Annotated in this window: 70 protein-coding genes and 12 pseudogenes; 44 read left to right on the plus strand and 38 right to left on the minus strand. The window is 69.4% G+C overall.

Translation table 11 applies throughout. The annotated features are described in order from the left end of the window. Positions 1-62: 62 nt before the first annotated feature. From BIV23_RS49955 to BIV23_RS39090, 4 genes are all read right to left on the minus strand, one after another. Entirely contained in the window at positions 63-320 is a 258-nt protein-coding gene (locus BIV23_RS49955) for a hypothetical protein (protein WP_143079209.1), read from the minus strand. A gap of 106 nt (positions 321-426) precedes the next feature. Then, entirely contained in the window at positions 427-1,152 is a 726-nt protein-coding gene (locus BIV23_RS39080) for a glycoside hydrolase family 16 protein (protein WP_071385758.1), read from the minus strand. Between the two features lie 293 nt (positions 1,153-1,445). After that, positions 1,446-3,389, minus strand: a complete 1,944-nt coding sequence (locus BIV23_RS39085) for an RICIN domain-containing protein (RefSeq protein ID WP_079173693.1) — start codon at positions 3,387-3,389, stop codon at positions 1,446-1,448. 173 nt (positions 3,390-3,562) lie between these two features. Beyond that, positions 3,563-5,794 carry an alpha-L-fucosidase gene (locus tag BIV23_RS39090; RefSeq protein ID WP_071385760.1) on the minus strand — a complete coding sequence of 744 codons (2,232 nt, stop codon included), beginning with the start codon at positions 5,792-5,794 and terminating at the stop codon, positions 3,563-3,565. A gap of 464 nt (positions 5,795-6,258) precedes the next feature. On the opposite strand from BIV23_RS39090, the gene BIV23_RS39095 reads away from it, so the two are divergent. From BIV23_RS39095 to BIV23_RS39160, 13 genes are all read left to right on the plus strand, one after another. Next, a complete protein-coding gene (locus BIV23_RS39095; RefSeq protein WP_071385761.1) occupies positions 6,259-7,317 on the plus strand; it encodes a sugar ABC transporter substrate-binding protein in 1,059 nt (352 codons plus the stop codon). Positions 7,318-7,364: 47 nt separating this feature from the next. Beyond that, complete coding sequence (locus tag BIV23_RS39100) at positions 7,365-8,930, plus strand: sugar ABC transporter ATP-binding protein (protein WP_071385762.1); 1,566 nt, start codon at positions 7,365-7,367, stop codon at positions 8,928-8,930. A gap of 4 nt (positions 8,931-8,934) precedes the next feature. Continuing rightward, positions 8,935-9,975 carry an ABC transporter permease gene (locus tag BIV23_RS39105; RefSeq protein WP_071385815.1) on the plus strand — a complete coding sequence of 347 codons (1,041 nt, stop codon included), beginning with the start codon at positions 8,935-8,937 and terminating at the stop codon, positions 9,973-9,975. A gap of 94 nt (positions 9,976-10,069) precedes the next feature. Continuing rightward, positions 10,070-11,395 (plus strand): L-fuconate dehydratase, encoded by a 1,326-nt coding sequence (locus BIV23_RS39110; RefSeq protein WP_071385763.1) that lies wholly within the window; start codon positions 10,070-10,072, stop codon positions 11,393-11,395. Then, positions 11,388-12,290: an amidohydrolase family protein gene (locus tag BIV23_RS39115; RefSeq protein WP_071385764.1), complete on the plus strand. Its 903-nt coding sequence runs from the start codon at positions 11,388-11,390 to the stop codon at positions 12,288-12,290. Before BIV23_RS39110 ends, BIV23_RS39115 begins: the two co-directional genes overlap by 8 nt. Continuing rightward, a complete protein-coding gene (locus BIV23_RS39120; protein ID WP_071385765.1) occupies positions 12,281-12,718 on the plus strand; it encodes an RbsD/FucU domain-containing protein in 438 nt (145 codons plus the stop codon). The genes BIV23_RS39115 and BIV23_RS39120 overlap by 10 nt, the downstream gene beginning before the upstream one ends. Continuing rightward, positions 12,715-13,758 carry a zinc-dependent alcohol dehydrogenase gene (locus tag BIV23_RS39125; RefSeq protein WP_071385766.1) on the plus strand — a complete coding sequence of 348 codons (1,044 nt, stop codon included), beginning with the start codon at positions 12,715-12,717 and terminating at the stop codon, positions 13,756-13,758. Before BIV23_RS39120 ends, BIV23_RS39125 begins: the two co-directional genes overlap by 4 nt. Continuing rightward, on the plus strand, positions 13,755-14,516 hold the full coding sequence (locus BIV23_RS39130) for an SDR family NAD(P)-dependent oxidoreductase (RefSeq protein ID WP_071385767.1): 762 nt from the start codon (positions 13,755-13,757) through the stop codon (positions 14,514-14,516). Before BIV23_RS39125 ends, BIV23_RS39130 begins: the two co-directional genes overlap by 4 nt. Beyond that, complete coding sequence (gene eda, locus BIV23_RS39135; RefSeq protein ID WP_071385768.1) at positions 14,513-15,145, plus strand: bifunctional 4-hydroxy-2-oxoglutarate aldolase/2-dehydro-3-deoxy-phosphogluconate aldolase; 633 nt, start codon at positions 14,513-14,515, stop codon at positions 15,143-15,145. The genes BIV23_RS39130 and eda overlap by 4 nt, the downstream gene beginning before the upstream one ends. After that, a complete protein-coding gene (locus BIV23_RS39140) occupies positions 15,142-16,236 on the plus strand; it encodes a sugar kinase (RefSeq protein ID WP_071385769.1) in 1,095 nt (364 codons plus the stop codon). The genes eda and BIV23_RS39140 overlap by 4 nt, the downstream gene beginning before the upstream one ends. Positions 16,237-16,297: 61 nt before the next feature. Then, on the plus strand, positions 16,298-17,311 hold the full coding sequence (locus tag BIV23_RS39145; protein WP_071385770.1) for an aldo/keto reductase: 1,014 nt from the start codon (positions 16,298-16,300) through the stop codon (positions 17,309-17,311). Then, positions 17,302-18,009 (plus strand): FadR/GntR family transcriptional regulator, encoded by a 708-nt coding sequence (locus BIV23_RS39150; protein WP_071385771.1) that lies wholly within the window; start codon positions 17,302-17,304, stop codon positions 18,007-18,009. The genes BIV23_RS39145 and BIV23_RS39150 overlap by 10 nt, the downstream gene beginning before the upstream one ends. 429 nt (positions 18,010-18,438) lie before the next feature. After that, positions 18,439-19,649 (plus strand): IS3 family transposase gene (locus tag BIV23_RS39160; RefSeq protein WP_107471400.1). Its coding sequence is split into 2 segments (ribosomal slippage): positions 18,439-18,736 and positions 18,736-19,649, totalling 1,212 coding nucleotides; the frame shifts between segments, so codons are not numbered across the junction. A gap of 21 nt (positions 19,650-19,670) precedes the next feature. On the opposite strand, the gene BIV23_RS39165 is transcribed toward BIV23_RS39160, so the two are convergent. Then, positions 19,671-21,068 (minus strand): glycoside hydrolase family 97 N-terminal domain-containing protein, encoded by a 1,398-nt coding sequence (locus BIV23_RS39165; protein ID WP_245790859.1) that lies wholly within the window; start codon positions 21,066-21,068, stop codon positions 19,671-19,673. A gap of 312 nt (positions 21,069-21,380) precedes the next feature. Between BIV23_RS39165 and BIV23_RS39170 the strand changes: the two genes are divergently transcribed. Together BIV23_RS39170 and BIV23_RS39175 are read left to right on the plus strand one after the other, a co-directional pair. After that, positions 21,381-22,871 carry an RICIN domain-containing protein gene (locus BIV23_RS39170; protein ID WP_071385774.1) on the plus strand — a complete coding sequence of 497 codons (1,491 nt, stop codon included), beginning with the start codon at positions 21,381-21,383 and terminating at the stop codon, positions 22,869-22,871. Between the two features lie 429 nt (positions 22,872-23,300). Beyond that, positions 23,301-23,606, plus strand: coding sequence for a hypothetical protein (locus BIV23_RS39175; protein WP_071385775.1), 306 nt, complete (start codon positions 23,301-23,303; stop codon positions 23,604-23,606). 391 nt (positions 23,607-23,997) lie between these two features. Here the strand turns inward: BIV23_RS39175 and dctA are convergent, their stop codons facing one another. After that, entirely contained in the window at positions 23,998-25,416 is a 1,419-nt protein-coding gene (dctA, locus tag BIV23_RS39180; protein ID WP_071385776.1) for a C4-dicarboxylate transporter DctA, read from the minus strand. Beyond that, positions 25,413-26,531, minus strand: a complete 1,119-nt coding sequence (locus tag BIV23_RS39185; RefSeq protein WP_071385777.1) for a PrpF domain-containing protein — start codon at positions 26,529-26,531, stop codon at positions 25,413-25,415. Before BIV23_RS39185 ends, dctA begins: the two co-directional genes overlap by 4 nt. A 146-nt stretch (positions 26,532-26,677) precedes the next feature. Here BIV23_RS39185 and BIV23_RS39190 point away from each other — a divergent pair, with 146 nt between their 5' ends. Both BIV23_RS39190 and BIV23_RS52740 read left to right on the plus strand, forming a co-directional pair. Continuing rightward, complete coding sequence (locus tag BIV23_RS39190) at positions 26,678-27,583, plus strand: LysR family transcriptional regulator (RefSeq protein ID WP_053659048.1); 906 nt, start codon at positions 26,678-26,680, stop codon at positions 27,581-27,583. 66 nt (positions 27,584-27,649) lie between these two features. Next, entirely contained in the window at positions 27,650-28,156 is a 507-nt protein-coding gene (locus tag BIV23_RS52740) for a hypothetical protein (RefSeq protein WP_071385778.1), read from the plus strand. A 368-nt stretch (positions 28,157-28,524) separates the two neighbouring features. Here BIV23_RS52740 and BIV23_RS39200 read toward each other — a convergent pair whose 3' ends face one another. From BIV23_RS39200 to BIV23_RS39210, 3 genes and pseudogenes are all read right to left on the minus strand, one after another. After that, on the minus strand, positions 28,525-30,417 hold the full coding sequence (locus BIV23_RS39200; protein WP_245790860.1) for an alpha-L-fucosidase: 1,893 nt from the start codon (positions 30,415-30,417) through the stop codon (positions 28,525-28,527). Positions 30,418-31,288: 871 nt separating this feature from the next. Further along, a complete protein-coding gene (locus BIV23_RS39205) occupies positions 31,289-32,563 on the minus strand; it encodes a glycoside hydrolase family 6 protein (RefSeq protein ID WP_071385780.1) in 1,275 nt (424 codons plus the stop codon). A 161-nt stretch (positions 32,564-32,724) separates the two neighbouring features. Then, positions 32,725-33,689, minus strand: a pseudogene (locus BIV23_RS39210) (glycoside hydrolase family 6 protein). Positions 33,690-34,769: 1,080 nt separating this feature from the next. On the opposite strand from BIV23_RS39210, the gene BIV23_RS39215 reads away from it, so the two are divergent. From BIV23_RS39215 to BIV23_RS39245, 8 genes and pseudogenes are all read left to right on the plus strand, one after another. Further along, entirely contained in the window at positions 34,770-36,206 is a 1,437-nt protein-coding gene (locus tag BIV23_RS39215) for an arabinofuranosidase catalytic domain-containing protein (protein WP_107471402.1), read from the plus strand. Between the two features lie 294 nt (positions 36,207-36,500). After that, positions 36,501-37,637: an SGNH/GDSL hydrolase family protein gene (locus BIV23_RS39220; protein ID WP_071385782.1), complete on the plus strand. Its 1,137-nt coding sequence runs from the start codon at positions 36,501-36,503 to the stop codon at positions 37,635-37,637. Positions 37,638-37,716: 79 nt separating this feature from the next. Beyond that, positions 37,717-38,802: pseudogene (locus BIV23_RS39225) on the plus strand (glycoside hydrolase family 10 protein); the annotation flags it as partial. A 330-nt stretch (positions 38,803-39,132) separates the two neighbouring features. After that, positions 39,133-39,276 (plus strand): arabinofuranosidase catalytic domain-containing protein, encoded by a 144-nt coding sequence (locus tag BIV23_RS50885; RefSeq protein WP_177240204.1) that lies wholly within the window; start codon positions 39,133-39,135, stop codon positions 39,274-39,276. A 42-nt stretch (positions 39,277-39,318) separates the two neighbouring features. Further along, positions 39,319-40,968 (plus strand): glycoside hydrolase family 27 protein, encoded by a 1,650-nt coding sequence (locus BIV23_RS39230; RefSeq protein WP_079173695.1) that lies wholly within the window; start codon positions 39,319-39,321, stop codon positions 40,966-40,968. A gap of 14 nt (positions 40,969-40,982) precedes the next feature. Next, positions 40,983-41,605, plus strand: a pseudogene (locus tag BIV23_RS39235) (arabinofuranosidase catalytic domain-containing protein). A 51-nt stretch (positions 41,606-41,656) separates the two neighbouring features. Next, on the plus strand, positions 41,657-43,639 hold the full coding sequence (locus tag BIV23_RS39240; protein WP_071385785.1) for an alpha-L-fucosidase: 1,983 nt from the start codon (positions 41,657-41,659) through the stop codon (positions 43,637-43,639). 53 nt (positions 43,640-43,692) lie between these two features. Then, positions 43,693-44,955: pseudogene (locus BIV23_RS39245) on the plus strand (CE1 family esterase). Between the two features lie 91 nt (positions 44,956-45,046). Here the strand turns inward: BIV23_RS39245 and BIV23_RS39250 are convergent. The 5 genes from BIV23_RS39250 to BIV23_RS39270 all read right to left on the minus strand — a co-directional run bounded on the left by BIV23_RS39250 (position 45,047) and on the right by BIV23_RS39270 (position 52,146). Beyond that, positions 45,047-46,582, minus strand: a complete 1,536-nt coding sequence (locus BIV23_RS39250) for a glycoside hydrolase family 43 protein (protein WP_071385786.1) — start codon at positions 46,580-46,582, stop codon at positions 45,047-45,049. Positions 46,583-46,712: 130 nt separating this feature from the next. Continuing rightward, positions 46,713-49,073, minus strand: coding sequence for a beta-xylosidase/alpha-l-arabinosidase (locus BIV23_RS39255; RefSeq protein ID WP_071385816.1), 2,361 nt, complete (start codon positions 49,071-49,073; stop codon positions 46,713-46,715). Positions 49,074-49,081: 8 nt separating this feature from the next. Next, positions 49,082-49,900, minus strand: a complete 819-nt coding sequence (locus BIV23_RS39260; protein WP_053659069.1) for a carbohydrate ABC transporter permease — start codon at positions 49,898-49,900, stop codon at positions 49,082-49,084. Then, positions 49,900-50,832 (minus strand): carbohydrate ABC transporter permease, encoded by a 933-nt coding sequence (locus BIV23_RS39265; RefSeq protein WP_071385787.1) that lies wholly within the window; start codon positions 50,830-50,832, stop codon positions 49,900-49,902. Before BIV23_RS39265 ends, BIV23_RS39260 begins: the two co-directional genes overlap by 1 nt. A 9-nt stretch (positions 50,833-50,841) precedes the next feature. Beyond that, on the minus strand, positions 50,842-52,146 hold the full coding sequence (locus tag BIV23_RS39270) for an ABC transporter substrate-binding protein (RefSeq protein WP_245790861.1): 1,305 nt from the start codon (positions 52,144-52,146) through the stop codon (positions 50,842-50,844). 211 nt (positions 52,147-52,357) lie between these two features. Between BIV23_RS39270 and BIV23_RS39275 the strand changes: the two genes are divergently transcribed. After that, entirely contained in the window at positions 52,358-53,362 is a 1,005-nt protein-coding gene (locus BIV23_RS39275; RefSeq protein WP_425443574.1) for a LacI family DNA-binding transcriptional regulator, read from the plus strand. Positions 53,363-53,530: 168 nt separating this feature from the next. Here BIV23_RS39275 and BIV23_RS39280 read toward each other — a convergent pair whose 3' ends face one another. Further along, positions 53,531-57,196 (minus strand): LamG-like jellyroll fold domain-containing protein, encoded by a 3,666-nt coding sequence (locus BIV23_RS39280; RefSeq protein WP_079173698.1) that lies wholly within the window; start codon positions 57,194-57,196, stop codon positions 53,531-53,533. A 421-nt stretch (positions 57,197-57,617) separates the two neighbouring features. Here BIV23_RS39280 and BIV23_RS39285 point away from each other — a divergent pair, with 421 nt between their 5' ends. The 7 genes and pseudogenes from BIV23_RS39285 to BIV23_RS39315 form a co-directional block, all read left to right on the plus strand. Next, positions 57,618-58,631, plus strand: a complete 1,014-nt coding sequence (locus tag BIV23_RS39285) for a LacI family DNA-binding transcriptional regulator (RefSeq protein ID WP_071385819.1) — start codon at positions 57,618-57,620, stop codon at positions 58,629-58,631. Between the two features lie 140 nt (positions 58,632-58,771). After that, positions 58,772-60,019 carry a sugar ABC transporter substrate-binding protein gene (locus tag BIV23_RS39290; protein WP_071385789.1) on the plus strand — a complete coding sequence of 416 codons (1,248 nt, stop codon included), beginning with the start codon at positions 58,772-58,774 and terminating at the stop codon, positions 60,017-60,019. 20 nt (positions 60,020-60,039) lie between these two features. Next, a complete protein-coding gene (locus tag BIV23_RS39295) occupies positions 60,040-61,020 on the plus strand; it encodes a carbohydrate ABC transporter permease (RefSeq protein ID WP_071385790.1) in 981 nt (326 codons plus the stop codon). Then, entirely contained in the window at positions 61,017-61,841 is an 825-nt protein-coding gene (locus tag BIV23_RS39300) for a carbohydrate ABC transporter permease (RefSeq protein WP_071385791.1), read from the plus strand. The genes BIV23_RS39295 and BIV23_RS39300 overlap by 4 nt, the downstream gene beginning before the upstream one ends. Positions 61,842-61,924: 83 nt before the next feature. Further along, positions 61,925-63,661: an amylo-alpha-1,6-glucosidase gene (locus BIV23_RS39305; RefSeq protein ID WP_071385792.1), complete on the plus strand. Its 1,737-nt coding sequence runs from the start codon at positions 61,925-61,927 to the stop codon at positions 63,659-63,661. 70 nt (positions 63,662-63,731) lie between these two features. Then, the gene (locus BIV23_RS39310) at positions 63,732-65,579 is read left to right on the plus strand and encodes an RICIN domain-containing protein (protein WP_071385793.1); all 1,848 of its coding nucleotides are present in this window, start codon (positions 63,732-63,734) and stop codon (positions 65,577-65,579) included. 377 nt (positions 65,580-65,956) lie between these two features. Next, a pseudogene (locus tag BIV23_RS39315) lies at positions 65,957-66,235 on the plus strand (hypothetical protein); the annotation flags it as partial. 113 nt (positions 66,236-66,348) lie between these two features. Here BIV23_RS39315 and BIV23_RS39320 read toward each other — a convergent pair. Together BIV23_RS39320 and BIV23_RS39325 are read right to left on the minus strand one after the other, a co-directional pair. Then, on the minus strand, positions 66,349-67,107 hold the full coding sequence (locus BIV23_RS39320) for a FadR/GntR family transcriptional regulator (RefSeq protein WP_071385794.1): 759 nt from the start codon (positions 67,105-67,107) through the stop codon (positions 66,349-66,351). Between the two features lie 287 nt (positions 67,108-67,394). After that, positions 67,395-67,949 (minus strand): annotated as a pseudogene (locus BIV23_RS39325) (amidohydrolase family protein); the annotation flags it as partial. A 543-nt stretch (positions 67,950-68,492) separates the two neighbouring features. On the opposite strand from BIV23_RS39325, the gene BIV23_RS39335 reads away from it, so the two are divergent. Beyond that, positions 68,493-69,098 carry a substrate-binding domain-containing protein gene (locus tag BIV23_RS39335; RefSeq protein WP_245790862.1) on the plus strand — a complete coding sequence of 202 codons (606 nt, stop codon included), beginning with the start codon at positions 68,493-68,495 and terminating at the stop codon, positions 69,096-69,098. A gap of 569 nt (positions 69,099-69,667) precedes the next feature. Beyond that, entirely contained in the window at positions 69,668-70,567 is a 900-nt protein-coding gene (locus tag BIV23_RS39340) for a ferric reductase-like transmembrane domain-containing protein (protein WP_079173700.1), read from the plus strand. Positions 70,568-70,729: 162 nt separating this feature from the next. On the opposite strand, the pseudogene BIV23_RS54190 reads toward BIV23_RS39340, so the two are convergent. The 14 genes and pseudogenes from BIV23_RS54190 to BIV23_RS49965 form a co-directional block, all read right to left on the minus strand. Continuing rightward, a pseudogene (locus tag BIV23_RS54190) lies at positions 70,730-70,869 on the minus strand (IS256 family transposase); the annotation flags it as partial. A gap of 604 nt (positions 70,870-71,473) precedes the next feature. After that, complete coding sequence (locus BIV23_RS53710; RefSeq protein ID WP_342746405.1) at positions 71,474-71,770, minus strand: SDR family NAD(P)-dependent oxidoreductase; 297 nt, start codon at positions 71,768-71,770, stop codon at positions 71,474-71,476. Positions 71,771-72,345: 575 nt separating this feature from the next. Next, positions 72,346-74,109, minus strand: coding sequence for an RNA polymerase sigma factor (locus tag BIV23_RS39350; protein ID WP_071385798.1), 1,764 nt, complete (start codon positions 74,107-74,109; stop codon positions 72,346-72,348). A gap of 177 nt (positions 74,110-74,286) precedes the next feature. Then, complete coding sequence (locus BIV23_RS39355) at positions 74,287-76,203, minus strand: hypothetical protein (RefSeq protein ID WP_079173701.1); 1,917 nt, start codon at positions 76,201-76,203, stop codon at positions 74,287-74,289. A 711-nt stretch (positions 76,204-76,914) separates the two neighbouring features. Then, positions 76,915-77,100 carry a hypothetical protein gene (locus BIV23_RS39360; protein WP_143079211.1) on the minus strand — a complete coding sequence of 62 codons (186 nt, stop codon included), beginning with the start codon at positions 77,098-77,100 and terminating at the stop codon, positions 76,915-76,917. A gap of 13 nt (positions 77,101-77,113) precedes the next feature. After that, positions 77,114-78,244 (minus strand): annotated as a pseudogene (locus BIV23_RS39365) (alginate lyase family protein); the annotation flags it as partial. 27 nt (positions 78,245-78,271) lie between these two features. Continuing rightward, a complete protein-coding gene (locus BIV23_RS39370) occupies positions 78,272-79,159 on the minus strand; it encodes an IS3 family transposase (RefSeq protein ID WP_071385802.1) in 888 nt (295 codons plus the stop codon). Next, a complete protein-coding gene (locus tag BIV23_RS50895) occupies positions 79,156-79,455 on the minus strand; it encodes a transposase (protein ID WP_071385803.1) in 300 nt (99 codons plus the stop codon). Before BIV23_RS50895 ends, BIV23_RS39370 begins: the two co-directional genes overlap by 4 nt. 51 nt (positions 79,456-79,506) lie before the next feature. Then, complete coding sequence (locus BIV23_RS39380; protein WP_071385804.1) at positions 79,507-79,866, minus strand: twin-arginine translocation signal domain-containing protein; 360 nt, start codon at positions 79,864-79,866, stop codon at positions 79,507-79,509. Between the two features lie 74 nt (positions 79,867-79,940). Further along, a pseudogene (locus BIV23_RS39385) lies at positions 79,941-81,321 on the minus strand (GH1 family beta-glucosidase). Positions 81,322-81,351: 30 nt separating this feature from the next. Further along, entirely contained in the window at positions 81,352-82,179 is an 828-nt protein-coding gene (locus BIV23_RS39390) for a carbohydrate ABC transporter permease (RefSeq protein WP_071385820.1), read from the minus strand. Positions 82,180-82,184: 5 nt separating this feature from the next. Continuing rightward, a complete protein-coding gene (locus BIV23_RS39395) occupies positions 82,185-83,138 on the minus strand; it encodes a carbohydrate ABC transporter permease (RefSeq protein WP_071385805.1) in 954 nt (317 codons plus the stop codon). Positions 83,139-83,147: 9 nt separating this feature from the next. Then, positions 83,148-84,404: an ABC transporter substrate-binding protein gene (locus tag BIV23_RS39400; RefSeq protein WP_071385806.1), complete on the minus strand. Its 1,257-nt coding sequence runs from the start codon at positions 84,402-84,404 to the stop codon at positions 83,148-83,150. A gap of 36 nt (positions 84,405-84,440) precedes the next feature. After that, positions 84,441-84,620 (minus strand): hypothetical protein, encoded by a 180-nt coding sequence (locus BIV23_RS49965; protein ID WP_143079213.1) that lies wholly within the window; start codon positions 84,618-84,620, stop codon positions 84,441-84,443. A 488-nt stretch (positions 84,621-85,108) separates the two neighbouring features. Here BIV23_RS49965 and BIV23_RS39405 point away from each other — a divergent pair. From BIV23_RS39405 to BIV23_RS53715, 4 genes and pseudogenes are all read left to right on the plus strand, one after another. Continuing rightward, positions 85,109-86,651, plus strand: a pseudogene (locus tag BIV23_RS39405) (TIM-barrel domain-containing protein); the annotation flags it as partial. A gap of 62 nt (positions 86,652-86,713) precedes the next feature. Beyond that, on the plus strand, positions 86,714-86,896 hold the full coding sequence (locus BIV23_RS39410; RefSeq protein ID WP_143079214.1) for a hypothetical protein: 183 nt from the start codon (positions 86,714-86,716) through the stop codon (positions 86,894-86,896). Positions 86,897-87,041: 145 nt separating this feature from the next. Continuing rightward, positions 87,042-87,224, plus strand: coding sequence for a hypothetical protein (locus BIV23_RS39415; RefSeq protein ID WP_071385808.1), 183 nt, complete (start codon positions 87,042-87,044; stop codon positions 87,222-87,224). Positions 87,225-87,549: 325 nt separating this feature from the next. Continuing rightward, a complete protein-coding gene (locus BIV23_RS53715) occupies positions 87,550-88,422 on the plus strand; it encodes a methyltransferase domain-containing protein (protein ID WP_342746408.1) in 873 nt (290 codons plus the stop codon). On the opposite strand, the pseudogene BIV23_RS39425 reads toward BIV23_RS53715, so the two are convergent. Then, positions 88,371-88,693, minus strand: a pseudogene (locus BIV23_RS39425) (TerD family protein); the annotation flags it as partial. The gene BIV23_RS53715 and the pseudogene BIV23_RS39425 sit on opposite strands and share 52 nt — an antisense overlap. A gap of 191 nt (positions 88,694-88,884) precedes the next feature. On the opposite strand from BIV23_RS39425, the gene BIV23_RS39430 reads away from it, so the two are divergent. Next, positions 88,885-89,316, plus strand: coding sequence for a Sec-independent protein translocase subunit TatB (locus BIV23_RS39430; protein ID WP_071385810.1), 432 nt, complete (start codon positions 88,885-88,887; stop codon positions 89,314-89,316). A 91-nt stretch (positions 89,317-89,407) separates the two neighbouring features. Here BIV23_RS39430 and BIV23_RS47690 read toward each other — a convergent pair whose 3' ends face one another. Next, a complete protein-coding gene (locus BIV23_RS47690; RefSeq protein ID WP_342746406.1) occupies positions 89,408-89,752 on the minus strand; it encodes a twin-arginine translocase TatA/TatE family subunit in 345 nt (114 codons plus the stop codon). Between the two features lie 129 nt (positions 89,753-89,881). On the opposite strand from BIV23_RS47690, the gene BIV23_RS39440 reads away from it, so the two are divergent. Beyond that, the gene (locus BIV23_RS39440) at positions 89,882-91,399 is read left to right on the plus strand and encodes an LCP family protein (protein WP_071385811.1); all 1,518 of its coding nucleotides are present in this window, start codon (positions 89,882-89,884) and stop codon (positions 91,397-91,399) included. Positions 91,400-91,470: 71 nt separating this feature from the next. On the opposite strand, the gene BIV23_RS47695 is transcribed toward BIV23_RS39440, so the two are convergent. From BIV23_RS47695 to BIV23_RS49260, 3 genes are all read right to left on the minus strand, one after another. Beyond that, entirely contained in the window at positions 91,471-91,956 is a 486-nt protein-coding gene (locus BIV23_RS47695) for an undecaprenyl-diphosphate phosphatase (RefSeq protein ID WP_342746407.1), read from the minus strand. A gap of 142 nt (positions 91,957-92,098) precedes the next feature. After that, positions 92,099-92,461, minus strand: coding sequence for an ArsR/SmtB family transcription factor (locus BIV23_RS39445; protein WP_071385812.1), 363 nt, complete (start codon positions 92,459-92,461; stop codon positions 92,099-92,101). Between the two features lie 103 nt (positions 92,462-92,564). Then, the gene (locus tag BIV23_RS49260) at positions 92,565-92,726 is read right to left on the minus strand and encodes a hypothetical protein (protein WP_245790864.1); all 162 of its coding nucleotides are present in this window, start codon (positions 92,724-92,726) and stop codon (positions 92,565-92,567) included. A 30-nt stretch (positions 92,727-92,756) separates the two neighbouring features. On the opposite strand from BIV23_RS49260, the pseudogene BIV23_RS54265 reads away from it, so the two are divergent. Beyond that, positions 92,757-93,497, plus strand: a pseudogene (locus tag BIV23_RS54265) (LCP family protein). Then, positions 93,494-93,973, plus strand: a complete 480-nt coding sequence (locus BIV23_RS54270; RefSeq protein WP_483883315.1) for a LytR C-terminal domain-containing protein — start codon at positions 93,494-93,496, stop codon at positions 93,971-93,973. Before BIV23_RS54265 ends, BIV23_RS54270 begins: the two are co-directional and overlap by 4 nt. Before the next feature lie 34 nt (positions 93,974-94,007). Here BIV23_RS54270 and BIV23_RS39455 read toward each other — a convergent pair whose 3' ends face one another. Then, the gene (locus tag BIV23_RS39455) at positions 94,008-94,199 is read right to left on the minus strand and encodes a hypothetical protein (RefSeq protein ID WP_071385813.1); all 192 of its coding nucleotides are present in this window, start codon (positions 94,197-94,199) and stop codon (positions 94,008-94,010) included. Positions 94,200-94,647: 448 nt separating this feature from the next. Here BIV23_RS39455 and BIV23_RS39465 point away from each other — a divergent pair. Beyond that, positions 94,648-94,974, plus strand: a 327-nt coding sequence (locus BIV23_RS39465; RefSeq protein ID WP_177240205.1) for a transposase, incomplete at its 3' end; no start/stop codon positions are given.

The raw sequence follows: 94,974 nt of genomic DNA on the forward strand, positions 1-94,974 counted from the left end.
CTTCTTAGGCACGTGAGATGTCTCTCTTTTGTGGACTCTCATCGCGGGTACGGACCGAATCGCTACGACGCCACCGCGGACACCGCAGGGCCCATCCCGCTCACCCGGTTGGTGAGCGGGTCGTGGCCGCCGCCCAGCGCGACGATCTTCCGCTGCCGTTCCTCTCGACCACCGCGGCGGCACCCGTACACCAGCACCAACAGCGGGAGGCACTCCACCGCGCGGGCCGCCGGTCTGGGTGACGGGCAGCTCAGGGCGGTTCCGGGCGTCACCGGTGACCTGTGGATCGCGGGCGGGGGCGCCAACACGTCTTCGTCCATGGCACCGCTTACATGGGCAGCGAACGGAGACCTGTGACGCTCCCACGACCGCGCCGGCCGGCACCCTTTCGGCATCCCCCACGTTCGGGTCCTGAAGCGGAACCATTCACGGGTAGTACGGGGTGTACGTGATCGAGGAGGCTTTCAGGTACCTCGCGCCGTCTGCTGTGGCCCACGTCGAGTCGTTGGGGTTGCCCGGCCAGTCGCCGCCGACGGCGGTGTTGACGATGAAGTGCATCCCGACACCCGGGGCAGTGGTGTACCACTTGGTGCCGGTGACGGTGCCGTCCACGGCGAAGTCGATGTGATCGGGCCACCAGGTGAATGAGTACGTGTGGGAGGTGTTGGTCCAGCCCGCAGAATTCGTCTTCGAGAACTGGGTTTGGGTGTTGTTGGGGTCGTGGAAGGTCTGGTAAACGGTGTTCGGGTTCTGACCGACGATTTCGGCGGCGTCGAACTCGGGCAGCCACGGATTCAGGTACGCGGCCCATACCGCGGGCAGGAGGCCCTGGCCATTGGGCATGTTCGCGGTGAAGCTGTAAGTGCCGTAGCCGTAGAGTGCCTTGGACTCCACGCGGCCCGAGTAGTACGTGCTGCCCGACTTGTAGGTCTTGATGACGAGGGTGCTCCCCTCGTACCAGACGCAGTTGGGAGTGTAGGTCTCCAGCTCGTTGTTGGCGGTCCACCGTCCGTTGACGGCGTTCCACGAGTTGATGGTCTGGGGAGTTCCCCAGGACGCCGCGTGGGCTTGCGGTTGTCCCAGGAGCAGCAGTGACAGCGCGGCCGAGGCGGCAACTATCAGGCGTCCCGGACTGAGAAGTGCGGTTGGCATCGCGGCTCCATCGCTCGGATGACATGGGCTGTGGGAGCTGTCCCGCACTCCCTCTATCGCCGGACTCTAGGAGTCCGTTCAATCTTTGACAAGACGCGCGGCATGGATCGCTTCGTGGTTTCTGGAGTTGAAGACGCGTAGGGATCCGTCAGGTGCCGCGTCCCGGCTTGACCACACCTGGATGCAGGCCCGTATCCAGCATCGCTTTGGCGTCTTCCCTCGACCAACTGCCCGGGAAGTGCGTTGCCTTCGGCGTATGAGCGCGCGGGGTGCACGTCTCTCTCGATCCCCTGTCAGGAGGGGATGATCTGCCACTGCTGCCGGGGGATGGCGGAGTAGGTCCATTGGTTGACGGCGGCTCCGTCGGCGGTGGAGCCGCTGTCGACGTTGAGGGACAGCCCGCTGAGCCGGTTGGTGAGGAGGTGGTAGCCGCCGCCGGTGGGGGTGATGGCCCAGTGCTGCTGGGGTGCGTCGGTGTCGACCCAGATGTCGGAGCCCGCACCGTCCATGCGGGAGAGTCCGCCGATTTCCATGAGCTTGCCGCTGTTGACGTTGCGGATCTTGTAGTAGCCGCTGTCGGCCAGGGCGATGGTCCACTTCTGGCTGGCCTGGTTCCGCCAGGACGACTGCAGGATGGGGGTGTTGTCGGCGGTGCCGCCACCCGAGACGTCGGCGACCTTGCCGCTGTGGTGGGCGACGAGGCGGTACATGGTGCCGTCGCCGGGGAAGAGGGTGGAGACCAGGGCGGGTGTCGCGGTGCGACCGCCGATGCGCAGGTTGCCGATGTTGGCGTAGCCGCCGGTGCCGGCGGTGACCTGGACGCGGACGAAAGCGGCGTTGCGGGCCGGCCATTCGACGACTTTGGTGGTGTGGTCGCCGGCCCAGCGGGCGGTGGCGACCTGGGTGAAGGTGATGCCGTCGGTGCTGGTGGAGATGGTGCAGGCGGTGATGTCGCCGTCGGTGGTGTTGGTGCGGTTCCACTGCTTGGGCAGGTACTCGAGGGTCGAGATGTTGCTCCAGACGCCGCCGAGGTCGATGGTGATGGTCTGGGGCAGCGGGAGGCTCCAGGTGGACCAGCAGGTCTCGAAGTTCCGGTCACTGAGGCCGTCGATGGCGTTCAGGGGGCCTTCGCCGGTGTGGTATGCGGTGGCGTAGGCGGCCACGGGGGTGATCGGGTGTTCGGCGCGGAGCATCTGGGTGGGCAGGGGCGGCCGGGAGGTGTGGGGGCCGCTCCAGGCGGCGCCGACCTCGGAGAGCCGGTTGACGATGTTGGTGTCCAGCACGCCGTTGCGATTGGGCGGGCAGTTGAGGATGAACGAGGTGTACTTGGGCTCCAGGTCCGCCAGGTGGGAGAGGATCGAGTCCCTGCTCATCGGATCGGTCGTGGGCGTCGTCGGATGCCAGAACCACCCGTTGCTGATCGTCTGGCCCTGCAGCGAGGCGTAGGTGTTGCCTGCCGGTGAGGTGATGCCGAGTGGTTCCTCGAAGTAGATCGCGTCGCCGAGGAAGGGCACCGACAGCCCGCCGTGGTCGATCATGACGATGTCGGGCTGCAGCGACTTCACATGTTCCCTGATGCGCTGGTAGGGCACGGCCTGCTGGCCCATCTGCCAGGCGTAGCCGTCGGTGACGAACATGTCGATGGTGCCGTAGTTGGTGAGCAGTTCGGTGATCTGGTTGAGGATGTAGGTGATGTCGCCGGGCTGGACGGCCTGGCCGGAGGCGACGTTGTGGCGGGTGTCGTAGGCCTGCACGCTGTAGGTGCGGTCCCAGATCGAGAAGTACAGGCCGACCTTGAGGCCCCGGGACCGGAAAGCGGTCACGTACTGCGCGACGATGTCGTGCTTGTAGGAGCTGTGGGCGACGTTGTAGTTGTTGTGGGCGCTGGGCCACAGGCAGAAGCCGTCGTGGTGCTTGGTGGTCAGGACGCCGTAGCTCATCTTCGCCGCCGCGGCGGCCGCCGCCCACTGGGCACAGTCGACCGCCGTGGGCGCGAACTGAGCGGGGTTCTGGCGCGGGGAGGCCCACTCCTGGTTGGTGAACGTGCCCATGTTGAAGTGGTTGAACATGCCGAACCGCATGTTCACCAGGTTGCTGAGATTGGTCTGGAGGTCCGCGGCGGCTGCCTGGGGGAGCAGGCGGGAGAAGCCGGGAACCACGGGGAGCGCGCTCGCGGTCACAGCGGCGCCCGCCGCGCCCAGCAGGGTACGGCGGGACAGTCTTCTTCCTGACGGCATGGGTGTACTCCCGGATTCGGGTGGCTCTGATGTGTCGGGGGTGACGTGGTTGGGGCGCGCGGCGCATACGGCTACGAAGGCGTCACCCGCGCCGTCGTCTCCGGCAACAACACCTCGGTCACCGCCGGCGGGCAGATCGCTCGCCGTATCGGCTTGTCATGCCGGCGCGAGAGTCACAGCGCCGTGAAGGTCCACAGCAGGTTGGTGCTGCTCCCGTAGGCCCACTGGTTGGTGGCGGAGCCCGAGGCCACGTCGCCACCGCCGTCGAGAACCAGGCCGGTGGTGCGGTTGGCGATCGTGTGGCGGCCGTCGCCTCGGTGGGTGATCGTCCACTGCTGGTTCCCGCCGCCGTTCCATGGCGCCTGCCTGGCGGCTGAACCGTTGCCGGTGGCCCCCCAGCCGTCGGCGACCATGCCGTTGGTGCGGTTGACCAGCTTGTAGTAGCCGCCGCCTACCTCGACCGCCTGCCACTGGAGGTTGGGACTGCCGTCCCAGGACCACTGCTTGAGGTTGGACCCGGAGGCCACCGTGCCGCCGCTGTCCAGGGCGAGGCCGTCGGTGACGTTGGCGATCCGGAAGTATGCCGACGGATCGAGCTGGACCTTCAGCGAGGTGACCTGGTCGTTGTTGCCCGTGGCCCTCAGGTCGGGGTTGTCGGCGGTGAACGTCCATGAGGTGCCGGAGAAGTTGTCTCCCGAGTAGCCGATCACCTGGAATCCGGAAGCCAGGCGCAGGGACGAGAGGTTGAGTGGGCCGAGCCCGGCAAGCGTCAGCTGGTCCGCGGTGTAGTCGCCGACAGGGAGCACGGCGGTCGTGCCCGAGTAGCTGACGTCCCCGAAGAGCACGGCGCCGGTGAGGGGCCGCAGGCTGGGGATCTGCCCGGAGAAGGAGAGCTTCAGAACGTACGCGTTGGCGCTGAACGGCGCTGACGACGGCAGGGTCACCTTCAGTCCGGAGGTGTCCTGCGTGGGCGTGGCGAGACTGATGTACGTGCCGGCCGTCGAGTCCAGCAGCTTGACCGACGTCAGCGAGGAGAGGCCGATCCGGTCGGAGCTGAGAGTCTTGATCGTCAGCGAACTGCCGGGCCAGCCGAGGACGGTGGCGTACAGGACCGTGCTGGTCTTGTCCCGGGTGAAGCGTATGTCCTGCGCGGTGCCGGCCGTCGGGGTGGTGAAGGAGCCGCCGCCCATTTTCGTCGGGCCTTCGCCGTACGCCGTCCAGGGCCGGGTCGAGTAGACCGACTCGCCGAAGCGTTTCAGGTAGTCGCCGATGCCGAGCAGGACGTCCTTCTGTGCCTGCGGGATCGTGCCGTCGGCCATCGGCGCGATGTTCAGCAGCATGGTGCCGTTCTTGCTCACCCGGTCGATGAGCGAATGCAGCATCTGCTGGGTGCTGTAGTAGCCGATGCCCTGGGTGTAGCACCAGCTGGAGCTGGAGATGCTGTCGTCGGTGAGCCAGTAGGGGGTGGTCAGGTCGGCCGGGCCGCCGCGCTCGTAGTCGAAGACCTCGCCCTTGTTGTCGAGCCCGTCCTTGAAGGTGGCGACGACCTCGCGGCCCCAGGCGTCGGCCTGGTTGTAGTAGTACGACAGGAAGTTCAGGCGCTGCGTCTCGTCGACCGCGTCCAGTCTGAAGTCCTGCCACAGGATGTCCGGTTGGGCGGAGTCGATAACCTCCTTCAGCTTGTCGTACCAGAGCTGGTTCTCCTGCGCCCTGCTCAACTGCCCGTAGAGCTTCTGCAGGCTCGGGTCCGACTGCGCGGGGACGTGGTCGTAGTAGCCGTTGAAGTTGTACGCGTGGTGCATGGCGACCAGCAGCTTGAGACCCTTGGCCCGGATCGCTGTGGTGAACAGTTGCAGGAGGTCGAGCTTCGGGCCCTTGGCGACCGAGTTCCACTCGTTGACCTGGCTGTTCCACATGGAGAAGCCGTCGTGGTGTTCGGCGACCGGTCCGGCGAATCTCGCGCCCGCGGCGACGAACAACTGCGCCCACGCGTCGGGGTCGAAGTTCCCGCCCGCCGACGTCGGCTTCGGTGCGAACTGCACGGTGTTCCCGGCCAGGTCCTTCGCCCCGTTGATGAAGTTGTGGTAAGGCCACACGGACGGGTCGCCGTAGGTCGCGATGTGGTGCTGGTTGGCCGCGCTGCCGGCTATGTACATGTTGCGCGGGTACCACTCGCTGTCGTAGGCGGGAACGCTGAAGACGCCCCAGTGGAAGTAGATGCCGAACTTGGCGTCCTGGAACCACTCGGGTGCGGGCGGGTGTTGGTCGACCGAGGGCCACGCCGGTGTGTAGGTGCTCGGTGCAGCCCGTGCGACGCCCGCTCCGAGGCCGCCGCCGGCGACGGATGCCGCCGCTACACATGTGGCGGCGGAGAGGAACTGGCGTCTGTTGAAAGAGCTCGGCATGAGGACATCCCGGAAATGAGGGACAGGGGGACACGCGGCGCCCACGGGTCTGGAGCACCGGAGGTTACGCACGAAGTTCGACCATGCGACGCACTGATGTCAACGGGCGTGCAGGGATGAAAGTGCCTCATCGGCTCGCGTTTATGTGACATATGAGCGCTATCACCCCATTTTTGATCGTCAAACATGGAATGTTTGACGGTCGCGCGATAGAGGAGCCGTCGCGCAGGAAGCCGCAGGTGAGCCGTCGGAGTATCACGAACACTCGTCATTGATGGGATTGATTCAATCCCCGGGCGCCGCTGTGGGCCCCAAACCCCTCTCGTTTCCGACGTTTTCTCCCGGCACCTAGACAGCCCCCTCGGTCGCCGCCTATACATACATCCCATGTCTTCGATGCGGCGGTACGCAGCTGTCGCCCAGCACACCAACTCCCGCTCCGGGACCAGCGCGAGGAAGTACCGATGAGACTCAGAACTGCTCTCTGCTCCACTGCCTCAGCCCTGTCCGCCCTGGCGCTGCTCAGCGCCTGCAGCGGCTCGGGCACCGCTTCGTCGAGCAGTTCCCCGCTGGTCGGCGTCGACTATCCCCGCTCCGACACCGACTTCTGGAACTCGTACATCAAGTACACGCCCAGGTACGCCGGACAGCTGAGTCTGTCGCTGAAGACGACGAACTCGCAGAACGACGTCGCCAAGCTGACCGCCAACGCGCAGACGTTCATCAGCCAGGGTGTGAAGGGCATCGCGATGGCGCCCCAGGACACCGCCGCGATCGCGCCGACACTGGCGCAGCTGGAGGCGAAGAAGATCCCCGTCGTCACCATCGACACTCGCCCTGACAGCGGCAAGGTGTTCATGGTGGTGCGGGCCGACAACCGCGCCTACGGCGAGAAGGCCTGTCGGTTCCTCGGCACGAAGCTGAACGGCAAGGGCAAGGTCGTCATGCTGGAGGGCGGCCTCGACTCGATCAACGGCCGTGACCGCACCGAGGCGTTCAACGACTGCATGAAGAAGAACTATCCCGGCATCAAGGTGCTCGGTGAGGCCACCAACTGGGACGGCGCGGTCGCCGCGCAGAAGCTCCAGACCGACCTGACGGCCAACCCGGACATCAAGGGCGTCTACATGGAGTCCAGCTTCGCCCTGTCCGGCACGCTCCAGGTGCTCAAGCAGAAGGGCCTGCTGGTCGGCCCGAAGGACGAGAAGCACGTCTTCATCGTGTCCAACGACGGCATCCCCGAGGAGCTCAAGGACATCGCGGCCGGCAACATCGACGCCACCGTCTCCCAGCCGGCGGACCTGTACGCCAAGTACGCTCTGTACTACCTGAAGGCGGCGATCGACGGGAAGACGTTCAAGCCCGGCAAGACCGACCACAACAGCACCGTCATCCAGGTCCGCCCCGGTCTGCTTGAGGACCAGCTCTCCGCGCCCCTGGTCACCGTCGACGGCGGCACCTACGGCGGCGTGTCCAGCGTCAGGAGCAACGACACCTCCCTGTGGGGCAACAGCCTCGGCTGACCCGCCGTGTCAGGCACCCAACGGCTCACGAGTACAAGGCGGTTGTGATGAGTGACGGGGAGCGAGCAGTCAGCCCCGCGCCCGCCCCGGCGGACGACGGAGGGTCCCAGGCGGGCCCGCCTGTCGTCGAGGCGACGGGCATAGTCAAACGATTCGGTCCGACGGTGGCCCTCAACGGCGCCCGGATCACCATCAGGCCCGGCGAGACCCACGCGCTCGTCGGCCGCAACGGGGCAGGCAAGTCGACGCTCGTGTCGGTCCTCACCGGCCTGCAGGCCCCCGACGAGGGAACGGTCACCTTCGGCGGCAGTCCCGCACCCCGACTCGCGGACCGCGACGCCTGGCGAGAGCGCGTGGCCTGCGTCTACCAGAAGTCGACGATCATCCCCACCCTGACCGTCGCCGAGAACCTCTTCCTGAACCGGCACGACCACGGTCGCAGCCGGCTCATCAGCTGGCAGGGTGTGCGCCGGCGGGCGCAGGAGCTGCTGTCGACGTGGTCGGTGGACGTCGACCCGCAGACCTCGGCCGGCGATCTGAGCGTGGAGCAGCGGCAGTTCGTGGAGATCGCCCGGGCGCTGTCCTTCGGAGCCCGGTTCATCATCCTCGACGAGCCGACCGCCCAGCTCGACGGTGCGGCCATCAGCCGGCTCTTCGACCGCATCCGCGACCTGCAGCGCCAGGGTGTGACCTTCCTGTTCATCAGCCACCATCTCCAGGAGGTCTACGACATCTGCGACATGGTGACAGTGTTCCGCGACGCCCGGCACATCGTGACCGCGCCGGTCGTGGAGCTGCCCCGCCCCGAGCTGGTCGCCGCGATGACCGGCGAGGCGGCGGCCGACCGGCTGCAGGTGCGGTCGAGCACCCTCGACCGCACCGCCACGCCCGCGCTGTCCGTCCAGTCGCTGGGCAGTGACGGTGCTTACGATGAGGTCACCTTCCAGGTCGGCGCAGGGGAGATCGTCGGACTCGCGGGCGCCGCCGGCAGCGGTCGCACCGAGGTCGCCGAGACGGTCGTAGGTCTGCGGGCGGCCCAGGCGGGCGAGGTGGAGATCGCCGGGCGGCGGACCCGGCCGGGCAGCGTGCCCGCCGCGCTCGCCGCGGGCGCCGGGTTCGTCCCGCAGGACCGGCACCACCAAGGGTTCGTGCCCGGCATGTCGATCGCGGACAACGCCACGCTGTCCGTTCCTCACAGGCTCGGCAGGAACGGCCTCCTCAGCCGTGACCGGCGGGACCGGCTCGCCGACAACATGATCGAGAAGCTGGCGATCAAGACGCCGGGACCCGAGCTGCCCGTCTCCGCGCTCTCGGGCGGCAACCAGCAGAAGGTCGTCATGGCCCGCGCCCTGGCGGACGACCCGCGCCTGCTGGTGCTGATCAACCCGACCGCGGGCGTGGACGTGCGCTCCAAGGAGTTCCTGCTCGGCAAGGTCGAGGAGACCGCCGAGTCCGGCACCGGAGTACTCATCGCCTCCGACGAACTCGACGACCTGCGCATGTGCGACCGGGTCCTGGTGATGTTCCAGGGCCGGGTGACCTCGGAGATGTCCCGCGGCTGGCACGACCACGAACTCGTGGCCGCGATGGAGGGAGTGGACCTGAATGCCTGACGTACTGCCTGAAACCGTCCTCGCGGACGCAGCCGCCAAGGCCTCGGAACCCAAGCCCAGGCGCACCGCGCTGCTCGGTGGCCGGATCCCCCTGGCCCGCCTGCGCGACCTCGCCCTCGTCCCCGCGATCGTCGTCATCGCGATCGTCGGCCAGATCGTCAACCCGGTCTTCCTGCAGGCCGACAACCTCATCAACGTCCTGCAGACCATGTCCGAGATGGCCTTGCTGGTCCTCGCCCAGACGATGATCCTGATCGTCAAGAAGATGGACCTGTCCCTGGAGTCCACCATGGGCCTCGCGCCCGGCGTCGCGGCCTGGCTGGTCGTCCCGGCCGGCGCCGGACACGGACTCGGCCTGCTCCCCGGTGGCTGGTCGGTCCCCCTCACCCTCGCCGTGGGCGCGCTCGTCGGCGTGATCAACGCGCTGCTGATCATCCGCTTCGGCCTCAACGGCTTCATCGTCACCCTCGGCATGCTCATCGTGCTGCGCGGCATCCTCACCGGCATCTCCGGCGGCCAGACCTTTTTCCAGCTGCCGCAGTCGATGCTCTACATCGGCACCGCCGAATGGTTCGGTGTGCCCGCCTCCATCTGGATCTGCCTGGCCCTGTTCGCGATCGCGATCGTGGTGCTCGGCTGGACCAGCTTCGGGCGCTCGCTGTACGCCATCGGCGGCAACGTCGACGCGGCGAAGGCGGCCGGCGTCCGTACCGACCGGGTGCTGTGGATCGTCATCGTCACCGGCAGCGTGCTCGCCGCCCTCGCCGGCCTGATGCTGTCCGGACGCCTGGCCTCGGTCGCCTCCGCACAGGGCAACGGCTACATCTTCACCGTCTTCGCCGCCGCCGTCATCGGCGGCATCAGCCTCAACGGCGGCAAGGGCACCATGTTCGGCGCGTTCTGCGGCATCCTGCTGCTCTTCATGATCCAGAACGTGCTCACGCTGGCGGGAGTACCCGCTCAGTGGATCGGCGCTCTCAACGGCCTGATCATCCTGGTCGCCCTCGCGATCTCCCGCATCACCGGCGGCAAGGTCCAGGAATGACCCGGGCGGCCCCACCGGCCGCCCGATCCGCGCCGCTTTCACGTCTCGCCGCGAGGGGACCGATACCTCCTCGCCCCTCACAGGAGTTGCCGCCATGTCCTCCACCGTGCCCTCATCCGCCCGCATCACCGCCGTGGACGTCCTGGACGTGCGGTTCCCCACCTCCGAACACCTCGACGGCTCGGACGCCATGAACCCCGAGCCCGACTACTCCGCCGCCTACGTGGTCCTGCGCACCGACGCCGGCGACGGACTGGAGGGCCACGCCCTGGCCTTCACCACCGGACGCGGCAACGACGTGCAGGCCGCCGCCATCGCGGCGCTCGCTCCGCACGTGGTCGGCCTGTCGGTGGAGGAGGTCTGCGCCGACCTCGGAGCGTTCTCCCGGTCCCTCGTGCACGATCCCCAACTGCGCTGGCTGGGGCCGGAGAAGGGCGCCATCCACATGGCCACCGGCGCGGTGGTCAACGCCGCCTGGGATCTCGCCGCCAAGCGCGCGGGCAAGCCCGTGTGGCGCTTCCTCGGGGAGATGCCGCCCGAGGACCTGGTCGCGCAGGTCGACTTCCGCTGGCTCAGCGACGCGCTCACCCCGGCGGAGGCCCTGGACATCCTGCGCCGTGCCGAACCGGGCCGCGAGGGGAGGATCGCACGGCTCCTGGAGCGCGGCTACCCGGCCTACACCACCACGCCCGGCTGGCTCGGCTACTCCGACGAGAAACTGGCCCGCCTGGCCCGCGAGGCCGTCGCCGACGGCTTCACCCAGATCAAGCTGAAGGTCGGCGCATCCCTGGAGGACGACGTACGGCGCATGCGTACCGCCCGCGAAACGGTCGGGCCGGACATCCGCATCGCGGTCGACGCCAACCAGAGATGGGATGTCGCCCCCGCGATCGACTGGATGCGCGCCCTCGCCCCCTACGACCCGTACTGGATCGAGGAGCCCACCTCGCCCGACGACATCCTCGGCCACGCGGCCGTCCGCGAGGCGCTCAGCCCCATCAAGGTCGCCACCGGCGAGCACATCGCCAACCGGGTCGTCTTCAAGCAGCTCCTGCAGGCGGGCGCGGTGGACATCGTGCAGATCGACTCCGCGCGGGTCGGCGGCGTGGGCGAGAACATCGCGATCCTCCTGCTCGCCGCCAAGTTCGGAGTGCCGGTCTGCCCGCACGCCGGCGGTGTGGGGCTGTGCGAGATGGTCCAGCACCTGTCGATGTTCGACTACGTCGCCGTCTCCGGCACCGTCGAGGACCGGGTCATCGAGTACGTCGACCACCTGCACGAGCACTTCGTCGATCCCGTCCGCATCATCGACGGCCACTATCTCGCGCCGACCCTGCCCGGGCTGAGCGCTCAGATGCTGCCGGGGTCCCTGAAGGAGTACGCCTACCCCGACGGCCCGGTGTGGTCCGCCCGTGTCTGACCTCCACGCACTCGTCGACGCCCACCACCACGTATGGGATCTGGACCGCCGGCCCCAGCCCTGGCTGGACGAACCCGGCCACGCACCCATCCGCCGCACCTTCGGCCCGCACGCCCTGCGCTGCGAGGCAACCCGGCCGATCGACGGGCGGCGGCTGACCCGCACCGTGGTGGTCCAGTGCCTGCCGTGCGTGCCCGAGACCCGGGACCTGCTCGCGCTCGCCGACAGCGACCCCTTGATCGGCGCCGTCGTCGGCTGGGCGGATCTCGCCTCACCCGCGATCGGCGACGTACTGGACGACCTGCGGGCCGGAACAGGAGGCCGTCATCTGCGGGCGCTGCGGCACCTCGTACAGGGCGAGTCCGACCCCGCGTGGCTGCAACGGCCGGAGGTGGAGCGGGGGTTGTGTGCGGTACGCGACCGGGACCTCGGCTACGACATCCTGATCCGCAGCCACCAGCTCCGCCAGGCGATCGAACTGGCCTGGCGCGTGCCCGGCCTGCCCCTGGTCCTCGACCACGCCGGCAAGCCGCCGATCGTCAGCGGCGGCCTGGACGCCTGGGAGCGGGACATACGGCTGCTGGCCGCGCACCCCCAGGTGCGGTGCAAGGTGTCGGGCCTGGTCACCGAGGCCGACCACGAGAAGTGGACCGTCGACGACATCCGGCCGGTGTGGGAGGTCCTGTTCGACGCCTTCGGCCCCGACCGGCTGATGTTCGGCTCGGACTGGCCGGTCTGCGTCCTCGCCGGCGGCTGGAACCGATGGGCCGCCACCGTCGAGGAACTCCTGGTCGGCTGCTCCGCCGCCGAGACCGAGGCGGTCCTCGCCGGTACCGCCGGCGCGTTCTACCGCCTCGACCCCACTCGAAGGAAGGAGGGCCCGCCATGCTGCTGACCGAACTCCTGCACCCGGGCATCCTCGAAGCCCTGGCGGGCGCCGGGCACGGAGCCCGCGTCCTGCTCGCCGACGGCCACTATCCGGCGAGTACGGCCACCGGCCGGCGAACCAGGACCGTCCATCTCAACCTGGCGCCGGGTCTGCTGGACGTCACCACCGTGCTCGACGTTCTGCTGCGGGCTCTGCCCGTCGAGTCGGCGCACGTGATGGTGCCGCCCGAGGGCGAGCCCGAGCCGCCGGCCATCGCCGAGTACCGCTCGATGCTGGCGCCCGTCCCCGTCGAGACGCTCGGACGCTTCGAGTTCTACGACGCCGCCCGCTCACCCGACCTCGCCCTCGCCGTCGTCACCGCCGACGTCCGTACCTACGCCAACCTGCTGCTGACCATCGGCGTCCGCGCTGAAGGGACCCTGAGAACACGATGACACTCGCAGTCCGCTACCTGTCCGCCCGCACCCTGGACACCGCGCCCGCCGAGAATCCGCCCCCCGGCCCCGGCGAGGCGGAGATCGCCCCCGCCTACGTCGGTATCTGCGGCACCGACCTGCACATCTTCCATGGCGACATGGACGCCCGGGTCGCCGTGCCCGCTGTCCTCGGGCACGAGATGTCCGGCCGGATCGTGCGGGTGGGCGCAGGAGTGGAGGGCTGGTCGCCCGGGGACGCGGTCACCGTGATGCCGCTGCGCTGGGACGACACCTGCGCGGCCTGCCAGGCGGGGCATCAACACATCTGCCGGCACCTGGACTTCATCGGCATCGACTCCCCGGGCGCGATGCAGCAGCGCTGGGCCGTGCCCGCCACGACCCTCGTACGGCTGCCCCGCTCACTGCCCCTGGACCACGCCGCCCTCGTGGAACCCACCGCGGTCGCGGTGCACGACGTCGGCCGGGCCCAGGTCCGCCACGGCGAGAAGGCCGTCGTGGTCGGCGGCGGCCCCGTCGGCATCCTTATCGCCCTGGTCGCCCGGGCAGCCGGAGCCGACGTCCGGGTGGTCGAGCTGAGCCCGCACCGGCGGCGGATCGCCCAGGAGTTGGGGCTGGCCGCCTGGGATCCGGGCGCCGACGACGTGCCCGAGCTGGTCCGGCAGTGGACCGGTGACGCCGGTGCGGACGTCGCCTTCGAAGTCTCCGGCGCACAAGGCGGAGTGGACACCGCCGTCGAGGTTCTCGGTGTGCGCGGGCGGTTGTGCCTGGTAGCCATCCACGCCCGCCCGCGCGAGGTGAACCTCCACCGCTTCTTCTGGCGTGAACTCACGCTCGTGGGCGCCCGGTTGTACGACCGCTCCGACTTCGAGCGGGCGGTGACCCTGGTGACCGACGGCACCGTTCCGGCCGAGCGGCTGATCAGCAAGGTCGTGCCGCTCACCGAGGCACCCGCGGCCTTCGAGGCCCTGGAGGGCGGCGGCGACGTGATGAAGATCCTCGTGGACTGCACCGACGACGCTCGGGGAGCCGTCCAGTGAAGGCCTTCGACCTGACCGGCAGGCTTGCCGTCGTCACCGGAGCCCGCCGCGGCATCGGCCGGGCCATGGCCCGGGCGCTCGCCGAGGCGGGTGCGGACGTCATCGGTGTCAGCGCCTCGCTGGAAAGCTCCGGCAGCGCGGTGGAGAAGGACGTGCTCGCCGCGGGCCGTACGTTCGAGGCGATCCGCGCCGACTTCGCGGATCCCGCGGCGGTGCGGGCCCTGGGCGCGGATCTCGCCGGGCGTGAGCGCCCGGTGGACATCCTGGTCAACAACGCGGGCACCATCCGCCGCGCCCCGGCCGCCGAACACGTTGACGCGAACTGGGAGTTGGTCCTCCAGGTCAACCTCAACGCCCAGTTCGTGCTGTCCCGCGCGGTGGGCGCGGCGATGGTGGCGCGTGGCCACGGGAAGATCATCTTCACTGCTTCGCTGCTCAGCTTCCAGGGCGGCATCACCGTCCCCGGCTACACCGCCGCCAAGCACGGCGTCGCCGGGCTGACCAAGGCGCTGGCCAACGAGTGGGCGCCGCACGGGGTGAACGTCAACGCCCTCGCGCCCGGCTACATCGCCACCGACAACACCCAGGCACTGCAGGACGACCCCGTCCGCAGCAAGGCGATCCTGGACCGCATCCCGGCCGCACGCTGGGGCAGCGCGGACGATCTCGCGGGCGCCACGGTGTTCCTCGCCTCGGACGCCGCCGCCTACGTCCACGGCACCGTCCTGCCCGTCGACGGCGGATGGCTCGGCCGATGAGTGACACCGACCTGGCCCGCGTGCTGGACGGCGCCCGCGTCATGCCGGTGCTCACCGTGCCCTCCGCCGCGACCGCCGGCCCGCTGGCCGACGCGCTCGTGGCGGGCGGAGCCCGGTGCGCCGAGATCACCTTCCGCACCCCCGACGCCGAGCAGGTACTCAAGACGATGGCCACGCACGGCGGGTTGACCGTCGGCGCCGGTACGGTCCTCACGCCCGAGCAGGTGGACCGTGCCGTGACGGCCGGAGCTCGTTTCGTCGTCTCGCCCGGCTTCGACGAGGAGGTCGTCGCCAAGTGCCGCGAGCTGAGCGTGCCCGTGGTCCCCGGCATCGCCTCCGCCACCGAGCTGATGCGCGCCCTGCGGGTCGGCCTCGACAGCGTCAAGCTCTTCCCGGCCGAACCGCTCGGCGGCATCCCGATGCTGCGCGCCCTCGCGGCGCCCTTCCCCCAGGCACGGTTCGTGCCGACGGGCGGCATCGACGCTGCACGCTTGCCGGCCTACCTCGCCGACCCGGCGGTCCTCGCCGTCGGCGGCAGCTGGATGGCCACCCCGGCCCACCTGGAACGGGGACAGTACGGGGAGATCCGCCGGCTCACGGCCGAGGCCGTGCACGGGGGCGCGACGTGACCGACGTGGTGGCCCTCGGCGAGGTGATGCTCCGCTTCGACCCGGGCGAGGGCAGGATCCGCACCGCCCGCACCTTCCAGGTGTGGGAAGGCGGCGGCGAGTACAACGTCGTCCGCGGACTGCGACGCTGCTTCGGCCTGCGGACCGCCGTCGTGACCGCCCTGGCCGACAACCAGGTGGGGCGGCTGGTCGAGGACCTGATCCTCCAGGGCGGAGTCGCGACCTCCCTGATCCGCTGGGTGCCCGCGGACGGCATCGGCCGCGGCGCGCGCAACGGCCTGAACTTCGTCGAACGCGGCTTCGGCATCCGGGGCGCACTGGGCGTCAGCGACCGCGCGGGCACGGCCGTCTCGCAGCTGCGCAAGGGGGAAGTCGACTGGGACGCGGTCTTCTCCCCGGGGCCGCGCTGGTTCCACACCGGCGGCATCTTCGCCGGTCTGTCGGACACCACCGTCGACGTCGCGGACGAAGCCATGGCCGCCGCGCGGCGGCACGGTGTGACGGTCTCCTACGACCCCAACTACCGCCCCAGTCTCTGGGCCGGCCGGGGCGGCGCCCGCGCCGCCCGCGAGGTCGACCTGCGGCTCGCCCGCCATGCCGACGTCGTCGTGGGCGCCCTGGGACTCGCCGGATCGCATCCAGGGGCGCTGCGGGTCGAGGCGGACGAGGTGCGGGACGCACTCGCCGAGGTCGCGGGACGCCTGCCCCGGGCCGAGGTGCTGGCGACGACCGTGCGTACGGTGCCCTCGGCCGGGGTGAACGACTGGTCCTCGGCCGCCTGGTCGGCCCGGACCGGCTGTGTGCGTGGCCCCGACATGCCCGGCCTGCACGTCCTGGACCGCATCGGCTCCGGCGACGCGTTCGCGGCCGGACTGATCTACGGACTGCTGACGGACGGCGGCGAGGAGGGCGGCTCGGCGGCCCGCGCCAGGCCCGCGGTGAACCTCGATGCCGCCGGCCTGCAACGTGCTCTGGCCTACGGCACCGTCCACGGCGCACTGGCCATGACCACGCCGGGTGACGTCTCCATGGCCTCGCTCGCCGAGGTCGAGGCGATCATGGCAGGTGGCTCGGCCGCCGTCAGACGATGACCGGCCCCCGGCCGCCGTACCGAACCACACCACCGGAGGAGCCAAGTTGACACATCGGAGCATGGGACACCGGAAGATCACGAACACCCCCGTCGAACTCACGGAACTCGGCTTCGGGGCCTCCGTGATCGGCAATCTCTACCGTGTCACCCCTCCTGACGACGCGCAGGCCGCGATCGAAGCGGCCTGGGAGGCCGGTATCCGGTATTTCGACACGGCACCGCACTACGGGCTCGGTCTCTCCGAGTGCCGCCTGGGAGCCGCCCTGCGGGGCCGCCCACGCGACGCGTACGTCGTTTCCTCCAAGGTCGGCCGGCTGCTCGTGCCCAACGAGCAGCCGCGCGGCACCGACACCGAGGGCTTCGCGGTGCGGGACGACCTGCGCAGGCAGTGGGACTTCAGCCGTGACGGAGTGCTCCGCTCCATCGAGGCGACCTTGGAACGCACCGGCCTGGACCGCCTGGACGTCGTCTACCTGCACGACCCCGACGACCATTGGATACAAGCCGCCGAGGAGGCCATGCCGGCCCTCGCGGACCTCCGCGACCAGGGGGTGATCGGCGCGATCGGCGCCGGTATGAACCAGTCGGCCATGCTGGCCCGCTTCCTGCGCGAGACCGCAGCCGACCTCGTCATGCTGGCCGGGCGCTACACACTCCTCGACCAGTCGGCCCTGGACGATGTCCTGCCCGCCGCGCGGGAACTCGGCAAGAGCGTGGTGGCCGTGGGCGTGTTCAACTCGGGGCTGCTCTCCAGCGACCGGCCCGCCGAGGGAATGAAGTACGACTACCAGGACGCCCCGCCTGACCTGGTGGCCCGCGCTCGGGCGATCGCCGAGGTCTGCGCGGCGCACGGCACGAGCCTGCCCGCCGCCGCGATCGCCTTCCCGCGCACCCACCCCAGTATCATCAACGTCACCCTCGGTATGCGGAACCCGGAACAGGTGGTACGGAACGTGGAACTCCACCGACGGCACATCCCCGACGGCCTCTGGGATGATCTCCGTGCCCGAGGACTGATCAGGTCGGACGGGCCCACGACGGACGATCGCGGAAGGAGTTCGCGGTGTCTCTGACGGACAAGGCCATAGCGCAGATCCGCGAGCTGATCCGCACGGGCGCGCTGCCTCCGGGCTCCAAGCTGCCGCCGGAGCCGGACCTGGCTGCCCATCTGGGTCTGTCCCGCAACCTGGCCCGTGAGGCGGTCAAGGCGCTGGCCGTCGCGCGGGTTCTGGAGGTCCGGCGGGGTGACGGCACATACGTGACCAGTCTGCAGCCGAGCCTGCTCCTGGAAGGACTCGGCGGAGCGGTGGAACTCCTGCAGGGCGACTCCGCCGCCCTGCAGGACCTCATGGAGGTGCGACGTCTCCTCGAACCGGCCGCCACCGCCCTGGCCGCCACCCGGGTCTCCGACGAACAGCTTGCCGAGGTCAAGAGGCACCTGGACGCCATGCGCGAGGCCCGCGACGACGTCGAGCAGCTCAACATCCACGACGCCGCCTTCCACCGCGCCGTCATCACGGCCACGGACAACGAGACCCTGCTCACCCTCCTTGAGGGCATCTCCGGCCGCACCCTGCGCGCCCGCATCTGGCGCGGCCTGGTCGACACCCAGGCCGCGGGCCGGACCCTCGCCGAGCACGAGGCGATCTTCCACGCCCTGTCCACCCGGGACGCCTCGCTCAGCCAGGCCGCCGCACTGCTGCACGTGAACAACACCGAACAGTGGCTCAGGGAACACCTGCGCACCGGCGAGGCCCCGCCCCTTCGGTAGACGTCGATGACGCGGGGCCGCCCCGTGGACCTCACGGCGGGCGCGGACCCGGTGCGTCGGGCGCTGCTTCCGGGCCGCCCGCCCCTCCGTACGGAGAGACGGACGGTGGTTCCTGACACAGGACGGTCGGTCACTGGTCCGCCGCCTCTCGGTTCGTCGCGGCGTCAGAAACCCGCGACGCCCCAGGAGGAGGCCGTGTAGTTGCCCGGCCCGAACTCCCAGCCGGCCATGATGCTGTTGAGGTACTGGTCGTTGGTGTAGTAGCCCCTGTCGATACCCCAGTTGAAGAACGGGGTGAGGCTGCCGGACCACCAGCCGGACCTGTTCGTGTCCAGGTAGCTGATGGTGTGGCTGACGGAGCCTGACCCCGGATCTTGGACACCAGAGACACTTGGATCTTGAGGATCTGAGGACTGGAGTCCTGTACTGATGGCGATGAAGCACTACCCGGCCGAGTTCAAGGCGGACGCGGTCGCGTTGTACCGGTCCCGGCCCGGGGCGACGATCAAGTCGGTCGCCGCGGACCTGGGCGTGAACACCGAGACACTGCGGAACTGGATACGCGCGGCCGACGGCCGGCGCACGGGCGGCCACACCGCGCCGCGCCCGGCCGCGCCGGTGGCGGCCGAGGGGATGGAGGCCGAGCTCGTCGCCCTGCGCAGGCGGGTGCGTGAGCTGGAAGAAGAGCGCGACATCCTGCAGAAGGCGGCGAAGTATTTCGCCGGGGCGACGCACTGGTGAACCGCTTCCAGTGTGTCGCCGACCTGCGCGCCGAGCACGGCGTGAAGCGGTTGTGCCAGGTCCTCGGGATCGCCCGATCGAGTTTCTACTACTGGCGGGCCACCGCGCCGGCCAGGGCCGCCCGGCAGGCGGCCGACGAGAAGCTGACCGCCAAGATCGCCGCCGTCCACGCCGCCTCGGACGGCACCTACGGCGTCCCCAGGGTCACCGCCGAGCTCCGCGAGACCGGCGGCGAGTCGGTGAACCACAAGAAGGTCGCCCGGCTGATGAAGACCGCCAGTATCGCCGGGTTCCGGCTGCGCAGGAAGCACCGGACCACCCTCGCGGACCCGGCCGCGGCGAAGGCCCCTGACCTGATCGGCCGGGACTTCACCGCCACCGAGGTGAACACCAAGTACGTCGGGGACATCACCTATCTGCCGGTCGGCGGCGGGAAGTTCTGCTATCTCGCGACCGTGATCGACCTCGCGTCCCGGCGGCTGGCGGGCTGGGCGATCGCCGACCATATGCGCGCGGAGCTGGTCGTCGACGCCCTGGCCGCCGCCGAGCGGACCCGCGGCAGCCTCGCGGGAGCGATCATGCACACCGACCACGGGGCGCAATACACCAGCCGGGCCTTCGCCGATGCCCGCCGACGCGCCGGCGTCCGGCAGTCCATGAGCGCCGTCGGCTCCAGCGCGGACAACGCCGCGGCGGAGAGCTGGAACGCGAGCATGAAACGCGAGACCCTCCAGAACCGAAAGAGCTGGTCAAACGAGCGCGAAGCCCGCCTCGAACTCTTCCGTTGGCGGCACCGCTACAACACCGTCCGCCGCCACAGCCGCCTGGGACACCGCAGCCCCATCACCTACGAACACGCGCTCGACCGAACATCAACTACGCTGACGCAAGCCGCATAACCCCGTGTCCAACTTCCGGGGTCAGGCCCCGTGCTCGTTGCCCCGCACGCCCTCCAGGCTGATCCAGTTGGGGTAGGTGCGCTCATAGCCGAACGGCCGTACGTCGTCGTGCGTGTCTATCAGCAGCTTGTGCCTGGCCGCTGTCCTGGCCCAGGCGGTGATCTGGTTCGTCATCGCCTGTGTGCCGTCGTTGATGAAACCCAGCTTGACGCCCGCGACGCCCCATCTCCGGTACCGGGCGAACAGGCTGTCCGGGCTGTTCAGGGCCATGGGGTTGACGTAGAGGAAGACGCCGATTCCCTTGCCGGTGGCGTAGCGGATGACCGTGCGCAGGTCGATGGCGGAGATCGACTGGGTGGCGTCGGTCGAGGTGTGCTCCGGGCCGTACCACCCCGAGTCGTACTCGATGTACTGCAGGCCGCGGGCGGCGGCGAAGTCGACGCCCGCCAGCCCGTCCGCCGTGGTCAGATTGCACCGGAAGACCTTGCCCGGCTTGATCCACGACGTGTCGGCGAGGTCGCCGGCCGGGGCCAGGTTGAGCACCAGCTCCGCGTTGTCGATCAGTTCGGCGTGAGTGGATCCGATCACCACCGCGCGCCAAGGCGTGACGAACGGCGTCGTGACGGTGGAGGTCGTCTGGACCGCTCCAGATCCGCGCGCCGTGTGCCGCATCAGGTACGCAGCGAGGGAGTTGGGCTGTCCGGGAACCGAACTGAGCATCATGCGCGGGTAGTCGATGCGGGCCGACTCGCAGACGCAGGCGATGAGGTCGCCGCTGTATGTCGCGGTGAGGGGCAGGTCGGTCAGGGGTCCGGTGTCCGTGGAGGAGGTTCCGGTGGGAGGGATGGAGCCGGGCGTCACCGGGTTGTAGTCGTCCTCGTCCCGCGCGCTGTAGACGAGTGTGCCGTCCGGGAAGACGAACGTCGTCAGTTCACCGGCGATGGCGGCGGTTCCCGGGTCCAGCAGCACGTATCGGAACGCGACGCCCGTCGCGTAGGCGCGGATCTGCACACCGAAGTTGATGGAGGTGCGGTTGTCCCGGAGGTTCCAGCGCATCTCCTGGTAGGTGTCAAGGACGGTCGCGTTGCGGCCGTACACCGGCTGCCATGCGCTGTCGACGTGCCTGTGCTGGTGGCTCGTCACAACGGCGTCGGCGCCCAGAGTGGTCCCGTCGCCCAGCCGCAGGCCCATGGCCGAACCGGCGACGACTGTCGCGCCGTTGCGACGGGCCGACCACCGGAGAGAGCCGCCCGTCAGCGACATGGTGATGCTGGTGGTGCCGTCGAGCGAGGTCGCGGTGACCGAGGCGTCGGAGGCCTCGGCCGGATATGTGCTGCCGATGCCCAGCGCGGCCGTTGCTGCGGCGACAGCCGCGCCCTTGAGCACCCTACGGCGGGAGGGTTCCTGACGCCCTGTCACATTCACAGTCGGTCCACCTCGCGCGGGTTTGATTTCCAACAAACTCAACCAGCAAGTAACAGATTCTGACCGTCGCAAGGTTTCTACGCCCGCCCCGATCCAGAGGTCAACCCCTCGTGTCCGCCTCTTGCATGTCCGAAATCCTGGACAGTCCAGCCTACTTGCGGCCCCGATGGGCCCAACTGGATGCACCGTCAAGCCAGTCAAGCTTAAACAAATTCGAACGCCGTCCTTGACGCCGCGAACATGTCACGACTCTCATTGGTTCCCGCCGACACAAGGGATCGTCAGCCTCGACAGACAGGGACACACATGTTCAAGGGAGTTCCCCGGACGTCCGCCAGCCGATGGCGGCGCAGAGCCGCCGCGTTCCTGACCCTGCTGGGAGGCATCGCGGCGCTCCTGCTTCCGGCGGCCGAGGCGCACGCGGCCTCGGTGTCGTTCACCACGGGCGCCGTACGCACCGATCAGAACGGGAACGCGCTCCAACTGCACGGCCTCGGCATCATCAAGGTGGGCGGCACCTGGTACGGCTTCGGGGAGGACAAGACCGGCGAGACGTCGTCGGACACGTCGTTCCAGGACATCCCGTGCTACACCTCGACCGACCTGGCCAACTGGACCTACCGTGGCGTCGCCCTGGCCAAGCAGAACAGCGGCGACCTGGGGCCGAGCCGCGTCGTGGAGCGACCCAAGGTCATCTACAACGCCTCCACCGGCACCTACGTGATGTACATGCACATCGACAGCACCAACTACTCCGAGGCCAAGGTCGGCGTGGCCACCAGCAGCACCCCGTGCGGCCCCTACGCCTACCGGGGAAGCTTCCGGCCGCTGGGCAAACTCAGCCGTGACCTCGGCCTGTTCCAGGACACCGACGGCACCGCCTATCTGCTGAGCGAGGACCGCGACAACGGCCTGCGCATCGACAGGCTGTCCGCCGACTACCTGTCCGTGGACAGCGCTGTGGCGGTGCTCGGCGGCAGCGGCAGCGGCAGTGTCGAGGCGCCCGCCATGGTCAAGGACAACGGCACCTACTACGTCTTCGGCTCGCACCTGACGGGCTGGGGCCTCAACGACAACATCTACGCCACCGCCACGTCACTGGGCGGCCCCTGGTCGTCGTTCCGTGACCTGGCCGCACCCGGCACCCACACCTACGGCAGCCAGACGGCGAACGTCATCACCGTCCAGGGCTCCTCCGGTACCACCTACATCTACGCCGGCGACCGCTGGAACACCTCCGACCTCGGCGCGTCGAAACTGATCTGGCTGCCCCTGACCATCAGGGGAACGACAGTGAACCTCGGCCAGTACCCGACCTGGTCACTCGACACCGCAGCGGGAACCTGGACGGCCGGCAGCGGGATCCCCGCTGAGGGCGTCCACACCCTGAAGAACGTCAACAGCTCCATGCCGATGGACGTGTCGAGCGGCTCCACGGCGAACGGCGCCAAGATCATCCAGTGGCCGTCCACCGGCGGTACCAACCAGCAGTGGACGCTCACGCGGGTGGCGGACAACATCTACACGCTCAGGAGCGTGAAGAGCGGCCTGTGTCTGGACGTGCCGAACCAGTCGACCGCCGCCGGCCTGCAACTGGAGCAGTGGACCTGCAACGGCGGCACCAACCAGGAATGGTTCCTCGACCTCGTCGGCAGCTACACCGGCAGCACCTACATGCTCGCCGGCGTGGGCAGCGACCTGGACATCGGCGTCGCGACCGCCTCGACCACCGGCGGGGCGGCCGTGGACCAGGAAGCGGGCACCGGCGCGACGAGCCAGCAGTGGAGTCTTTCCTGACGGGTGCGCGAGAACCAGTGACGCGGATCAACGACCGCGTTGGCCACGTGTGCCTGCCCCCGCAACGCTGACACGCGGCCGAGGAGTTCGTCATCCGGCACACGGCGGCCAGGTCGCCACCGTCGGGCAGCACCTGCGCTACTTCGCCGCCGCCCACCGACTGCCCCACGTGGACCGAGGACGCGACTCGTCAGCGTCCTCGGATACGAGTGCTACGTCGAGTGGTCGCCGCCGAACTGTCCGGCGGCCCCAGGCAAAGGCTCACAGTGGTCTGGGCGCTCGTGCCGTCCTCCGCGGTGGCGGGTGGGTGGTACGCAGTGGTGGTGGCCGTCCGTCGCTGCGGGCGGTCCTGGCGAGCGTGCTCACGGAGGCGAAGGTGACATCGGCCGTCAGGGCGGAGGTCCACAACCGCAGACGGAGCGGCCAGACGTGCGCGGTGACCGGAGCCGGGGCAGGAAGATGGTGGCGGACCGGGCCATGGGCGAGGAGAGTGTGGACGGGGCGGAGGCCTTCCGCGAGCGGCTGCTTGGTGCGCTGCTGGACGGAGCGCGGCTGGTCCGGCCACAGATGGTCGCGCTGCTGATCGCGGAGAGGGCCGGCATCGGCGGCCGTGTCGTGTCCATGTTGCTCCAGGACTGTCCGCTGGAGCTGCTGGTGCCGCTGCAGGACGAGAAGCCGTACGCGGGCCGGCCCGAGCCGGCGGCCGGCTGCCCGCCGGGCGGGCCTTCCACTTGACCCAGGTCCGCCGCCCTATGGCCGGGCGCCCGGCCATAGGGCGTTCGTGTCCGACAAGAAGAAGCAGAAGGACACAGCCGCGGCTGCTCGGCGGTATGCCCGGCGGGACGTGCGCTGACGGCAGTCCCGGACACGGATCCGCGGGGAACACACGATCGGCGAGGGGGAGAAGTGGCGGCCGCTCCAGCGGCGAACTCGTGCTCGCCCGCCGGACCGCCTGCTGATCGCCACCAGCCGATCGACGAGGTCAGCGCGCCCGACCTCGATCGCGTACCGAGTCTTAAGGGGTGCGGCGCGGGCAGCGTCGTCCGAGCGGTGACTACGACCTCCCGTTGAGAAGTGGGCGGGCCGGTCCGGAGCGTCTGCTGCGGACCGGCCCGCCCATGCGAGGTCAACGTGTGACGGGGACGGGGTCGCGGGTTGGTTCGGGCATCGTCGCGTCGGGTGCGGGCGTCTGCTTCGGATCGGGCTCGACTGTCACCGCAGAAGGAGCGGGGGCAGGGGCGTAGGGAATCTCGCCGCGCAGGACGGCCTTGGCGCGGTCCTCGTCCAGCTCGCCCTCCCAGCGGGCGACGGCCAGGGTGGCGACGCCGTTGCCGACCAGGCTGGTCAGGGCGCGGGCTTCGGACATGAACCGGTCGACGCCGAAGATCAGCGCGAGGGCGGCGACGGGGACGTGCGGGACGGCGCTGAGGGTGGCGGCCAGGGCGATGAAGCCGGAGCCGGTGACGCCCGCGGCGCCCTTGGAGGTGAGCAGCATGACGGCGAGCATGGCCAGCTGCTGGGTGAGGCTGAGGTGGATGCCGAGGGCCTGGGCGAGGAAGACCGAGCCCATGGTCAGGTAGATGGCGGTGCCGTCGAGGTTGAAGGAGTACCCGGCGGGCAGCGTGATGCCGACGACCGGTTTCGAGGCCCCCGCGTGCTGGAGCTTGGCCATCATGCGCGGCAGGACGGGCTCGGTGGAGGAGGTGCCCAGGACGATCAGCAGTTCCTCCTTGATGTAGCGCAGGAAGGGCAGCAGCCGCAGTCCGTTCAGGCGCATCACCGTCCCGAGGACGACCAGGACGAAGAGGAGGGCGGTCAGCCAGAACGAGCCGACCAGCAGGCCCAGGTGGCGCAGAGTGCCCAGGCCGTAGTTGCCGATGGTGAAGGCCATGGAGCCGAACGCGCCGATGGGGGCCAGCCGCATGATCCAGCGGATGAGTGTGAACAGGACCGAGGAGAACTTCTCGACGCCCCGGGCGATGCTCAGGCCGGCCTCTCCGCCGGCGTGCAGGCCGAAGCCGAACAGCACGGACACCAGCAGCACCGGCAGGATCTCGTTGCCGGTCAGGGCGCTGACCAGGGTGGCCGGGATGATGGCGAGGAGGAAGGGGGCGAAGCCCTCGTGGGCCGTGGTCGCCTCCGGCGGCAGGCCCTTGGCGGACAGGGTCGAGAGGTCGATGTGCAGACCGCTGCCCGGCTGGACGACGTTGACGACGACCAGGCCGATCACCATGGCCACGGTGGTCAGCACCTCGAAGTAGACCAGAGCCTTCAGGCTCACACGGCCGACCGCGCGGGCGTTGCCCATGGAGGCGATGCCGTGGACGACCGTGCAGAAGATGATCGGTGCGATGAACATCTTCACCAGCGCGATGAAGCCGTCGCCGAGCGGCTTGAGGTCAGTGCCGACGGAAGGCCACAGCCCGCCCACGGCGGCGCCGAGGAGGACGGCGATCAGGCACTGGACATAGAGGTGGGACAGCATCTTGCGGATGCGGCCCGGTGGTGCGGTGACGGTACCCGGGGCGGCGTCGTTGCGGCTCATGCGGGGCGTCCTTCCAGGACGGGAACGAGGAGTTCGGCTCGGGCGATACGCCGGGCGGCGCGGTGCAGCAGCACCGTGGGGGACGCGCCGTCCGGTGCGGGGACGGCTTGGGTGGTGACCACGCCGGCGGGGGTGCCCAGGCGCAGCGTGCCGTCGGCGGTCTGCCGGGCGACGCGGTGGGCGAGGGTGCCAGGGGTGGCGGCTGCCGTGGCCAGGGCCACGGCGGAGGTCAGGCCGATCGCCGGGTGCGGCGCGTGCATGGAGACCATGCGCACGGCCAGGTCGTACTCGTCCTGGTTGACGAGGATGCCCTGTGTGGTGCGATAGGGGGCGGGGCGGGCGACGATGCCCACTTTCGGCACCGCGTGGCTGACCGGATCGCCCTCGCGGGCCAGGCCCATGGCCAGCGCTGCCTGGCGGCGCAGCAACGTCAGCGGGGGCACTGCGGTGGCGAACGCGGTGAGGGATTCCGTGCCGTCGAGGCCGAACGCCTTGGCCTCGAACAAAGCGGCCGGAGCGCCGGCGTCGACCAGGGATGCCTCGACGGGGCCGTCCGGTCCGGTCAGCTCGTCCAGTGCCCGGCCGGTCGGCAGAGCGCGGCCGGTCGTCGAGCCCGCAGGGTCCTGGAACCCGAGCAGGACCGGCACGCCCCGCGCCGAGGTACCCGGCACCACGGCCGTGCCCTCCTCCGGAGCCACGCCCGCGGGGGTGGGGATCGTGCCGGTGAGGCGGGCCCCGGTGTTGATGTTGAGCATGTGGACGGTCGTGGTGTCCGACGCGATCGGCACGAGAGAGTGGTGGACGGCGTACAGGGCCACGGCGGTGGCGCAGTTGCCGCAGTTGCTGGCCCACTCCACGCGCTCGTCGCCGATCCCGACCTGCGCGAAGGCGTACTCGAGATCCACACCGGGTTGTGTCGACGCCCGTACCACGGCGGCCTTGGAGGTGGTGGAGGAGGCGCCGCCCACGCCGTCGATCTGACGGGGGTCGGCGGCGTTGAAGGCGGCGAGCAGCAGGGCATCGACGTCCACGCCCGTGGCGGCCACGTCGCGATGGTCGAAGATCCAGCACTTGCTGGTTCCTCCGCGGATCATCTCGCCCTGCAGACGCAGCACAACTGACTCCTCACAGCCATGGAAGGGGAAGCCCGCCGACGGTCTCGCCGTGCGTGGTGTCCTCCACGGTGGGTTACGGCAGCGTGAAGTACAATCTCGGAAATCTGCATGGCTATTAAGGTGAAGTGAACGCTGGAGGTGGCGGCATGCTGGACGTCCGGCGCATCCTGCTGTTCACGGAGGTCGCCCGGCGCGGCTCGGTGACGGCGACGGCCCGCGCCCTCAACTACACACCGTCAGCGGTATCGCAGCAGATCAGCCGCCTGGAAACGGAGGCAGGACAACCTCTGCTGGAACGCCACGCCCGGGGCGTCACCCTCACTGACGCCGGGCGGGCGCTGGCTGAACGAGGGCAACGGATCGAACGCGAACTACAGGCCGCGGAAAACGAACTCGCCGACTTCGCCGGTCTGCGCGCGGGCACACTGCGCATCGGCACCTTCCCCACCGTCGGCGCCTCGCTCCTCCCGCAGGCCGTGATCGCCTTCCGGGACGCCCACCCCGACGTACGGCTGACCGTGCGCAGCGCCCGCATCGCCGGACTGTGGACGATGCTGGAGAACCGGGAGATCGAGATGTCGCTGATGTGGGACTACGACTGGAGCCGAATCGACCGGGAGGACGTCGTCGTCACCTCACTCCTCGATGATCCGCCAGCCCTTCTGGTCAGCGACCACCATCCACTCGCCGGCCGCGAATCCGCCTCACTCGCCGACTTCGCACACGACCCCTGGATCACCCGCGCCGACCACCACCCGGTGGCCGAAGCCCTCGTCCGCGGCTGCCGCGCCGTCGGCTTCGAGCCCCACATCGCCTACGAGGCCCATGACTACCAGGAAGCCCAGGCCATGGTCGCCGCCGGCATCGGCGTCGCCCTCGCCCCCACCCTGGCCCTGGAGGGCATCCGCCCCGGCGTCAACGTCCTGCCGCTCCAGCCGCCGGCCCCCGTCCGCCGCATCCTCCTGGTTCGCATGGCCGACCACCCTCTCACCCCTGCCGCGCTGACCTTCGCCGGACTCCTCCGCGACACCGCCGCAGCCCGAACTGTCTGACACCGAACCACGCCCACCGCGGCCCGGCCTCGGCCACGCAATCCCGACCTGTCCGCCGGCACACTGGTGACGGAAGACTGCGGCCTGGCCGGCCCCGAACAGCGCGCCCGCGCCGTCGCGCTGGGCATTCCCGTCACCATGCTGCAGCCGCTGCTGCACGACACCGCCCAGGTGGAGGAGGGCTTCTGGCGCCCCGGACGCGCCGCCCGCCTCTTCCCCGTCTGCGGCTGGATCGGCCCGGGCGCCCAGGTCGGCACCGGATCCGACTTCCCCGTCGGCCAGTTCGGCACCGTGCGCTCCGTCTGGGGCATGACCACCCGCCAGATCGTCATCGGCGTCAAGGGCCCCGAACGGGTGCACGACACCTTCCTGGCCCGGGGCATCCCCACGGTGTTCGGCGAGTACGGCGTGCTCGGCTACGACTTCGGCCCGTCCGGTGGAGTGGAGCGCGGCGAGATGCTGTACTGCTTCGAGGCGTTCGGCGCCGCGGCCCGCACCCGGGGCGTGGCCACGTTCCTGTGGGACAACGATTCCTGCGGACTTCGCCAGGGCGGCCCGCGACGTACTACGTGACCAAGTCCGGAACCTCGGTCGCCGGTACGACGGCCTGACCGACCCGCGGTGACACGTTCCGTCCGGGGAGGGAAGCCGGCGCTTGCGGGCGGGCGGGTCTCTTCCCTCTGCATGCTCCTGTCCGCCCCCGCGTAGTGGTTGAAGGCGGCGTCGACGGTGGGAGGCAGGCTGGAGCTGGCAGGAAGCCGCCGTCCCATGCGCCCCGTGAGCTGACCGCCGTCCTCGACGGCCGCGCGATTCCCGTCGGCACATCGGTGGGCCTCGGCGCCTGGGACGTCCGGGTCTTCATCACCTCCTGAGGATGATGTTCCCGCGAATCGGGGCTTCGGCTGTCGCGGCCGAAGCCCCTTGGGTCGGCTCTCCGGCGCTTATGATCCCAGGTCGGTTGAGAAGGGCCGGTCGTAGACCTCGAAGGTGCGAATGGACGCCCATGCCCCGGAAGGCAACCCGGTGACCGTGACCCGCACATACCGTGCCCGGCTCCGGAACAAGGCGACCTGGACCTGACTGGTGCTGGTGGTGGCCGTGTCGTCGGCCAGCGTGTTCCACCTGCGGTTGTCGACGGAACCCTCAATCGAGTAACGGTAGTTGACCCCGTCCAGTTCCCAGGCGATGCGGGTGCCGGTCAGCGACCGGGGCGAGCCGAGGTCGACCTTGAGCCAGTGGCCGGTGCCGCCGTCGTTCGCGCACCACCGGGTCGAGGTGGAGCCGTCGACCGCCCTCGCGGCGGTGTTGCCCTTCGAGGACTCCTCGCTGTCGGCCGTCGCCGTCCGGCCGGCTGCGATGTCGGCCGGCTGCACGGACCGGTCCAGCGTGACGCCGACGACGCTGTCCTCGGCATGGGCGGTGCGGTCGATGCCGTTGATCGTCACCCGGCCGTCGCCGCCGGCCGAGTACGCCAGGGCGGCACCGGTGCGCACATCGAAGGCCCGCACGATCCTGGCGTCGCCGAGCGGCGGGATGGTGAACGAGGTTCCGCTGTAGCCGGGCAGCAGGTGCACGTAGAACGTGTCGTCCTTGCAGGTGAAGCCGTACTGGCCGTCGACCGGGTGCCACGGGCCGCCGCGGGTCCCGTAGACCGACCGGCCGCAGGACGCCATGAAGGTGCCGATCCGCCGCAGCAGCCCGGCCTGGGCGTCGGACACCGTGCCGTGCCGGTCCGGGCCGACGTTGACCATCGCGGTCATGTTCCGCACCCAGCAGTTGACCAGGATGTCCATGGCGGTGCCGTAACTCATCACGGTGGCACCGGAGTTGTAACCCCAGGTGCCGTCGACGGTGAACACCTTCTCGACGAGGCCGGTGCGGATCGCCCCGCTCGGGACGGAAGGGCCCTCGTCGCTGGCGTAGTCGCCCGTCCAGCCCGAGCGCGAGGTGGCGACGATGCCGGGCTGGTGCTTGCGCACCATCCCCATCAGGCCGAGCGGCCTGCCGTCGCCGTCCGTCTCGCCGTAGGCGGCGTCCACCGGCCACTCGTTGGCGGGGTCGCGGTACCGGCCGGGCTCCCAGAAGAACGCGGCGTCCGCGTCGCTGCCCTGCTCCGCCAGCCAGCCGCCGTCCCACCACAGGTCGTCGATCGGGCCGTACCGGGTGACCAGCTCCTTGACCGACTGGTACACCTCGGTCTTCATGACCCGCGCGTTCTCCTTGTGCGCGGGATCGGTGGTGTAGTTCCAGGGGTTGGGTGCGCAGTGGGTGCCGCGGACGTCGTAGTAACCGGGATAGCGCCAGTCGATCGGCGAGTAGTACAGGCCCACCTTCAGACCCGCCGCCCGCACCGCCGCCACGTATTCCCCGACGAAGTCACGACCCAGCGGCGCCTGGCCGGAGTTCCAGCTGTTGGGATGGTTCAGCGGCCACAGGGCGAAGCCGTCGTGGTGGCGCGTGGTCAGCGTCACGTACCTCGCTCCGAAGTCCTTGGCCAGTCGCGCCCAGGCCGTCGGGTCATAGGCGTCCGCGGTGAACTGTTCGTCGGTGGCGTCGGTGACGTACTTCCGGTAGTCCGCCGGCGTGATCGGGGCGCTGTGCATCCACCACTCGCCCTTGGCCGGGCCGGAGTACACGCCCCAGTGGATGAACATGCCCAGCTTGGCGTCCTGGAGCCACTCGATCGCGGAATCGGGCTGCTGCTCGACTCCCATGTCGGTCCTCGGGATCCGCAGGGCAGGCAGCGGCAGCGGGAGCGGCGCGTCGGGCGCGGCGTCCGCGGGTGCCGCCACCGTGACGGAACCGCCCGCGGCGGCCACTGTCATGGCGGCCATGGCGGCGAGTACCGATCTGCGCGACGTGGATTCCGGCAACGTAGTTCCTCCTGTTCGGTCTTCCGAGACATTGGATGAATTAACAGGCGTGGTGCCGTTTCTGTCGAGTCTCGTGCCGCATGTTGTTGCGAAGAGACGGTAGTTGGCCGACAAGTCGCCCTGATGTTGGGCAATGACATCGGATGTATCGACGGGGTTGGAACGGAGCCGCCCACAGTGACACGATGCAAATCACCCCCACTCCACTCGACCGAAAGTGTCGGAATGGCGGCGGCAGGGTGAAACACGAGTTTTTCTTCGAGGAGTTAGTGGACCTTCGCGACGTCTGACGGCCCCCGCGCCGGACGGTGTCCGGCCGGACCGGAGGGTTTCCGGGAGTGTCTCGCCGACTGGTTGGGTCGCCGTGCCCGTCGCCGTCCCTGTCCCGGCCGGGGTGCCCGGCGCGGTCGTGCTGCCCGCCTTGGGCGAGGTCGTCGTGATCGCCTGGGTGGTGGCGGGGTCCCGGCGCCGGCCCTGCGGTCGGGGAGCAGCGCCAGGACCAGAGCGGCCAGCCCCCCGGCCCGCGGCGGTCAGCGCCACGGTGGTGGCCAGCATCAGCCAGCCTGTGTCCGCGTCGACCCTGTCGCGCGGCCTGCCTCGCCTCATGGCCTCTGTCTACATGTCAGTCCGTTCGGAGGATCGAGCCGACGCCGCACCGCCCAGTCCCGCGTCGGCAGTTCGGCCGCAGACCGCCCCGTACACCGTTCACCCGGCGCGATCCCGTACGCGACCGGCACGAGCAACCGAGTCCCACCCACACCGGCTCGGTGACCGGCGACTTGGAGAGGAAGCGGGCTCGGCGGGCCGACGCGTACGGGGCGTCCGACCGGGCTCAGCGGTGGAACGTCAGGCGCGGTACCGCGTTGCGGGCCAGTGCGTGGGCCTGGTCGGGCCACCAGGCGCCGGCGGGCGGGTCGACGATGCCGTACTCGGGGTCGATCGTGCCGCCGGTGCTGCGGGTGCAGCTGCCGTCGGATTCACCGGGGGTCTTGATCCACAGGTAGGCGTCGACGAGCGGGACGCCGGTGTCGGCGGTGGGGCGTGGGCCGAGACCGCGGCCGGGCGCATTGCACCAGACCTCCGGGTCCCCGCTGTACTTGCCCGCCGGCGGGGTCCAGGCCCCCCGGCCGTTGCGGCTGGTGTCGATCACGAAGTGACGCAGCTCGTCGGCCGGCGGGGTGCCCACGTTCTGGTCGAACCAGGCGTCGGTCCACCGCCAGGTGGTGGGGTCTGTGGGCGAGACGGCGTCGCCGGGGGCGCCGTCGTTGGGGGCGGCGGACGAGTAGTACTGGCTGGCGCACCAGTCGGTGTGCCCGTGTGCCTGCTCGGGGCCTTCGGTGGCGTACCAGAGGCACTTGGCGATCCAGGTGCCGTATCTGGCGTTGTGGTCGGTGGGGTGGTTGTTGGACACGTTCAGGGCGAATCCGTCGCCGTACTGGACGCCGGCGTCCTGCAGTCGCTGGGCGATGTCACCGACGGACCGCCACTGTACGTTGCCGGCGTCCAGGTACACCGCGGTGCGCGGTCGGGCTTTCAGGGTCTTGACGGCGTAGGCGAGGTCGGCGATGCGGGCGGCCGTGAGTTCGCCGGTCGGGTCGGTGGTGGGCCCGCAGTCCTTGGGAAGGTTGGCCAGGCCGTCGGGTTCCACGACGATCACCGCGTCGTCGTCGCCGACGCCGGCGGCGAAGGCGTCGATCCACTGGTGGTAGGCGGCGGAGGATGCGGCTCCGCCGCTCGAGTACTGGGAGCAGTCCCGGCCGGGTATGTCGTAGGCGACCAGGACGGGGGTCCGGCCGACGGTCCGGGCCCGGTGGACGAACTTGTGCACCTTGACGCGTACCTCGTCGGGCGTACCCTCGGTGAACCATTCGGCCTGCGGCCAGCTCGCGAGTCTGGCCATGTTCGTGGCGTCCTCGATGTCGCCGTGCCTGAAGTCGACGAGGGCCTGCTTCGCCGCCTTGCTGTGCGGGTCCGCATAGAACTTCGTGGCCGGGGTGATCACGTCCTGCGTGGGCGTGGCCTGAGCCTGCGTCGTGGTGAAGGCGGCGCACAGGGCGAGCGCCGCGATGGCGGTGGCCGCGCGGCGCCGGGGGCTGCGTGACGTCATGGCTGCTCCTGGGCGGTGGTTGGATGGGGGAGCGTCTGTCACCGGGCGGGCTGTCGACCGTCTGAGCGGAAAGCGGCGCGCGGTGGACCCGGCCGGGCTGTGGCCAACGGCGCCCGTGTCCCGGTGGCAGGAAGGAACGCACCAGGTCACGGAGTCCGGGATCAGTAGCCGTGGATCATCTTGTACGCGACCTCGGGGAGGAACTGTCCGGCCGAGGAGCCGGCTCCGACGCCGCAGTTGCCGTCGGACTTGCCCGGGGTCTTGATCCACAGGAGCATCTCGGCGCCTCCGCGCGGCTGGGTCGGCATGCCGATGCGGCGGCTCGAGGGGTTGCACCACCGGTCGTTGGAGCCGTTGCCGTTGCGGCTGGAGTCCACGACGAACGGCTTCGTGCAGCCGTAGCGGGTCCGCAACTCGCTGTTGACGACGCTGTGTAGGCGATGTTCTCGGCCGTGGTGCAGTAGTCCGAGATGTTGAGCGAGAAGCCGTGGGCCTGGCGGAGGGCGGCTTCGTGGAGGTGCTGGGCGATGGTCGCCGGGCTCGCCCAGCCCGGGTGGCCGGCGTCGAGGCGGACCCAGGTGTCGGGCGCCTGGCGATCGAACTGCGTGAGGGCGCCGGTGATCATGCCTTCGCGTTCGGCTGTCTGAGCCTGGGTTGTGCAGCCGTAGTCCGCGAGGGAGTCCGGTTCAAGGAGGACGATGGCCGGGCGGTCGGCGATACCGCCGGCGAACTGGGCGATCCAGCTCGCGTAGGCGGACGGCGAGGCGGCTCCGCCGACGGAGTGTCCGCCGCAGTGGTCGCGGTTGTAGATGTTGTACGCGACGAGGAGAGGCAGCTCGTGCTGGGAGGCGGCCGCGCCCGCGGAGGCACCGGTGGCGGTGCCGATCGTGCCGCTCCAGGAGCCGAACCAGTGGGCTATGGGGGTGTCGGCGAGGGAGGCGTTGATCGCGGACGCCCGGCCGTGACCGGGGTTGGCGGCGACCCACCGTTCCGCGCCGGAGTCGGGGTCCGCATAGAACCCGCTGGTCATGGTGGCCGGGTCGGCGGCGTGAGCGGACGGTGCGACGGCGAGCGCCAGCGGCAGGGCGAAGAACGAGGCCACGAGGGCGCGGAGTCTGCGGCGCATGGCTGTACCTCGGTTTCCTGGCAGGGATGCGCCGCCCGCTCCCGGCGTGGAGGAACTCGGTGTGGTGGGTGTCGTTGTCGACGAAGGTCTTGAATCAGGGGGCAGGACCTTCATCCCGGTGCCGGATCACTGCGGCTGTGCGGCACTCGGGTGATGAGTCTGCGGCGGTGCGTTGGCGTACGGCGTTGCAGTCACCCGACGGACTGGTCTCAAGCGGTGCTGGACGAGTGCCCTGGCCCCACGGTGCCTCACCGGTGTCCGGGCGTCGTGAAGGCATCAGGTGGACGAAGAGTGTCCGAGTGCCATGAGCCCGCGGGGAATGACACCGGGCCGGTACCGTCCCGTGGTCACGATGGTCACGCGTTTCATGTCTTGCACAAGGTGTAGTGCGAACCGGTTCTACGCAAGCGCTTCGACAGTGGAGGTTACGACCGGAGGAGTGTGGGGTCAATGGCGTGGCGCGGTGGGAGGCCGGATGCCGACGGCCGGGGCGCCCTCCCGCCGCTACGGCCGGTGCACTCGGAACCGGTGGCTCGGCACCCGGGTTTGCTGGCTGCGCACCTGTTCACCGGCGATATGGCAGGTCATCCGGATGGTCCGGGACCGGTCGGCGAGCATACCCGCGCGGCCGGCGGACACGCCGTCATCTGCCGGCCACGATGCGGAGCGCGCAGATGCGTCGGCCGACCTTGACCCGCTGGGATCCAGCCGTCGAATCGATTCCGCGACAAGGTTGGTGAGAGGGGCTCCAAGACCCTTGACAGTGCCGCGAAATCGGGGGCACCGTCTCCCCCCGAAACCTCTCTGCAATCTCGCGGAAAAGACAGCCATTCAAGCGCTTCCGGATGCGCCGACGCCACCAACACCAAGCCCGGCCGGGTTGCGTCGGCACGGTGGGGAGATCAGATGGGCACCGTACGTGCAAGACGTCAGCTGCTGTCCGGCCGCGGTGGCGTCCGGCTGTTACTCGCGGCGGTACGACAGCGTGGCAGGCCAGAAAGCGTGCCGGACCAGGCACACGTCCTTGCGCCCGGAGGCTCGCCCCGCTCTCGGCGCTCTCGGCGGACCATGGTCGCCCGGATGGGGGCCGCGGCCGCGCTCGTCGTCGGAACTCTGATCGGCGCCACGGCCACGGCCAGCACTGCACGGGCCGCCGCCTCCGGGCCGTGCGACATCTACGCGGCGGGCGGTACGCCCTGTGTGGCGGCGCACAGCACGACACGAGCGCTGTACGCCTCGTACGACGGGCCGCTCTACCAGGTCCGGCGTGGCTCGGACAACACCACCCGGGACATCGGTGTCCTGAGCGCGGGCGGGTATGCCGACGCCGCCGCCCAGGACTCGTTCTGCTCGGGGACGACGTGCCTGATCACGATCGTCTACGACCAGTCCGGCCGCGGCAACAACCTCACCCAGGCGCCCGCGGGTGGCGCCGCGGGCGGGCCCGACAACCTCGCCAACGCGACCGCCGCGCCCACCACGGTGGGCGGCCACAAGGCCTACGGCGTCTTCGTGGCGCCCGGCACCGGTTACCGGAACAACCACACCAACGGCATCGCCACCGGGGACAGCCCCGAGGGCATGTACGCGATCTTCGACGGCACGCACTACAACGGCGGCTGCTGCTTCGACTACGGCAACGCCGAGACGAACAGCAACGACGACGGCAACGGCACCATGGAGGCCATCTACTTCGGCAACATCAGGGTGTGGGGCTATGGTTCGGGCAACGGTCCGTGGATCATGGCCGACCTGGAGAACGGGCTGTTCTCCGGAGTCAACCAGCACTACAACGCGGGCGATCCGTCCATCGACTACCGGTACACGACCGCCATCATCAAGGGCGGGGCGAACCACTGGGCGATCCGTGGCGGCAACGCGCAGTCCGGCGGGCTGTCCACCTACTACGACGGGCCCCGTCCCAACGTCTCGGGCTACAACCCGATGCGCAAGCAGGGGGCCATCATCCTGGGCACCGGCGGCGACAACAGCAAGGGCGCCCAAGGCACCTTCTACGAAGGGGTGATGACCTCCGGCTACCCGTCGGACGCGACCGAGGGCGCCGTCCAGGCCAACATCACCGCGGCCGGATACGGCAATTCGTCTTCCGGAGGCGGGACGAGCACCGGAGCGCTGCACGCGGTGGGCGCGGGCAAGTGCCTGGACGTGCCGAACTCGTCCACCACGGCGGGCACACAGCTGCAGATCTGGGACTGCAGCGGCGGCACCAACCAGACCTGGACCCGCACGTCGTCCCACCAGCTGACGGTCTACAGCGGCAGCAGCCAAATGTGCCTGGACGCGTACGACAACCAGACGTCCGCCGGTACCAAGGTGGAGACCTGGCCCTGCACCGGCGGCGCCAACCAGCAATGGCAGCTGAACTCCGACGGCACGGTCACCGGCACCCAGTCCGGACTCTGCCTCGACGTCACCGGCGCCTCCACGGCCAACGGCGCCCTCGCGGAACTGTGGCCGTGCAACGGCGGATCCAACCAGCGATGGAGCCTCGACTGACCTGAACGGCTTCGGTCCGTGGCCGGCTCACCGCCCGTCACGGACCGCTCGCCACCAGGCCTCGACACCACGGGACAACACCTGCCGGCACCGGAGGACGAGCATGTCCAGAGCCAGAGCGCTCCGTGGCCTGTGGGCCGCCCCCGCAGCCCCGACATCGTGCAGCAGGCCCCGGGCGGAGCGGCCAACAGCCGGTGGCTGCCGCTACAGCAGTCCGACGGCTCGTACGCCTTCCGGAACACAAGCGGCAGCTTGTTCAACCCCCGCTATTTCCCCCACTCATGAGGAATGCACATGAAGAAGTACTCGGTGCCTCTGGCCGCAGCGCTGACGGCGGCGCTCGGCATGGGCGCCGCCCTGCCCGCCGCGGCTGCCACCGACACCGGGGCGTCGCCGTCCGCCGTGCGGGCCGCCGCACCCGCCTCCTTGCGGCTGATGCCGTTGGGCGACTCGATCACCTGGGGCGTCGGCAGCCCGTCCGGGAACGGCTACCGGGGCTTCCTGTGGAACCGGTTGGCGGCCGAAGGGCATGCCCTGGACTTCGTGGGGTCGGGCCGTAACGGCACGATGTCCGACCCGGACAACGAAGGCCACTCCGGCTGGCATATCGACCAGATAGCCGGCATCGCGGACTCCGTGCTGGCCCGGTACCGGCCCAACGTGATCACCCTGGAGATCGGCACCAATGATCTGAACGGCGGTTCTCAGGCTGAGCCCGCCGCCGAACGGCTCCACGCGCTCATCGACCAGATCACGGCCGACGCCCCTGACGCGACCGTCCTCGTCGGCACCCTGATCGTCTCCACCAACAGCACCGAGGAGGCCACCCGCCCCGCCTTCAACGCCAAGCTGCCCGGCATCGTCCAGGCCGAGCAGACTGCCGGCAAGCATGTGCGCCTGGTGGACATGAGCGCTCTGACCACCGCGGACCTGTCCGACCCCTTACACCCCAACGACAACGGCTACACCAAGATGGCGGACGCCTTCAACGCCGGGGTCCAGGCCGCGGACGCGGCAGGCTGGATCAAGCCGCCGGTCTCCGTGGGCGTGCCGGTGCACTCCGGGGTCGCGGGGAAGTGCCTGGACGTCAACGGCGGCAACAGCGCCAACGGGACCGCCGTGCAGATCTGGTCCTGCAACGGCGCCGACGCACAGTGGTGGTCCGCGCGCTCGGACGGCACCTTGCGGGCACTCGGGAAGTGCCTCGACGCCACGGGCGGTGGTACCGCCAATGGCACCAAGATCGAGATCTGGGACTGCAACGGCGGCACCAACCAGCAATGGCAGGCGTACAACGGCGGTTACCGCAACCCGGTCTCCGGCCGCTGTCTCGACGACCCCGGTGCGTCTGCCGCGGACGGTACGCAACTGACCCTGTGGGACTGCAACGGCAGTGCCAACCAGCAGTGGACCGCTCTGCCGGTCTCCTGAGCCGCGTGAGCCGACTCCACAAGTCGCCTGTCGCGTGATCGGCGACTTCCCCCCACACACACGAGGAGATAGATCCATCATGTCCTGGTTCAACGAGGGGCCCCGTCTGGGCAGAGTCCTGGCCTCGGCCATCGGTTCGACAGCCGCCGCGGTACTGGTCCTGGCCGGTACGGCGGCCCCCGCCGCCCACGCGGCTTCCGGCACGCTGGGCGCGGCAGCAGCCGGCAGCGGCCGCTATTTCGGCACGGCCGTGGCCGCCGGAAAGCTCGGCGACTCGGTGTACTCCACGATTCTCGACCGGGAGTTCAACATGATCACCCCGGAGAACGAGATGAAGTGGGACACCACCGAGCCGTCCCGCGGCAACTTCAACTTCGGGCCGGCCGACCGGATCGTCAACCATGCCAGCGCGCACGGTCAGCGGATGCGGGGCCACACGCTGGTCTGGCACTCGCAACTGCCCGGCTGGGTCAGCTCCATCACCGACGCGAACACCCTGCGCAGCGTGATGGACAACCACATCACCACCGAGATGAACCACTACAAGGGCAAGATCTACGCCTGGGACGTGGTCAACGAAGCCTTCGCCGACGGCGGCAGTGGCCAGCACCGCAGTTCGGTCTTCCAGAACGTCCTGGGCAACGGTTTCATCGAGGAGGCGTTCCGCACCGCACGGGCGGCCGACCCGGCGGCCAAGCTCTGCTACAACGACTACAACATCGAGAACTGGTCGGACGCCAAGACCCAGGGTGTCTACAACATGGTGCGCGACTTCAAGGCGCGCGGAGTGCCCATCGACTGCGTCGGCCTCCAGTCCCACTTCGGCGCCGGCGGACCGCCCGCCGGCTTCCGGACCACGTTGTCGAACTTCGCCTCGCTCGGCGTCGACGTCCAGGTCACCGAGCTGGACATCGCGCAGGCGTCCCCCACGGCGTACGCGAACACCGTCAAGGCGTGCATGAGCGTCGCGCGTTGCACCGGTATGACGGTGTGGGGGATCAGGGACAGCGACTCGTGGCGGACGGGGGAGAACCCGCTGCTGTTCGATGCGGGCGGGAACAAGAAGCCCGCCTACGCGGCGGTCCTGTCCGCGCTGGGCGGGCAGACGGCGAACGGTACGTCCCTGCAGGTCCGGGACTCCAACGGCGGCGCCAACCAGCGCTGGACCCTCAGGTGACGTACTAGGCGCCCAGCGCGCTCCTGCTCCCCGGGCTGCTGAGAAGCACACCGGTCGGGGCCCTGAGAACGAACACCCGCGCCCGGCACGGCTGCCGTATCCGGACGCGGGTTTCGACATGCCGTCATTGCTGCCCCACCAGACAGTAGACATGGGATGTATTGGGCTCTCAATTGCTAAGTCATCTCTATTGACAGGGCGTTGGACCTTATGGAATCACTATGTGACATGGGATGTCTGAGTGTTCCCTGTGCAGGCTCTCGGGCGCGCCGGCGGGAGCGCTCGACGCCGTTCGGAGCCCTTCGGGAAGCCGCCGTCATGGGTAACGGCGACGGCCGCTGCAAGCCCGGCGGCGCCAACCCGAGCGCCGGCACCTTCCACGAGGGAGCCGTCGTCGCCGGCGACCCCTCCGACGCGACCCACCGCGAGGTCCGGGTCGACGTCACCGCTGACTGTCACTGATTCTCCGTCAGTTTCTCAACTCGCCCCAGGAGTAGATGGCTTATGCCAACGACCACCATGACAGCCAGGCGCCTTCGGCCGCTGCCTTCACTGCTGGGCCTGCGGAGAACCCTGGCGCTCACGTTCTCGGCCCTGCTGGTCGCCGTGGCCGCTTCTCTCCTCTCCCTCGGCACGGCGCAGCCCGCCGCGGCGCTCGGCAACGGGCTCGCGCTGACCCCGCAGATGGGTTTCAACGACTGGAACGCGTACGGCTGCAACGTCTCCGAGTCGCTGATCAAGTCCACCGCTCAGGCGATGCACACCAACGGCATGCAGGCGGCGGGATACTCGTACGTCAACATCGACGACTGCTGGATGACCCACAACCGCGACTCCGGCGGCCACCTGGTGCCGGACCCGGCCAAGTTCCCCGACGGCATCAAGGGCACCGCGGACTACGTGCACTCGCTGGGGCTGAAGCTCGGGATCTACGAGGACGCGGGCACCGCGACCTGCGCGGGATACCCGGGCAGCCTGGGGCATGAGACCACGGACGCGCAGTCGTTCGCGTCGTGGGGCGTGGACTACCTGAAGTACGACAACTGCAACAACACCGGTGCACCGGCGCAGAGCCGGTACACCGCGATGCGGGACGCCCTGGCGGCCACCGGCCGGCCGATCCTGTTCAGCCTGTGCAACTGGGGCCAGGAGAACGTGTGGACCTGGGGCGCGGGCGTGGGCAACAGCTGGCGCACCACCGGGGACATCACCCCCACGTACTCCAGCATGCTGTCGATCTTCCACAGCAACGTGGGACTGGCCTCCTACGCGGGCCCCGGCCACTGGAACGACCCGGACATGCTGGAGGTCGGCAACGGCTCGCTGACGGCGACCGAGAGCCGCAGCGAGTTCAGTCTGTGGGCGGAGATGGCCGCGCCGCTGATCGCGGGCACCAACATAGCCTCGGCCAGTGCGGACACCTTGTCCACGCTGACCAACTCCCGGGTGATCGCGGTCGACCAGGACCCCCTCGGCAAACAGGGGACCATGGTGTCGTCCTCGGGCGGCCTGGACGTGCTGGCCAAGCCGCTGGCGGGCGGGGACGTGTCGGTGGCGCTGTTCAACGAGACGGACTCGACGGCGACCATCACCACCACCGCGGCCGCGATCGGGAAGACCGGGGCGTCGACCTACACCCTGACCGACCTGTGGTCGGGCGCGTCCTCGACCACCTCCGGCACGATCAGCGCCTCGGTACCGGCGCACGGCACGGTGATGTACCGGGTCGCGGGCGGCACCAGCGGCGGTGGTACCAGCGCTACCGGTGAGCTGCACGCGGTGGGTGCGGCCAAGTGCCTGGACGTACCGAACTCCACCACGACCGCGGGTACCCAGGTGGAGATCTGGAGCTGCAGCGGCGGCGCGAACCAGACCTGGACGCATACCACCTCCGACCAGCTCACCGTCTACTCCGGCAGCGGCCAGATGTGCCTGGACGCGTACGACAACCAGACCACCCCGGGGACGAAGGTGGAGATCTGGCCGTGCAACGGCCAGACCAACCAGCAGTGGTCGCTCAACTCCAACGGCACGATCACCGGAGTCCAGTCCGGCCTGTGCCTGGACGTCACCGGAGGGGCCACGGCTGACGGAACCCTCGCCCAGCTGTGGACCTGCAACGGCGGGAGCAACCAGCGGTGGACGCTGGGATGACTCATCCCTGGGCGATGGCCCCGGCCGCGTTGGACACCCCGGCGTTCGCCACATCCCCGCGGACGAGCACGCCCTCCGCGGTCCGAACGGCGCCGGTGAACCCCTCAGCGGCCGGCGCGTCGCCGCCCTGTGACATCTATGCCGCGGGTGGTACGCGGCGCGTGACGGCGCACTCCACGACCAGGGCGCTCTTCGCGTCGTACAACGGGCCGCTCTACCAGATCCAGCGGGCCTCCGACCACAGCTACCGCGACATCGGGGTGCTCGGCGCGGGCGTGTATGCCGGCGCCGCGTCCCGGGTGTCGTTCCGCGCGGGCACGCCGTGCACGGTCACGAAGCCCTACGACCAGACCGCCGGGCACAACGACCTGCCCATCTCCTGGGGCGGCTACTGGAACGGCCCCGGCCCGGGCGGATCCGACGTCGGAGCGGACGCCATGCCTCTGCCGGTGACCGCGGCCGGCCACCAGGTCTTCGGCATCAAGGTCACCCCCCCCCGCGGCTACCGGCTCGACCACGCCAGCGGAGTGGCCACATCCACTGGGGCACGGCCTGTTGGTTCGGCGGGTGCACCGGCAGCGGCCCGTGGGTCGAGGCGGACCTGGAGAACGGCAACCAGAAGTGGACGCGCAACTGATCCGGTGACGGCCGAGTCACCCACCCCGTCGATGACGCTGAGAGGCTCCGCATGACTTCCTCCTCCCTTCCGATCAGCCGGCGCCGGCTGCTGGCGGCGACCGGCGCGGCCACGGCCTTCGGCATGCTGCGGTTCGCCCCCGGGGCCGCCGCGACCGACGGCCCCGCGAGCTACACCGCGAGCTGGTCCTCCGTGGACCAGCACCCTCCTGCCCCGGCCTGGTTCCAGGACGCCAAGTTCGGCATCTACTACCACTGGGGCGTCTTCAGCGTCCCCGCGTTCGGCAACGAGTGGTATCCGCGCAACATGTACATCAGCGGCTCGGCCGAGAACCAGCACCACATCGCCACCTACGGCGACCCCTCGGTATGGCCGTACAACAACTTCATCGACGGAGCCCGCGACAAGGCCGGCGACCACGTGCAGTTCGCGCCCAAGCTCGCCTCCCGGGGCGGCAACTGGGACCCGAACGCCTGGGCGCAGCTGTTCAGGGCCGCGGGCGCGAGGTTCGCCGGCCCGGTCGCCGAGCACCACGACGGCTTCTCCATGTGGAACAGCCGCTCCAACCCGTGGAACTCGGTTCGGCACGGCCCCATGCTCGACCTCGTGGGGCTGCACGCGCAGGCCATCCGCGGGCAGGGACTGAAGTTCATGGCCTCCCTCCACCACGCCTACCACTTCAACGGCTACTACGACCATGTGCCGAACCAGTCGGACCCGACCCTGCGCGTCCTCTTCGGCCAGCAAGGCCCGGCTGCCGAGAACCAGCTCTGGTACGACAAGCTGGTCGAAGTCGTCGACGGCTACCAACCGGACCTGATCTGGCAGGACTTCGACCTCAACCTGGTACAGGAATCGGACCGGCTCCAGTTCCTCGCGTACTACTACAACCGGGCCGTCTCCTGGAACAAGGACGTCGTCGCGACCTACAAGGACGGACTCGACAACAAGGGCGAGGTCTTCGACTTCGAGCGCGGCGGCCCGGCAGGACTGCTCACCCCCTACTGGCTGACCGACGACAGCATCTCCTCCTCCAGCTGGTGCTACACGGTGGGCATCGGCTACTACTCCACCCAGGCACTGCTCCACTCACTGATCGACCGGGTCAGCAAGGGCGGCACCATGCTGCTGAACATCGCCCCGATGGCCGACGGCACCATCCCCTCCGAGCAGCGGTCCATCCTGCTCGGCATGGGCGACTGGCTCGGCCGCTTCGGAGAGGCGGTCTACGGCACCCGCTCCTGGACGAGTTACGGGGAGGGCCCCACCAAGATGGGGGGAGGCGCGTTCAGCGGACCGGTGGCCGGCAAACCGCAGGACATCCGGTTCACCCGAAGCCAGGACAACAAGGTCCTCTACGTCACCGCGCTGGGCTGGCAGGGCGGCACCATGACCATCACCACGCTGAACTCGAACCAGATCAACCTCAGCAGCCTGACCGGCGCCCGACTGCTCGACAACGCCGCCGGTACCTACGTCGACCTGCCCGCACCGACCCAGGACGCCTCCGGTCTGCACCTGGCCATGCCCTCGTCGAACCCGCCGTTCAGCGCCCTGGCGTACACGGTGAAACTGACCTTCTCCGGTGAGATTCCCGTGCTGGGCGCACCGGGAGGCTCCACGACCTGGGTGAAGATCGCCAACGCGACCAGCGGACTGGTGCTCGACAGCGGAGGCGACGTCGCCTCCGGCTCCAACCTCAAGCAGTGGAACTACGACGGCAGCGCCAACCTGCAATGGCAGCTGATCAACCTCGGCAACGGCTACTACCGCGTCATGAACCGCACCAACGGCATGGCCGCCGACAGCTGGGGCAACTCCGCCGACGGCGCCCCCGTCCGGCAGGCGGCCTGGAACGGCGGCACCAACCAGCAGTGGTCGCTGAGCAGCCTGGGCGGCAACCGCTACCAGATCGTCAACCGGGGCACCGGCACGGCGCTCGACGGCAGCGGCAGCACCACGGTGGGCTCGACGGCGGTGATGTGGACTCCGAACTCCAGCACCAACAACGAGTGGATGATCACCGGCGTGTGACCCCCGGCGACCGACGCTCCGTCCCCGTCCCTCAACCAGGGAAGAAGGAGTGCATGAAACGCAAACCGCTCTTGACGTCCATCGCTGCCGCGATACTTCTCGTCCTGTCAGCCGCGGGCACCTCGTTCAGCAGCGGCCTCGGCGCGCCCGCGTCGGCCACCAGCGGCGCCGCCTTGGCGACCGCCGGCTGCGGCAAGGCCCCGACGCTGACAAGTGGAACACACACGATGCAGAGCGGAGGCCAGACGCGGAGTTACATACTGCGGGTCCCCGCCGGCTACGACAGCAACCACCCCTACCGGCTCATCTTCGGTTTCCACTGGCGGGGTGGCACTGCGAGCGACGTCGACTCGGGTGGAACGGACGGATACAACTGGTCCTACTACGGCCTCCGGCGCCTGGCGGACAATGCGAACAACGGGACGATCTTCGTCGCTCCGCAGGGCATCGGCAACGGCTGGGCCAACTCCGGCGGCCAGGACGTGGCCTTCGTCGACGCCATGGTCAGCCGGATCGAAGCAGGTCTGTGCGTCGACACCACCCAGTTGTTCTCCGCCGGCTTCAGCTACGGCGGTGCGATGTCGTACGCCCTCGCCTGCTCCCGGGCGACGGTCTTCCGCGCGGTCGCCGTGTACTCCGGCGCGAACCTCAGCGGGTGCAACGGCGGCAACCAGCGCATCGCCTACATGGGGCTGCACGGCATCAGGGACAACGTGCTGCCCATCTCGTCGGGACGGGCACTGCGCGACACCTTCGTCCGGGCGAACGGCTGTACTCCGCGGAACCCGCCCGAGCCGGCGTACGGAAGCCTGACGCACATCATCACCACCTACTCGGGATGCACGTCCGGATACCCCGTGGTCTGGGCCGCGTTCGACGGAGCGGGCCACGACCCCGGACCGATCGACGGATCCACCGGTGACGGCTGGCGCACCTGGACGTCGGCAGCGGTGTGGCAGTTCTTCACCCGGTTCGGCCCGAATCCGCCGCCGCCCTCCGGCAACCGGAAGATCGTCGGTGAGCAGTAAGGGCGCTGCCTCGACTGCCCGGGCGTCAGCCAGTCCGCGGGCACCGGCACCACGGCGGCGATCCGGCACTGCAGCGGGCAGGCGGACCAGCGCCCCGAAGACCTCGACGCACGCCGATCCGGACCCGCGCAGACCCCCTGCGCGCTGCTGACGGGAAACGCCGCGGCATCCGGCCCGTCGCGGGCGCTCTCGCGGGAACTGGTGCACCGGGGGGCGGTCCGGATACGGCTGGCAGTGGCGGGGGTGGTGAGCGTGGCCAGGCCGTCCGACGGTGGGCGCGCGGAGTAGCTCGGTCACTTCCTTTGACGGGCGGTCTGGCGGCATGCCGCGTGCGACGCCCGCACGGACGCAGGTGTCGCACGTGGCCGGAGGCCGAGCATCAAACGGAGGGCGCCGATGCCGGGGTGTACTCGAACCAGTCGAAGGCGACCGCGCCCTCGATGGCGTACATGCCGACAACGCGGCCGGTGAAGCCGCAGGCGACCTCGGTGGACAGGTAGCGCCCGTCCAGTTCGACGAGTGGCTGGGCGTCCGGGGCGTCGGGGTCGCCGAGCCAGAAGGCGACGGTGTCAGGGCCGGTGGGCCCGCCATCGGTGAGTTCGGGCGACGCGGGCACGAGGTCGGACGTGCGGATCGCGATGGTGACGATCAGCGGTCCGGACGGGACCGGTCGGCCGGCCACGGTCTGACGGAGCGGACCGATCCGGGCGACGACGCCGGCCTGTCCGTCTCCGACCTCCAGTTCGTAGTGGTGGGCTTCGTCCATGCGCACGCTGAGGCCGCCGCGTCCCGTACCCGGGTCGATCGCAGCGGTGACGCGGCAGTCGTGGTGTTGCTGGCGGCGGCCGACGAAGGTGTACCCGGGGCGGTCGAGGGTGGTGCCGGTGGCTCTGAGGGTCAGCCAACCAGGGCGCTCGGTGAGCGACCAGGAGCCCTCTGGGCGGGTGAACGGCGAGATCCAGTGCGGCGCGAGAGCGGACTTGTCGAAGTCGTCGCGGGCGGGCAGGGTCGGCACGGGGTGCCAGACCCCGCCCGGGGCCGTGTGGCTCTCGGGAACGGGCGCGACGACGGGCCAGCCGTCCTCGTCCCACTCCACGGGGGTCAGGAACGTCTCGCGACCGAGCACGTGCACGTCGGGCGTGAAGCCGCGGGGCCGGACGCCGAGCAGCACCATCCACCAACTGCCGTCGGTAGCCTCCACCAGGTCGGCGTGGCCGGTGTTCTGGATGGAGCGGCCGGTGCCGCTGTGGGACAGCAGGGGGTTGGTGGGTGCGCCTTCCCAGGGGCCGCGCGGCGAGCGGCCGCGGGCGATGGACACGCTGTGGCCGCGTTCGGTGCCGCCTTCCGCGATCAGCAGGTACCACCAGTCGCCGATGCGGTAGAGGTGCGGAGCCTCGGGGTACTTGAGGCCGCTGCCCGACCATGTGGCAAAGGGCCCCTCCAGCACCTCCCCCTTGTCCGGGTCGATCCTGGCCACGTTGATGCCGCCTTCGGGCCCGGAGAAGGCGCACCAGCAGGTGCCGTCCTCCTCCCAGGCCAGATCGGGGTCGATCCCGGTCAGGTCGATCCACACCGGGTCGCTCCACGGCCCCTCGGGACGCTCGGCCGTGACGACGAAGTTGCCGCCGCCGTCGACATTGGTGTTGATGATCCAGTAACGGCCGTCGTGGTGACGGATCGTGGGGGCGTAGAGGCCGCCGGACGCCTTCGCACCCGGGAGAGGCAGAGGCAGTTGCTCGGGCCGGTCGAGCACGTTGCCGATGCGCTCCCAGTGCACGAGGTCCTTGCTGTGGAAGAGCGGCAGCCCGGGGAAGTACTCGAAGCTGGAGCACACCAGGTAGTAGTCGTCACCGACCCGGCACACGCTCGGATCGGGGTGGAACCCGCTGATCACAGGGTTGTCGTACGTATGCACAGAATGTGTTCCTTTCCGGCCGCCTGACGTCGTGGAGCGAGTCGAGGTCGTCTGGTTCGGTCCGGCTGCTGTGATAGCGCCGCAGCTGGGCCTCGGGCAGGTCGGTGTACACGCGCGGCCTTTCGTCGCGTCAGCGGCACTCGACGGTGACCACGGGGTGCAGCATGCGGGTGTGGTCGACCTCCCGGACCGGGCCGGTCAGGTGCATCGGGACCGTGATGCGGTGGTCGGTGCTGCTGGCGGAGATCCGCAGCTCCAGCTCGCCTGGCTCGACGATGCGACGGCCCTCGCGGCCGGTGAAGGAGGCCAGGTCCGCGGGCAGTTCCAGGAGGACCCGGCAGACTTCCCCGGTTTCGAGCAGGAGGCGCCGGTAGCCGACGAGGCGCTGCACCGGCTGGACCACCGAGGCCACCGGGTCGTGCAGGTAGAACTGCACCACCTCGCAGCCTGAGCGTTCGCCGGTGTTGCGGACCTCGAAGGCGATGCGGAAGCCGCCGTCGGTGCCGGTCTCCGCGACGCCGACGTCGAGCGCGGACCACTCGAATTCCGTGTAGCCGAGCCCGTGGCCGAATGCGTAGGCAGCGCTGGTACTGGTGCTGGACACGTCGCTGTCCTGGGCCAGCCGGGCGGCCAGGTAGGTGGAGGGCTGGACACCCTTGTGCCGCGGCACACTCACGGGCAACCGTCCGGAGGGGTTCACCCGCCCGCTGAGCACGCCGGCGATCGCCTCGGTGCCCGCCTCCCCAGGGAAGAAGGACTGCAGGATCGCCGCCGCCTCCGTCTCGGCGCGCCCCAGTGTGTAGGGGCGGCCCGCCAGCATGACGAGTACCACAGGTGTGCCGGCATCCAGCAGGACGTCGAGCAACTGCTCCTGCACGCCGGGCAGTTGCATCGACTCGACATCACATCCCTCGCCGCTGGTGCCGCGGCCGAACAGGCCGGCGCGGTCCCCGAGGGCGAGCACCACGACGTCGGCGGCACGAGCCGCCGCGACCGCCTCGGTGAAGCCGGCCGTGCTGTCGCCGTCGACTGCCGCACCGGGTGCGGAGAAGATCTCGGCGTCGGGGAACTCGGCCGCCAAGGTCTCGTGCAGCGTGGGCAGCGCGATGCCGGTCGGAACCTCGGGGTGTTGTGAGCCGACGTGCACGGGGAAGGAGTAGCAGCCCAGCACGGCCGTCGGGGTGTCGGCGTTGGGGCCGATCAACGCGATCCGGCGGGGGCGGCCGAGCGGCAGCGTGCCGTCGTTGCGCAGCAGCACGACGGCTTGCTCCGCCAGCTCGCGCGCCAGCCGCCGGTTGGCCGGGGGGTCGAGGTCGACACTGCCGCGCAGCGCTTCGGGAACGGTGGGATTCGCACCGGAGATAGCCTGCGGAATCGGGTTCCAGTCAGGGTCGAGCAGGCCGAGCTGTGCCTTCTGGACGAGGACCCGGCGCAGGGCACGATCGATCAGTTCCTCGGGGACGGTGCCGGCCTCGACCGCGTCGAGCAGCGGCTGTCCGAACGTCTTGACGGTCGGCAGCTCGACGTCGACGCCGCTGGCGAGGGCGAGCCCGGCCGCCTCGTCCCAGCTTCCGGCGACGCCGTGCAGGAGCTTGAGGAAGGCGATGCCGAAGTAGTCCGCCACCACAGTCCCGTCGAAGCCCCAGGTGTCCCGGAGCAGACCGGTGAGCAGTTCCTGGTCGGCGGCCGAGGGGATGCCGTCGGTGTCGGTGTAGGCGTGCATGACCGAGCGTGGTCGGCCCTCGCGCAGCGCCATCTCGAACGGGGGAAGGATGACGTCGGCACGCTCGCGGGTGCCCATCGTGACCGGCGCGAGGTTGCGGCCGGCCCGCGAGGCGGAGTAGCCGGCGAAGTGCTTGAGCGTGGCGACGATCCCGGCGGACTCCAGGCCCTGCACATAGGCGGTGGCGATGGTGCCGACCAGGTACGGGTCCTCGCCGATGGTCTCCTCGACGCGGCCCCAGCGGGCGTCGCGCACCACGTCGAGCACGGGGGCGAGGCCCTGGTGGACGCCGACGGCGCGCATGTCGGTCCCGATGGCGGCGGCCATGGTGCGCACCAGCTCGGGGTTGAAGGTCGCTCCCCAGGACAGCGGGACCGGGTAGGCGGTCGCCCCCCAGGCCGCGAACCCGGCCAGGCATTCCTCGTGGGCGATCGCCGGGATGCCGAAGCGGTTGGCGGCGGCGATGCGCTGCTGGGAGCGGGCGAGCGAGAGCGCACCGACGGCGGCGTCCACGGGAACGGTGCCGAACGGCCGGGTCAGCTGGCCCAGACCGTGCGGCAGCAGCTCGTCCAGGTCCGGCGGCTCCTCCATCTCGTGCTGGTGCGGGGCGACCTCGCCGCCCTCGTCGGAGGCGCCCACCCAGACGCCGACCAGCTGCGCTGTCTTCTCCCGCAGGGTCATCGCCGCGATCAGGGCGTCGGCCCTGATCGCGGGGTCGAGTGAGACGTCACGCCACGCGGGGGTGGCGAGTTCGGCGGCGGGGTTCATGTTGCCGGTCACTTTCCTCCGACCCCCATGAGCCCCTGGACCAGGGCGCGGCGGGCGAACAGGTAGACGACGAAGATGGGGAGCATGGACAGCACCACGGCACTGAGCAGTCCGGGGACGTCGACGCCGTGTTCGGTCTGGAAGTTGTACAGACCGAGGGTGATCACCTTGGTCGAGTCCGACTGGGTGAGGATCAGTGGGAAGAGGAAGCCGTTCCAGGCCTGCAGGGCCGAGAAGACGACGATGGAGGAGAGCCCGCCTTTCGACAGCGGCAGGACCAGTTGCCTGAAGACCCGCCGCGGGGAGGCTCCGTCCATCGCCATGGCTTCGTACAGGTCGGGGGTGATGTCGCGCATCGCCCCGGTCAGTACCAGGGTGCACACCGGCAGCGAGAACGCGGCGGTGGGCAGGATGACGCCGATCAGGTGGTCATAGAGCCCGGCCTGGCTGATCACGTAGAACATCGGAACGATCACCGCCTGCGCGGGGATCGCGAGTCCCAGCAGGAAGAACCGGAAGACGACGGTGATGGTCCGGCCCTGGGCGCGCACGATGGCGTAGGCGAGCGGCGGCACCACCACCAGCACGATGCCGACGACGCTGACGGTGACGATCAGGGTGTTGAGGAAGTCCTGGCCGAAGCCGTTGGAGAACGCGTTGAAGTAGTTGCTCAGGGTCAGCTGCGACGGAAAGCTGAGCGGGCCCTGGCTGGAGTAGTTGGAGGTGGTGCGCAGGGTCGCGATCAGCAGCACGTAGAGCGGCAGACCGACCAGAGCGAGCCATATCAGGGAGCCCAGCCCGGCAAGGTAGTTGGGGCGCTGTCGCATCAGATCCCCTCCGCCGTGCTGCGCATCTTGTCGTAGCCGGAGAGCCGGACCACGGCCAGGGAGATGAGGGTGGCGACCACGACCAGGACCAGCGCGATGGCCGAGCCGGCGCCGAAGTCGTATTCCTTGAAGCCCTGCTCGTACATGTAATAGGCGCTGACCGTGGTGTCCGTGCCGGGGCCGCCCTGGGTGAGGATCAGCACCGTGTCGAAGGTGGTGAGCCCGCCGACGACCATGAGGATCATCGAGGTGATCATTGTGTTGCGCAGTTGCGGCAGGGTGATGTGGAAGAACTGCCGCACGGTGCCGGCCCCGTCGATCGCCGCGGCCTGGTAGAGCACCTGCGGAACCGCGCGGGCGCCGCCCTGGTAGAGCAGTGCGTGCAGGGGGGTGAACTGCCACATTCCGACGAAGGTCAGCACCGCGATCGAACCGGCCTGGCTGCCGAGCAGGTTGCCGTTGCCGAACAGCGAGGGAAGCTGGCCCGGGATGCCGAAGTTGGGGTCGAGCAGGGCGCGCCACAGGACTGAAACCGCGGTCGCCGAGAGCAGCAGGGGGACGAAGAAGATCGCGGACAGCACGGCCCGGTTGCGCTGGGGTCCGGCCGCCCAGACGCCCAGCAGGATGCTGATGGGCGTCTGCGTCACGATCCCGAGCACGGTGAGCACGAGGGTGAGCCAGATGCTCTGGGTCATCACCGGGTCGTGGATCAGCTTGGTCCAGTTCGCCAGGCCGTTGAAGTGCGGCGCGGTGACGCCGTCCCAGCTGGTGAAGGACAGCACCGCGACCAGCGCCAGCGGGAGGATCGCGAACAGCAGGAAGAAGAGGGTCGCGGGTATCGCCCAGGCGAAGCCCGGGCGGGTCACCCCGACGCCGGCCCGGCGTGCCTTGACGCGGCGGCCGGACACGGCTGCGAGAGAAAGTGAGCTCATCGGTCCTACTCAGGAATTGGACAGCGACTGCATCGCCTGGATGAAGCCGTTGGCGTCACTCTTGCCGTCGAAGAACTTCTGAACGGCCGTGTGGAGCGGCGTGGCCGCCGCCGGCGGGTAGGCCTGGTCCCAGGACAGCTGGAACGACGGCGCCGCCTTGACCAGGTCGAACTGGAACTGCGAGTAGTCCGGGCTGGCCGAGGTGGACAGGAAGTTGGCCGTGTTGGTGGTGGTCGGCAGGTTGCCTATGCCGAGCTGTGCCTTCACGAACTCGTCGGAGTACATGAGCTTGAGGAAGGCCGCCACGGCGTCGGGGTGCCGGGTCTTCTTCACGACGGAGTAGAAGTTGTTGGTGTTGCCGACGACGTCCTTCGGGTCGCCCTTGCCGCCGCTGACGGTCGGGAAGGCGCTGTAGCCGAGGTCGTTCTTGGCGAAGTCGGGGTTGTTGGACTGCTGGGTGGAGTACTCCCAGGAGCCCATCAGCTCGAAGGCGGCCTTGCCCTTGGCCAGCAGCGCCGGGGACCCGCCGTCGGTGTACTTCACCGAGTCGAAGCTGCCGCCGAATGCGCCGGCGTCGATCAACTGCTTCAGCATGCCCAGAGCCTTCTGGCTGTCCGGGCCGGCCCACGCGCTCTTGTCACCTGCGAGCGCCTTCTGGAACAGGTCCGGTCCGGCGACCCGGTCGAAGACGTACTCGAACCACATGAGGCTGGGCCACTGGTCGCCGCCGCCGAGCGCGATCGGGGTCAGGCCCTTGGCCTTGAGCACCTTGACGTCGTTGATCAGGTCGTCCCAGGTCCGCGGGACGCTCAGGCCGGCGCTCGCCAGGACCTTCTTGTTGTTGAAGAGCAGCACGGGCTGCGTGCCGCGCATCGGGACACCGTAGGACTTGCCGTCGACCACCGCGGTGTTGAATACCGAGGGGAGGAAGTTGGACTTGAGCCCCGGGTCCTTGGCGATCATGTCGTCCAGGGGGAGCAGGAGGTTCTTCTTGGCGAAGGGCGCGATGCTGCCGCCGCCCCAGTTGAAGAAGATGTCCGGGGCCTGCGGGGTGTTGATGATCGTGTTGAGCTTCTGCTGGTAGTCGGCGCCCGGGATGGTGTCCAGCACCGCCTTGACCTTCGAGGTCTTGTTGAACGTGTCGACAATCTGCTTCTCGACCTTGTTCGCGGCGTCCCCGTAGACGAGGACGTGCATCGTCCCGGAGTTGGAGCCGCCGCTGGACCCGCACGCGGAGGTCAGACCGAGCACCAGCGCGGTCGCTGCCGCAACTGCGGCGAATCTGTTCCGGGTTGCACTGTTGTGAACGGTCACGCGAAGAGAACCCATGGCTCGCCATCCGTCGATAGTTTCGAAGCAAGTTCCGAATGATGCGGGAAACCTAGGCGTCACATCGACCGCCGTCAAGGATCTGGCAGGGCCATCTCGATACGGGCGTAACGGCGAAGCCCTGACCAGCTGGCATCCGTCCCGTACAGTCGCAAGGACTTCGTACGTCGCGCACCAGGGCAGCACAGGAGGGATCGTGACCAGAGCGGCGACACTCGCCGGAATCGCGCGCGAGGCGGGAGTGTCCACACCGACTGTTTCGAAAGTCCTCAACGGCCGCGCGGACGTCGCCTCCTCCACCCGGGAGCGGGTGGAGGAACTGCTGCACCAGTACGGCTACCAGCGGCGCCGCGGCAACAGCGCCCCGTCCAGCCCATTGCTGGAGCTGGTGTTCCACGAGTTGGAGAGCGCCTGGGCGATGGAGGTGATCCGCGGGGTCGAGAACGTCGTCCGCGAGGAGGGAATGAGCGTCGTCCTGTCGGAGTCCTCGGGCCGGCTCAGCCTTGGGCAGTCCTGGCTGGACGGGGTGCTCGCCCGCCGCCCCACGGGCGTGCTCCTGGTGCTGTCCGGGCTCGACAGGGCCCAGCAAGCACAACTGACCAGTCGTGACATCCCGTTCGTGGTGGTGGACCCGGCAGGGGATCCCGGTCAGGACATTCCGGCGGTCGGAACGACCAACTGGAACGGCGGCGTCGCCGCCACCCGCCACCTGCTCGACCTGGGCCACCGGCGCATCGGCATGGTCGCCGGACCACGGCGGATGATGTGCAGCCGCGCCCGGATCGACGGCTATCGGGCCGCGTTGGAGACGACCGGCGTCGCCTTCGATCCCGCACTGATCCGCGAGGGCAGCTTCCACCACGAAAGCGGCTACCGGGAGGGCCGCGAGCTGCTGCGCCGCAAGGACCGGCCCACGGCGATCTTCACCGGCAACGACCTGCAGGCGCTCGGCCTCTACGAGGCCGCGCGGGAGCTGGGCCTACGGATCCCGGAGGATCTCAGCGTTGTCGGCTTCGACGACCTGCCCATCGCCCGCTGGGTCGGCCCACCCCTGACCACCGTCCGCCAGCCGCTGACCGAGATGGCCGAAGTCGCCGCGCGCATGGTGATCGACCTCGCCCGGGGCAACGAGCCGTCCGCGCTGCGTGTGGACCTGGCCACCAGCCTGGTCGAGCGCAGCAGCACAGCCCGGCCCGGGTGAGTCGGTGTCACTGCGTCCCCGTTCCGGGTCTGTACTGCGCCTGCGGCGACTCGAACCGCCATCGGCACAGCCCAAAGCGGATGCTTGCTGAATCGCCGGACCGGCCGCAGAGCAGCGGTGACTCGGGGCGCGGATTCCCTGCGCACCGGCCCGGCGGTGGTGATCAGCTCACCGCACTTCCCGTGCGTACGGTGCGATGGTGACCCGGTCGATCAGCGGCGCGTAGCGGGAGCGGAGCAGGATGCCGGGGAAGGTGTCCGAGGCGTAGGTGGTGCCGTCGAAGTTCGGCAGTTCCTCGGAGCGGAAAGCGATCGTGTTCTGTCCCTTTTCGAGGTGGACGGGGACGGTCAGTTCCCAGAAGTTGTTCCGGTGGAAGGTGTGCGGAAAGCTGACACGCTGCACCGTGCCGCCGTTGACGGTGACGTCGGCGTGGCGGGCGAGCGGGTCGGGGTTGTAGTGGGTGGCCTGCGACTGCTCGGGGTTGGAGTAGCGGACGCGCAGCGCGTACAGGCCGGCCACGTCCGCCTCGACCGTGAACGTCGCCGTGTTCCCGTTGCCCGGATCGCCCCCGATCCCGGTGATCGCCGTGCCGTCGGTCGCCAGCGACAGCGGGGTCAGCATGGCCGAACCCCTGAGCTTGGCCTCATGCGCCTCGTACGTACGTGCCATCAGTGTTCCGTCGGTGAGTCCGACCGTGAGCCGGTCGACGAACGTGGCGGACGGACCGCCGGTCACCGTCACCTTGTTGATGCCGCCCGAGAGCGAGACGGCCACCTCGTCCGTGTCCTTGGACAGGCGCAGGACATCGTGCCCGTTGACGGAGAGCCGGGCGTCCGCGCCGCCGAGCGTGTCGACCTTGAGAGTGGCCTCTCGGTCGGCGGGCGAGTAGACCCAGAACGTGGCCATCTGGTTCTTGGCGACCCGGACCGCGCCCGAGCCGGTGGCAGGGGTCCCGGTGTGCTCCGGAAGATCGTAGACGGGACGCGCTCCGCCGCTCGTCCAGGCCAGTTCGCCCTCGTAGACCTCGGCGGCCGCCGACGCGCTCGGCAGGGACAAGGTGAGCCGGTCGACGATGGCGTCCCCCTTGGTCGCGCGCTTGCCGTCGAGGCTCTTCGCGGCGAGTGTGAGGGTGTGTCTGCCCTTGGTGAGGCGGACCTTTGTGTCGGTGTGGTCCCAGACCACCCACTTGTAGCCGAGCGGTAGGAACAGCTGCTGTTCGCTGCCCGCCGTGCCGTCCACCCGCAGGAAGACGTTGGTGGGGCCCTGTTCCCTCACCTTGTCGTAGGTGTTCAGGGAGTTGGCGAAGACGCTCAGGTCGTAGGTGCCGTCCTCGGGCACGTCCACGCCGAAGTCCAGCGTGACATCCGAGCCGGTGCGCAGCCCGCCGACGTCGTAGCCGCCGGAGGTGTAGAACTTCGACACATCGGCGGTCGAGCCCTCCGGGCCGTTCTTTGAGTAGCCGGACCCGGTGTGGGCGGCGTCCTCCGCCTCGTAGGATCCCTGCCAGCGCACGGGCGGTGACTGAGTGCCCTTCGCCGTGCCGGCCGGGCTGAGGACGATCTCGTACGCCGAGGACTCCTTCAGCCTCGGCAGCGCGCCGTCGCCGAAGTCGACGACGACCGTGCCGTCGTCACCGACCTTCAGGTTCGTCTCGGTGAGCAGCTTCGGGCCGGAGTTGTCGCCTACCTGGCCGCTCCACTCGATCTCCCGCACCCAGGCGTGCACGCGAGGCCCGAAGACCGTCTTGGGGACGCCCGCGAAGGTGATGTGGCCCTTGCCGTCGGACCCGCCGAAGAGCAGCCGGGCCTGTTTCTTCTGCTCGTCGAGCGTGGCCACGCCCTGCATGGTGTAGTTCTGTCCGGGGAACGGCGGGTTCACCTTCACCGTGTGCCCGCTCATCGAGGCGTACGAGTGCAGCAGCCACCACTGGCCGTTGCCGCGGTTGGACTGCACAGCGGAGTCGGACAGGTTGCCGTCGATGTTCCAGTACGCGATGTCGGCGTCCACCTTGGACTCCTCGATCGCCGACACCCACTGGATCATCTGTCCGGGCACCGAAGTGTGGTAGTTGAAGGCGTACTCGTTGATGTTGACCGGGAGCTGGGTGCCTTCCTTGTCGGTGCCCTTGAACAGCTCCTGCTCCCAGGCCCGGTACGTGGCGACGCTCTGGCGCACCGCCTCCGGGTGGCTCAGCTCGTGCCAGGTGACGACGTCCGGGAGGGTGCCGGCGGCGAGGGCGTGGCTGAGGAAGCCCTTCACCTGGTCGAACAGAACACTGGTGTTGGGGCCGGCTATGCGGGCACGGGGCATCCTGCCTCTGATGAGTTCGTAGACCTCGTCCCAGGCGGCGAAGTAGTCCCTGGGGTCGGTGAGCCAGCTGACCTTGTCGTAGCACCACTCGCCGGTGCCGAACATGTTGCCCTCGGGCTCGTTGAACGGCACGAAGACGATGTGGTCCTGGTACTGCTTCGGCAGCTGCAGGACCTGGTCGACCTGCTTCGCGATCTTCTCCTCGTAGAGTCTGAGCTTCTCCGCTGGGGTGTCGCCGGGCCACTCGTACGGGAAGCCGCGGTGGACGTCGGTCATGTAGACGTACACGTCACCGTGGGTGGAGTCGGCGAGCGGTTTGACCACGTCCAGCGCGTCGGCGCCGGGGTGCTGCGGGCCGTCCTGCGCCTTGGTGGAGACCGTGCGCAGGCCCATGCCCTCGATGAGGTTGTTGGTGGGGACGTCCGGCCCGTACACGCCGTAGAGGGTGCCGGAGGCGCCGCCGTGGAAGGCGCCGGTGTCCGAGCCGAGATCCACCTCCAGCTGTCCCTCGCGGACGACGGTGACCGACGCCTCCACCGCGCGCCCGGCCGCCGTGCCGGCCACCGTGAAGGTCCCCGGCCGGGCGTACTTCTCGGACGGTACGGCGTCCCAGGCGACCGGCGTGTCGCGGTCGTACCCGTCGGAGAAGGAGGAGCGGACGGCGGCCGGGAGGGACGGGGCGGTCCCCGTCGTCGTACGCACGTCGAACGACGTCTGCGAGAGCTGTCGGAGGCTGAGCACGTGCTCGACCGTACCGGCCACCTGGTCGGGGGTGAGCGCGGTGTGCCATACGGTGAAGTCGTCGATCGCGCCCTTGAACAGCGGGTCCGGGTAGAGGGACTTGCCGATGTAACCGGCGGCTGTGGCGGAGCTGTCCAGTAGGTCCTTGGCCCTGACGCCGGTCGCGGCGGAGGACACTGCGACCCCGTCGAGGTAGGTGGTGACGCGCCGGGCGGAGCTGTCGAGCGTGACGGTGATGGTTCGCCACTGGTTCGCGGGAAGCGCGGCGTAGCCGCTCACCTGGGCCTCGGCGCCGCCACCGCCGGTGGTGACGGCGGTGCGCAGCACGCCACCGCTATCGGAGGGGGTGGTGAAAAGGTACTTCGTGGTGTTGGTGCCCAGGTCGAAGATCCGTTGCCAGGGCGAGGCGTCACCGCTCCATTTCACGCGGGCGGAGACCGTCAGGTCCGCCGCGTCCCCGAGCACTTCGCGGGGCAGACGGACGTACGCACCATCCGAGTCGGGCGCCCCGCCGGGCAAGGCCAGAGCCTTCCCGCCGTCCGCGCCCACGATGGACTGGGCGGTGGAGCCGTTCACCAGGCTCGCCGTGAGCCCGTTGCCGGAACTGTCGGCGATCTTTGCAGTGGCCAGGTCGTCGTGGTCGAAGGTGTAGTGGGCGGCCGGCTGGGGCGGGTCCGCCGCCTGGGCGGGGGCGGCCGGCGCGACCAGCAGGCCCGCGCCCGGAGCGACGGCCACGGCGGCCGGCCCCCGGCGTCGCCGGGCGGGTCTGTCAGCGAATGGCATGGACGGGGTCCTCCGATTCCTCACATACGTGGATCCCGATGGCGGCGTGTGCGTCGAACCGGTTCGGTGGTGCGGCGAGCGATACGGGCAAATCTTCTGGACGGCGGGGTTCGTGCCCCTGCGCTCCGGGGGAGGCGCGGCGTGCGGCCATGGCTGTCGCAAGGCTTGCTCATCGAACCGGTTCGGGAAACTAGCACCGGCGAGGCTGACCAGCAATCCCTCCAACACAAGGTTCTCCTCGGAGCGATACGGGTCGGAAAGGTCGATCCAGGAGTGTTGACAGGAGTTCGAGGAGTTCCTACCTTCACTTCACGTGAACCGGTTCGACGACCGGCTCTCGCTCCTGATCCGTTCCACGCCCTCACGACCGGTGAGCGGCTCCCTCTTCGTAGAGTCGAACCGGTTCGAAAAAGGAGTCGTCGTGAATATCGGTGAGATCGCGCGGCGGGCCGGTGTGTCACGGAGCACCGTTTCCTACGCGCTGAGCGGCAAGCGCCCGGTCTCGGACGACACCCGCCGGAAGGTCCAGCAGGTCATCGACGAGCTGGGCTACCGCCCGAACGCCAGCGCACGCGCCCTGGCCAACGGCCGGACCAGCACGATCGGCCTGGTGTTCCCTCCGGCCGGCAACCACTACACCGGGATGCAGCTGGACTTCATCGGCAGTGTGGTGGAGGCCGCGGCGGCCCACGACTACGACGTGCTGCTGTCACCGAGCGGTGTGGACAGTGACCGCTCGTTCCAGCGGTTGCTGGGGGAGCGGAGGGTCGACGGGGCGATCCTGATGGAGATCAGACTGGAGGACGACCGGGTCGAGCACCTGGCGGCCCTGGACTTCCCCTCCGTCGCCATCGGCCGCACCGCCCATCCGGAGGGCGGCTGGTGGGTGGGCCTGGATCACACCACGCTGGCGGCGGCCTGCGTGCACCACCTGGCGGACCTCGGCCACCGCAGGGTCGCCTTCGTCAACCGTCCCGAGCAACTGTTGCGGGCCGGGTACGAGTCCGCGCACCGTGGCCTGGACGGCTTCACCAAGGCCGCGGCCGAACGCGGGCTGACCGTGCGGACGTACTGTTGCGGGGACGACGCGGCATCGGGCCAGGCCTGCCTGGAACAGATCCTGCACGACGACCCGGCCACCACGGCCCTGGTCACGCTGAACGAGGCCGCGCTCGGCGGCCTCTACCGCGGGCTCGCCCAGGCGGGCCGCCATGTGCCGCGCGACTTCTCCGTCACCGGGGTCGTCGCCGGCCGGTGGGCGGAGACGGTGACCCCGCAGCTCACCGCAGCCGACGTGCCGGCGGAGGAGATGGGCCGGCGCGCCGTCGACCTGCTGGTGGAGCGCCTCGACCACCCCGACGTACCGCCCCGGAACCATCTCCTCGTGCCGCCGATCTCCCTGCGTGCCAGCACCGGGCCCGCTACGGCGTCCTGACCCCATTCCACGGGTAACCCCCGTGCACCTACTCCACCGCCGATCGACCGACAGCTCATCGGTGCTGTTCGGCGTGCCCGTTCCTCCTCATCACCCCGCGCCCTCGGCACCCGCATGCCCAGACCGAAGGAACCCTCGCGATGAACAGCTTCTCCAGACAGTGTCGTCTGACCGCCGCGTCCCTGGCCGTCATGACCGTGGCCGCCGGTGCCGCCGCCTGCTCCTCCGGCTCCGGCGGCACCAGCACCAAGGGTCCCGGCAGCGGCACGTACGCCGTCTGGGACCCGTACCCGCAGTTCGACAAGACCTCGGCCTGGGCGAAGCTGCTGGACCAGTGCGGCACCAAGGCCGGAGTGAAGATCAAGCGGACTGCCTTCGACACCAGCGACCTGGGCAACAAGACCCTCCTGGCGGCGCAGCAGGGCAACTCGCCGGACGTCCTCATCGTCGACAACCCGGTGGTGTCCACGCTGGCTGAGGCCGGCGTGCTCACCACGACGGACGACACCAAGCTGGTCACTTCGAAGGTGGACCCCAATCTGCTCGCGGCCGGCCAGTCGGGCGGCAAGACGTACGGCACCCCGATCGGCGCCAACACCCTCGCCCTCTACTACAACAAGAAGGTGCTGAAGCAGGCAGGCGTCGACATCGCCTCGGTCAAGGACTGGAACTCGCTGACGGCCGCGCTGGCGAAGGTCAAGCAGGCGGGCAAGAAGGGCATCACGTTCTCGGCGATCGGCACGGAGGAAGGCAGCTTCCAGTTCCTGCCCTGGTTCTGGGGTTCGGGCGCCAAGCTGACCGCACTCGACTCCTCCCAGGGCGTGTCCGCGCTGACCCTGTGGAAGGACTGGCTGAAGAACGGCTACGCGCCCAACTCGGTGCTCGACAACACCCAGACCACCAGCTGGCAGGAGTTCGCCAGCGGCGACTACGCGTTCGCCGAGAACGGCACCTGGCAGCTCGCAGGCGCCAAGAAGGCCGGCTTCGATTACGGGGTGCTGCCCATCCCGGCCGCCACGGGCGGCAACACCGCAGCCCCGACCGGTGGCGAGTTCGTGACCGTCCCGGTCCAGCAGGACACCGGCCGCTACGCCACCTCCGAGAAGCTGGTGACCTGCCTGACCAGTGCCGACAGCCTCTACGACACCGACACCACCCTGTCCTACGTGGCCCCCACCAGCGAGGTCCAGGACAAGCAGGTGGCCGCGAACGCCGACCTGAAGCCGTGGGTCGACGCGGTCAAGGCGGCCAAGGGCCGCACCAGCGACGGCCTGGGCACCACGTATCCCAAGATCTCCGAGCAGATGTGGAAGGCCGTTCAGTCCGCCCTCAGCGGGTCCAAGTCCCCCAAGGACGCGCTGTCCGCGGCCCAGTCCGCTGCCAAGTAACCCGATCACAAGGGTCCTTGATGAACCAGACGACACAGCTGTCGGACCACCGGTCCGAGCACGTCCGGAACGGGGCGGCCGCCGCCCCGCCCCCGGCCCCCGCCACGAAACGCCTTCGGCCCACCTCCACCCAGTGGGCCGCCTGGGGATTCCTCGCCCCGGTGACCGTCTATCTCGCCCTCTTCTACGCCTACCCGCTCTACCGCAACCTCGACCTGAGCCTGCGCGACTACACCGTCCGGTCCTTCGTCCAGGGCGACGCCCCGTTCACCGGCCTGGCGAACTACCGCAAGGTCTTCGCCGACCCGACCTTCGCCCCGGCCCTGGTCCACACCGCGCTGTTCACCACCGTGTGCCTGGCGTTCCAGTACGCCATCGGGCTCGGACTCGCGGTGTTCTTCAACCAGAACTTCCGGCTCTCCGCCACCCTGCGAGCCCTGTTCCTGGTGCCCTGGCTGCTGCCGCTGATCGTCTCGGCCTCCACCTGGTCGTGGATGCTCAACAGCGAGTCGGGTGTCGTCAACGCCGCCCTGCACGCCATCGGTATCGGGCCGGTCGACTGGTTGACCTCGCCGTCCTGGTCGCTGGCCTCGGTGATCATCGCCAACGTCTGGATCGGTGTCCCGTTCAACCTGGTGGTCCTTTACAGCGGCCTGCAATCGATCCCCGCGAGCCTGTACGAGGCCGCCGCCATCGACGGGGCGAACGCCTGGCAGCGCTTCTTGCGGGTCACCTTCCCGCTGCTGCGCCCGGTGTCCGCGATCACGCTGCTGCTCGGTCTGATCTACACGCTCAAGGTCTTCGACATCATCTGGATCATGACCAAGGGCGGTCCGGCGGACTCGTCCACCACCTTCGCCACCTGGTCCTACCAGCTCGGCTTCGGCAACCTCCTGCCCGCCTTCGGCCCCGGCGCGGCCGTCGGCAACCTGCTCGTGGTCGTCGCCCTGGTCTTCGGCCTGGTCTACGTCCGGACCCAGAGAAGGCAGGCGCTGTCATGAGCCGAAGCCGCAAGCGTAACTGGGTGAAGACCACGATCGGCGTCGCGCTGACCGGGATCATGCTCTTCCCGGTCTACTGGATGCTCAACGTCTCTCTCACCCGTGACCAGGACATGCGCAAGAGCCCGCCGGACCTGCTGCCGCTGCACGGCACCCTGGCCGGCTACCGCACCGTGCTCGACGAGCAGTTGCCCTACCTCGGCACCAGCCTCGTCATCGGCCTGGGCACCGTCGTCCTGACCGTCGCCCTGTCCGCTCCCGCCGGCTACGCCCTCGCCAAGCTGCGCCCGCGCGGCGCCGGCATCGTCAACTTCGTCCTGCTGGCCGCCCAGATGATCCCGGGCATCATCATGGCGATGGGCTTCTACGCCATCTACCTCCAGCTCGGTCTGCTCCAGTCCGTCCCCGGCCTGATCGTCGCCGACTCGACCCTGGCCGTCCCGTTCGGCGTCCTCATCTTCACCGCGTTCATGTCCGGCATCCCCGGTGAACTGCTCCAGGCCGCCACGACCGACGGCGCCGGGCCGCTGCGCACCTTCTGGTCCGTCGTCCTGCCGATCAGCCGCAACGCCGTCGTCACGGTGTCCCTGTTCGCGTTCCTGTGGTCCTGGTCCGACTTCGTCTTCGCCAGCACCCTCGGGGGCGGCGGCGCCCACGAGCCGATCACACTCGGCATCTACCACTACATCGGCAACAACAACCAGCAGTGGAACGCCATCATGGCCACCGCCGTCGTGGCCTCCCTGCCCGCCGCGGTCATCCTCGTCCTCGCCCAGCGCTACGTCGCCGCCGGCGTGACCGCCGGTGCCGTCAAGGACTGACAGCCCTCCCGCTCCCGCACGACGGCTGACCCGACTGCGCGTCGGCCGACCTTCGCCCCTGCCCCAGAAACGAGTCCCACCGTATGACCGCCGTCCGAACCGGCCCGGCCTTCTCCGTCCACGACATCCCGTTCAGCACCTACGGATCCTGGTTCGACATCTCGCCCGTCGTCGCGGAGAAGACCTACGCCGAAGATCTCCACCTCGTCTCGCACCAGAACGGCATGCACGCCGTCCTGCGCCTGGTCCCCCTGGACCCGGCCGCGGGGGAGCGTGTCGAGACCCGCGTCGAGGCGACACCGGGCCTGCTCAGCTGGGCCGGCGCGAGCGGGCGCGTCGACCTCGCCTACGAGTCACCGGACACCGTACGACTGCGGGGGAACGGCCTGGGCTTCGGCGTCTTCGCCGTCGCACAGACCCTGACCCCGTTCAGCGGAACGTACTTCTTCCACGACCCGGCGGCGGACGCGCACATCTTCACGTCATACGAGACCGGACGCCGCTATCGCGTCACCGTGCTGTCCGGCACCCTCGCCGTGGCGGCCGGTGCCCAGGCCCTGGGCAGCGCCGACCGCGGTGTCGCCGTGACCGCGGAGGCGAACGGCACCTGGGAGATCGCGGTCGAGGAACTCGACACAGCCCGCCCGCCGTACACGTCCTCGGTGACCTTCGACGACATCATGAAGTCCGCAGAGGGGGCCTTCAGGGACTTCGTCGACGCGGTGGCCCCCTGGCGCTCGTCCGCCACCCCGGCAGCCGAACTCGCCGCGTACGTCGTCTGGTCGGCGACCGTGGCGCCGACGGGCCTGGTCACCCGGCCCGCCGTGCTGATGTCCAAGCACTGGATGGACAAGGTATGGAGCTGGGACCACTGCTTCAACGCCCTTGCGCTGGCCTCCGGTTCACCGCGACTGGCCCTGGACCAGTTCCACCTGCCCTTCGACCACCAGGACGCCGCCGGGGCCCTGCCGGACTCGGTCACTCACTCGGAGGTCCTCCACAACTTCGTGAAGCCGCCCATCCACGGCTGGGCCTTCGGCCACCTTCGTCGTCGGCTTCCGACGACGCTCAGCCAGGCGGAACTGGCCGAGGTGTACGACCGGTTGACGCGCTGGACCGGCTTCTGGCTCACCGCGCGGCGCGCCCCAGGAGCCGAACTCGCCTACTACCAGCACGGCAACGACAGCGGCTGGGACAACGCCACCACCTTCGACCCCGAGCGGGTGGTCGTCACCGCCGACCTGGCCGCCTTCCTCATCCTCCAGCTGCACGAACTCGCCGCCCTGGCCGCCGAGTTGAACAGGCCGGACGAAGCGGATCGGTGGACGCGCACGGCCGAGGAGACACAGACGGCCCTGCTCGACCAGCTCTGGACCGGCGACCGGTTCGTCGCCCGCGGGGCCGAAACCGGGGACACCTGGAGCAGCGCCAGCCTCCTGGACCTGATGCCCATCGTGCTGGGCGAACACCTGCCCGGCGAGATCAGCAGCGCGCTGGCCGACCGCATCAAGGCCCACCTGACGCCGTACGGCCTGGCCACCGAACCGCCCACCTCCCCGCACTACCTCGCCGACGGCTACTGGCGCGGCCCCATCTGGGCCCCGGCCACCGTCCTCGTCGAGGACGGCCTGCGCCGCGCCGGCCACCACCGGTTGGCCGACGACATCAGCGCCCGCTTCCGCGCCCTGTGCGAGACGCACGGCTTCGCCGAGAACTTCGACGCCCTCACCGGGACGGGCCTGCGCGACCGCGCCTACACCTGGACCGCCAGCAGCTACCTCCTCCTCGCGCAAGCGCACGCACACCGAGACGGCCACTGACCGACTGCCTCCCCACAGCCCCGGGGCCACTCGGGTCCCGGTTCATTCCCCTCTCCCCAGGAGCCGCACAATGAAGTCGCCCATTCCCAGAACCGTCCTCCGGACCAGACGCCGAGCCCTCTCGTCCGTCGCCCTGCTCATGGCCGCCGTCGCCTCGACCCTGGTTCCCGCCGCACCCTCCCAAGCCGCGGACACCAGCGTCACCGTCGACTTCGCCACCGCCGGCGGCGCCCCGACGTACCACGCCTCCGGAATGATCTACGGCATGACGCCGGACGGCTCGCTGCCGCAGGACCACTTCTTCAAGGACATCAAGTGGCACTTCATGCGGGCCGGCGGCGCGCAGCTCAACAGCGGCGGCTACGCCACCAGCCTCGCCGACTACCAGACCCGCTGGAACGCGACCTTAGCGCAGTACAAACGGACCGTCGCGCTCGGCGGCACGTTCGTGCTGCTCCCGCACGACCTGTGGGGCGCGGACGGCACCACCAACCAGGGCTGGCCGGGCGACAACGGTGACTGGACACAGTTCGACAACTTCGTCACCCAGCTCATCAACGACGTCAAAGCCAACAACATGACCGTCGAGTGGGACCTGTGGAACGAGCCCGACGGGGCCGGCTTCTGGAAGCCCTCGCAGGCGCAGTACCTGCAGATGTGGTCGCGCTTCTACGCCCGGGTCCGGACAGCCTTCCCGGGCCAGCTCATCGTCGGACCGAGCACGGCCTCCCAGCCGAACTCCTCCAACACCTGGTGGACCGCCTACCTGAACTACGTCAAGGCCAACAACGTCGCCCCCGACATCTACAGCTGGCACGATGAGCCGGGCGACCCCGCCACCGACGTCGGCCGCGTCAACTCCGTCCTGTCAGCGGCCGGGTTGCCCCGCACCCGCCCCTACCAGATCAACGAGTACGCCACCCCGTCCATGCAGTCCCCGGGTGGCGGCGCCTGGTTCGTCGGCCGCCTGGAGCGCGCCGGCGCCGACGGTCTGCGCGGCAACTGGGCCTCCGGCACGGGCCTGCACGACGACGAGGCGAACCTGCTCACCAAGAACGGCACCGGCCAGTACCTGCCGCTCGGCGAGTGGTTCCTGTACCGCTACTACGGCTCGCAGACCGGCAACATCGTCAACCTCGTCCCCGGCACCAACACCGACGGCCTCGCCACCAAGGACAACACCGCCGAGAACGCCAAGATCCTGCTCGGCAGCAACGGCAACACCGGTACGGTCACCGTCAACCTCACCGGCCTCAACACCACGTCGGTCGTGGAGAACAACCAGGTCCGTGCGGTCGTCCAGCGTGTCCCGTACGACAACGGCGCGGCGGTCGCCGGACCGGAGACGGTCTCCGACACCACCCTGAGTGTCAGCAACGACGCAGCGTCGGTGAGCATCCCCTGGGCGAACGCCAAGGACGGCTACACCGTCACCCTGCTCCCGCCGTCGAACACGACGATCTCGACCGTCGCGGTCAGCGAGAACAGCAGCCAGTGCCTGGACGACACCAACCTGAGCACCGCCAACGGCACGCAGTACCAGCAGTACTACTGCGAGGGCGGTTACCAGCAGATGCTCGACCTCAAGCCGGTGAGCGGCAGGACGAACACGTACACCGTGGTGAACGAGCTCAGCGGCGAGTGCCTCGACGTCTCCGGGGCGTCCACCGCCGACGGCGCCGCCGTCATCCAGTACACCTGCAACGGCGGCACCAACCAGCAGTTCACCCTCGACCCCGTCACCGCGCTCGGCAACGGCAAGGACTACCAACTGGTCGCCGTCCACAGCGGCAAGTGCGTCGACGTCAGCAAGGTGTCCACCACGGCCGGCGCGCTGATCCACCAGTGGACCTGCGACCCGGCGAACGTGCTGAGCACCAAGAAGAACCAGGTCTGGCGCCTCTCCGGCAAGGGCTGACGCCCGGTACCTTGCCAGAGCTGTCACGGCTCAAGATCCGACCCGGAGTTGAGAACGCCCGCGTGCAGCGGAAGGCCCCGCCCACCCGCCAAGGGGGAGACGGACGGGCGGGGCCGGCCGTGAAGCCCGACCAGTGGCTGCCCTGGCCCTCCGGTGCCACGCGCACGGTGGCCGCTTCCATGGCCGGTGTCCCGGCGGCGACGCCGGCGGCCGAGGTGCTCCTCGACGGCATCCCAGAGCGGGTCAGGACCACCTTGTCGAACGATGCAGCGGCCGCCCCGGCGCCGGGGCGTGGCCGGCGAGGTCGCGGTCCCGGAGCAGTACTTCAGCTGCATCCCGGTCGAGCGCGGCGAGTTCGTCGCCGCGCCGTCGACGTGATCAGCGCGGCGAGTCGAGGCCGTCGACGACGTGCCGCAGATCGGCCTCCCCGGCCGGCATGTCGAAGCAGCGCCGTCCGCGCCCACGCGCCCGACGACGCCGACATCGTGCTGCTCCACGTCACCCCGGCCGAGGTCCCGGGCGCGGCGCACGGTGCCTTCGCCGGTCTGCTCGGCCGCGGCCATGGCGAACGCGACCCCGGCACGCAGGTGGAGCACCTGGCCGCCGCCTCCGCCGAGACGTTCCTGGCCGAGGCCGCGCAGCGTCTGGACCGTCCGATAGCGGCAGGCACCCGGCACCGGACTGACTGCTGTCGGTCTCCTGCCCCGCTGTCTCATTCCGGAGCGAGCCGGCCCTCTGCCGACATGGCTTGGTAGGGGCTGGGAGCTCCTCACTCCTCCTGGTGGCGGGGCTTCGCCGGAGCACCCCGTCGACGTCCCACTGAGCCGGTGCCGAGTGACTCCGAGGAGTGCAGGTGTTCCCTCAACCACTGCTCCGTGTTGTTGACATGCAGGAGGGCGGCGGCCTGGCTCAGGAAGGCGTCGCGGGTCGAGAGGGCCGAGAAGATCGACTCGTGTTCGGCGAGCGTGCGGCCCGCGGCCTGATCGTCGACCAGGCCGCGCCAGATCCGGGCACGCAGCGTACGGCCCGAAATGCCTTCCAGGAGCGTGAGCAGCGAGTTGTTGCCCGTCGCGGAGATCACGGCCCGGTGGAAGGCCACGTCGTGGGCGTTGAGCTGCTCGACGTCGTCGCGGGCCCCGCGCATGGCGTCCAGATGGCGCTTGACCTCGGCGAGCTGCTCGTCGGAGATCCGGGTGGCGGCCAGCGCGGTCGCCGCCGGCTCCAGCAACCTGCGGACCTCCATCAAGTCCAGCAGCGCGGCCGAGTCGTTCTGGAGGAGTTCCACGGCTCCGCCGAGGCCTTCGAACAGCAGACTGGGCTCCAGACTGGTCACGTACGTGCCGTCACCTCGCCGGACCTCCAGCACGCGTGCGACGGCCAGCGCCTTGACGGCCTCGCGGGCGAGATTGCGGGACAGACCCAGCTGGGCGGCGAGGTCCGCCTCCGGTGGCAGTTTCGAACCCGGAGGCAGCGCGCCGCTGCGGATCAGCTCACGGATGTGCTCGATGGCCTTGTCGGTCAAAGACACCGCGCACTCCTCCCGCGACCGGCCCGCGCCGGTACGTCCATCAGGCCCGAGCGCGAAGATCGACTCACAGACCGCCGGGAACGGGCCGATGGTGAAGCTGCGCGTCTCGTTCGACCCGTTCGTGGTTTCGCATGCTCAGGGTGACGTCGATGATACTGGGACGCGTGCCGGGGGAGGCCATGGCCGCGGCGGGCCGGCTCGTCCCGTGTTCCCTCGGCGGCCTGTCGTGGGGCGAGCAGCCTGGAGTTCTGGAGGCCGTCACGGACAGGCGAGGCGCCCGGAGCCGATCAGCGGCCGCGAACCCGTCGAGGACGTGGAACACGTGGGTCGCCGTACCGGTGGCCGATGGCGTGCGTGTGCATCTGCCGTCCGTCCGCGTCCGGGGCGCGGACAAGAGCCTGGTAGTCCCGGTCGCTGACGTACAGGTCGTCGCGGTGGTCGGTCGGCTTGCCCCGGGCGCCCGGGCAGGGCGTCAGCAGGGCGGCGGTCCGGGCCGGGAACTCCATCACGCCGTCGAGGAACGCCTTGGCCGTCGTCAGTCGCAGCGTGGCCGGTCCGGCGTAACCTCTGCGCACGTCGTGCAGGTACTCGGCTGCCGCCTGGGGCTTCTTGGCGAGGTCGGCATAGGTCTTGACGCTGTCCTCGCTGCCGGCGGCGTCGAGGAAGGACGTGATGCCGTTGGCCGGGAGCGTGTGGGCCATCCTGGCGTGGGCGACGTCGACCTGGTCGGCACTCGGCGGAGGAACCACCGCGGAGACGAGCCCTTGGGCGTTGTCGTTGAGCAGACAGGTCGGGTTCCCCGCGCTGTCGCGGACGATGTGCCCGCCTGCCGGGTCGGCGGTGCCGCGGTCGACTCCCGCGAGCGCGAGTGCCCGGCTGTTGACGAGGCTGTTGTGGAAGTCCGAACCCCTGCAGGTAGACCGGGCGCCTGGTGTTCAGCGAGTCGAGCAGCGTCTTGTCTGCGACGGTGCCCGCGGGCTGCAGGCCCACCGGGTCCGGTCGGTGACGTGGAGCCAGCCGTCCGGTTCCTGAGGCGCCGTGGCGTCCAGCATGCTCCTGGAGCATGGCCCGGAACTGCGGAACTGTCATGTCCTGATTGCGCAGAGACGGGTTCAGGGACCGCATGGCCGCAGCGAGCGGGTGCATGTGCCCGTCCTGGAGGCCCGGCATGACCGTACCTCTGTGAGCGTCGATGACGACGGTACGGCGGCCGATGCGACGGCGTATCTCCGCGTCGGACCCGACCGCGAGGATCCTTCCGTCGCTGCCGACGGCCATCGCCTGGGCCGGTGCGCCTCCGTGGGCTTCGGTGGACACCGGCCCGTTCAGCACTACGGTGGCCACCCGCGCCGGGGAGCGGCCGGTCGCGGGAGCGCGGCATACCGATGATCAGCGAAGGCCGGCCGCCCCAGCCGCGCCGGTGCGACGCATGGGTGGACGCCGACCACGAATCGGGCCTGCGCCTTCTGCTCGACCACCTCGCGCAGTCCGGCGCCCGGCGGATCGGGCTCTCCCTGCCTCTTCACGACGATGCGTACCCGCCCCTGACCGCACACGCCTACCGGTCCTGGTGCGACGAACACCGCATGCCCGCCCTCGTGGAGGAGCACGCCTCGCTGCCCGACTACTTCACGTCTGAACAGAACGCGGTCAGCCGACTCCTCGATCGCGATCCGACACCGGACGCCGTCATCGGCGTCTACTCCGACTCCGGTCACAACATCCTCGCCGCCGCGCGCCAGCACGGTCTTCGGGTGCCGAGGGATCTGCTGGTGGCGTGCGTCACCGGGGATCCGGACTACGCGGGCACAGCTCCGCCCGTCACCACTGTCAGCCTCCGTCCGGACCAGGTGGGCACCGAAGCGGTCGATCTGCTGGTCGCTCTGATCAACGCCCGCAGCGGTGTGGAGCGGCGTCGGCTCGTGCAACCGGTGCTGCTCCCTCGCCGTTCCACGCGCTGCGGGGTGCGACGGAGGAACGGCACACCGTGACCGCGGTAGGGCTACGGAGGCGCTGGTTCCGCCCCTCTTCGTCGAGGGGGGGCCGGCCGGGGACAGCCGGTCGCGCATGTGCGGAGGGGAGGACCCGCCTGGCGGACCGCAAGATGCCAGGGCGGTCCTCTACCGCCATGTACCGCTCGCCGCAGTGCTCACGGACTTCCACATCGAGATCCAGGACGAGAGCAGGGAAGCGCGTACTGAGCGCAGGCGCTCCGCCGAGCCGCCACGGGGACAGGTCAGGTCGTAGCCGAGCAGGAATCCAGCGGTCTTTGCGCGCGGTGTCCACCGCGCCGAGCAGTGCATGCCGCCAGGCACCGGGACTCGTCATGCATACCCCAACCGCCCTGCGATCTTGTGATCAAGACCTTAATCACTCAGCGTACCCAGCGACGGCGCCGGTACTGCCGCTGGACAAGGAGTGATCAGATGCCAGATGTCCTCGACGGAACCTCTGAAGGGCCTGTGGGCGGCCGGCTGCACCCATGGACGGTCCGGGCCGCGGGTGCCGGGCACGAGTCACATGAACAAGAGGGGAAGCGGTGGAGGCGACAGTTTCACGGGTGCGGCAAGGCATCATACCTCCGGTCGTTGCGGCGCGTTGGGCGCTGTGGACGTTCGTCATCACCAACCTGGTGACCGTCGAGGCCTTGTTCTTCACCGCTGGGTCCGGCGCGAACGGGGTGCTCACGGGCGCCAAGTTCTTCGGCCTGCACGCCGCTGTGCTGATGCTGTTCCAACTGCTGCTGGTGGCCCGGCTGCCGTGGCTCGACCGCCGTATCGGCATGGACCGGTTGACTGTGTGGCACCGGTGGGTCGGCTTCACCCTGCTGTGGACCATCCTCACCCACGCCGTGCTGGTGGTGCTGGGCTACGCGAGTCTCGCTGGCGCGTCGATGACGAAGACGTTCCTCGCGCTGGCCGGTGTCCCGGCCTCCCTGCTCGGGATGTGCGCCGCGGCGATCGTCGTCGTGGTCGCCGCGGTTTCCGCCCGGTACGTGAGGGGGCGGCTGCGGTACGAGGTCTGGCACGGCCTGCACCTGCTGTTGTACCTGGCGTTGGGACTGGCGTTCGTCCACCAGTTGCAGGAGACCACGACCTTCAGCTACTCCGCGCCCGCGAAGGTCTACTGGTGGGCTCTGTGGCTTTGCGCGTTCGGTGCCCTGGTGACGGGCCGGATCGTCATGCCTCTGTGGCGCAACATCGCCGCGGGCGCAGAGCTCCTCGGCATCAACGCTCGGGACCTGACGACGCTGGACGTGGATCGCAAGGTGTTCGCCGACCTCGTGACGGCCATCCCGGAAGGCACGGTCAAGGTCGCGGAATCGGGAGTGACGGGCCCCAAGGATGTTGCGGAGTACCGCGGTTGGGGAGCTGACGCGGTGCTGGTCGGCGAGGCACTGGTGCGCTCGGGAGACCCGCGCAGCGCCGTGCGCGAGTTCATCGAGGCGGCCGGGGCGTAACGGCGACTTACTCGGCCGGTGGCACGCCTGGACATGACGAGCCGAGCCACCGGACCGATTCGGCTCCGGCTGCTGTGGAGGCCGGGGCCGTCTTCAGCCGGTTCGACGGGGGTCGGCCGGCCACGGAGAACCTGCGGAGACGCAGCGTCGGTCGAAGACCTGCCGTTCCAGCGAGTTGGTCGACCAGGTCTTCTCGCAGTGTGCGCCGGCGGAACGTCGACGAACGCGGTGATGTGTGTTGCCGCATCCAGCAGCATCGTCATGACCTGTGGAATCCGCCGTTCGAGCATGTCGGCGACCACACATTTCACGAAAACCCGCGACGAAGAACGCCCCGAGCCGGTGATCCATGCCGCCACCACCATCTCCGCCGTCCAGGATCCAGCGGGCACAACGGGTGCGCGGCATCACCCTGCTCGGCCCCGTCGCCGCCGACCACAGCAGCCAGGCCAAGGCGGGTTACGGCCTCGGCAAGGCGGCCTTCACCAGCGACTGGGACAACCAGCAGGCGATCTGCCCACACGGGGAGTGGCACCAACGCAGCAGAGTTCGCCATGTGGGCGTGCCCGGAGGACGAACGTGCAAGGCGCGGGGAAGCCCACACTGCGACTGCGGCCCCGGGCTGCTGATCAGACCAGCAGTGCGCGACGAGCTGCTGGCCGCCGTCGATGTCGTTGGTGGCGCCGGTGAGGGCTCCGTTGGCCATGATGCGCAGTGCCAGGGCGGCGACATCCGCAGGGCCGCCGCTCCTCCGGCCGATCGGCAGCGTCTTCCGCAACTGTTCCCGGCATGCTTCGAGTCGGTGACCGAGGAGGGAGGCCGACAGCGGTGTGTCCACGGCATCATCGCGATTCGCCCACCGAAGTCATGTCCGGAGTCGGGCAGGTCGAGCTCGTCGAGGGGTGTCTACGACGGGCTGCCCGCTGTGACCGGTACATGGTCGACCGGCCTCGGCAGCTCATACAGAAAGCGCTCCAGACGATCAGTGTCCGTGGCGTCGAACGCGGCCGTACACGGGGCACTCAACTCGTCCGCCGCCCGCTTGAGACGATCGGCGTTCCGCGCCGCGAGCACCACCTCGCCGCGGGACGCACGCGCCTGCCGTGCCGTCTCGAGACCGATTCCCGCGCTGCCCCCCACCACGACCCTTTGTCCGGCCAGTTCTCCACCTACCGTGCGGGCTTCTCCCTCGCTCGCACTCACAGCAGGTCACCGCCGTGCGAACCCGATTCCCGTACGTCCCTCCGCACGTCACACATGCTCACCTCCGTGTCTCCGGCGGATCCTCTCCTTCTCAGGCCATCGGGGACGCCGTACCGCTCCGAGATGTTCCGCAGCCTCCGCCCAGCGCGGACGCCCCGCCCACGTCGACTCGCTTCACCGAGTGCAGCGCCCGGCCGCGGCAGGTCGGGTCGGCCTTCGCGACGGGCAGGCTCCGCCGCACGTGATACAGCGCCCACGTGCAGGTGAGCATCTCCTCGAAGGAATTCGAGGTAATGATCGGGCAGTGTGTAGGGGTGCCTGAGTCGTCCTTGCCGGGAGGTTTCGTCAATGCTGATGCAGGACACGTCGCCATGGTCCGGCTTCGGTCCGGCGGGGTGGTGAGGGACGTACAGAGAGCCTGTCAGTGGGTTTCCGGTCATCAGGGTGCTCTGGAAGGCGCACTGCAGTGAGCGCGTGGCGGTAGTCGGCCGGGCTGTGGGGTGGCTTCCTGCGCAGGTCGATCAGAGCGTGTGGGACCCTCGCACCGCCCCGCCGCCCGGGCAGATCGCGCAACGTCAGGACACGACGGAGCGCTGGGGCACGGTGCCCGCGTCGGTCGGCGTGGAGCGGGTGGTGTACTGCGGTACGGGGGCGTCGTCGCGGCCGGTGTCGCGCACGAGTCCGTACCGTTCGCGGTCGGCGGAGTGCGGGGCCGGGGGAGTGGCGATGTCGTCCGCTGTCTGCTGCCAGGAGGAGGGCAGGACGTCGAGGTTGTAGTCGGCCTGGGTTTCGTTGAGGTGGAGTGTGATGCTGCCGTCGAGGTAGTAGTACTCGTTCTGCCACATCTGTTGGGCTCCCGGCGGGAGGGTGATCAGTCCCTGCTGCCTGTTGCCCATCCAGGTGCCGCCGGCGGTCGCGCCCGGCTGGAGATCGTCCATGCGGTGGCCGCCGCCCGAGGCCACGTGGAACAGCCTTCCTCGCAGTCCGGTCCACGAGGGCATGGTCAGCAGCCCGGGGCGCAGCCCGTACATCACGTCCCAGTGGACGGTGAAGTAGCCCTTCCCGCGCAGTACCACCGTGTCCCCGCGGTGGACGAGCTGGTAGCCGTCCAGGTGCCGCTTGAGCCCCGTCATCGTCACCGCGGTCTGCGGGCGGTGGGGCAGTGCCGCGGGCGGCCGGTCCGGCGGCGGCGCGCTGTCCACGGTGTCGACCACGGACCCGTACCGCGGCCGGGGCGAGGGAGGAGAGACGGCCGAGCCCAGTGCCGGTGCCGCCCGCGACGGTGATGCGGATGCGGATGCGGTGGACAAGGGTGCGGGTGCCGGGCGGGAAGCCGTCGGGGCGGTGGCCGGACGCGCCGACGGGCTGGACCAGGGGGCCGCGTACACGAGTACGCCACCGCCCACGGCGAGCAGCGCAGTCGCCGCCACCACGGCCTTCGCGGTGAGACTCGTCCCTGCGGTCCCTGCCGTCGCGGAACCTCCGCCACTCGAAGTGGCCGTGGTGCCGGCGTGCTCGCCCGCCGCGGTGTGCGTTCCCGTGGACAGCCACGGGCGCCAGGCCAGCAGTGCCGCCGGCACGGGCAGGAGGGCCAGGGGCGCCAGCAGTCCTTCCGGGGCCAGCATGCCTTCCTCGTGGCGCATGCACTGCGGGCATTGCCGCACATGGCGGCCGAGGCGTTTGCGCCACAGACCGCTGGGGGCGCCGCTCCAGTCCAGGGTCAGCCGGGTCAGTTCTCCGCATGCGGGCCTGGCCGCGAGGGCTCGGACGATGACGCGGGAGGTGTGCAGGCGCTCCTTCATGCGTTGTACCCGTACCGCAGCTTGATGGCCGGTCATGTCCAGAGCGGAAGCGAGCTCGGCCCGGGCGAGCCGGCCGGCCGTCTCCAGCCACCACAGTGACAGCAGCTCCCGGTCGTCCTCGTCGAGCCAGCGGGTCGCCCGCACGGTCTCCTCGCGCTGCCCGGACAGCCGCAGGTTGAGGATGACCCCCTCGGCGAAGTCGGCGGCCGGGTCGGGCCGATGCGCGGCCGCGTCGAACGCCGCTCCCGTCGTCTCCCTCCTGCCGCGCCTGCGGATGTGGTCGCGGACCTCGTTCATGGTGATGGTGATCACCCAGGATCGGAACGCCTCCGGGCGCTCCAGTCCCCCGATGCCGCGCAGGATGCGCATCATCGTCTCCTGGACGATGTCGTCGACGTCGTCGCGGTACGGGTGCGCACGTGCCGCGACGCTGTAGACCAGCGGAAGCGTCCGGGAGCTGAGCTCTTCCAGGGCGTGGCGTTCGCCCGCCCGAGCCGCGACGATCACGTCGGCCGCGGGCGCGGCATGCTGTGGCATCGGGTCTCCCTTCGACCTGCCGCGGGTACGAAGCCCCGCTCGCGCCGAACGAGCCAGGCTGCGGGGGTCCTCGGGCAACCGCCGTCGGTATCGCAGACACCGCGGCAGCGATGCCATCGTATGGGGTGAGCGCTGACAGCTGTGGGGCGGGCCCGTGGAATCCGTGGCGGCCGGGGATCAGCGGGAGTGACGCGGGGACGTACGCAGACGCGAGCGGCTGCGTACGAAGACGAAGACCGCGGCGACGCCGGCGAGAACGACGCCCGCCAGTCCTGCGATGGTCCACAGAGAACCGACGTGGCTGCCGGTGTCCGCCATGGTGCCGGTGGAGGCGCCCAGGGGCGTGCCCGCTCGGGCGGTCCTGGCCGGGGAGGGTGTCGGTCCTGTCGCGGCGGAGGAGGCGAGAGCGGTGAGTACGGTGTGGGCGCCGGCCCGGCTGACGGAGAAGCGCGCCCCGCCGATGGCGAGACGGGTACCCGAGACTGTTGCGGTCGTCGAACCGACGGTCAACTCGGGGGAGTTCCGGGAAAGAAGGATCTTCGCGCCTGTGACCACCTGTAGCCTGCGCAGGGTCGTGTCGCGTGCCGTGCTGAGGTCCAGGACGGCCGAGGGACCGGTCAGAGAGATCGCGCTGGATGTCCGCAAAGAGGTCCCGGAGACGATCAGGCTGCCTTTGGCCACGGTGGTGGCGCCGGTGTAGGCCGCGCTGGTGACGGTGGTGGCCGCGGCTCCGCTCTGCGTCACCGACCCGGCGCCGGTCACCGCCGGGAGGGAGATGGGTGCCCCGGTGTTGCGGAGCACGAGTGAACCGTTGTCGATCACTTTGTCGAGGGCTCCGCCGATGTGGAGGCTTCCGTCGCCGCCCGCGGTCCCGGCGCCGAGACGGAGGGTCGCATTCCTGTCGATGGTGGTGGATCCGTCGTAGTACTGCGCTGCTGCGAAGGTCACGTCGTTGCCGCTGGTGCCGGCGATGACGATGTCCCCGGCGCCGGGAGCACTGAGGGTGTCGTGATACATGCCGCCGCCGATGGGCGCGCCCAGGGTCACCGGTCCGTTGTAGTCGAAGGTGAGCCGGGAGCGCTGCCGTCTGGCGTGCAGGTTGATGTAGACCGTCTGCGCCGTGCCGGGCATGAAGATCTGGTGCGTGGTCCCGTCGCCCCACTGGACGTCGGCGCCCTCGATGTTGGTGCCGCGCTTGTTGAGTTTGTGGGCCACGGGTCGCCAGTTCAGTCCGGGGTCGCTCAGCGAGGGCGCCGCCCCGTCGCCGCTGTCACTCCAGCTGTAGACGCCGGTGAGGACCACCTTGCTGCCCGGGCGGGAGTGCACGTTGACGTCGTTGCCGTACTCGTGGCTGTAGAAGTTCTGCCGCTGTACGACAGTGTGGTCGAGCGGGGTGTCGATGATCCATGAACCGCGGTTGACGATGGAGCGGGCGCCTGGCAGGTCGGCGGCACAGGTGGTACTCGCGAAGTTGACGCCCGTGCCGTTGTCGAGGATGCCGGAGAACGGGTTGGTACCGCAGATCTGGAGTGTTCCCCACATGTTCCGGGGCTGGGTGACCAGGCCGGAGCCGCTGATGATGCCCAGGTTGAACAGCCGGGTCAGCGAGAGGCGCAGTGTGCCGTCCACCCGGATGTTGTCCTGGTTCTGCTGGTAACCGGGCGTGTTGTACGGGAAGGACCCGATCAGGCCGGTCGTACCGCCGGTGCCGTACTGGAGCGTTGCCCCCGCGTCCACGGTGACCGCGGGCTCGTCGGGACTGCCGACCACGACGTACGGGTGGTTGTCGCCCGGGATCTGGACCCTCTGGTGCTGCCGGGAGTGCGGCAGGGTGAAGGTGCTGTCCTTGGCGAGGACCAGCGTGCCGGTGCCGGACACGCGAAGGGCTCCTTCACCGCTTATCACGCCGGTGTACGTGTGGGTTCCCTGCGGGACGCGCACGACCGCGTCGCCGGTCAGGACGACATCACGGTTCGCCAGGACGGCCGCGGTGATGTCGCCGTCTGCGGCGACTGCGCTGCCCACCGCGACCACCGGTGTGGCGGCTCCCGCGACGAGAGCCGCCGCGAGGACAAGGTGCCAAGATCGCTTCATCGAGTCAGGGTGCTTCCTGGAGTGCTGGTGATCCTTACGGACGTGAAGACCGGTGGCCGGCCACGGGGATCTCAAAAACCCGGAGAATTTCTCCGTTCCGCCCACGCCGCCCGCCGAGACGCTGCGCGAGCGCGCAGAACTGGACGCGGTCGTGGCGGCGCATTGCTTGTCGGTGTAGCACTGGACGCGGCCGAGGGAGTCGGCGAACATGCCGGGTCGTTCTGCGCGGCGAGTCCCGTCAAGCGGTGTGGCGTAGCCGGCTGTGAGCAGGCCGTAGCCGTCGATGGCGTCGCGGAGTTCCGTCCGGCTGGACAGGGACAGGTGTTGACCTGCTGCGCGCAGTACACGACATCTTCGCGTCTTGCGACAGCTTGCTGATCCGCGCGACCAGTTCCTGGTGGGGATGGACGGGACACCCGGGATGTGCTCCACCGGGTGCTCCCGGGCGGGCCGGACATCCAGCACCACCGTGCCCCCGCTGCGATTGGGGGAGTGCAGGTCCTCCTGCGTGGTCTCGACAGCGTCGTCTGCGCCGAGGTACGCGTCGCGCGGGCGGTACGGCTTCCTGGTGGTTTTCGGCGACCTTGCGCAGGAGCGCCAACAGACGGAATGCCGTCTCGCGTAGTTCGCAGTCCGTCCAGGATGAAGCGGGGTGCCAAGTCCCGGCGGACCGCAGGTCGTTGTGCCTGCGGTCCTGCTCGGGCGTCGGGGTCAGGACGGGGTGCCTTGCCGCAGGCCGCGTCTGTCGGTGCCGACGTAGACGCGGCCGTAGGTGTCGGTGTCGCCGGTGATGATGCCGTTGCCGCACCACCGGTGGGCGTTGTCGTCAGGGCTGCCGCGGTCGATCGCAGCGGTGTCTGGGCGAAGGGAAACCGCGCGTCGACCGGTCCCGGACACGCGCTTCATCTTGCTACGACGCCTCGTGGCGCGCCCGGTCGCGGCGGCGCAGGAAGAGCAGGCCGCCGGCGACGGCGGAGACGCCCGCGGCGGCCGTCCACCCGACGATCTCCCCGGAGCCGGTCGCGGCGAGGCCGCCCCCCGCGGTGGGGGAGGTCGACGCGGTGGCCGCGGCCCGGGGCCGCTGGTCGGAGGCGGCGCCCGCGACCGAAGTGGTGGGCTTCGGGGTGGCCTTGGTGTCCGTCGCCTTGTCCCGCGTGAACGCCAGCGTCCCGAAGCCGAGCTGGTCGAAACCGCCGCTGTTGGGTCCGTAGTCCCCGCCACCGCCCTCGGGCGTGGCCTTGGCGGCGATCTGCGTGAGGTACGTGGCGGACAGCCCGCGCCGCTTGGTGTAGTGGTTGGCGACCATGGCCCAGACCGGTCGCGTCTGCGTCGGGCTGGCGGTGGCGACGTCGGTGGGGTGCTGGATCCCCGGCCGATGGTCCACGAGGGCGTAGGGCGTGTACGGCACGTTTCCGCCCAGGCTCCACTTGGCCACGTACTGAGCGCCCTTGAGGAAGCGGTTGTCGTCGTAGCCGTACAGGTCGATGCCCTGGTTCCAGGCCATCTCGCAGACGGTGCCCATCAGGCCGACGCCCATCAGCGAGTGCCCCTGGTCGCGCCCGGCCTCCATCCACTCGGCGAGCCCGTCGTCGTGCACGACCGGGATGGCGTGCTTGATCGAGCCCATGCCGTCGCCGTGCTTGAAGTACTCGACGGCGCGCTCGACCTTGGCCTGGTCGTCACAGAAGATGCCCGTGGCCAGCGCGCAGGCCATGTTGCACAGGTCCCAGTTGGGCCAGTAGTGGGGGGCCGGGGTGCCGTTGTTGTGCCTGACGAGAAAATCCTCACTCACCGAGGAGAAGACGTCGACCAGCATCTTCTGGAATCTCTCGAGTGCGAAATCGCTGTGGTCGCGGACGAGCTCGGCTGCGTTGGCGGCCTGGTACCCGTAGATCCCGGCGGCCAGGAACCGGTCGGCGCTGCCGTCGACTTTCGTCAGCTTCGCCGACCAGGCGTTGAGGATCGCGACGGCGGTGTCGGCGTGCGCGCTGTCGCCACTGACGTGGTAGCGCAGGGCGTTCTGATACGCGGCGTTGAAGTTTCCCCGTGATCTCGGACACTCGATGGTTTATGCCGCGAGGGTGTGTTGATGCCGCTGCCTGGTCTCGGCTGGGCTGAGGTAGCCGAAGGTCTTGTGCTTGCGCAGGCGGCGGCGGTTGTAGAAGGTCTCGACGAAGTTGAAGACGTCGGCCCGGGCGGTGGCCCGGTCGGGCCAGATTCGGGTGCCGATTTCCTCTTTGAGCAGGGCCCAGAAACTCTCCGCGGCGGCGTTGTCGAAGCATGATCCGGTGCGTCCGCAGCTCTGCCGCAGCCCCAACTCGCGTATGTGGTCGCGGAATTGGTCCGACGTGTACTCGCTTCCGCGATCACTGTGTATGACGCAGCCGGGTTTCAGATCGGCTCGGCCGTGGGCCATGTTGAGGGCATCCACGACGAGTTCGGCCCGGTGATGGTCGGCCATGGCGTAGCCGACGACCTCGCGGGTGGCCAGGTCCAGCCAGCAGGCGAGGTAGAGCCAGCCCTCGGCCGTCGGGAGGAAAGTGATGTCTCCGACCAGCTTCGTGCCGGGGCTGTCGGCGTGGAAGTCGCGGCCGATCAGGTCCGGGGCCGGCCTGGCCTTCTTGTCCGGCCGCGTCAGCGACCGGCGCCGGCGACGGTGAGCGCCCTGGATGCCGTGCTCACGCATCAGGCGGGCGACGCGCTTGTGGTTCACAGACCGTCCCAGACGCCGCAGTTCGGCATGGACGCGCGGGACGCCGTAGGTTCCACGGGAGGCGAGGTGGATGACGGTGATCTCGTGGGTCAAGGCCGCGTCGGCGGCCCGGCGTGCGGCGCGGGTCTTCTGCGCGGCGAGCCAGGCGTAGAAAGAGGAGCGGGCCACCTTCAGCAGCCTGCAGAGGAAAGCGACGCCGTGGGTGGTCTTCTCCGCCTCGATGAACGCGTACGTATCGTTCACCGATCGCTCTCTTTCGCGAAGAAGACCGCGGCTTTTCGCAGGACCTCGATCGTCTTTGCCTGCTCGGCGTTCTGCCTGCGCAGCCGCCTGAGCTCCTCGCGCTCCTGCGTGGTGAGCTCGCCAGGGCGGCCCTCGCCTTGGTCTGCCTTGGCCTGGCGGTACCAGCCGCGCAGGGACTCGGAGCTGACGCCAAGCTCCCGGGCGATGGCGGTGACCGTCTTGCCCGAGGAGTCGACGAGCGCGATGGCGTCCCGCTTGAACTCCTCTGTGTACCGCTTCGTGTATTTGCTTCCCACCTGGTGCTACTTCCTCTGGAACCTCAGGTCCCAGTCTCCAGGTGTCCACGATCAAGGGGAAGCTTCAGCGTGGATGTCGTTGTAGAGGATCCCGTAGTTCTGCGGCCAGGTGCTGCGGGGGCGCAGTTCCGCGCCCCGGTACACGGTGGTCTGCGGACGGGCCGTCCAGTCGCTCTGCGAATGCCGGTTGGCGGTCAGCTTCGCGTACCCGGCGGTATAAGGGGAGGCGCCGGCCTTCACCTTGGCGGCCATGCGGGCGAGGTCGGCGCCGGTGTGGAGGAGGCCGGGGTGCGCGAAGGGCCCGCCCGCCGCGACCGAGGGAGTGGCGGCGGTGGCGATCGGGGCGGCTCCGGCTGCGACGCCCGTGGCCTTGAGTATGGTGCGGCGGCTGATCTGTCGAGTCACATGCATGCCTATAAGACGGTTGGCGGCGGACGCCGATATCGAAAACTGGAGGGCCGCAAACGAAAAGTGCAGGCTAGCGATCACCCCTTCTGCGCCGCGATCAGCGCCCTGTGCCAGTGGTAGCTGTCCTTGGGAGTGCGCCGCTGCGTGTCGTAGTCGACGCGGACGATCCCGAAGCGTTTTCCGTAGCCGAAGGCCCACTCGAAGTTGTCCAGCAGGGACCACACGTAGTAGCCGCGGACGTCGACGCCTGCGTCCATGGCGGCCCGCAGCGCGTGGAGGTGGTCGCGGAGGTAGCTCACGCGGTGGGTGTCGTGGACCGATCCGCCGGGGCTCGGCTCGTCGGCCTCCGCCGAGCCGTTCTCCGTGATGTGGACGGGTGGCAGGGCGGTCCCGTAGCGGTTCTTCATCCGTACCAGGAGGTCGGTGAGGGTGGCGGGGACGACCGGCCAGTCCATCGCGGTGTGCCGTACGCCTTCGAGCCGTAGCTCCGCATAGCGGTTGTCTGTTGCCACGCGTCGCGTCGGGTCGTTTTCGCGGTGAGGGGCGTCGCGGACGACGATCGGCCGGTAGTAGTTGAGGCCGAGGAAGTCCAGTGGCCGGGAGATCAGGTCCAGGTCCCCGTCGTTCCGGAAGTCCTGGCCGGTGATCAGGTCTCGCCAGGTCTCGGCCTCCGTGTCCGGGTAGCGGCCCGCCAGGAGCGGTTCGGTCCACTCCAGGTTGTGCTGGGTGTCCGCGCGGACGACGGCGGCGAGGTCGGCGGGTGACCGGGTGGCCGGCAGGTTGTGGTCGAGGTTGAGAGTGATCCCCACCTCGCGTGCGCCCGCCTCCCGCAGCGCTCGTACGGCCAGGCCGTGGCCGACCAGGAGATGGTGGGCGGCGGCCAGCGCGCCCCGGCCCTCGCGGGCGCCCGGGGCGTGCCGGCCGACGGAGTAGCCCAGGAAGGCGCTGCACCAGGGCTCGTTGAGGGTGATCCAGCGCGGCACGCGGTCGGCCAGGTGCTCGGGCGACCACGGCCGTGTACTCGGCGAACCGCTCCGCCGATTCCCTCACGCGCCAGCCACCGCGGTCCTCCAGGGCCTGCGGCAGGTCCCAGTGGTAGAGGGTGGCAGTCGGTTCGACGCCGGCCGCGAGCAGTTCGTCCACCAGCCGCGAGTAGAAGTCCAGGCCCTTGGGGTTGAGCGGGCCTGTACCGTCCGGCATCACGCGCGGCCAGGCGATCGAGAACCGGTACGACCTCACGCCCAGGTCCCGCAGGAGAGCCACGTCCTGCGGATAGCGGTGGTAGTGGTCGCAGGCCACGTCACCGGTGTCGCCGTCGGCGACCAGTCCGGGGGTGTGGCTGTAGGTGTCCCAGATGGAGGGCCCCCGGCCGTCCTCGCGGGCCGCGCCCTCGATCTGGTACGCGGCGGTCGCGGCGCCGAACACGAAGCCGGGCGGGAAGCGCGGGAAGTCGCTCATGCGAGGGGCCCACTTCGAGGTGTGCGGGGGTCACTTGACGGAGCCGCCGGTGATGCCGGCGGCGATGTACTTCTGGGCCAGGACGAGCAGCAGGGCGGCCGGCACGGCGGACAGGACGGACGCGGCCATCACCGAGCCCCAGTCGCCGACATGCGCGCCGATGTACTGGTAGATACCCAGAGTGACCGGCTTGACGTGGTCGGTGGTGTTCAGCGTGAGCGCGAACATGAAGTCGCTCCACGCGAACAGGAAGGCGAACAGGCCGGAGGTGATCAGCGAGTTGCGGCTCATCGGCAGTACGACCTGGACGAACGTCCGCACGAGCCCGGCGCCGTCCAGTTGCGCCGCCTCGATCACCTCGCCCGGGATCGAGACCATGAAGGACCGCATCAGCACGATGCAGAACGGGATGCCGAGGGAGGCGTCCGCCAGCATCAGCCCGAAGTAGGAGTTGACCAGGCCGAGATCGACGTACGAGTTGTAGAGCGCGTTGGCGATGACGATGCCCGGAACCATCTGGGTGATCAGGGTGCCGAACACGATCGTCCGTGAGCCGCGCAGCCCGAAGCGGGCCAGCCCGTACGCCGCCGGGGCGGAGATCGCCAGGCAGATGGCGACCGCGCCGAGGGCGACCGCCAGCGAGGTCAGCAGATGGCCGCCCTGGTCGCCGAGGGCCTTGGTGAAGCCGGACAGGTCCAGGCTGCCCGGCACCGGATCGACCTGGAGCAGGCCCGAGCCGGGCTGGAGCGCGGTGTCGAGCATCCAGTACAGCGGGAAGAGCATCACGCAGAGGATGAGCACGCCGGCGAGGGTGGAGCCCCAGCGGCGCCGGGGAGTCGTGGGTGCGGGAGAGGTCATGGACGTCACTTCCCCTCGCTGCGGTTGGCCCGCAGGTAGAACACGGCGAACACGGCGGAGACGAGGATGAGTACGTCGCCGACGACCGCGCCGGCGCCGAAGTCCAGTTGCACGAACGAGTTCTGGTAGGTGAGCGTGCCCAGGGTCTGGGTGGCGTCGGCCGGGCCGCCGTCGGTGAGGGCGAGGATCAGGTCGAGGATCTTGACGGTCGACATGAAGCCGAGCACCAGGACGACCGTGATCACCGGCTTGAGCACCGGCAGGGTGACGGAGCGGAAGGTCCGCCAGGCGGAGGCGCCGTCGAGGGAGGCCGCCTCGTACAGCTCCCCGGGGATCTCCTGCAGACCGCCGTAGAGGATGACCATGTTGAAGGGGATGCCGATCCAGATGTTGACCAGGATCGTGGACAGCAGGGCCATGCCGGGGCTGGTCAGCCAGGGCGTGTGACCGCGCAGGCCGAGTGCGCCGAGGAAGGAGTTCAGCACGCCCGTGTCCTGGTCGAGGATGCGCCGCCAGACGATGCCGGACACCACCATGGGCACCAGCCAGGGCAGCAGGATCAGCGAGCGCATGAGCCCGTTGAGGGGGAATCTGCGGCTGAAGAACACCGCGAGCGCGAGGCCGATCCCGAACTGCCCCAGCAGTGAGCCGACGGTGAACACGAGGGTGTGCCAGAGGGCCTTGCCGAAGAGGGCGTCCTGGAAGACCTTCGACCAGTTGTCGAGGCCGTTGAAGGGGGCCGCGCCGGTGAAGAAGGTCCTCGGCGTGTAGTGCTGGAAGCTCATCACGACGTTGCGGACGAGCGGGTAGCCGAAGAAGAGCAGCATGAAGACGACGGCGGGGGCGACGAATCCCCACTGCGCGAGGCGCCGCCGCAGCCGGGCCGGCCGCGAGTCGGGGGTGCCGGCCCGCTGCCGCGTCCTGGAGGGCGCCGGGACGGTGACGGTGGACGTGGTCATGTGCTTGCCTCACTTCCCGCTCGTGGCCCGCTGCTGGGCGCGCGTCAGGGCGGCCTTGCTCGACTCGCCGGTCAGAGCCGACTGGAAGGCGCTCTGCAGGGCGAGCGAGACGCCCGACCAGCCGGCACCGAGTTCGGCCGTACGGGAGCGGGCCGCGGCCACCTGGCCGGCCAGGGCGTCCAGCTCCGGCACCCGTTTGCGCCACAGCGCCGCGACCTCCGCGTCGGCCGGGACCATCCAGCTGTTGAGCGCGTAGGTCAGTTGCTCCCGCTCGCCGGACAGACAGGCGACGATCCGCCCGGCCGTCTTCTCCCGCGCCGCGTCCCCGGTGTTCGGGACCGTGAGCACGGCACCGCCCAGGGGGCTCACGGAACCGGACCCGGCCCTGGGCACCGGGATCCGTGCGACACCCCAGTGCAGCGACTTCTTGGTGTTCAGCGTCTCGACCTGCCACGGGCCGTTGATCATCATCGCGGCGTTGCCGGCCATGAACTGGTCGTTGACGTCCGCCTGCGTCCAGTTGACCGTCGACCTCGACAGCGAGCCGTCCTTCAGCAGGGCCTTCCAGAAGTCGAGTGCCTCGACGACCCGGGGTCCGTCGAGTCGCCTCTCGTCGCCGCCGTTGGACCACATGAACGGCAGGAACTGGAAGACGCCGTCCTCGGCACCGCCCGCGCTGAGCGCCAGGCCGTACCGCCTGCCCTGGGTCAGCTTCCGGGCGGTGTCGCGCAGTTCGGCCCAGGTGCCCGGGACGTTCAGGCCCGCCTGCGCGAGCATGTCCTTGTTGTAGAACAGTGCGAGGGTGTTCACCGAGCGGGCCGCTCCGTAGTAAATCCCCTTGTAGGAGCCGAAGTTGATGATTCCCTGGGGGATGTCTCCGGTGCTCAGACCCAGTCGCCTGAGGTCGATGAGCCCGCCGGCGTCGGCGAACGTCGGCATCTCGGAGGCGTCGAACTGCACGATGTCGGGCAGCGACTTCGAGGACGCCATCCGCAGCGCCTTCGTCATCACCTGCGCGGCCGGGACGCTCTGCTGCTCGATGGTGACGCCGAGCCGCTCACCGCAGCGCGCCATCGCCTGGGCGTCCCAGCGGTGGTAGGTCTCGTCGGTCGAGGAGTTCATCACGGTGTACACGGCGCTGTCGCGCTGCCGGCCGCATCCGGTCAGGGTCGCCCCGGCGACCAGGACGGTGAGGGCGGCGGCGAGCGGTGCCACGGCCCTGCGAGAGCGTCCGCGGCGCGCGGCAGTCGGAGTGGGTGCTGTCACTGTGGGTGCCCTTGCGTAGGAGACGGGGGCGGCGGCTCAGCCGGCGCCGAGTGGGTGGTCCACGGCGAGCTGGTCGAGGTGTCCGGAGGCCGTGCCGCGGGCGGCGGCCGACTCCATGTCGAAGTCCCCCATGTCCTCCACGGCCGTACGGTCCGCCGGCACGGCCCGCAGACGGTTGGCGGCGGTCGGCTCGGCCGGGCGCCGCACCGTCTCCACCGACGCAGGGGCACGACGGGGGGCATCAGCGAACAGGTCCCGTCCCTGGTCCGGCCGTCCGCCCACAAACCGGACCGGAGCCTGTCTCGAAAAGTGGTTGAAGCGCTTCGACACGGTGGGTGACCCGCCTGTCAGCTCACCCGGCACCTTTGCCGGGGGATTCGTCAGTCGAGATGACTAATACGTCAATCTCGGATGGTGCGCTAGCCCCCGAGGCGTGCCAGTTGACCACGATTCGACGCCCCATCACGCATCCATTTCTGATAAGTCGCAGGTCAGCGCCTATCTACGCGCCATGAACAGCCGATCGGCGAGGTGCGGTCCGTGTGCGATCGACTCGCCGGGTGACGGTCTCCGCAGTCCCCGCCGACCGACCCCGCTCCCCGAGGAACACCGTGAAGTTCACCAACGGGTTCTGGCTCATCCGCGACGGCGTCCAGGTGTCCTACGCCACCGAGGTACGCGACGTACGTATCGAATCGAAGCGCTTCACCACCTATGCCGCCGTACAGCATGTGAAGCGCAGAGGCAACACGCTCAACGCGCCGCTCCTCACCGTCACCTGCTTCTCGCCCGCCGAGGGAGTCATCGGGGTCCGCGTCACACATCACGGGGGCGCCCGGCACCCGGGTCCGAACTTCGCCCTCGCGGCCGAGCCCAGCGGCGCCGGCGAGGTACGCCAGGACGGCCCCGTCACCCGGCCAGATCGTGGACACCTGGCAGGCCGACGGCGGCACCAGCAGCGAACAGGCCTACCAGAGCATCCCGTTCTACCTCTCCAGGCGCGGCTACGGGGTGTTCGTCAACCACCCGGGCCGGGTCTCCTTCGAGGTCGGCTCCGAATCGGTCGGGCAGGTGCAGTTCAGCGTCGAGGACCAGACGCTGGAGTACTACGTCGTGGCGGGCCCTACCCCGAAGGACGTCCTCGCCCGTTACGCCGCCCTCACCGGCCGGCCCGCCCTGCCGCCCGCCTGGTCCTTCGGGCTGTGGACTGCTTCAAGACCGACTTCGGCGAGCGCGTCCCGACCGACGTCGTCTGGCACGACGATTCCGACCCGGAGCGAATGCACAACTACTACACGCATCTGTACAACCAGACCATGTTCGAGCTGCTGGAAGAGGAGCGCGGACCGGGCGAGGCCGTCTTCTTCGCCCGCTCCGCGACCGCCGACGGCCAGCAGTATCCCGTGCACTGGGGCGGCGACTGCTGGTCGTCGTTCGAGGCCATGGCCGAGTCGCTCCGGGGCGGTCTGTCCCTGTCCCTGAGCGGCTTCGGCTTCTGGAGGCATGGCATCGGAGGCTTCGAGGGAACGCCCGAGCCCCGGTCTTCAAGCGCTGGCTGGCCTTCGGCCTGCTGTCCTCCCACAGCCGTCTGCACGGTTCGTCGTCGTACCGGGTGCCGTGGGAGTTCGGTGACGAAGCGGTCGCCGTGGCCCGGCAGTTCACGCTGCTCAAGCACCGTCTCATGCCGTATCTCTACGGCGTCGCCGTCGAGGCCCACCGGACCGGTGTCCCGGTCATGCGGCCCATGGTCCTGGAGTTCCCGTACGACCCGGCGTGCCGCACGCTCGACCGCCAGTACATGCTCGGCGCCGACCTCCTGGTCGCCCCGGTGTTCAGCGAGGACGGCACGGTGGAGGTCTACCTCCCCGAGGGCACGTGGACCCACCTCCTCACCGGCGAGCGGGTCACCGGCCCGGGGTGGCGCACCGAACGGCACGGCTACGGCAGCCTTCCGCTCTACGTCCGCGAGGGCGCCGTCCTCCCGCTCGCCTCGGGCGACACCCGGCCCGACGGCGACTGGCTGGACCACCCGACCCTGCTCGTCCACCCGCCGGCCACGGCCGGCCGCACCACCCCCATCACCATGCCCGGCCCGACGGGCGCACCGGCCGCCGTGTTTTCCACGTCCGGTGCGAAGACGGTGCCCTACGCGTCACCGCGGACGGCACCGACCGGCCCTTCACCGTGCGTGTCACCGGCGGCGCGAGCGCCGAGGGCGCGGGCGAGGTGGCGGTCCCCCTGGGGTGACGGAAGGGTCCGCCACCGGGCGCCGCGCCGCGGGCGGCCGTCACACGGCGCATCGGTGCGCCATGCTGCGCGAGCCACCGCCGGCACCGCCTGCGCGCGCGGCCGGCCAGGAGACGTGGGCCTCCGCGCACGCCCGGCACGCCGCGCAGCCCGCCCCGGACCGCCCCGACGGGGCGATCATCGCCACCAGCGCTTTCGAGCGCTGGGTGGGCGAGCCGGTCCGTGTCCGGGACCTCACGCCCTGACCCGGCACGGATCAACTGGATCGAGTCAGGTAGCCGGGTGTTGTGCACCCCCATAGGGAGGAAGAGCGAGTGCGTCTCCGTCGGCGGCTGGAAGGCTTGTTACTGATCTGTGCGGCAGTAGCCGCCCCGGCTCAGGAGGTTTGACATGAACGCCATCCGCCGTGCCATCGCCGCCATTGCGTCAGCAGCGTTCCTCGCCCTGGGATGCGTCACGTCGGCGACGCCTGCCCAGGCGCAAGTCCTTGGCACCAGCGCGCCGTCCGACGGGCCCCTGGACGACGTCGAAAGCGATGTCACCAGCCTCATCGGCGCCCCGCTCAGCCTCTGAGAACCTGAGATCGCGAGGGCGCCGGCCAGTGGTCGGCTGTGAAGTTCTTCTGCCCCTTGAACGCTGTGAACTTCCGGGCCTGTGGGGCAAGTTCAGAGCGCGCGCTCCAATAGCGGGCCGGCGGACCGAGCTGACGGACACTGTCGGTACCGACAAATCTTCACATGGACATCCAATGCCTACTCCCAGGCAGACACCGCCTCCGCAGGCTCGTCCACAACACCTCCCCACTGCCCTGGTCCTGCACTGCGAGGGTGGAGCACGCTGCGGAGCCCCGTGACCCGCATGGATGACGACGCTCTCTAGACAGAGCCTGGCAGAGCAGATGACCTATTACCGGGACGGCGCGGCCCAATACGACCGACCCTACGCAGAGGCAGAGCAGGAAGCCCTGCAGAAGTTACTGGCCGTCGTCGATCACCTCCCGGTTGCCGGGGATGTGCTGCAGCTGGCGTGCGGAACCGGTCGGTGGACCCCGAGGCTCGCCGCGCGGGCGCAGGCAGTGACGGCTGTCGACGCGGCAGCCGAAGCGCTGGCCCTCGCTCGTGCGCGCACCGAGTCCCCCACGGTCCAATTCGTCCAGGCCGACCTGTTCGAGTGGCAGCCGCCACGACGCCGTGCTCTTCGCCTTCTGGCTCGCCCATGTCCCGCCGGCACGGCTGCCCCACTTCTGGACTACCGTCGCCGCCCGCTCGCACCGGGCGGTAACGCGATTCTCATCGACGACGGCCCTGCCGCAGCGGCGTACGAGGAAGTCCTCGCGAACCAGCCGGCCCCGGTGGCACTGCGCCGACTCGAAGGCGGCAGGCAGTACGGCATCGTGAAGGTATTCCACGATGCCCAGACCCTCACCGAGGACCTCACAACGCCGGGGTGGTCGGTTCCACCTGGCCTGTGCTCTGATCGTCGCGGTCGGGCGGCGGGAGGCGCCGTCATCTCACCACGAAGTAGGCCGACGCCTCCGGACGATCGTCGGTATCGGTGCGTCGACCGTTTTGCGGAGCACCGTCTGGCTGGTCCATCACAGGCCGACGGGGCCGACAGAGCGGCCGGAGGCACGGCGATCGGCCGCCGCGCGGTGAGGGTCCGCCCGAGGTTGGCCACCAGAGCTACGCCGGCCAGGGCATCCCTGGCGATTTCTTCTTCTCAGACGTTGACCCGGAAGTCGGCGGCGATCCCGCGCAGGCCCGAGGCGTAGCCCTGGCCGACCGCGCGGAACTTCCATTCACCGCCGTACCGGTACAGCTCGCCGAAGACCATCGCGGTTTCGGTGGAGGCGTCCTCGGACAGGTGGTAGCGAGCGATCTCCTGGCCGCCGGCCTGGTTGACCACCCGGATGTAGGCGTTGCCCACCTGGCCGAATTGATCCCGCGCGCGTCCGCCTCGTGGATGGAGACCGGGAAGACGATCTTGTCCACATCAGCGGGTACGACGGCGAGGTTGACCTTGATGACCTCGTCGTCTTGCTCAGTGACACGTTGCCGCCCTTGGCGAGGGAAATACCCACGACTCGTCTTCTCGGTTCTGAACTGCCCTTACGGACACCGGGTCCAACGAAGACCGCCCCGCGACAGTTCGGATGCTTGCGCAACAGCTAAAGTGTTTTTCGGGCGCAGGTATCACGCCGAGCGGCTGGCCGAGGCGAAGGCGAGGGCAAAGAGTGTTCCCCAACATCAGCCTTGTAGATCTCCTGACGCTGACGATCCTCGCGGTCCTGCTCTTCGGCCCGGACAAGCTTCCCGAGATCGTCCAGAGCGTGGTCGGGTTCCTGCGCAAGGTGCGGGAGTTCTCCGAGAGCGCCAAGCAGGAGGTCCGAGACGAACTGGGGCCGGAGTTCAAGGACTTCGAGTTCGAGCACCTGCACCCCAGGACGCTCATCCGCAAGCACGTCCTCGACGGCGACGACCTCGGGGTCGACGAGATCCGTCGCGCACTGGACCCGAGGGCGGAGCTGTCGGAAGTCACCGACGCGGTGCGCGGTGCGGCGAATGACAGCCGGGACACGCCGCCGACCGAGAGCCGTACGCCCTCGCCGGAGAAGACAGCGGCCGCGCCGGGGACGCACACCACGTTCGACCCCGACGCCACCTGAGCGGCGACTGTCCAGCGACCCGCCGCCCAGCAGCACGCGTGTCGGACCGTGCCCGTCCACCCTGGCGGCTTCGGGGTGGACGGGCGAGTCGCTACGGGGTGCCGCCTCCGACACGGCCGGCGCCTGACGAGTCGGCTGCGGGAGAATCAGTGCGCCCTGCGCCCTCGGCGGGCGGACGCGTCGTAGTGCAGTCGTCGGGAACGGCTCGGAGGAGACGACCGGCGGGCTCCGCCGAGGCGCAGGCTGCACCCTCGACCGATGCCGTGGCGGACCGTGCCGCGTTCTCGCCCTCGTTCTTGCCCTTGAGAATGCGCAGAGATCTGCCCAGCGCTCGCGCCGTGCCGGACAGTTCCTTGGCACCGAACAGCAGGATGATGACGATCGCCACGATCAGCAGTTGCCAGGGTTCCAGACCGTTTCGGGGCACCCTGCCCACCCCATCTCTTCGCAGAACAGCGTCTCCTTCGGGCGGCGGCACAGAACAGGCAGGGCGGCGCCCTCTCTGTCATAATTGCCACATTGCGCAACTGTACAACCATTGGGCAGAGCCAGTCGTCCCCTTTGTATGACGCGGACGGACGGGGGCTCCCGGATGACCACCACCAGGGACGGCAGCACAGCACGGGTCCGCAAACGGAGCCCGTGGCGAATAATGCTGCTCATCGCGCTGGTCGTCGTGATGATCGGCGCGGTGGGCCTCGGCTGGATCTACCTGACACTGAACAGCAGCATCCACACCTTCGACGCGGGCGGCCTGTCCAGGCACCGTCCCACGGCAGGCCCTTCGCAGAGCGAGAACGTCCTGGTCATCGGATCCGACGCGCGCAACGACGGCAACAGCTCACTGGGCGGCGGCGACGCGAACGACATCGGCCGTTCCGACACCGCCTTCCTGCTGCACGTCTACGCCGACCACCAACACGCCCTCGCCGTCTCGATCCCTCGCGACACCCTGGTGACCATCCCGCCATGCAAACTGCCGGACGGCTCCTGGACCAAGACGCAGACCAACGCCGTGTTCAACTCGGCGTTCTCCGTCGGGCAGACGGACAAGGGCAATCCGGCCTGCACCCAGAACACCGTCGAACAGCTCACCGGCCTGCGCGTCGACCACACCGTGGTCGTGGACTTCAAGGGCTTCGCGGCACTGACCGGCGTGGTCGGCGGGGTGCGGGTCTGCCTGCCGCAGGACGTATACGAGAAGGACCTCGACCCCAACCGCGCCACCCGGGGCAACCTGCTCTTCAAGAAGGGCGAGCAGACCGTGTCCGGTCAACAGGCCCTGGACTACGTCCGGATACGGCACGGTCTCGGTGACGGCTCCGACATAGGGCGGATCAAACGGCAGCAAGCCTTCCTCTCCAGCCTCATCAAGAAGGTCAAGAGCGACGGGATCACCCCTGCCAACCTGCTGCCGCTGGCCGACGCCGCAACGAAGTCGCTCACGGTCGATCCCGGACTGGGTACGGCGAACAAGCTGATCTCCTTCGCCATGTCACTGAGGGACATCGACCTGCACAACACCAAGTTCGTCACCCTTCCCTGGCAGTACGCCGGCGAGCGCGTCGCCGTCGTCGAGCCGGATGCCTCCAGCCTGTGGGCGGCGCTCAAGGCGGACCGCACCATCGACGGCACGGACGCCAGCGGAAGGACGCAGCCCCACGGCGACACGTCCGCATCGCCCAACCCCACCTGGAGCGTGTCTGGCGCCGGTATCAACGTCGCCGTCTACAACGGCACCACCCTGAGCAGCCTCACCTCCAAGGCCGTCTCCGCACTCACGGAACACGGCTTCACCGTCACCGGCACCGCCACGGCGAGCAGTCAGGACGACACCACCACCGTCATCGAGTACGGCGCGAGCCTCAGGTCACAAGCCGAGAAGGTGGCCCAGCTCTTCCCCGGTGCCCAACTCCGTTTCATCGGCGGGTCGGGCGTCAACGCGGTCCTGGGCGCCTCTTACGCCACAGGCGGTTCCTCCACCCCGACAACCCCGACCGCGGTGCCCGGCTCGGTGAGGAACGACGCCCGCTCGGCGGACGACGACCCGTGCTCCGACCTCACGTACGGATCAGGTGGCTGACGAGGTGCGGCGCGGTCAAGCGAGGGCGCAGTAGGCCAGGCCGGCGACGGAGCAGTGGACGGCGAACGGGATCAGCGTCCGGTCCTCGAAATACCGGACGAGGAAGCGTGTGGCGAGGTAGGCCGCCACGAACGCGGCCACACTGCCCACGAGCAGCGGACCACGCAGCCCCGCCCCCCTGGGCGCCGAGCAGGAGAGGCAGCTTGAGGAGGGCGCCGCCGATGACGGGGGTCGTGGCCCAGGCCCTTGAAGATGCCCGCGCTGATGGTGGAGCCGGAGCGGCTGACGCCGGGGGAGAGGGCGAGGACCTGGGCCGCGCCGATCGCCAGTGCATGCCGCATGGTCATACGGGTGATCCGCTGGTCCGACAACTCGCCCGGGCTCAGCTGCGCCTCCTCCGCCACGAGAGAGGCGCCGGCGCGCCTGCGTCCCGTGCCGCCGCGCGTCAGCTGCTCGGTGACGAAGAGCACGATGCCGTTGAGGGCCAGAAAGATCACCGTCGGAACGGGCTTGCCGAGCGTGGTGCGGAACACCTTGTCGAGCGCCACGCCGGCCACGGCGACCGGGATGCCGGCGGTGACGATCAGCCACGCGAGCCTCTGGTCCAGCGTCTCGATCCGCTCTGGCAGGCAGAAGCTACTGCATCCGCGCGAGATGCAAGCTGAACCAAGAGCCGGCGCCTCCTCCCCAGGCAGGCTCCTACGCGCCGGTTCTGTGCAACTTCCCCATCAATGCGGGCGATTCGCCGCCGCGCCGGACAAGCTGGCCGACCATCAGCTGCACGACGAGGACGACGTCGGGGTCATCGACGTGGTAGATCTGCCGTCGGCCCTCGCGGCGGGAGCGGACCAGGCCTGCAAGCTTCAGCTTCGACAGGTGCTGGCTGACCGCGGGCAGCGCTTCGCCCACGCGGTCCGCGAGCCGACTCACGTCACTCTCGCCCTGGGACAGCGCCCACATGATGTGCAGTCGGGACGCTGAGGCAAGCAGCCCGAACGTGGTGGTTGCTTCCGCCAGCACCTCGGCGGACAGATCCCCGAAGCCATCGACGACCTGCGCCACAGTCCCCTCCCGTCCGCCACGTCACAGTCACCGCACAGCCGCCCACCCAGTTTAGGCGTGAGAGGCCGACCGGACGCCTCGCAATACCAGGGCGTAGCCGGGGTCAGTCCTCGTAGTAGTCGTTGACGACCGTGACCCGTTCGTCGTCATCGAATGCGTCGTTCAGCAGCGCACTGCCGACCGGGCCCGCCGCACCGGCACCGAACAGCGCACCCGCACCGAAGGGGCGCCCGCCGCCCTGCTGCTGTTGGAGATGGTGGTGCACATAGCCGCCGACCGCTCCAACGCCACGATGATGAGCATTCCCCGCGACACCATGACCAAGGTCCCGGCCTGCACCGACCCCACGTCGAAGCAGTCCACCTCCGGCTACTGCGGACAGATCAACAGCGCTCTCTCGTAGGGGCCCGCCCGTCAGGTGGCCACCATCCACGAGCTCACCGGCATTCCCATCGATCACTTCGTCAAGCTCGACTTCTCCGGCGTGGTCAGCATGTCCGACGCGGTCGGCGGTGTGGACGTGTGCGTCAGCGGCAACGTCTACGACACCTACTCGCACCTGAAGCTGTCCAAGGGCACGCACACCCTCAAGGGCGTCGGGGCCCTGGAGTTCGTCCGCTCCCGGTACGGCTTCGGCGACGGCAGCGACCTCGGCCGTACCGTCTCGCAGCACCTCTTCCTCGGCGCGGTGATCCGCAAGTTCAAAAGCGCCAGCACGTTGACGGACCCCACCAAGGTCTGCGACCTCGCCGACGCGGCCACCAAGGCGCTCACCGTCGACGACGGCCTGGGGAGCATCGGCAAGCTGGTGGGCCTTGCCTCCGACCGGAACGAGGTCTCCTCCCACCGGATCACCTTCACCACCATGCAGACCGCCCCCGACCCGAGCAACAAGGACCGCGTCGTACCGGGTGCCGGAGCGAAGTCACTGTTCGCAAGCATCGCGGGCGACCAGTCGCTCACCACCGATTCGGGCAAGAAGTCCGCAGCGGCCTCCGCCACCGCCCGAGCCATCGCCCCTCCCGGATCGCCGTGACCATCGAGAACGGCACCACCGTCGGCGGCCGCGCCTCCCAACTGGCCACCGCTCTGACCGACAAGGGCTTCAGCCAGGGCACCACCACGGCCAACGCCCCCGCCACCGCGGCCACCACCACGCACACCTACGGCACCGGGCAGAAACCCGAAGCCGAGGCGGTGGCCAGTGCCCTCGGCCTGCCCTCCTCGCACCTGAGGCAGGGCAGCGGCGCCGGTCTGACCTTGGTCATCGGCAGTGACTGGCCCAGCGGCGCCAGCTACCCCGTCGACAACGGCGGCACCGGCGACGGCTCCTCACCTGCCCCCGCCGACACCCATGCCGCGGTCTCCAACGCCCATGCCCAGACGGCCGACCAGTCCAAGGGCTGTGCCCAGGTCAGCCCCTACAGGACCGTCTCCCTCAACGGCGTCAGCGGACTACACCCGGTCGGCCTGCGTGGTCCAGAAACCCACGCAGGCACCACCCGACGGTGAGCGGGTGGTGCCTGCTGCGCGCTGCTGTCGAGACTCAGGCCTTGTTGACCATGGCTGCGCGTCCGGGTCCTTCGATCCGGAACGAGACGGTGTCCCCGGGGTGGATCTCGTCGGGGTCGATCATGAGGTCGTCTACCGTGAAGTACAGCACGGGACCACCTCGGTCGTTCTTGATGCTTCCTTCGCCCGGTTCCGCGTCCCACTCATGGATCTTGCCTTGGTCCATGGCTGTGTCTCCTTGGTTTGGTAGGGGGACGAGCTCCGGTCCCATGCCGGGCCCGCTCCCAGCGAACGCGAAGCCACGTGCGACAGCGACCGCTGCGCGCCGAACGGGCGACGGCGGCGACCAACCTCCGGCGGGGTGGTCAGTGCTCCCATGCCGCCGGCCCGTCGCCGCGCCACTCGATCAGCCGCGACTTCACCAGGTCCACCACGTCCAACCCCTCCAGGCCGGTACGTTCCAGGAACACGCTCAATTCGTGCAGGCTGTATGCGGTGCCCTGCGTCTTGCTATCGACCGGGATACGACGGCGGGGCCGCCGGTTGCGTCCAGAGAAGTGGTGTACGGGTTCGACCTGATCCGGGGGTTTGCTCCCGCGTCGGGGGGACGCCCGCATAGATGAACGGCCACCGGCTGATCTTCGAGATGTCGAGTCACGAAGGAGATCAGCACGATGACCGCACCGGACAGTCTGCCCCTGCATGCGCTCGCGGAGGACAACCTCGCCGCGGCGAGTCCCGATCTGCTGCGCGCGATGGTCAAGACGTTCGCCGACGCGCTCATGTCCGCCGAGGCCGATGCCCTCTGCAATGCTGAATACGGGCAGGTCAGCGACGAGCGAGTCAACCACCGCAACGGATATCGCCCTCGCGAGTGGGACACCCGTGCGGGCACCGTCGAACTCGCCGTTCCCAAGCTGCGTCAGGGCAGTTACTTCCCGCACTGGCTGCTGGAGCGTCGCCGCCGGGCCGAACAGGCCCTCATCAGCGTGGTCGCCACC

It is taken from the genome of Streptomyces monashensis (genome assembly GCF_001866665.1).
Classification (GTDB): domain Bacteria; phylum Actinomycetota; class Actinomycetes; order Streptomycetales; family Streptomycetaceae; genus Streptomyces; species Streptomyces monashensis.

Bases quoted from the DNA above. Each gene is read 5' to 3' on its own strand.
- BIV23_RS39390 (WP_071385820.1), bottom strand. From the start codon at position 82,179: ATGACCTCTCCCGCACCCACGACTCCCCGGCGCCGCTGGGGCTCCACC.
- BIV23_RS39295 (WP_071385790.1), top strand. From the start codon at position 60,040: ATGAACCAGACGACACAGCTGTCGGACCACCGGTCCGAGCACGTCCGG.
- BIV23_RS39255 (WP_071385816.1), bottom strand. From the start codon at position 49,073: ATGAACCCCGCCGCCGAACTCGCCACCCCCGCGTGGCGTGACGTCTCA.
- BIV23_RS39300 (WP_071385791.1), top strand. From the start codon at position 61,017: ATGAGCCGAAGCCGCAAGCGTAACTGGGTGAAGACCACGATCGGCGTC.
- BIV23_RS39205 (WP_071385780.1), bottom strand. From the start codon at position 32,563: ATGACGTCACGCAGCCCCCGGCGCCGCGCGGCCACCGCCATCGCGGCG.
- BIV23_RS39335 (WP_245790862.1), top strand. From the start codon at position 68,493: ATGATCAGCGAAGGCCGGCCGCCCCAGCCGCGCCGGTGCGACGCATGG.
- BIV23_RS39280 (WP_079173698.1), bottom strand. From the start codon at position 57,196: ATGCCATTCGCTGACAGACCCGCCCGGCGACGCCGGGGGCCGGCCGCC.
- BIV23_RS39120 (WP_071385765.1), top strand. From the start codon at position 12,281: ATGCTGCTGACCGAACTCCTGCACCCGGGCATCCTCGAAGCCCTGGCG.
- BIV23_RS39215 (WP_107471402.1), top strand. From the start codon at position 34,770: ATGGGGGCCGCGGCCGCGCTCGTCGTCGGAACTCTGATCGGCGCCACG.
- BIV23_RS39410 (WP_143079214.1), top strand. From the start codon at position 86,714: ATGCTGCGCGAGCCACCGCCGGCACCGCCTGCGCGCGCGGCCGGCCAG.
- BIV23_RS39350 (WP_071385798.1), bottom strand. From the start codon at position 74,109: ATGCCACAGCATGCCGCGCCCGCGGCCGACGTGATCGTCGCGGCTCGG.
- BIV23_RS39305 (WP_071385792.1), top strand. From the start codon at position 61,925: ATGACCGCCGTCCGAACCGGCCCGGCCTTCTCCGTCCACGACATCCCG.
- BIV23_RS39095 (WP_071385761.1), top strand. From the start codon at position 6,259: ATGAGACTCAGAACTGCTCTCTGCTCCACTGCCTCAGCCCTGTCCGCC.
- BIV23_RS39395 (WP_071385805.1), bottom strand. From the start codon at position 83,138: ATGACCACGTCCACCGTCACCGTCCCGGCGCCCTCCAGGACGCGGCAG.
- BIV23_RS39200 (WP_245790860.1), bottom strand. From the start codon at position 30,417: ATGGCCGCCATGACAGTGGCCGCCGCGGGCGGTTCCGTCACGGTGGCG.
- BIV23_RS39100 (WP_071385762.1), top strand. From the start codon at position 7,365: ATGAGTGACGGGGAGCGAGCAGTCAGCCCCGCGCCCGCCCCGGCGGAC.
- BIV23_RS53715 (WP_342746408.1), top strand. From the start codon at position 87,550: ATGACCTATTACCGGGACGGCGCGGCCCAATACGACCGACCCTACGCA.
- BIV23_RS39145 (WP_071385770.1), top strand. From the start codon at position 16,298: ATGGGACACCGGAAGATCACGAACACCCCCGTCGAACTCACGGAACTC.
- eda (WP_071385768.1), top strand. From the start codon at position 14,513: ATGAGTGACACCGACCTGGCCCGCGTGCTGGACGGCGCCCGCGTCATG.
- BIV23_RS39170 (WP_071385774.1), top strand. From the start codon at position 21,381: ATGTTCAAGGGAGTTCCCCGGACGTCCGCCAGCCGATGGCGGCGCAGA.
- BIV23_RS39260 (WP_053659069.1), bottom strand. From the start codon at position 49,900: ATGCGACAGCGCCCCAACTACCTTGCCGGGCTGGGCTCCCTGATATGG.
- BIV23_RS50885 (WP_177240204.1), top strand. From the start codon at position 39,133: ATGGGTAACGGCGACGGCCGCTGCAAGCCCGGCGGCGCCAACCCGAGC.
- BIV23_RS39090 (WP_071385760.1), bottom strand. From the start codon at position 5,794: ATGCCGAGCTCTTTCAACAGACGCCAGTTCCTCTCCGCCGCCACATGT.
- BIV23_RS39355 (WP_079173701.1), bottom strand. From the start codon at position 76,203: ATGAAGCGATCTTGGCACCTTGTCCTCGCGGCGGCTCTCGTCGCGGGA.
- BIV23_RS39310 (WP_071385793.1), top strand. From the start codon at position 63,732: ATGAAGTCGCCCATTCCCAGAACCGTCCTCCGGACCAGACGCCGAGCC.
- BIV23_RS39110 (WP_071385763.1), top strand. From the start codon at position 10,070: ATGTCCTCCACCGTGCCCTCATCCGCCCGCATCACCGCCGTGGACGTC.
- BIV23_RS39190 (WP_053659048.1), top strand. From the start codon at position 26,678: ATGCTGGACGTCCGGCGCATCCTGCTGTTCACGGAGGTCGCCCGGCGC.
- BIV23_RS39455 (WP_071385813.1), bottom strand. From the start codon at position 94,199: ATGGACCAAGGCAAGATCCATGAGTGGGACGCGGAACCGGGCGAAGGA.
- dctA (WP_071385776.1), bottom strand. From the start codon at position 25,416: ATGAGCCGCAACGACGCCGCCCCGGGTACCGTCACCGCACCACCGGGC.
- BIV23_RS39085 (WP_079173693.1), bottom strand. From the start codon at position 3,389: ATGCCGTCAGGAAGAAGACTGTCCCGCCGTACCCTGCTGGGCGCGGCG.
- BIV23_RS39080 (WP_071385758.1), bottom strand. From the start codon at position 1,152: ATGCCAACCGCACTTCTCAGTCCGGGACGCCTGATAGTTGCCGCCTCG.
- BIV23_RS39380 (WP_071385804.1), bottom strand. From the start codon at position 79,866: ATGCATGTGACTCGACAGATCAGCCGCCGCACCATACTCAAGGCCACG.
- BIV23_RS39125 (WP_071385766.1), top strand. From the start codon at position 12,715: ATGACACTCGCAGTCCGCTACCTGTCCGCCCGCACCCTGGACACCGCG.
- BIV23_RS39265 (WP_071385787.1), bottom strand. From the start codon at position 50,832: ATGAGCTCACTTTCTCTCGCAGCCGTGTCCGGCCGCCGCGTCAAGGCA.
- BIV23_RS39415 (WP_071385808.1), top strand. From the start codon at position 87,042: ATGAACGCCATCCGCCGTGCCATCGCCGCCATTGCGTCAGCAGCGTTC.
- BIV23_RS39440 (WP_071385811.1), top strand. From the start codon at position 89,882: ATGACGCGGACGGACGGGGGCTCCCGGATGACCACCACCAGGGACGGC.
- BIV23_RS39240 (WP_071385785.1), top strand. From the start codon at position 41,657: ATGACTTCCTCCTCCCTTCCGATCAGCCGGCGCCGGCTGCTGGCGGCG.
- BIV23_RS39220 (WP_071385782.1), top strand. From the start codon at position 36,501: ATGAAGAAGTACTCGGTGCCTCTGGCCGCAGCGCTGACGGCGGCGCTC.
- BIV23_RS39230 (WP_079173695.1), top strand. From the start codon at position 39,319: ATGCCAACGACCACCATGACAGCCAGGCGCCTTCGGCCGCTGCCTTCA.
- BIV23_RS39290 (WP_071385789.1), top strand. From the start codon at position 58,772: ATGAACAGCTTCTCCAGACAGTGTCGTCTGACCGCCGCGTCCCTGGCC.
- BIV23_RS49955 (WP_143079209.1), bottom strand. From the start codon at position 320: ATGGACGAAGACGTGTTGGCGCCCCCGCCCGCGATCCACAGGTCACCG.